At 64.7% G+C, this 110,875-nt stretch carries 113 protein-coding genes; 39 read left to right on the forward strand and 74 right to left on the reverse strand.

What is annotated here, in order from left to right:
* Positions 1-73 precede the first annotated feature (73 nt).
* The gene (locus AB4118_RS18795; protein ID WP_441491172.1) at positions 74-781 is read right to left on the reverse strand and encodes a TetR family transcriptional regulator; all 708 of its coding nucleotides are present in this window, start codon (positions 779-781) and stop codon (positions 74-76) included.
* 88 nt (positions 782-869) lie between these two features.
* Between AB4118_RS18795 and AB4118_RS18800 the strand changes: the two genes are divergently transcribed.
* From AB4118_RS18800 to AB4118_RS18820, 5 genes are all read left to right on the forward strand, one after another.
* Positions 870-1,655 carry a cyclase family protein gene (locus AB4118_RS18800; protein ID WP_441491363.1) on the forward strand — a complete coding sequence of 262 codons (786 nt, stop codon included), beginning with the start codon at positions 870-872 and terminating at the stop codon, positions 1,653-1,655.
* Positions 1,656-1,704: 49 nt separating this feature from the next.
* Complete coding sequence (gene kce, locus AB4118_RS18805) at positions 1,705-2,631, forward strand: 3,5-dioxohexanoate:acetyl-CoA acetone transferase (protein WP_441491173.1); 927 nt, start codon at positions 1,705-1,707, stop codon at positions 2,629-2,631.
* A gap of 8 nt (positions 2,632-2,639) precedes the next feature.
* Entirely contained in the window at positions 2,640-3,680 is a 1,041-nt protein-coding gene (locus tag AB4118_RS18810) for an SMP-30/gluconolactonase/LRE family protein (RefSeq protein ID WP_441491174.1), read from the forward strand.
* Positions 3,681-3,706: 26 nt separating this feature from the next.
* Positions 3,707-4,918, forward strand: coding sequence for an ABC transporter substrate-binding protein (locus tag AB4118_RS18815; protein WP_441491175.1), 1,212 nt, complete (start codon positions 3,707-3,709; stop codon positions 4,916-4,918).
* A gap of 238 nt (positions 4,919-5,156) precedes the next feature.
* The gene (locus AB4118_RS18820; RefSeq protein WP_441491176.1) at positions 5,157-5,873 is read left to right on the forward strand and encodes an amino acid ABC transporter ATP-binding protein; all 717 of its coding nucleotides are present in this window, start codon (positions 5,157-5,159) and stop codon (positions 5,871-5,873) included.
* Between the two features lie 154 nt (positions 5,874-6,027).
* On the opposite strand, the gene ubiA is transcribed toward AB4118_RS18820, so the two are convergent.
* The 6 genes from ubiA to AB4118_RS18850 form a co-directional block, all read right to left on the reverse strand.
* The gene (gene ubiA / locus AB4118_RS18825) at positions 6,028-6,942 is read right to left on the reverse strand and encodes a 4-hydroxybenzoate octaprenyltransferase (protein WP_441491177.1); all 915 of its coding nucleotides are present in this window, start codon (positions 6,940-6,942) and stop codon (positions 6,028-6,030) included.
* Positions 6,943-7,125: 183 nt separating this feature from the next.
* Positions 7,126-7,917, reverse strand: a complete 792-nt coding sequence (locus tag AB4118_RS18830; protein WP_441491364.1) for an endonuclease/exonuclease/phosphatase family protein — start codon at positions 7,915-7,917, stop codon at positions 7,126-7,128.
* A gap of 111 nt (positions 7,918-8,028) precedes the next feature.
* Positions 8,029-8,523: a hypothetical protein gene (locus AB4118_RS18835; protein WP_441491178.1), complete on the reverse strand. Its 495-nt coding sequence runs from the start codon at positions 8,521-8,523 to the stop codon at positions 8,029-8,031.
* Positions 8,524-8,706: 183 nt separating this feature from the next.
* On the reverse strand, positions 8,707-9,207 hold the full coding sequence (locus AB4118_RS18840; protein WP_441491179.1) for a sugar O-acetyltransferase: 501 nt from the start codon (positions 9,205-9,207) through the stop codon (positions 8,707-8,709).
* A gap of 190 nt (positions 9,208-9,397) precedes the next feature.
* The gene (locus AB4118_RS18845; protein WP_441491180.1) at positions 9,398-10,327 is read right to left on the reverse strand and encodes a hypothetical protein; all 930 of its coding nucleotides are present in this window, start codon (positions 10,325-10,327) and stop codon (positions 9,398-9,400) included.
* Between the two features lie 11 nt (positions 10,328-10,338).
* Positions 10,339-11,145, reverse strand: coding sequence for a MerR family transcriptional regulator (locus AB4118_RS18850; RefSeq protein WP_441491181.1), 807 nt, complete (start codon positions 11,143-11,145; stop codon positions 10,339-10,341).
* Between the two features lie 156 nt (positions 11,146-11,301).
* On the opposite strand from AB4118_RS18850, the gene AB4118_RS18855 reads away from it, so the two are divergent.
* The 3 genes from AB4118_RS18855 (at position 11,302) to AB4118_RS18865 (ending at position 14,658) form a co-directional block, all read left to right on the forward strand.
* Entirely contained in the window at positions 11,302-11,520 is a 219-nt protein-coding gene (locus AB4118_RS18855; RefSeq protein ID WP_441491182.1) for a hypothetical protein, read from the forward strand.
* Positions 11,521-11,696: 176 nt separating this feature from the next.
* On the forward strand, positions 11,697-12,410 hold the full coding sequence (locus AB4118_RS18860; protein ID WP_441491183.1) for a riboflavin synthase subunit alpha: 714 nt from the start codon (positions 11,697-11,699) through the stop codon (positions 12,408-12,410).
* 340 nt (positions 12,411-12,750) lie between these two features.
* A complete protein-coding gene (locus tag AB4118_RS18865) occupies positions 12,751-14,658 on the forward strand; it encodes a potassium transporter Kup (RefSeq protein WP_441491184.1) in 1,908 nt (635 codons plus the stop codon).
* A 30-nt stretch (positions 14,659-14,688) separates the two neighbouring features.
* On the opposite strand, the gene AB4118_RS18870 is transcribed toward AB4118_RS18865, so the two are convergent.
* The 6 genes from AB4118_RS18870 to AB4118_RS18895 all read right to left on the reverse strand — a co-directional run bounded on the left by AB4118_RS18870 (position 14,689) and on the right by AB4118_RS18895 (position 20,942).
* The gene (locus AB4118_RS18870; RefSeq protein ID WP_441491185.1) at positions 14,689-15,627 is read right to left on the reverse strand and encodes a LysR substrate-binding domain-containing protein; all 939 of its coding nucleotides are present in this window, start codon (positions 15,625-15,627) and stop codon (positions 14,689-14,691) included.
* Between the two features lie 92 nt (positions 15,628-15,719).
* Positions 15,720-16,490 (reverse strand): ABC transporter ATP-binding protein, encoded by a 771-nt coding sequence (locus AB4118_RS18875; RefSeq protein ID WP_441491186.1) that lies wholly within the window; start codon positions 16,488-16,490, stop codon positions 15,720-15,722.
* Positions 16,487-17,356 carry an ABC transporter ATP-binding protein gene (locus tag AB4118_RS18880; RefSeq protein WP_441491187.1) on the reverse strand — a complete coding sequence of 290 codons (870 nt, stop codon included), beginning with the start codon at positions 17,354-17,356 and terminating at the stop codon, positions 16,487-16,489. The genes AB4118_RS18875 and AB4118_RS18880 overlap by 4 nt, the downstream gene beginning before the upstream one ends.
* 11 nt (positions 17,357-17,367) lie before the next feature.
* Positions 17,368-18,285, reverse strand: coding sequence for a nickel transporter permease (nikC, locus tag AB4118_RS18885; RefSeq protein ID WP_441491188.1), 918 nt, complete (start codon positions 18,283-18,285; stop codon positions 17,368-17,370).
* The gene (locus AB4118_RS18890; RefSeq protein ID WP_441491365.1) at positions 18,282-19,301 is read right to left on the reverse strand and encodes an ABC transporter permease; all 1,020 of its coding nucleotides are present in this window, start codon (positions 19,299-19,301) and stop codon (positions 18,282-18,284) included. Before AB4118_RS18890 ends, nikC begins: the two co-directional genes overlap by 4 nt.
* Before the next feature lie 45 nt (positions 19,302-19,346).
* Positions 19,347-20,942, reverse strand: a complete 1,596-nt coding sequence (locus tag AB4118_RS18895) for an ABC transporter substrate-binding protein (RefSeq protein ID WP_441491189.1) — start codon at positions 20,940-20,942, stop codon at positions 19,347-19,349.
* Positions 20,943-21,190: 248 nt separating this feature from the next.
* On the opposite strand from AB4118_RS18895, the gene AB4118_RS18900 reads away from it, so the two are divergent.
* Positions 21,191-22,171, forward strand: a complete 981-nt coding sequence (locus AB4118_RS18900) for an alpha/beta hydrolase family protein (protein ID WP_441491190.1) — start codon at positions 21,191-21,193, stop codon at positions 22,169-22,171.
* Between the two features lie 200 nt (positions 22,172-22,371).
* Here AB4118_RS18900 and AB4118_RS18905 read toward each other — a convergent pair whose 3' ends face one another.
* The 9 genes from AB4118_RS18905 to AB4118_RS18945 all read right to left on the reverse strand — a co-directional run bounded on the left by AB4118_RS18905 (position 22,372) and on the right by AB4118_RS18945 (position 29,485).
* A complete protein-coding gene (locus AB4118_RS18905) occupies positions 22,372-22,776 on the reverse strand; it encodes a RidA family protein (protein WP_441491191.1) in 405 nt (134 codons plus the stop codon).
* A 114-nt stretch (positions 22,777-22,890) separates the two neighbouring features.
* The gene (locus tag AB4118_RS18910; protein WP_441491192.1) at positions 22,891-23,928 is read right to left on the reverse strand and encodes a trans-3-hydroxy-L-proline dehydratase; all 1,038 of its coding nucleotides are present in this window, start codon (positions 23,926-23,928) and stop codon (positions 22,891-22,893) included.
* A gap of 62 nt (positions 23,929-23,990) precedes the next feature.
* Entirely contained in the window at positions 23,991-24,989 is a 999-nt protein-coding gene (gene lhpI, locus AB4118_RS18915) for a bifunctional Delta(1)-pyrroline-2-carboxylate/Delta(1)-piperideine-2-carboxylate reductase (RefSeq protein WP_441491366.1), read from the reverse strand.
* Between the two features lie 82 nt (positions 24,990-25,071).
* On the reverse strand, positions 25,072-25,896 hold the full coding sequence (gene ehuA / locus AB4118_RS18920; RefSeq protein WP_441491193.1) for an ectoine/hydroxyectoine ABC transporter ATP-binding protein EhuA: 825 nt from the start codon (positions 25,894-25,896) through the stop codon (positions 25,072-25,074).
* Between the two features lie 17 nt (positions 25,897-25,913).
* Entirely contained in the window at positions 25,914-26,573 is a 660-nt protein-coding gene (ehuD, locus tag AB4118_RS18925; protein ID WP_441491194.1) for an ectoine/hydroxyectoine ABC transporter permease subunit EhuD, read from the reverse strand.
* Entirely contained in the window at positions 26,570-27,235 is a 666-nt protein-coding gene (locus AB4118_RS18930; RefSeq protein ID WP_441491195.1) for an amino acid ABC transporter permease, read from the reverse strand. Before AB4118_RS18930 ends, ehuD begins: the two co-directional genes overlap by 4 nt.
* 24 nt (positions 27,236-27,259) lie before the next feature.
* Positions 27,260-28,150, reverse strand: coding sequence for an ectoine/hydroxyectoine ABC transporter substrate-binding protein EhuB (ehuB, locus tag AB4118_RS18935; protein WP_441491196.1), 891 nt, complete (start codon positions 28,148-28,150; stop codon positions 27,260-27,262).
* A 27-nt stretch (positions 28,151-28,177) separates the two neighbouring features.
* The gene (gene ehuB / locus AB4118_RS18940) at positions 28,178-29,074 is read right to left on the reverse strand and encodes an ectoine/hydroxyectoine ABC transporter substrate-binding protein EhuB (protein ID WP_441491197.1); all 897 of its coding nucleotides are present in this window, start codon (positions 29,072-29,074) and stop codon (positions 28,178-28,180) included.
* A gap of 33 nt (positions 29,075-29,107) precedes the next feature.
* Positions 29,108-29,485: a RidA family protein gene (locus AB4118_RS18945; protein WP_441491198.1), complete on the reverse strand. Its 378-nt coding sequence runs from the start codon at positions 29,483-29,485 to the stop codon at positions 29,108-29,110.
* Positions 29,486-29,638: 153 nt separating this feature from the next.
* Between AB4118_RS18945 and AB4118_RS18950 the strand changes: the two genes are divergently transcribed.
* Positions 29,639-30,307, forward strand: coding sequence for a GntR family transcriptional regulator (locus tag AB4118_RS18950; protein ID WP_441491199.1), 669 nt, complete (start codon positions 29,639-29,641; stop codon positions 30,305-30,307).
* Between the two features lie 8 nt (positions 30,308-30,315).
* On the opposite strand, the gene AB4118_RS18955 is transcribed toward AB4118_RS18950, so the two are convergent.
* The 4 genes from AB4118_RS18955 to ehuB (AB4118_RS18970) all read right to left on the reverse strand — a co-directional run bounded on the left by AB4118_RS18955 (position 30,316) and on the right by ehuB (AB4118_RS18970) (position 34,100).
* A complete protein-coding gene (locus AB4118_RS18955) occupies positions 30,316-31,068 on the reverse strand; it encodes an SDR family oxidoreductase (protein ID WP_441491200.1) in 753 nt (250 codons plus the stop codon).
* 26 nt (positions 31,069-31,094) lie between these two features.
* Complete coding sequence (locus tag AB4118_RS18960) at positions 31,095-32,351, reverse strand: peptidase dimerization domain-containing protein (RefSeq protein WP_441491201.1); 1,257 nt, start codon at positions 32,349-32,351, stop codon at positions 31,095-31,097.
* Positions 32,352-32,417: 66 nt separating this feature from the next.
* A complete protein-coding gene (locus AB4118_RS18965; RefSeq protein ID WP_441491202.1) occupies positions 32,418-33,116 on the reverse strand; it encodes a GntR family transcriptional regulator in 699 nt (232 codons plus the stop codon).
* Between the two features lie 93 nt (positions 33,117-33,209).
* Positions 33,210-34,100, reverse strand: a complete 891-nt coding sequence (gene ehuB, locus AB4118_RS18970) for an ectoine/hydroxyectoine ABC transporter substrate-binding protein EhuB (protein WP_441491203.1) — start codon at positions 34,098-34,100, stop codon at positions 33,210-33,212.
* An 892-nt stretch (positions 34,101-34,992) separates the two neighbouring features.
* Here ehuB (AB4118_RS18970) and AB4118_RS18975 point away from each other — a divergent pair.
* Positions 34,993-35,628: a DUF1062 domain-containing protein gene (locus AB4118_RS18975; RefSeq protein ID WP_441491204.1), complete on the forward strand. Its 636-nt coding sequence runs from the start codon at positions 34,993-34,995 to the stop codon at positions 35,626-35,628.
* Positions 35,629-35,667: 39 nt separating this feature from the next.
* Here the strand turns inward: AB4118_RS18975 and AB4118_RS18980 are convergent, their stop codons facing one another.
* From AB4118_RS18980 to AB4118_RS18990, 3 genes are all read right to left on the reverse strand, one after another.
* Positions 35,668-38,007 carry a xanthine dehydrogenase family protein molybdopterin-binding subunit gene (locus tag AB4118_RS18980; RefSeq protein WP_441491205.1) on the reverse strand — a complete coding sequence of 780 codons (2,340 nt, stop codon included), beginning with the start codon at positions 38,005-38,007 and terminating at the stop codon, positions 35,668-35,670.
* Between the two features lie 232 nt (positions 38,008-38,239).
* Positions 38,240-38,485: a hypothetical protein gene (locus AB4118_RS18985; RefSeq protein ID WP_441491206.1), complete on the reverse strand. Its 246-nt coding sequence runs from the start codon at positions 38,483-38,485 to the stop codon at positions 38,240-38,242.
* Between the two features lie 166 nt (positions 38,486-38,651).
* On the reverse strand, positions 38,652-38,873 hold the full coding sequence (locus tag AB4118_RS18990) for a hypothetical protein (protein WP_441491207.1): 222 nt from the start codon (positions 38,871-38,873) through the stop codon (positions 38,652-38,654).
* Between the two features lie 329 nt (positions 38,874-39,202).
* On the opposite strand from AB4118_RS18990, the gene AB4118_RS18995 reads away from it, so the two are divergent.
* The 3 genes from AB4118_RS18995 (at position 39,203) to AB4118_RS19005 (ending at position 42,636) form a co-directional block, all read left to right on the forward strand.
* Positions 39,203-40,024 carry a universal stress protein gene (locus AB4118_RS18995; protein ID WP_441491208.1) on the forward strand — a complete coding sequence of 274 codons (822 nt, stop codon included), beginning with the start codon at positions 39,203-39,205 and terminating at the stop codon, positions 40,022-40,024.
* Between the two features lie 349 nt (positions 40,025-40,373).
* Complete coding sequence (locus AB4118_RS19000; protein ID WP_441491209.1) at positions 40,374-40,994, forward strand: hypothetical protein; 621 nt, start codon at positions 40,374-40,376, stop codon at positions 40,992-40,994.
* 436 nt (positions 40,995-41,430) lie between these two features.
* A complete protein-coding gene (locus AB4118_RS19005; RefSeq protein ID WP_441491210.1) occupies positions 41,431-42,636 on the forward strand; it encodes an NAD-dependent formate dehydrogenase in 1,206 nt (401 codons plus the stop codon).
* Between the two features lie 155 nt (positions 42,637-42,791).
* On the opposite strand, the gene AB4118_RS19010 is transcribed toward AB4118_RS19005, so the two are convergent.
* The 4 genes from AB4118_RS19010 to AB4118_RS19025 all read right to left on the reverse strand — a co-directional run bounded on the left by AB4118_RS19010 (position 42,792) and on the right by AB4118_RS19025 (position 46,819).
* Positions 42,792-43,508 (reverse strand): glutathione S-transferase, encoded by a 717-nt coding sequence (locus tag AB4118_RS19010; RefSeq protein WP_441491211.1) that lies wholly within the window; start codon positions 43,506-43,508, stop codon positions 42,792-42,794.
* 86 nt (positions 43,509-43,594) lie between these two features.
* Positions 43,595-44,434: an amino acid ABC transporter substrate-binding protein gene (locus tag AB4118_RS19015; RefSeq protein WP_441491212.1), complete on the reverse strand. Its 840-nt coding sequence runs from the start codon at positions 44,432-44,434 to the stop codon at positions 43,595-43,597.
* A 314-nt stretch (positions 44,435-44,748) separates the two neighbouring features.
* Complete coding sequence (locus AB4118_RS19020; protein ID WP_441491213.1) at positions 44,749-45,918, reverse strand: YbfB/YjiJ family MFS transporter; 1,170 nt, start codon at positions 45,916-45,918, stop codon at positions 44,749-44,751.
* Positions 45,902-46,819, reverse strand: coding sequence for a LysR family transcriptional regulator (locus tag AB4118_RS19025; protein WP_441491214.1), 918 nt, complete (start codon positions 46,817-46,819; stop codon positions 45,902-45,904). The genes AB4118_RS19020 and AB4118_RS19025 overlap by 17 nt, the downstream gene beginning before the upstream one ends.
* A gap of 88 nt (positions 46,820-46,907) precedes the next feature.
* On the opposite strand from AB4118_RS19025, the gene AB4118_RS19030 reads away from it, so the two are divergent.
* From AB4118_RS19030 to AB4118_RS19040, 3 genes are all read left to right on the forward strand, one after another.
* Complete coding sequence (locus AB4118_RS19030; protein ID WP_441491215.1) at positions 46,908-47,969, forward strand: NAD(P)H-dependent flavin oxidoreductase; 1,062 nt, start codon at positions 46,908-46,910, stop codon at positions 47,967-47,969.
* Between the two features lie 75 nt (positions 47,970-48,044).
* Positions 48,045-48,521, forward strand: coding sequence for an NUDIX hydrolase (locus AB4118_RS19035; protein WP_441491216.1), 477 nt, complete (start codon positions 48,045-48,047; stop codon positions 48,519-48,521).
* 307 nt (positions 48,522-48,828) lie between these two features.
* On the forward strand, positions 48,829-49,539 hold the full coding sequence (locus AB4118_RS19040; RefSeq protein WP_441491217.1) for a formylglycine-generating enzyme family protein: 711 nt from the start codon (positions 48,829-48,831) through the stop codon (positions 49,537-49,539).
* Between the two features lie 187 nt (positions 49,540-49,726).
* Here the strand turns inward: AB4118_RS19040 and AB4118_RS19045 are convergent, their stop codons facing one another.
* On the reverse strand, positions 49,727-50,272 hold the full coding sequence (locus AB4118_RS19045; protein ID WP_441491218.1) for a cupin domain-containing protein: 546 nt from the start codon (positions 50,270-50,272) through the stop codon (positions 49,727-49,729).
* A 138-nt stretch (positions 50,273-50,410) separates the two neighbouring features.
* Here AB4118_RS19045 and hisD point away from each other — a divergent pair, with 138 nt between their 5' ends.
* The 7 genes from hisD (at position 50,411) to AB4118_RS19080 (ending at position 57,787) form a co-directional block, all read left to right on the forward strand.
* Complete coding sequence (hisD, locus tag AB4118_RS19050) at positions 50,411-51,718, forward strand: histidinol dehydrogenase (protein ID WP_441491219.1); 1,308 nt, start codon at positions 50,411-50,413, stop codon at positions 51,716-51,718.
* A gap of 125 nt (positions 51,719-51,843) precedes the next feature.
* Positions 51,844-52,896, forward strand: coding sequence for an ABC transporter substrate-binding protein (locus AB4118_RS19055; RefSeq protein ID WP_441491220.1), 1,053 nt, complete (start codon positions 51,844-51,846; stop codon positions 52,894-52,896).
* A gap of 204 nt (positions 52,897-53,100) precedes the next feature.
* Positions 53,101-54,165, forward strand: coding sequence for an ABC transporter ATP-binding protein (locus tag AB4118_RS19060; RefSeq protein WP_441491367.1), 1,065 nt, complete (start codon positions 53,101-53,103; stop codon positions 54,163-54,165).
* Positions 54,162-55,331, forward strand: a complete 1,170-nt coding sequence (locus AB4118_RS19065) for an ABC transporter permease (RefSeq protein ID WP_441491221.1) — start codon at positions 54,162-54,164, stop codon at positions 55,329-55,331. The genes AB4118_RS19060 and AB4118_RS19065 overlap by 4 nt, the downstream gene beginning before the upstream one ends.
* The gene (locus AB4118_RS19070) at positions 55,328-56,164 is read left to right on the forward strand and encodes an ABC transporter permease (RefSeq protein ID WP_441491222.1); all 837 of its coding nucleotides are present in this window, start codon (positions 55,328-55,330) and stop codon (positions 56,162-56,164) included. Before AB4118_RS19065 ends, AB4118_RS19070 begins: the two co-directional genes overlap by 4 nt.
* Before the next feature lie 178 nt (positions 56,165-56,342).
* Positions 56,343-56,549: a hypothetical protein gene (locus tag AB4118_RS19075; protein WP_441491223.1), complete on the forward strand. Its 207-nt coding sequence runs from the start codon at positions 56,343-56,345 to the stop codon at positions 56,547-56,549.
* Between the two features lie 5 nt (positions 56,550-56,554).
* Entirely contained in the window at positions 56,555-57,787 is a 1,233-nt protein-coding gene (locus AB4118_RS19080) for an anion transporter (protein WP_441491224.1), read from the forward strand.
* Between the two features lie 203 nt (positions 57,788-57,990).
* Here the strand turns inward: AB4118_RS19080 and AB4118_RS19085 are convergent, their stop codons facing one another.
* The 10 genes from AB4118_RS19085 to AB4118_RS19130 all read right to left on the reverse strand — a co-directional run bounded on the left by AB4118_RS19085 (position 57,991) and on the right by AB4118_RS19130 (position 68,263).
* Entirely contained in the window at positions 57,991-58,902 is a 912-nt protein-coding gene (locus AB4118_RS19085) for a ribokinase (RefSeq protein WP_441491225.1), read from the reverse strand.
* A 12-nt stretch (positions 58,903-58,914) separates the two neighbouring features.
* Positions 58,915-59,361: a ribose 5-phosphate isomerase B gene (gene rpiB, locus AB4118_RS19090; RefSeq protein WP_069881807.1), complete on the reverse strand. Its 447-nt coding sequence runs from the start codon at positions 59,359-59,361 to the stop codon at positions 58,915-58,917.
* 66 nt (positions 59,362-59,427) lie between these two features.
* Complete coding sequence (locus AB4118_RS19095; protein ID WP_441491368.1) at positions 59,428-60,195, reverse strand: transporter substrate-binding domain-containing protein; 768 nt, start codon at positions 60,193-60,195, stop codon at positions 59,428-59,430.
* A gap of 51 nt (positions 60,196-60,246) precedes the next feature.
* Complete coding sequence (locus tag AB4118_RS19100) at positions 60,247-60,984, reverse strand: amino acid ABC transporter ATP-binding protein (protein ID WP_441491226.1); 738 nt, start codon at positions 60,982-60,984, stop codon at positions 60,247-60,249.
* A 17-nt stretch (positions 60,985-61,001) separates the two neighbouring features.
* Positions 61,002-61,670 (reverse strand): amino acid ABC transporter permease, encoded by a 669-nt coding sequence (locus tag AB4118_RS19105; RefSeq protein WP_441491227.1) that lies wholly within the window; start codon positions 61,668-61,670, stop codon positions 61,002-61,004.
* A 5-nt stretch (positions 61,671-61,675) separates the two neighbouring features.
* Positions 61,676-62,359: an amino acid ABC transporter permease gene (locus AB4118_RS19110; RefSeq protein ID WP_441491228.1), complete on the reverse strand. Its 684-nt coding sequence runs from the start codon at positions 62,357-62,359 to the stop codon at positions 61,676-61,678.
* A 14-nt stretch (positions 62,360-62,373) separates the two neighbouring features.
* Entirely contained in the window at positions 62,374-63,366 is a 993-nt protein-coding gene (locus AB4118_RS19115; RefSeq protein ID WP_441491229.1) for an NAD(P)-dependent oxidoreductase, read from the reverse strand.
* A complete protein-coding gene (locus AB4118_RS19120) occupies positions 63,293-64,033 on the reverse strand; it encodes a FadR/GntR family transcriptional regulator (protein WP_441491230.1) in 741 nt (246 codons plus the stop codon). Before AB4118_RS19120 ends, AB4118_RS19115 begins: the two co-directional genes overlap by 74 nt.
* 517 nt (positions 64,034-64,550) lie before the next feature.
* Positions 64,551-66,131 carry a DUF6212 domain-containing protein gene (locus AB4118_RS19125; RefSeq protein WP_441491231.1) on the reverse strand — a complete coding sequence of 527 codons (1,581 nt, stop codon included), beginning with the start codon at positions 66,129-66,131 and terminating at the stop codon, positions 64,551-64,553.
* Positions 66,131-68,263 (reverse strand): glycosyltransferase family 2 protein, encoded by a 2,133-nt coding sequence (locus AB4118_RS19130; protein WP_441491232.1) that lies wholly within the window; start codon positions 68,261-68,263, stop codon positions 66,131-66,133. The genes AB4118_RS19125 and AB4118_RS19130 overlap by 1 nt, the downstream gene beginning before the upstream one ends.
* Before the next feature lie 201 nt (positions 68,264-68,464).
* Here AB4118_RS19130 and AB4118_RS19135 point away from each other — a divergent pair, with 201 nt between their 5' ends.
* From AB4118_RS19135 to AB4118_RS19145, 3 genes are all read left to right on the forward strand, one after another.
* Positions 68,465-69,439, forward strand: a complete 975-nt coding sequence (locus tag AB4118_RS19135; protein ID WP_441491233.1) for an NAD-dependent epimerase/dehydratase family protein — start codon at positions 68,465-68,467, stop codon at positions 69,437-69,439.
* A gap of 511 nt (positions 69,440-69,950) precedes the next feature.
* Positions 69,951-71,528, forward strand: a complete 1,578-nt coding sequence (gene dacB / locus AB4118_RS19140) for a D-alanyl-D-alanine carboxypeptidase/D-alanyl-D-alanine endopeptidase (RefSeq protein ID WP_441491234.1) — start codon at positions 69,951-69,953, stop codon at positions 71,526-71,528.
* Positions 71,529-71,545: 17 nt separating this feature from the next.
* A complete protein-coding gene (locus tag AB4118_RS19145; RefSeq protein WP_441491235.1) occupies positions 71,546-72,505 on the forward strand; it encodes an alpha/beta fold hydrolase in 960 nt (319 codons plus the stop codon).
* Positions 72,506-72,733: 228 nt separating this feature from the next.
* Here AB4118_RS19145 and AB4118_RS19150 read toward each other — a convergent pair whose 3' ends face one another.
* The 3 genes from AB4118_RS19150 to AB4118_RS19160 all read right to left on the reverse strand — a co-directional run bounded on the left by AB4118_RS19150 (position 72,734) and on the right by AB4118_RS19160 (position 75,112).
* Positions 72,734-73,018 (reverse strand): acyl carrier protein, encoded by a 285-nt coding sequence (locus tag AB4118_RS19150; protein WP_441491236.1) that lies wholly within the window; start codon positions 73,016-73,018, stop codon positions 72,734-72,736.
* A 167-nt stretch (positions 73,019-73,185) separates the two neighbouring features.
* The gene (locus AB4118_RS19155; protein ID WP_441491237.1) at positions 73,186-74,196 is read right to left on the reverse strand and encodes a thioesterase domain-containing protein; all 1,011 of its coding nucleotides are present in this window, start codon (positions 74,194-74,196) and stop codon (positions 73,186-73,188) included.
* A 391-nt stretch (positions 74,197-74,587) separates the two neighbouring features.
* Positions 74,588-75,112, reverse strand: a complete 525-nt coding sequence (locus AB4118_RS19160; protein WP_441491238.1) for a dihydrofolate reductase family protein — start codon at positions 75,110-75,112, stop codon at positions 74,588-74,590.
* Between the two features lie 48 nt (positions 75,113-75,160).
* Between AB4118_RS19160 and AB4118_RS19165 the strand changes: the two genes are divergently transcribed.
* Positions 75,161-75,718: a TetR/AcrR family transcriptional regulator gene (locus tag AB4118_RS19165; protein ID WP_441491239.1), complete on the forward strand. Its 558-nt coding sequence runs from the start codon at positions 75,161-75,163 to the stop codon at positions 75,716-75,718.
* Positions 75,719-75,803: 85 nt separating this feature from the next.
* Here the strand turns inward: AB4118_RS19165 and AB4118_RS19170 are convergent, their stop codons facing one another.
* A complete protein-coding gene (locus AB4118_RS19170) occupies positions 75,804-76,250 on the reverse strand; it encodes a VOC family protein (protein WP_441491240.1) in 447 nt (148 codons plus the stop codon).
* A gap of 196 nt (positions 76,251-76,446) precedes the next feature.
* Positions 76,447-77,100, reverse strand: a complete 654-nt coding sequence (locus AB4118_RS19175) for a glutathione S-transferase family protein (protein WP_441491241.1) — start codon at positions 77,098-77,100, stop codon at positions 76,447-76,449.
* Between the two features lie 276 nt (positions 77,101-77,376).
* On the opposite strand from AB4118_RS19175, the gene AB4118_RS19180 reads away from it, so the two are divergent.
* Complete coding sequence (locus AB4118_RS19180; protein ID WP_441491242.1) at positions 77,377-77,664, forward strand: hypothetical protein; 288 nt, start codon at positions 77,377-77,379, stop codon at positions 77,662-77,664.
* A 157-nt stretch (positions 77,665-77,821) separates the two neighbouring features.
* On the opposite strand, the gene AB4118_RS19185 is transcribed toward AB4118_RS19180, so the two are convergent.
* The 9 genes from AB4118_RS19185 to AB4118_RS19225 all read right to left on the reverse strand — a co-directional run bounded on the left by AB4118_RS19185 (position 77,822) and on the right by AB4118_RS19225 (position 85,300).
* Positions 77,822-78,043, reverse strand: a complete 222-nt coding sequence (locus AB4118_RS19185; protein ID WP_074471640.1) for a hypothetical protein — start codon at positions 78,041-78,043, stop codon at positions 77,822-77,824.
* Between the two features lie 85 nt (positions 78,044-78,128).
* Entirely contained in the window at positions 78,129-78,854 is a 726-nt protein-coding gene (locus tag AB4118_RS19190; protein WP_441491243.1) for an outer membrane protein, read from the reverse strand.
* 115 nt (positions 78,855-78,969) lie between these two features.
* Positions 78,970-79,365 carry a hypothetical protein gene (locus tag AB4118_RS19195; protein WP_441491244.1) on the reverse strand — a complete coding sequence of 132 codons (396 nt, stop codon included), beginning with the start codon at positions 79,363-79,365 and terminating at the stop codon, positions 78,970-78,972.
* Between the two features lie 212 nt (positions 79,366-79,577).
* On the reverse strand, positions 79,578-79,799 hold the full coding sequence (locus AB4118_RS19200) for a hypothetical protein (protein WP_441491245.1): 222 nt from the start codon (positions 79,797-79,799) through the stop codon (positions 79,578-79,580).
* 108 nt (positions 79,800-79,907) lie between these two features.
* Positions 79,908-80,264: an HdeA/HdeB family chaperone gene (locus AB4118_RS19205; RefSeq protein ID WP_441491246.1), complete on the reverse strand. Its 357-nt coding sequence runs from the start codon at positions 80,262-80,264 to the stop codon at positions 79,908-79,910.
* Positions 80,265-80,328: 64 nt separating this feature from the next.
* On the reverse strand, positions 80,329-81,951 hold the full coding sequence (locus AB4118_RS19210; RefSeq protein WP_441491247.1) for a DUF1254 domain-containing protein: 1,623 nt from the start codon (positions 81,949-81,951) through the stop codon (positions 80,329-80,331).
* Positions 81,952-82,148: 197 nt separating this feature from the next.
* Positions 82,149-83,594 carry a DUF1254 domain-containing protein gene (locus AB4118_RS19215; protein ID WP_441491248.1) on the reverse strand — a complete coding sequence of 482 codons (1,446 nt, stop codon included), beginning with the start codon at positions 83,592-83,594 and terminating at the stop codon, positions 82,149-82,151.
* 138 nt (positions 83,595-83,732) lie between these two features.
* Positions 83,733-84,269 (reverse strand): hypothetical protein, encoded by a 537-nt coding sequence (locus AB4118_RS19220; protein ID WP_441491249.1) that lies wholly within the window; start codon positions 84,267-84,269, stop codon positions 83,733-83,735.
* 206 nt (positions 84,270-84,475) lie between these two features.
* Positions 84,476-85,300 carry a hypothetical protein gene (locus AB4118_RS19225; protein ID WP_441491250.1) on the reverse strand — a complete coding sequence of 275 codons (825 nt, stop codon included), beginning with the start codon at positions 85,298-85,300 and terminating at the stop codon, positions 84,476-84,478.
* A 153-nt stretch (positions 85,301-85,453) separates the two neighbouring features.
* Here AB4118_RS19225 and AB4118_RS19230 point away from each other — a divergent pair, with 153 nt between their 5' ends.
* Positions 85,454-86,458: an AraC family transcriptional regulator gene (locus AB4118_RS19230; protein WP_441491251.1), complete on the forward strand. Its 1,005-nt coding sequence runs from the start codon at positions 85,454-85,456 to the stop codon at positions 86,456-86,458.
* 78 nt (positions 86,459-86,536) lie between these two features.
* Here AB4118_RS19230 and AB4118_RS19235 read toward each other — a convergent pair whose 3' ends face one another.
* From AB4118_RS19235 to AB4118_RS19260, 6 genes are all read right to left on the reverse strand, one after another.
* A complete protein-coding gene (locus AB4118_RS19235; RefSeq protein ID WP_441491252.1) occupies positions 86,537-87,922 on the reverse strand; it encodes an RNB domain-containing ribonuclease in 1,386 nt (461 codons plus the stop codon).
* A 441-nt stretch (positions 87,923-88,363) separates the two neighbouring features.
* Positions 88,364-88,666, reverse strand: coding sequence for a hypothetical protein (locus tag AB4118_RS19240; protein ID WP_441491253.1), 303 nt, complete (start codon positions 88,664-88,666; stop codon positions 88,364-88,366).
* A gap of 229 nt (positions 88,667-88,895) precedes the next feature.
* On the reverse strand, positions 88,896-89,339 hold the full coding sequence (locus AB4118_RS19245; protein ID WP_441491254.1) for a hypothetical protein: 444 nt from the start codon (positions 89,337-89,339) through the stop codon (positions 88,896-88,898).
* Between the two features lie 186 nt (positions 89,340-89,525).
* Positions 89,526-89,840 (reverse strand): c-type cytochrome, encoded by a 315-nt coding sequence (locus AB4118_RS19250; protein ID WP_441491255.1) that lies wholly within the window; start codon positions 89,838-89,840, stop codon positions 89,526-89,528.
* A 351-nt stretch (positions 89,841-90,191) separates the two neighbouring features.
* Entirely contained in the window at positions 90,192-91,469 is a 1,278-nt protein-coding gene (locus AB4118_RS19255; RefSeq protein WP_441491256.1) for a PQQ-dependent sugar dehydrogenase, read from the reverse strand.
* 852 nt (positions 91,470-92,321) lie between these two features.
* Entirely contained in the window at positions 92,322-93,308 is a 987-nt protein-coding gene (locus AB4118_RS19260) for an alpha/beta hydrolase family protein (protein WP_441491257.1), read from the reverse strand.
* A gap of 185 nt (positions 93,309-93,493) precedes the next feature.
* On the opposite strand from AB4118_RS19260, the gene AB4118_RS19265 reads away from it, so the two are divergent.
* Complete coding sequence (locus AB4118_RS19265) at positions 93,494-94,471, forward strand: ABC transporter substrate-binding protein (protein WP_441491258.1); 978 nt, start codon at positions 93,494-93,496, stop codon at positions 94,469-94,471.
* 54 nt (positions 94,472-94,525) lie between these two features.
* Here the strand turns inward: AB4118_RS19265 and argE are convergent, their stop codons facing one another.
* The 5 genes from argE to AB4118_RS19290 all read right to left on the reverse strand — a co-directional run bounded on the left by argE (position 94,526) and on the right by AB4118_RS19290 (position 99,457).
* Positions 94,526-95,638, reverse strand: a complete 1,113-nt coding sequence (gene argE / locus AB4118_RS19270) for an acetylornithine deacetylase (RefSeq protein ID WP_441491259.1) — start codon at positions 95,636-95,638, stop codon at positions 94,526-94,528.
* A gap of 53 nt (positions 95,639-95,691) precedes the next feature.
* Positions 95,692-96,627, reverse strand: coding sequence for a DMT family transporter (locus tag AB4118_RS19275; protein ID WP_441491260.1), 936 nt, complete (start codon positions 96,625-96,627; stop codon positions 95,692-95,694).
* A 10-nt stretch (positions 96,628-96,637) separates the two neighbouring features.
* The gene (locus AB4118_RS19280) at positions 96,638-97,363 is read right to left on the reverse strand and encodes an alanyl-tRNA editing protein (RefSeq protein WP_441491261.1); all 726 of its coding nucleotides are present in this window, start codon (positions 97,361-97,363) and stop codon (positions 96,638-96,640) included.
* Positions 97,364-97,519: 156 nt separating this feature from the next.
* Entirely contained in the window at positions 97,520-98,350 is an 831-nt protein-coding gene (locus AB4118_RS19285; protein WP_441491262.1) for an AraC family transcriptional regulator, read from the reverse strand.
* A 105-nt stretch (positions 98,351-98,455) separates the two neighbouring features.
* Positions 98,456-99,457 carry a helix-turn-helix transcriptional regulator gene (locus AB4118_RS19290; RefSeq protein ID WP_441491263.1) on the reverse strand — a complete coding sequence of 334 codons (1,002 nt, stop codon included), beginning with the start codon at positions 99,455-99,457 and terminating at the stop codon, positions 98,456-98,458.
* Positions 99,458-99,806: 349 nt separating this feature from the next.
* On the opposite strand from AB4118_RS19290, the gene AB4118_RS19295 reads away from it, so the two are divergent.
* Together AB4118_RS19295 and AB4118_RS19300 are read left to right on the forward strand one after the other, a co-directional pair.
* Positions 99,807-100,547 carry a hypothetical protein gene (locus tag AB4118_RS19295; protein WP_441491264.1) on the forward strand — a complete coding sequence of 247 codons (741 nt, stop codon included), beginning with the start codon at positions 99,807-99,809 and terminating at the stop codon, positions 100,545-100,547.
* A 41-nt stretch (positions 100,548-100,588) separates the two neighbouring features.
* A complete protein-coding gene (locus AB4118_RS19300) occupies positions 100,589-101,422 on the forward strand; it encodes an acid phosphatase (RefSeq protein ID WP_441491265.1) in 834 nt (277 codons plus the stop codon).
* Positions 101,423-101,499: 77 nt separating this feature from the next.
* Here the strand turns inward: AB4118_RS19300 and AB4118_RS19305 are convergent, their stop codons facing one another.
* From AB4118_RS19305 to AB4118_RS19320, 4 genes are all read right to left on the reverse strand, one after another.
* On the reverse strand, positions 101,500-101,916 hold the full coding sequence (locus AB4118_RS19305; RefSeq protein ID WP_441491266.1) for a GFA family protein: 417 nt from the start codon (positions 101,914-101,916) through the stop codon (positions 101,500-101,502).
* A 208-nt stretch (positions 101,917-102,124) separates the two neighbouring features.
* The gene (locus AB4118_RS19310; protein ID WP_441491267.1) at positions 102,125-102,589 is read right to left on the reverse strand and encodes an SRPBCC family protein; all 465 of its coding nucleotides are present in this window, start codon (positions 102,587-102,589) and stop codon (positions 102,125-102,127) included.
* Positions 102,586-102,906 carry an ArsR/SmtB family transcription factor gene (locus tag AB4118_RS19315; RefSeq protein ID WP_441491268.1) on the reverse strand — a complete coding sequence of 107 codons (321 nt, stop codon included), beginning with the start codon at positions 102,904-102,906 and terminating at the stop codon, positions 102,586-102,588. Before AB4118_RS19315 ends, AB4118_RS19310 begins: the two co-directional genes overlap by 4 nt.
* 111 nt (positions 102,907-103,017) lie before the next feature.
* Entirely contained in the window at positions 103,018-104,130 is a 1,113-nt protein-coding gene (locus AB4118_RS19320) for a Gfo/Idh/MocA family protein (RefSeq protein ID WP_441491269.1), read from the reverse strand.
* A gap of 365 nt (positions 104,131-104,495) precedes the next feature.
* On the opposite strand from AB4118_RS19320, the gene AB4118_RS19325 reads away from it, so the two are divergent.
* From AB4118_RS19325 to AB4118_RS19335, 3 genes are all read left to right on the forward strand, one after another.
* Positions 104,496-104,855 (forward strand): DUF2200 domain-containing protein, encoded by a 360-nt coding sequence (locus tag AB4118_RS19325; protein WP_441491270.1) that lies wholly within the window; start codon positions 104,496-104,498, stop codon positions 104,853-104,855.
* 219 nt (positions 104,856-105,074) lie between these two features.
* Complete coding sequence (locus tag AB4118_RS19330) at positions 105,075-105,353, forward strand: metal-sensing transcriptional repressor (protein ID WP_441491271.1); 279 nt, start codon at positions 105,075-105,077, stop codon at positions 105,351-105,353.
* 8 nt (positions 105,354-105,361) lie between these two features.
* A complete protein-coding gene (locus AB4118_RS19335; RefSeq protein WP_441491272.1) occupies positions 105,362-106,717 on the forward strand; it encodes an MFS transporter in 1,356 nt (451 codons plus the stop codon).
* Between the two features lie 240 nt (positions 106,718-106,957).
* Here the strand turns inward: AB4118_RS19335 and AB4118_RS19340 are convergent, their stop codons facing one another.
* Positions 106,958-108,355 (reverse strand): DUF2252 domain-containing protein, encoded by a 1,398-nt coding sequence (locus AB4118_RS19340; RefSeq protein ID WP_441491273.1) that lies wholly within the window; start codon positions 108,353-108,355, stop codon positions 106,958-106,960.
* A 289-nt stretch (positions 108,356-108,644) separates the two neighbouring features.
* On the opposite strand from AB4118_RS19340, the gene AB4118_RS19345 reads away from it, so the two are divergent.
* The 3 genes from AB4118_RS19345 to AB4118_RS19355 all read left to right on the forward strand — a co-directional run bounded on the left by AB4118_RS19345 (position 108,645) and on the right by AB4118_RS19355 (position 110,818).
* Positions 108,645-108,851, forward strand: coding sequence for a DUF3311 domain-containing protein (locus AB4118_RS19345; RefSeq protein ID WP_441491274.1), 207 nt, complete (start codon positions 108,645-108,647; stop codon positions 108,849-108,851).
* A gap of 54 nt (positions 108,852-108,905) precedes the next feature.
* Positions 108,906-110,453: a monocarboxylate uptake permease MctP gene (gene mctP / locus AB4118_RS19350; protein WP_441491275.1), complete on the forward strand. Its 1,548-nt coding sequence runs from the start codon at positions 108,906-108,908 to the stop codon at positions 110,451-110,453.
* Between the two features lie 155 nt (positions 110,454-110,608).
* Positions 110,609-110,818 (forward strand): hypothetical protein, encoded by a 210-nt coding sequence (locus AB4118_RS19355; RefSeq protein WP_441491276.1) that lies wholly within the window; start codon positions 110,609-110,611, stop codon positions 110,816-110,818.
* Positions 110,819-110,875: the final 57 nt, after the last annotated feature.

Genomic DNA, 110,875 nt, shown 5'->3' on the forward strand with positions numbered 1-110,875 from the left:
CCCATGGGTTCCGGCATCGGATCCTGCTGAGGTTCAAGCTCGCTCCGATGGATCTTGCGTCGCACGCGACCAGTCACGCTCTCAGTCCCGATGGCGCCTTACCCTCGCGCAACGCGGCTTCGTCACTCGCAACGGGAAGCGCGCGGAACAGGGCCGCGATCATGTGGACGAAGAAATCGCACATGCGCGGATCGCCCGATTGCGCACGGCCCTCGGAGAGCCGTTCGACCCGGCGGTCGGCGACATGCATCAGGAGCGCTCCGAGCGCATATTCATAGCCCCAGACCATCGTCTCCCGTGATCGGCCGGGCAGGGCCTGCATCATCGCATCGATCAGACTATGGGCCAGGCGGTCGTAGACGCGTTCGATGATCGCGCTCGCCTCCGGTCCCGGATCCCAGGCGGTGCGGGCCACGAGCAGCGAGAATGCGTCTGCGCCGGCTTCCCGCAGGCGAATGACCGGCTCGGCCCAGGCCCGGACCAGATCCTCGACCGCATGGGGATTGGCGCCGGAGATATCGACCGCGGCAATCCTGTCGATGCGCTCGGTGACGTAGCCGCTGCGATGCGCGAAGACCGCGGAGAACAGGTCCTCTTTGCGCCCAAAGTGATAGCCGACAAGGGCAAGCGGCACCTTGGCCGCGCCCGCGATGTCGCGGACCGAAACGCCGGAATAGCCACGTTCGGCGAACAGGGCCTCGGCCGCGCTGAGGATCGCGAGCCGCCGATCTTGCGCCGCCTCGGCCTTCCGCGAACGTTTTGCCTCGACCGGTCCGGTCATGCCGCCCCCTCCATCAGCACTCCTCGTCGATGATCTTGTACGATCGTCCAAGATATCCTATCCCATTCCCGACGCCGGCAAGCCCGGCATGCGGCTGGCGGCGATGAACCTGATCGATCTGTCCATTCCCCTGGAAAACGACGTACCGGCCGATCCGCCCTTCCAGAAGGTCAGGATCGACTACCGCCATCACGGTGAGACGGCGACGGAAATCGCCGCTGCCTTTCCGGGTCTGCGCCCCGAACAGCTTCCGGACGGCCAGGGCTGGGCGGTCGAGCAGGTCAATATCTCGACCCATAACGGCACCCATGTCGATGCCCCCTGGCATTATCATCCCACGATGGATGGCGGCGTGCGTGCCGCGACGATCGATGAATTGCCGCTCGACTGGTTCATCAGGCCGGGCGTGAAGCTCGATTTCCGCGATATGCCGGACGGGCATGTCGTGACACCCGACGAAATCGACGCCGAGCTCCGGCGCATCGGCCATCGCCTGCAGCCCTTCGAGATCGTCGTCGCCAACACCCGCGCCGGCCAGCGCTATGGCGAGTCCGACTATATCCATTCCGGCTGCGGTTTTGGGCGGGCGGCCACGCTGCATCTCGTCCGGCAGGGCATCCGCGTCGTCGGCACCGATGGCTGGAGCTGGGATGCCCCGTTCAGCCATACCGCGCGCCGCTTCGCCGAGACCGGGGACGCCTCGCTGATCTGGGAAGGCCACAAGGCCGGCCGGGAGGCGGGCTATTGCCAGATCGAGAAGCTGCACAATCTGGAAGCGCTGCCGCCGACGGGGTTCACCATCTCCTGCCTGCCGGTGAAGGTGAAGGGCGGCTCGGCCGGCTGGACCCGGGCTGTCGCCATTCTGAACGCATGACATCGCAGGCATAGGTCGAAACACAACGGCCGATCCCGGGGAGGGGCATATGGGCAAGGTCATCATCACCTGTGCGGTCACGGGCGGCATTCATACGCCGACCATGTCCGAGCACCTGCCGATCACGCCGGGCGAGATCGCCCAGCAGGCGATCGAGGCGGCGGAGGCCGGCGCCGCCATCCTGCATCTGCATGCGCGCGATCCCAGGGATGGGCGGCCGACGCCCAATCCGGCCGTGTTCATGGAGTTCCTGCCGCGGATCAAGCAGGCGACCGATGCGGTGATCAACATCACCACGGGCGGCGGTCTCAACATGACCGTCGAGGAGCGTCTTGCCGCGCCGCTTCAGGCCGCGCCCGAGATGTGCTCGCTCAACATGGGCTCGATGAACTTCGCGCTGCATCCGCTCGCCAAGCGCTACAGCAACTGGAAGCATGGCTGGGAAGAGCCCTATCTCTCCGGCACGAAGGATTTCATCTTCCGCAACACCTTTGCCGATATCGAGCGGATCTATAAGCTGCTCGGCGAGGGGCACGGCACCAAGTTCGAGCATGAATGCTACGATGTGGGCCATCTCTACAACCTCGCCCATTGCCTCGATCAGGGCTGGTTCAAGCCTCCGGTCTTCCTGCAGCTGATCTTTGGGATTCTCGGCGGCATCGGCGCCGACATGGACAATCTGATGTTCATGAAGCGCACGGCCGACAAGCTGTTCGGCAAGGACTATCAGTGGTCCGTCCTGGCCGCGGGCCGCCACCAGATGCCGTTCTGCACGCAGGCTGCGATGATGGGCGGCAATGTCCGCGTCGGCCTCGAGGACAGCCTGTTCATCGGCCGCGGGCAGCTCGCCCGCAGCAATGCCGAGCAGGTCGCCAAGATCCGGCGCATTGTCGAGGAACTCGGAATGGAGATCGCGACGCCGGCGGAAGCACGCGCCACGCTCGGGCTGAAGGGCGGCGACCAGGTGAACTTCTGAGGCGCGCCATGGCGGGGACACCCAATCCGATCGACGGCTTCACGGTCGATCCAGCGGCGATCAGCTATGTCGGCGAGTGCCTGCAGCGCCCGGAATGCATCCTGGCCGAGCCGGACGGCACGCTCTGGTCAGCCGATGCGCGCGGCGGTGTCGTGCGCATCGTCCCGAACGGGCGCCAGCGGCTGATCGTGCAGCAGGCGAGCCGCGGCTTTGCCGAGGCCGTAAACGACGAGGACCGCTTCGTCGCCGGCACCTTGCCGAACGGGCTGGCCTTTGCCCGCAATGGCGACATCCTGATCTCGAATTTCGGGACCGACCGGCTCGAGATCATGACCCGGGACGGGCAGACGCGCGTCCTGATCGACAACATCGACGGCGAGCCGATCGGCAAGGTCAATTTCGTGCTGCGCGACAGCCGGGACCGGATCTGGTTGACGATCTCGACCCGGACGAAGAACTGGATGAAGGCGATGAGCCCCGCGATCCGGGACGGCTATGTCGCGCTCTATGATGGCGGGCGCCTGCGCGTCGTCGCCGACGGCTTCCATTTCACCAACGAGATCAGGCTCGATGCCGCCGAGGAGTGGCTCTATGTCGTCGAGACCTGCGGCCGCCGCGTGACGCGGCTGCGTGTCGGCGGGGATGGCAGCCTTTCGCAGCGAGAGACATTCGGCCCCAGCGATCATGGCGCCTTCATCGACGGCATCGCCTTCGACGCCCACGGCAATCTCTGGGGCACCCATGTCATGACCGACCGCATTTTTGCGATCACGCCCGACGGCGACCTGCGCATCCTGCTCGACGATGATCGCGGCAGCGCGGCGGGCAGGGCGCTGATGGCGGCCTTCGCCCGCGACGAGGCGACGCCCGAGCTGATGCTCGCCTGTGGCGGCAGCATCGCCCCCTGGTTCGCCAGCATCACCTTTGGCGGTCCCGATCTGCGCACCGCCTATATCGGCAGCCTGAGGGGCACGCGCATTCCGACATTCCGGTCACCTGTTGCCGGATTGCCGCTGGCTCATTGGCACGGGAACGATCGACCCGCCTGACGGTCGACGGATTGGGAGGATTTGGAATGCGGATCAAGTTCGTAGCAGCGACGGTCGCGCTGGCGCTCGGGTGGCCGGGTCTCGCGGCAAAGGCGGAGGTCTCCGACGGAGTCGTCAAGATCGGCGTCCTCACCGACATGTCCGGCGTCTATTCCGACATCACCGGCAAGGGATCGGTGCTGGCGACAAGGATGGCGATCGATGATTGCCTTGCGGCCGAATGCGCCGGCATGACGATCGAAACCGTCTCGGCCGATCATCAGAACAAGGCCGATGTCGCCTCCGTGATCGCGCGCGAATGGATCGACCAGCAGAAGGTCGATGTCCTCGCCGACATGTCGAACGCCTCGCTCCAGCTCGCCTTGCCGCCGCTGCTGAAGGAGAAGAACCGGGTCGGCCTGTTTCCGGGCGGCACGGCGCGGCTGACCGGTGACGCCTGCCAGCCCGATCATATCGTGCAATGGATGTGGGACACCTATGTCCAGGTCTCCGGGGTCGCGAATGCGCTGACGAAGCCCGGCTCGAAATGGTATCTGGTGACGGCGAATTATGCGCTGGGACACCAGCTCGAAGCCGATACCAAGACCCTGGTGACGGCCAAGGGCGGGAACTATCTCGGCTCGGTCCGGCATGCCTTTCCCGCAACCGAATTATCGTCGCAGCTCCTGACCGCGCAAGGCTCGGGCGCCGACATCATCGCGCTGGCCAATGCCGGTGGCGACACGATCGCCGGGATCAAGACGGCTCGGGACTTTGGCGTCGGCCAGGGCGCCCAGAAGCTGGTCGCCTTCTTCATGACCGTGATGGATGTGAAGAGCGTCGGCCTCCAGGGCGCGCAGGGCACCGTGCTGACGGAAGGCTTCTACTGGAACCTGGATGATCGGACGCGCGCCTTCTCCGAGCGCTTCAAGGCGAAGAACGGCACCGTTCCCTCGGCCATCCATGCCGGAATCTATTCGGCGGTCCGGCATTATCTCAAGGCGGTCGCAGCCGCGAAATCCGACGACGCCAAGACCGTCATCGCCAAGATGCGCGAGATCCCGATCGAGGACGATGTCGTGCGCAGCGCGAAGCTGCGCGAGGACGGACGCATGGTCCATGACTTCTACGTCTTCCAGGTGAAGAAGCCGGAAGAGTCGAAGGGCGATTGGGACTTCTACAACCTCGTCGCGACCATCCCCGGAGACCAGGCCTTCCGCTCGCTCGCAGACGGCGCCTGCCCGGCTCTCAAGAAATAGAGAGGCGTCGCCGATGGTCTGGGGTTGGGGACGTCATCGCCCTGGCCTCCAGGCCAGCAGCGACGCCGCCGCGCGCGCCGCCGGTTTCGTGGAGACCGGGACGGGGTGTTCGGAGACACTGGAGGTGGCGCCTGTACCACCTTCCGGCTCATCCCCATCTATGTCATGATCACTATCATTGACTTCGCGCATTGCTTCGACCTGACGCAATGGAGCCGGCGGCTCGAGCGGAGGCTGCATGTCGCTCCTTGATCTGAATGACGTGGTCAAGCGCTACGGCCAGCACACGGTCTTGAATGGCGTGTCGCTCACCGTCGCGAAGGGGGAGATCGTCGCCGTCATCGGCCGCTCGGGCTCGGGCAAGAGCACCTTGCTGCGCTGCGTGAACGGGCTGGAGCCTATCCAGGGCGGCACCATCTCCTTCAACGGCACCGTGGTCAACGATCCCGGCACGGATCTGCGCAAGCTGCGCCAGCATGTCGGCATCGTGTTCCAGAGCTTCAATCTCTTCCCGCATCTCAGCGCCGAGGAGAACATCACGCTCGCGCCCAATGTGGTGAAGGGGGTGCCGCTGGCCGAGGCACGGCACCTGGCTGAAACCGTGCTGCGAAAGGTAGGACTGGCCGAGAAGATCGATGCCTATCCCGATCAGCTCTCCGGCGGTCAGCAGCAATGTCTGGCCATCGCGCGTTCGCTGGCGATGTCGCCGCAACTCATCCTGTTCGACGATCCGGAGCTGGTCGGCGAGGTGCCGAAACTGCTGGAGGAGATGGTGCGCGACGGCATGACCATCATGCTGGTGACCCACGACATCGGCTTTGCCTGCAAGGTCGCCAACCGCGTGGCGTTCATGCACCAGGGCCTGATCTGGGAGGAAGGTCCCGCGGCCGCGACGCTCGCCCGGCCTCGCACGCCGGAGCTGGAGACGTTTCGAAGCGCTGTCCTATTGCATTGAGCTCACCGCCGGCAGGAGCAAATTAAGCGGGTCGAACGTCCGCTTAAGGGGGGCAGCTGCTGGCGAGGGCGGAGATCGAGGGGCATGAGGATGCATGTCAGTCGGGAACCGCGGGCCTTAGCGAGCGAGTTTCGCGACCGACCGCGCCGGCGCCTCACATCGTCCCCAGCAAGGCCGCAGCGGCCAGCAGCGCCCCGGTCAGGATGTTCGCCAGGAACAGCCCGAAATTCACGTCGGGGCGGGCAAGGTCGATCCGCCAGGTCTGCCAGGCCAGATGCGCGGCGATCAGCAGCATGCCGATGGCGTAAGGCGGCGACATGCCCAGCAGCCAGCCACCAAGCGACCAGGCTGCAAGCGTCAGCGCATAGAACAGCCCAACCCACGCCTTGCCGTGCCGCCCGAACAGGATCGCCGTCGATTTCAGCCCGAGGCGGCTATCGTCCTTCACGTCGACATAGGCATAGACGGTATCGTAGCCGATCTGCCAGGCGATGGCCCCGGCCCACATCAGCACCGCGCCGGGCGGGATTTGCCCCGCGACCTCGGCCCATGCCATGAGCATGCCCCAATTGAAGGCCGCGCCCAGGACGGCTTGCGGCCAATGGGTGAAGCGCTTGCAAAGCGGGTAGATGAACACGAGCGGGAGTACGCACAGCGCGACCAGAGCTGTGTATGGGGCAAGGCCAAGCAGCAGCGCAGCCGCCAGCGCGAGCTGGACGCCCAGAAAGACGAAGGCTTGTCGCGTGCCGATCTGCCCGCTTGCCAACGGCCTGAAGCGGGTTCGCTCGACATGGCCGTCAAAGTTCCGATCGGCGATATCGTTGATGGTGGAGCCGGCGCTTCGCATCAGCAACGCACCGAGCGAGAAGATGGCCAGGAGCCCGAGGTCGGGAACGCCATGGGAGGCCTGGATCAAGGCGGCCCAACAGGGGAACAACGTGAGCCATATGCCCACGGGGCGATCGAGCCGCGCCAGCCGCATATAGGGCCGCCATGCGGCCGGCAGCCGGCGGTCGACCCAATCGCCCTGATGGATGTCGCTCAAGTCCGGGCGGCTTGCCGTTGTCATGACCTGATCTACGTTCCTGTCGCGAACTTCCGATGAACGCGACAGTCTTGTCCGCGATTCCAGCACCATCGCAGAATGGAATTTGTGAGCCAAGGATCGAAGCCGGCAACGGGGGCGACGCGGCGCGCCATCCGCTTCCGACAAGCGCTCCCGCAGCATGTCGCGGATTTCCGGCGGCGTCTGTCATATCGTGAGAAGAAGCGGTCGATGGTCCGAGACCTCGGGATGCTCGACCACCGTGAATTCGATCACGTCGATGCTGCTGCGCACGAGCATATAGTCGGCGTAGCGACCCGCCTTCTTGTAGTGCGAGGTTCGGGTGTCGGTGCATCCGGTCGCCGTGACGAGGTCGTGCAGGCCGATCTCGGCCAGGATGTCGAACGTCCGGCTGCCAGGTTCGACATTGAAATCGCCGCAGACGACCAGGCGCTCCCCGGGCGGCGCGACATTCGCGATCAAGCGCGCGAAGCGCGTCGCCTGCTCCAGGCGCTCTTGTGTGTCCTGCTTGCCCGCGAGGTCGCGAAGCCCGTGCATATGCGCGATGGTGATCGGCCACCCCCGTTCGAAATCGAAAAGTCGGATGACATGAGCATTGCGCGACCTGGGATGGTCTCCGTAGCCATCCCAGGAGAACGCCCTGTGCACGAAGCCTTGTGCCTGCCCGATGATCGGATAGGCAGATCGCACGAATGTCGCCAGGCCCCATTGCGAGGGCACGGGTTTGCCGTCGTCCCAGAGAACGCCCTGCGCCGCCGGGAAGAACATCGCGGTATGGTCGGGCAGAGCCGCGCCAATATCGCGGAAAAAGTTTGCACGCTGGGGAAGAACATGATCGCCGTCGCGGTAGGTCAGCCAGTCCTTTGACGACGAAGGCGTATGCACGACTTCCTGCAGGCAGAGGATGTCGGGTAGAGCGCTGCGGAGATAGGCGTCCGATGCGGAGAGAGCGCGGATCACGCGGAAATCCCGGACAATGACTAGCGCCTTGTCGCGCTGCGCGGCAATTGCCGACACGTGCTGCACCGTCCGTCGTGCGGCCGTTGCGGAGAGACGCGTATCGGAAGGTCCGATACGCGCCGGGTCTTCTCAGTTGATCGACTTGATGCTGCCGAAGATATCGTCGAGCGCCTTGGCGTGCGTCTCGCGCCCTTCGTCATTGCCCCAGACGGTGATCATGATCATCCGGCCGCTGCCGGCCGGCATCAGGATGAAATCGACTGTCGTCGGGCCGTTCGCGTCAGTGGTGCGGAACTGGAAGACGGTCGAGGAAATCCCGTTGATCGGGACTTCTGCCTGGATCGGCTTCACCTGCTTGATCTTGTTTTCCTTCATCCAGGATTCGTTCGTGGCCATCATCTTGTCGATCTCGCGGGCATGCGCGAACTCGACCGAGAAGAAGATCGCCTCGTCCTGCGGGCGCGCGGAGTAGCCGAACTCGATCTCCTGCGTCTTCCAGTTGTTCGGAACGGTCAGCGTAATGGCCGGGTTCTTGTCGGGAACCGCGAAATTCTTGGCGGCGGCAGGCACGACGCACAGAAGCGCGGCGGCGAAAGCCGCAAGGCAGAGACGGGCGATAGACATGGGAGAGTTCTCAAGAGCCAGGTGACACATGTGACCTGCAGCCCGCTCGTTTCCTCTGCGCCACCAATGGCGCTGACGCAATGCCGATGGACCGGCCGTGCCGCGTAAACTTTAACCGGCCCGGCATTCGCCAGGGGATCGCGGGCGAAGGAGCATTTGACTGCCCATTATACGGGCGGTTCTTCAGTCGGCGATCGAACGAATGACCCGCGCCGGATTGCCACCGACAAGGGTGTTCGAAGGAACGTCCCTGGTGACGACCGAAGCCGCCGCGACGACCGAATTCTCTCCGATCGTCACGCCACCGATGATGGTCGCACCGGCTGCGATCCAGACATTTCTCCCGATCGCGATGGGCTTTGCGGTGACGCGGGCGCGCCGTTGGGACGGCTCAAGGGGGCGGCCGGTCGTGATGATGCTCACATTCGGCCCGATCAGCACGTCGTCGGCAATATCGAGCCCGCCGAGATCATAGAAGGTGCAGTTCTGATTGACGAAGACATTGCGCCCGACACGGATATTGACCCCATTTTCCGTATAGAACGGCGGTATCAACACGAAACTGTCGTCGACCCTCTTGCCGATGAGATCGCTGAACAAGGCCCGGACTTCATCGGCATCGTTATAGGTCAAACGGTTGAGGGTGGCGGTGATCGTCATCGCCCGCTTGACGTTTGCCGACATCGCCGCCGATTCCGGCGTTCTCCTGGGAATGAACCTGGTGCGATCATCATTCGCCATTCGGTATTGTCCTCCGGGCGCGGTCAAGCGAGGTCCCGGTGCATGACAGCGCCGCCGGGATTCGCTGAGGGTAGCTGCAAATCGCCGGGATAAGCGTCCAAACGTCCAGGCGCGTCCACTCCCAGGCAGGCATTCAGCTTTGGTTTTCCAAGGCCGTCCGCAGCATGTCGTAGGTGGGCGCCAGGTCACGAAGGGCGGTCGCCGCAACGGCGTCGTTGCCGACAACCAGCGGATATTGCATCGCGCCGATCAGGCGCGCCTGCCTGTCGGCAATCCGCGCGGCCTCGGCATAGCCGGCGCGCGCCAGGCAGGCTGCGGCATCGACCGCGCGGCGGGCGCCGACCCTGACCGCGAAATGGACCATATGGCCGCGCAGCGCCTCGTCGCATCGCGCCTCGATCCGTGCCGCCAGGGCTTCGGCTGCTTCGCCATTGCCGAGGCTTCCGGCCGGCATGCCGAGATCGCCGTCCATCGACAGCCAGCGGATCGCCGCCGGGACGGACGCACGGATCGTCTCCACCTCGCTGACCTCTGCGACGCGCCTGAAGGCGGTTCGCATGGTGTAGGGCGCGCCATAGATCAGCGTGCTGGCGCTCCAGGCGGCCATGAAATCGGCGACCGGCAGGGTGGCATAGGGATAGCCTTGCGGATCATGCATCACCACGCGCTCATTATCCGCTTCAAGGACGACGACGTAGTGGTCGGCCTCGATCGGTCCACGCATGCCCGGCTGGTGCCGCAGATGCCCCATCTCGACCGGGCCGATCCAGACCGGTCCGCCAGCCAGCGCCGCCTTGAGCCGGGCGAGGGCCTCCTCGGCCTCGCCGCCCTGCGTGACCGTCGATGTCCAGCCGAGCGACGAAAGCGCGTCCTCAAAGCCCTTCTCCGGGTCCCAGCCATAGGGATCGAAGAATGGCAGCGTGCCGCCGCTCAACTGCATGCCGAACGGACTGCCGATGGCGATCTCGATCACCGCGGTGGAGGGCGCGTCGGCCCCGAACATCATCGCGAAGGAATTGGCGTAGCAATAGGGGCCGGAGCCCGTATAGGAAAAATGCGTCATGGCGGGCTCGCTTACAGGGTGATCGGATAGGCGACATCGAAACGTGCGCCGCCGGTTCCGGGATAGGTTTCGCAGGGGCTGTCGCTGCAGCTCAGATCGCTTCGTGCGTCGAGCCACGCCTCGATCGCGTCATAGACGCGCAGGACGAGCGGGAAATCTTCATAAGCCCTGGGCACCGGCAGATAGGCCTCGCGCCGCGCCGGCTGCAGCCATAGGCGCAGGTCGCCGGCAGGTTCCAGGCTGCCCTCATAGGCGATGGCGACCTCGACCAGACCTTCGCTGTCGCGGCTGACGAGGCTGTGGCAATGCACGCTCATCGGCCCGTCGCCCGGCAGGCCCGAGCCCCGCAGATGGGCGCGGATATCGGCCTCGGCGCTGGCGACGAAATCGTCGAGGGCCTCGACGCCGACGTGGCGCTGGCGGGACACGACCTTGCTGGCCTCGATCTCGCGCAAGCTTATCGCCGTGGCCAAGGCGGGTTCACCACCGTCGGCGTGTCGGGCAAGCGCCCGAACACCCTCGGTCTGCTCTGCCAGAAGCTCGTTCTGCGCGCTGAGCCATGTCTGCAACTCGACGGCGCGCGCCTCGGGCGCAAGCGCGACAAGCTGCCCGACGCGCGCTACCGGCAGACCGAGCCGCCGCAGCCTGGCGATCAGCCGCGCCCGTGGCGCCTGCTCGGGGGCGTAATAGCGGTACCCGGTCTGCGGATCGACATGGGCCGGCACGAGCAGGCCCTGTTCGGCATAGAGCCGCAAGGCCTTCGGTGACAGCCGCGTGGCGGCGCCGAAACGTCCGGCAAGAAGATAGGAATCGCTCATGAATCCATCTCTAGAGTCAGCCCTTGGGGCGAGGTCAAGCGCCCGAAGGAGCCTTCGCCATGGCGGCCCGACCTCGGCCTTCCAGTCTCCGGGCTGGCGATGTCATCGGGCTTCATGGCACGATCCGAGCCTTGCCATTCAGACGTGGAGCGCCTGATGACCAATGCCAGCGCCGGGAACCCCGTTGCCGACGAGGCTCCGACTCATCCCGAGGAAATCAGATCCGAGTTCGACCTGCGTGTCGGCAAGCACATCACCCTGCAGGGACGGGCGCGGATCACTCCGGCTGGCTTGATCTGCTCCGGGCTCGCGGTCGCCATGGTGACGTTTGCTCTGGGCTACGTTGCCCGCTCGCTCCCAGCGCGGCGGCGCTGAGCCTTCGGACCGGCATGGTCCATCGCCCCTGCGCCCGTTCATCCGGGCTGTCCTGGTCAAAGCGGCCGACAGCCAACTCCGACCCATCGCGGACGCTCGCAGGCCTTGCCCTGATCGACTGGCCTGCCGCATCCGGCGAGCGCTATAAGGCGCGGCTCGAGAGGATGAGGACAGCGATGTTCACCGGCATTGTTCAAACCGTAGCGCGGGTTGCAGCCATTGAGGACGACAATGGCATCCGGACCTTCACGCTCGATTTCCCCGCAGGGTTTACCGAAGGGCTCGGCATCGGGGCCAGCGTCGCCGTGGATGGCGTCTGCCTGACGGCAACGACGATCATGTCCACTGAGCGGGTGCTCTTCGACGTCATGCTCCAGAGCCTCGCGGTCACCACGCTGGGGGATTGTGGGCCGGGCAGCATGGTCAATGTCGAACGGGCGGCGAAGGATGGCGCAGAGATCGGTGGGCACCCTCTCTCGGGCCATATCGACTTCGCAGCGCGGATCGACCTCATCAAGGAATACGGAGGCAACAAGGCCATCCGGTTCTCCATCCCTCGGCCCTTCGAGCGGTACATCTTCCCGAAAGGCTACATCGCCATCAACGGATGCAGCCCGACGGTCTCGGAGTGCAACAAGGCCGAGGGCTGGTTCGAGATCTGGCTTATCCCCGAGACGCGCCGGGTGACGAATCTCGACGCCAAGCGAGAGGGTGACGCGGTCAATGTCGAGATCGAACGGGGGACTCAGGTGGTTGTCGACACGGTGCGGGACACCGTCGCGGAAAGCCTCGGCGAGCTGCGCCCGTTGCTCGAAGCCCTGCTGAAGGAACGTGGCCTGGCTCTGGAGGACTTGGTGACGCCCTCGGCCCTGTTGCCTCCCCGTCACTGAGGGGGCGCGGCCTCCGCGCCTTGCGGAGCTCGTCCTGCCTGATCGCGAACCGCAATCGTCGGTCTTCACCTGAACCGGCCAGGGCCCCTGAAGGCGTTTGGGTGACTCAGACGCGGCCCCATGGTTCTGGTCCAGCTTGACCTCCGTTCTGGCCGATCGTGAGGATCAGACCAGGGGCGCACGGCATCCCGCACGGCGAGGAAGCGCAGCCCTTTGGACGGGCGCCTGACCTGCGGGACGACGATGGTCCTTCCGACCCGCGCGACCGGCATCCTCGCCCCCTAGCAATTTGCCCCCAATGCTCGCAGATTATGTACTGGGTTGCAGCTGGGATCGAACCATGACTGCCCACAGCGCTCAGGTAACGAGACCGCCCGCTGCCCTGCCGGTCGCCGCCACGCTCGGCGCTCTCGGCGTCGTCTATGGCGATATCGGAACAAGTCCGCTCTATGCCTTGCGGGAAGCGGCGAGGGCGGCGACCCAGGGCGGCAGCCTCAGTCAGGATGCGGTGCTCGGCATCGTCTCGCTCATCCTGTGGGCGCTGATCCTGATCATCTCCATGAAATACGCGCTGCTGATCCTGCGTGCCGATAATCGCGGCGAGGGCGGCATCGTCGCCATGCTGGCCCTGCTCTCGGCCCGCAACGCCGAGCCGGGGAGCTGGCGCGCCTATCTCCTGATCGTCGGCCTGATCGGTGCGGCGCTGCTTTACGGCGACGGCGCCATCACCCCGGCCATCTCGGTGCTGAGCGCCGTCGAAGGCCTGAAGCTCGACGCGCCGGCGCTGCAGCATGTCGTGGTGCCATTGACCGTGGTCATCCTGATCGGCCTGTTTGCCGTCCAGAAGAAGGGCACAGGCTTCATCGGCGCGATCTTCGGTCCGGTCATGCTTGGCTGGTTCATCATCATCGCGCTGCTTGGCCTCCACGGCATCGCCCAGGCGCCCGGCGTGCTTGTGGCGCTGAGCCCGCTCTACGCCGTCAATTTCCTGATCCACCAGGACTTCCATGTCAGCTTCGCCATTCTCGGCGCGGCATTCCTGGCCGTCACCGGCGGCGAAGCCATGTATGCCGACATGGGACATTTCGGCCGCCTGCCGATCAGGCTCGCCTGGTTCGGCATTGCCCTGCCGGCGCTCGTGCTGAACTATTTCGGTCAGGCCGGACTCCTGATCACCGACAGCGCCGCGCTGGATAATCCATTCTACCAGCTGGCGCCGGACTGGGCGCATTACCCGCTGGTCGCCCTTGCCACAGTGGCGACCGTGATCGCCTCGCAAGCCATCATTTCCGGGGTGTTCTCGCTGACGCAGCAGGCGATCCAGCTCGGCTTCCTGCCCCGCATGCATATCGAGCACACGGCAAGCCACGAGATCGGCCAGATCTATGTGCCGCTGGTGAACTGGCTGCTGGCGGCGGCGACGCTCGGCGCGGTGATCGGCTTCGGCTCGTCCGATGCGCTGGCAGGCGCCTATGGCATCGCCGTCTCCCTGCTGATGGCCATCACCACCCTGTTGGCCGCGCTCGTTGCGCTGCACTGGGGCTACCCGCCGGTGATCGTGATTGCGGTCAACGGCTTCTTCCTCGTCATCGACTGCATCTTCTTCGCCGCGAACACGACCAAGCTGTTCGAAGGCGGCTGGTTCCCGCTCCTGCTTGCGGCCGCTGCCGCCTTCGTGATGCTGACCTGGCGCAGCGGCGTCAAACTGGTCGAGCGCGCCCGCCGCAATCTGCGCCAGCCGGAGGAGGAGCTGATCGAGAGCGCGGTCGCGACCTGCTGCTCGCGACTGCCCGGAACCGCCGTCTTCATGGCCTCGGCTCCCCATGGCGTGCCGCTCGCGCTGACGCAGTTCGTCAAGCACAACCGCGTCCTGCATGAGCGCATCCTGCTGGTCACGGTCGTCATCGCAGAGGTCCCCCGCGTCGAGGAGGATGGCCGCGTCGAGGTGATCGAACTCCATGAGAGCATCACCCGGATCATCCTGCATTTCGGCTTCATGCAGTATCCGAGCATCGCCGACGGACTTCGGATGGCCTGCGAACAGGGCAGGCTGCCCGGAGTGGACCCCACCCAGATCACCTATTTCATCAGCCGCGAGACGATCATCCCGACCAAGCAGATCGCCGGCATGGCGGTCTGGCGGGAAACGCTGTTCGCCTTCCTCCAGCGCAATGCCGAGCGCTCGGCTGCGTTTTTCGGCGTGCCGACCAAGCAGGTGGTCGAGCTCGGAACCGAGATCGAGATCTGACGGGCATGGGCAAGCGACTGCCCATGCCCGTCAGCAGCGGACCAGTTGCGGCTTCGCACTGATTGCGTCCTGCTCGTCCTCGCTGACGGTGCGCCAGAATTGCTCAACGACCGGACGGGAATTCGACAGGGATCGGTAGAGCCGGATATCAACCGTCAGGTCCCAGCTGGCATCGGCGGCGCGCACGAGTTGCCCGCTGGCAAGATCGAGCCGCACGATGCTCTCCGGTATCCAGGCCAGCCCCCAACCGGCCAGAGCCATCGCCTTCAGGCCCTCGGACATCGTGTTCTCGTGGATCGTGATGCGTTCGAGCGCTCGTCTCGCGAAGAGATCCGCCAGCACGTGATGGAAGAACGATCCGGCGCCATAGGCGAGGTGCCGCGCCGGGGTCGCTCCCGGCTCGATCCGGTGAAGCGGGCGACCGCTGGCATCAGGGGCTGAAACGGGGACGACGCGCTCGTCGCCCAATCGCATATGGATGATGTCGGTGTCGCCGATGAACACCGGCACCGCGCTATGCGAGTAGATCAGCAGAAAATCGCTGCCGCCTTCCCTCAGCGAGGTCACGAGGGAATCGATCCCGTTATTGTCCGCGCTCACTCTGGTCCGCAGCCCGCCGAAGCGGGGCTCGATGCGCCGCAGCCATTGCGGGAAAAAGGTCAGCGACAGCGTGTGGAGCGCCGCGAAGGACAGGGTGTTTGCACGCAAACCCTGCTTCTCCCGCAGCTTGTCCCTGGCGCGATACAGGTCCTGCAACAGCTCCTGCGCGGTCCCGCGGAAATTCTCGCCGGCCGAGGTCAGACGGACCGGATAGGAGGCCCGATCGACGAGGGGCAAGCCGACCCAATCCTCGAGTTGCCTGATGCGGCGGCTGAAGGCGGACTGGGTGACATGGCGTTCGGCAGCGGAACGGGAGAAGCTTGCCGTGCTCGCAAGGCTGAGGAAATCCTCCAACCATTTGACCTCCATGGCGTCCTCCCTAACGCGACAGGGTCGCAGCGCCCGGCCGCGTCCAGGGCGATGCCGCGTCGACATCCACCTCCGTCCGCCCCACGGCCGGGCTAGTCCGCATCGAGGCCGACCAGCGCACGATCATAGCCGGCACTGGCTGCGATCAGCCTCTGCGTGTAGCCGCTATGGGCGCGCGCCGACATCAGGTCGGCGACGCCGAGCTCCTCGATCAGCTTGCCCTGGTTCATCACGGCGAGCCGGTTGCACAGATTGGCGACCACGGGCAGGTCGTGGCTGACGAGGACGCAGGTGAGGCCCTGTTCGACCTGGATGTCGCGGAGCAGGTTGAGAACCTCGGCCTGGACGGAGACGTCGAGAGCCGAGGTCGGTTCGTCGAGAAACAGGATGCGGGGCTCGAGGATGAGAGCCCGCGCGATCGCCACGCGCTGGCGCTGGCCGCCGGAGAGCTGGTGCGGGTAGCGGTAGCGGTAGCTCTCGCCAAGACCGACCTGGGCAAGCACGCGGGAGACGCGCGGGCCGATGCCGGCGATGCCGTGCACCACCAGCGGCTCCGAGAGAATGGTGTTGACGGTGTGCCGTGGGTGCAGGGAGCCATAGGGATCCTGGAACACCATCTGGGCCATCCGGTAGAACGCGAGATCGCGCACCGGTCCCACGGTCTTGCCGGCGATCCTGATGGTCCCCGACCATTGCCGGTTGAGGCCGGCAAGGCACCGCAGGATTGTCGTCTTGCCGCAGCCGGACTCGCCCACGAGCCCGTAGACGGTCGCTTCGGGAATCGAGAAGGAGACGTCGTCGACGGCGACGGACTGGTTTTCACCCGCGCCGAAGGCGACGCGCAAATGGCTGACTTCGATCATGCTTCCGCCGGAATGGGTTCGTTGCGCCAGGACGGGTCGCGCTCCAGCACCCGCAGGCGCTTATGGCCGTCCTCGAGCCGGGGCAGTGAGGCCAGCAGCCCGCGCGTATAGGGATGTTTCGCCTGGTGAAGGTCCGCGGCGGGGCATCGCTCCACGATGCGCCCGGCATACATGATCAAGACCTCGTCGCAGAAGGTCGAGACCAGGTTGAGGTCATGGCTGATGAACATCAGGCCGATGCCGCGGGTGGTGACGAGCTCGTCGAGAATGGCCAGGACCTGGAGCCGGACGGTGACGTCGAGCGCCGAGGTCGGCTCATCCGCGATGATCAGCTCGGGCTCGGGAATGAGCATCATGGCGATCATGATGCGCTGGCCCATCCCGCCCGAGACCTCGTGCGGGTAGAGCGCGAAGACGCGCTTGGGATCGCGGATGCGGACCGCCGCCAGCATCTCCAGCGCCCGCTCGTTCGCTTCGGCGCGGGAGGCGCGATGATGCACGCGAAAGGCTTCGGCGATCTGATGCCCCACCCGCATGACTGGGTTGAGCGAGTATTTCGGGTCCTGCAGGATCATCGAGACGCGCTTGCCGCGGATGCCGAGCATCTCGTTTTCGCTCAGGCCTGCGAGCTCGGTCTCGCCCAGTTTCATGGACTTGACGGTGGAGGTCGCTCCCGACGGCAACAGGTTGAGGATCGCCCGCCCGGTCATTGACTTGCCGGAGCCGGACTCGCCGACGATGCCGACCTTGTTCCGGCCGACCTCGAAGCTGATGCCGCGCACGGCCTCCACAAGGCCGCGCGGGCCGGGAAAGCCGACGCGCAGGTCCTCGACCGTGAGGATGGGGCTCTTTGTGGTCCCGGACATCGTCCCCTCCCTCACGAGCGCGGGTTGAGCATGTCGCGCAACCCGTCTCCGAACAGGTTGAAGGCGAGGCTGACGGTCAGGATGGCCAGGCCGGGCATGGCGGCGAGATACCAGTGTTCGAGCAGGTATTGTCTCGCCGTCGAGAGCATTGCGCCCCATTCCGGCGTCGGGGGCTGGGCGCCCAGGCCGAGGAAGCCGAGGCCGGCTGCGGTCAACGCGACGCTGGCCATGCTCAGCGTCACCCGCACGACGACCGAGGGCAGGCACATCGGCATGACGTGCTTGAAGATGATCCGCGGTGTCGAGGCCCCCATGACGCGGACGGCATCGACATAGTCGCTGGAGCGGATCGTCAGGGTTTCCGCCCTGGCGAGACGGGCGATCCCCGGCCAGGAGGACAGCGCGATGGCGATGATCGCATTGTCCAGGCTCGGGCCCAGGGCGGAGACGAAGGCCAGCGCCAGGATCAGGCTCGGGAAGGACAGGAAGATGTCGGTGATCCGCATCAGCAGCGCTTCGACCCAGCCTCCGAGATAACCGGCCGTCGCGCCGATGCACAGGCCGATCGGCCCGACGATCACGGCAACGAGGCCGACGATGTAGAGCGTGGTGCGGGCGCCATAGACGATGCGGCTGAAGACATCCCGGCCGAGCTCGTCCGTTCCGAGCCAATGCGCGGCGCTCGGGCGCTGAAACCGTTCGGCCAGGACCTGGTCGAAGGGCGAGTGGGTGGCGATCCACGGCGCCATCAGCGCGACCAGCCCGATCACCAGCAGGACGACCACGCCGATGACGGCGAGGGGGTTCGCGGCCAGGCGCAGCCAGGCGAGGTAGAAGCTCTGCATCCAGGCCTGGAAGCCCGATTGCGGTGCCTCGGCGAGAAGCCAGGATCGCAACGAAGCGTTGCGCTCGAAGGAATGAGCCGTCATCGGGTGCGCGGATCCAGGAAGCGGTAAAGGAGATCGGTGATCAGGTTCAGGCAGATGAAGACCAGCCCCACGATCAATGTGCAGGCGAGAACGGCGTTCATGTCGCCGATCATCAGGGCGGTCGTCAGGTACTGACCGAAGCCGGGCCAGGCGAAGACCGTTTCGGTGAGCACCGCTCCTTCGAGCAGCCCGCCATAGGAAATCGCAATGACCGTGGCGAGCTGGACCAGCACGTTGCGGAAGGCATGACCCCAGACCACGCGCCGCCGCGAGAGCCCTTTGACCCGCGCCGTGGTGATGTATTCCTGGCTCAGCTGATCGAGCATGAAGCTCCGGGTCATGCGGCTGATATAGGCCATCGAGGAATAGCCGAGCAGGAGAGCCGGCAGGATGATGTGCCGCGCGGCGCTGACGAACACGTCCCAGTCGCCCGCCAGTGCTGAATCGACGAGCAGCAGCCCCGTCCGCTTCGGCACGGCGTCGAGATAGAAGATATCCACCCGGCCGGAGCCGCCGACCCAGCCGAGCCAGGCATAGAAGACGATCAGCCCCATCAGGCCGAGCCAGAAGATCGGGACGGAATGGCCGATCAGCGACAGGAGCCGCACGGCGTGGTCGATCGGTTTTCCCCGATAGACCGCAGCGGCGACGCCGAACGGGATGCCGAGCCCGCTGCCGATCACGATGGCGACGGTGGCAAGCTCGACCGTCGCGGGAATGACATGTCTGAGATCGTCGGCGACGGGATTGCCGGTGAAGATCGCCCGCCCGAAATTGCCGCTCAGCATGTCGCGCAGGAACATGACGAACTGGATGTAGAGCGGCTGGTCGAGCCCGAGCTTGATGCGCACGTTCTCGTAGACGCTGGCATCGGCCTTCTCGCCGACGACCGCGGCGATCGGGTCGAAGGGCAGCACGCGCCCGATGAAGAAGGTCAGGGCCAGCAGGCCAAGCAGGGTGAGCGCGACGGAGAGCCCGCCGCGCAGGGCCGGCGCTGCCCAGCGCGGCAGGCGCAGGCGGGCGTTTCGGCGCGGCGCGAGATCGGTCAGGGAGCTCACGCCTCACTCCTTCTCGATCGTGTCGTAAAAGAACTCCGAGCCGTTATATTCGAAGCGCTTGACCCGCTTGTGCAGGGCCATCGCGCCCAGCCGCTGGAAGATGCCGATGATCGGCGCCTCGCGCATGTGGCGGCGCTGCAGCTCGGCATAGAGCGCGGTGCGCTTGGCGGGGTCGCGCTCCACCTGCGCGGCCTCGACCTGCTGCTTGAACCAGGCGTCGGGCGCCCATGCGGCACGCCAGGCCAGGAAATTCGTCGCCTTCGCGGCATCGCTGTTGTCGGGGTTATACGCCATCCGCAGCGCCATATCGTTGGCATCGGGATAATCGTAGTCGTAGACCGCCATCAGCATCTGGAAGTCGCGGCTGCGCATCAGGGTGTAGAGCTGCGCCGTCGCCATGGTGCGAATATCCAGCGTCACGCCGACCTTCGCGGCATTCTGCTGGAAGTTCTGCGCGAGATCCGGAAACGGGTAGTTCGTCATCGTCAGGACGGTCTTCTTGAAGCCGTCGCCATAGCCTGCCTCGGTGAGGAGGGCCTTTGCCTTGGCGATGTCCAGCCGATAGGGGTCCTCGCCCTTCGGCAGCGCCCCGAACACGCCTGCCGGCACGAAGCTCTGGCGGATTTCGGCGCGCCCCTTCTGCACGGTCTCCTTCAGTCCCTGATAATCGATCAGGTAGCGAAAGGCCTCGATGACCTTCGGGTTGCTGAGGATCGGGTCCTTCTGGTTCAGCGCGAGATAGACGCTGTCGAGGCGCGGCTGAAACTGAAAGCGCAATTCCGGATTGGCCACCATGGCCGCCAGCGACGAGGCTTCGACCGATTTGGCGTAGTCGATGTCGTTCTTTTCGAGCAGGAGCCTCTGCGCGCCCGGTTCCGGGACATGCCGCACGATGATCCGCTTCATCGCCGGCGCGCCCTTCCAGTAGGTCGGATTGGCTTCCAGGATCGCGACTTCCTGGGCGCGCAGCGTGTTCAGGCGGTAGGGGCCGTAACAGGCGACATTCGTGTTCAGCCAGCCGGCGCCGAGATCGCCGTCCTTCTCGCGCGCCATGATCGTGTCGCGGTCGAGGGCCGACCCCATGCGGTGGTTGGTGAAGGCAAAGGGCGTCACCGAGGGCGCCAGATCCTTGGCGAGGGTGATGACGAGCGTGTGGTCGTCCGGTGTTGCGATCTGGTCCGGCGAGGTGAGCCCCCAGTCGCGCATCAGGCTCGCGCTGACCAGGTTGAGCTTGATCGACCGGCGCATGGCCCAGGCGATGCTCGACGAGGTGACCGCATTGCCAGACGGGAAAACCATGCCGCGCCGCAGCGCGAACGTCCAGGTCTTCCCGTCCGGGGAGCTCGACCATGTCTCGGCGATACCGGCGACGACTTTCGAAGGATCCTTGTGATCCAGCGATAGCAGCGGCGTGCACATCTGCCGCAACAATTCGTTGGGAAACGACTCGTTGGCTGCAGCCGGATCGAACGTGATGAAGGTGGTGAGGTCGCTCGCCATGACGAATACGTCCTTGGGCGTCGCGGCCTGTCCCGGAGCCACGGCAAGGCCGAGCAGGAACGAGCCCGCGAGAGCGGCTCGGGTCAATCTGCGTAACATAGCGAACGCTCCCCATGCGGATCGACATCAGCGGAAGGGCCGCCTCGATCACGATATTCTTGAGGGCAGGATGTTTGAAAAGACGAGCGGTATCAAGATAACAGTTATGAGTTAATTGCATAAACTCAATACATTTTCGAATACATTGCAATAAGTATTCGATACACCCCGCATATTTGCGATCTAGCTTGACTCTCATACTGCAAGATACTTCAGTTTGGAAAATTATCTAGGGATGGAACGCGAATATGTCTCTGTTTGCATCGAGCGTCGCCTCTGTCGGGGATTGGATGCTGCCGTTGAAATGTGCCGTTGCGGCGTCGACCCTGGCGCTGGGGCTTGCCCCTCCGGCTCAGGCGCAGCCCTCAAACCCCTGGGAGGCCGTCGAGCATCCCCGGCCGGGCCGGTTGCCCGTCGATAGGGAGCGCCCCGGCGAGCAGGCCTGGTTCGTCCCGGTGGGCTGGGATGCGCAGGGGGCCGAGATCCTGCTGCCGGCGCGTGTGTTCAGTCCGGCCGGGCCCGGCCCGTTCCCGCTCGCGGTCGTCAGTCACGGCTCGCCTGCGAATGCGGCTGCGCGCAAGACGATGGCGCCGCCCGAATACCGGGCCGGGGCGGACTGGCTGGTCTCGCGTGGCTTCATGGTCGTGTTGCCGCTGCGTCGCGGATATGGCCCGCGCGGAGGCGAATGGGCCGAGGCCTACGGACCGTGCAGCCAGCCGGACTACGTTCGCGGCGGGCTGGCGACTGCGGATGATATCCAGAATGTCGCCCGCTATTTCGCGACCCTTCCCACGATCCGGGCCGACCGCATCCTGCTCGTGGGCCAATCGGCCGGGGGCTGGGGCTCGCTGGCCGCAGCGAGCCGCGGCCCCGAGAGCGTGCGCGCCGTCATCAATTTCGCCGGTGGCCGCGGTGGCTATGCCGGCGGCCGGCCGAACAACAATTGCGCGCCGGACAGCCTTGTCGACGCGGCGGCGACCTTCGGCCGTTCATCGAAGATCCCGACCCTGTGGATCTATACCCGGAACGACCGCTTCTTCGACAGCGCCCTGACCGCCCGCATGGCAGGGGCCTATCGCTCCGCCGGCGGCGATGCCGAATATCATCTCCTGGACGCATTCGGCGAAGACGGGCACAGGCTGTTCCCGACGCCGGAGGGCCGCGCGCTCTGGCAGCCCTATGCCGACCGGTTCCTCGATCGCATCTGGGGGGCGAGCGCAAAGCCTTGATGCGACGCTTGTTTTAGCGTCTCGCGACTTCCCCTTTCCAATTGTCGGGAAGTCTCGCTGCCGCAAAGCGATGCAAGCAGGGCCTAGTCGCTATTGCCCATGTTTGGCAAAGGCCGTCCTAGCAAAACTGGGGCGAGAGGGGAGACCTCTGCCTTCCCTTTCGCACGCTTGTGGGCGGCGTTGGAACGGCCGCCCATCGTTCAATCGTCGCTGATGACAGCGATGACATCGATCTCCACGAGGCAATCTCTCGCGAGCATGCCGGTCTGCACCCGCGTGCGAACCGGAAAGTTGCGCTTGAAGAACCGGGAGTAGATCTCGTTGAAATTGTTGCCGGTGCGATAGTCCGCGTCGCCGTTCCGGGCATCGGCCACAAAGATGACGACCTTGACGACGTCGTCGATCGTGGCGCCGGCCGCTGCCAGAGCCCTCTCCATGTTCTGGAGCGCAAGTTCGGCCTGTTTCTCAAAGCCTTCGGCCCAAACGCCATGGTCGTCCCAGCCGACCTGGCCCGCCAGGAAGACCAGTGTCCCCTTCGCCTTCACGACATCGGAGAAGCAGGGCCATTTTTCGGGATGGCCGGGCAGGGTAATCGACTCGCGCATGTTCGGTATCCTCTGTTCATGGGTTCGCGGAATGCCCATTTATGGGCAGCTAAGGTGCTACGCGTAATATTTTACGATTGGATTCGAGAAAGACCCGGGGAAGAGATCGCTCCGCTATTTCTGCAGTTCTTGCATTGGCCAGGTATCGGACAGCCGATAGCCGGCCGGGAATGGGTCCGTGGGGTCCAGCATGTGCTGATGGATGCCGGTGATCCAGGCACGGCCCGAAATCACCGGGACAATCGCTCGCTTGCCGCCCAGGTCCGCTTCCGATTCCAGCAGGCAATCGAACTCGGTATCGACAATCGACCGCCCGACAAACCGTTCGCCAACAGCCAATTCGCCGCGTGCGTTAAGGACCGCCATCCGCGCCGAACACCCCGTTCCGCACGGCGATCGATCGATCTTGCCCGGCTGGATCGCCACGGCGCTTGTGCCGTGCATGACGCCGTCCCTTCGTGTCACCGGCTCGGTCATCTGGCAAAAGGAGATATGGTCCCAGCCGTTGGTCGGATGAGAGAAACCCAGCTGTTCGTTGGCTGCATTCGTAACGCGGACGCCAATCTCGGCAATGTCACGGGCTTGGTCCGGCCGGATTGCGAGCCCGAGCGACGGCGCATCGATGATGACGAAGCTGTCGCCGCCCCAGGCAATGTCGACCGCCATCGTGCCGATGCCAGGGATCTCGAGTTGCGCATCGAGCTTGTCCACGAAGGAGGGATGGTTCCGGACCCGGATGCGCTCGGCCTTGCCGTCCCTGCATTCGGCCTCGACTTCGATCAGCCCTCCCGGAGGTTCAAGGATGAGGCGTGTGATTGGTTCCTGCATCGGGACGATGCCGCTGTTGAGCAGGACGGTCGAAACGCAGATCGAGTTTGAGCCGGACATCGGTGGGGTATCGCCGGGTTCCATGATGATCCAGCCGGTATGGGCTCTGGGGTCCTTGGGGGGCACCAGGAGATTGACATGGCGGAATACGCCGCCTCGAGGCTCGTTGAGCACAAAGTTCCGCAATCCCTGATCGCGGGCGATGAACTGCGCCTGCTCCCAGATCGTCTCGCCCGGCGGCGGCAGAACGCCGCCCACGATGACGTCGCCGACCTCGCCCTCGGCATGACAACTGACAACATGAATAACGCGGTTGCTTTGCATGGGATTCCTCGGAAGATCACAGGGTTTCTCACCAGGTCGCCCCGATGGGGCCGCGCGACCCATTAGGAGGCGGTGTTCAGGCGCATCTGCTGCTCGGGAGCCTTCAAGGTACGGTAGACAAGGCGGGCCGCGACAAGATCGGCCAATGACGATCCGACGGCCTTGAACACGGTCGTCTGCTCGGCGGATTGGCGCCCGAAAGCGGAGCCCCTGCACAGTTCCGTCAGTGTTGCCCGCACGTCGGAAGCGGTGATGACCCCCGCATCAATCGGCTGAATGAGATCGCCGGACTCGTGCAGCGCGTCGCTTGTATCGACATAGATCATCGCAGCCGCCATCAGACGATCGTCCGCTTCACGCATTGTCGGCGTGAAGCTGCCGATCAGATCCACATGCGTACCCGGGCGAACCCAATCACCGCGAAGGAGAGGGTGCGTCGACAACGTCGCTGCCGAAATAATGTCGGCCTCGCCGACCGCATGCTCGAGATTGTCGACGACGGTTGCTTGAAAACCATTGGCGGTGAGGTTGTCTGCCAGACGGCGCGCGCCGACGCCATCGATGTCCCAGACCGCGACCTTGTCGATCGGTCGAACGGCTCGCATCGCTCCGGGGACGAGGCTGGCAACCCGACCGGAGCCGAGCAGCAGTAGGCTTCGTGCGTTCTCACGCGACAGGAACCGGGCGCCCAGCGCCGCTGTCGCGACGGTTCGGCGGGCTGTAATGGTGTTCCCGTCAATGATCGCCAGTTGCTGGCCCGTCGAGCCATCATAGAGCACATAGGTCGAGGCGAGTCCCGGCAGTCCCTTCGCGGCGTTGCCGGGGTATACGGTCACGATCTTGACGCCGAGAAGGCTGTCTGCGTCGCCATCATGGCTCCACGCCGGCATCAGGAGCAGCGTGGCTTGCGGCTGCCCGGCCTGATCGATCGCGTGGTGATGGCGCAGCGGCGCCTGACATCCCGCCGCAAAACCGGTTGCCAATGCATCTATGAGAGGACGGTAGGCGAGAGCCGAAGCGGTCTCGGGGGCTCCGATTATCGTAGGTGAGGACATTGTGATCTCCCTTGCTCGCGGCAATGCACGGCCGTCGCCCGACTGCATGAGTCCAATCAGGCCGGTTTTGCTGTGATGTCTTTGTCGGCTATCGCTTGATTGCGTTCAGAAACGCCTTGGTTCTGTCGTTTCTTGGAGCGTTGAAGATCTCGCCCGGAGAGCCGTCTTCGACGATCTTTCCTCGTTCCATGAAGATCACGCGATCAGCAATGTCACGGGCGAAGCCCATTTCATGCGTCACAACCAACATCGCCATCTTGGTCTCGTGGGCGAGATTATGGACAACCTCGAGGACCTCACCGATGACCTCGGGATCAAGCGCAGACGTGATCTCGTCGAACAACATGATCTGGGGCTTCATGGCCAAGGCCCGCGCGATCGCGACGCGCTGCTGCTGGCCACCTGACAGTTGCGATGGATAGGAGGCGCCCTTTTCGGCCAGGCCGACCCGTTTCAAGAGACTCTCGGCAAGGTCTCGGGCCTCCTGGCGTTGCATTCCGAGCACCTGCACCGGCGCTTCCATGACGTTTTCGAGCGCGGTCATGTGCGGGAACAGGTTGAACTGCTGGAACACCATGCCGATCTTGCCGCGGATCGCTCTGAATTCCCGATCCGGTCGAGCTTTCGCAGATCCTTCGCCGCCGGCCGAAAGGATGTCTCCAAACACCTTGATCTCACCCTCGTTGGGTCGCTCCAAGGTCATCAGAAGACGCAGGATCGTGGTTTTCCCGGAGCCGCTCGGGCCGATCAGCGAGACGCGCTCTGACGGCCTGATCTGCAGGTTCAGATCGTCGATGATCGTGAATGCACCGAACGACTTCGAGACATTGACGAATTCAGCCGCCAGCGGCGTTTGGGAGGCAGTTGCGCTCTGATGGTCCATTCTCAGCACTCGATAAGGAGCAGGAAGCATACAAACGACCTTTGCACTCAGGCCCGGCCGTAAGTCGTTCTCTGCTCCAGGTAACGGACAAGACGTGAAAATGCGAAGCCGATCACGAAGTATATGATGCCGACAAGCGTGAAGGCTTCGAAGTATCGGAACGTTTCACCGGCAAAGTTCAATGCCGCTCCGAGAAGCTCGACCACTGTGATCGTGGCGAGAAGGGACGCATGCTTATACATTGAGATGAGGTAGTTGCCGATTTGCGGCAGGACGATGCGAAAAGCCTGCGGTAGGATTATTCTCGTCCAGGTTTTTACACGCGAGAATTGAAGGGCGATGCAGGCTTCCCACTGCCCGCGGGGGACAGCATCGATGCCAGCCCTGAAGACCTCGGAGATGTAGCTGCTGTAATGCAACCCCAGGCCCAGGATGCCCGTAAACAAGGGGCTAAACGACGGCCCGTAAAGTGGAAGCACATAGAAAAGCAGATACAGCTGAATCAGGAGAGGCGTGCTGCGTACGACGGTGACGAAGCTGTCGATGATCAGGACGGCGACAGGATTGCCGCCACGGCGGGCGACGGCGATCAAGAGCCCGACGGCCAATGCGACAGCCATGCCAGCGGCCGTAGCGTACAGAGTGACGACAGTCCCTCTGAGCAGTGCCGGGAGGAGTTCCGCCGTGATTTGAGGGCTGAAATTCATGTCGTCGGCACCTTTGGCTTCCACTGGCCTCCGGAGTGCCGCTCAAGAGCCTTGTTGAGAGCAACTAGAGGCAAGGCCAGAAGCAGGTAGATCACGAAGATCGACATGTAGATGAGGGTGGGGTGCCCGTAATACTGGACAAGTTGAGCCCCGGAAAACGTCAGCTCCGTGATTGTTATGAGCGAAACCAGCGAGGTGGCCTTCAACAATTCCAGTGCGTAATTCCCAAAGGCAGGAAGCATGACCGGAATGGCCTGGGGGATGATGATCCGCCGGTAGCTCAGGCTGGTGGGCATATTCAGGGCGATGGTGGCGTCGTGCTGTCCGCGGTCAATCGAAAGAATGGCTGAGCGCACAACCTCGGAAATATAAGCCCCGAAATTCAGTGCCAGCACGAGGCATCCTGTCGTGAATGCCTCGAGCCGAATCCCAATGAGAGGGAGCACGAAGAAGAAGTAGAAGATTTGGACCAGCGAGGACGTGTTGCGAAATACCTCGATGTAGATCGCCAGCGGAATGGACAGCCACCGGGTCCGGGCCAGGCGAGCGAGCCCAACCGCGAAGCCCACCAGGAGCGCGCAGGTCCCAGATACCAACGTGAGCAACACGGTTGTGTATGCTCCCCGCAGCAACACCGGACTGATTTCAATCAGGAGGTTCACGATTCATCCTGGAGCATGCGACGGTCAGTTCTTTGCGGCGCAGAGATCTGCCGTCTTGATCGTGTCAGGTGCGATATCTGCCGCCGTGAAGCCGAACGGCTCCAGCAGTCGCACAATTTCACCCGACTGCTTGGCTCCTTTGAGCCAGGCATTCCAGGCGGCGAGAAGCTCCGGATCCGATTTGCGGAAACCAACTGCCCCATATCCGATGACCGGATTGCCATCCTTGTCGAGGGGCGGCTTCGACATTGCGACATAGGCGAGCTCAGGATGCTTGTCGCCCGCCAGCAAGCCGCGGATGGTGATCGAGGTCTGCATCATGGCGTCGACCCGGCCCGCCTTGATGCCAGACGCCGCGGTGGGCAGATCTGGGAAGATGACGACCTGAGCATCAGGGATGCCGTTGATCCTGGCGTACTCCCGCTCGGTGCCACCGGCGACAACAGCAAGACGGGTGGCGGCATTGCTCTTCACATCATCCAAGCTTGTCAGTTTGGACGGATTGCCGGCCTTTGTAACGAAACCCTGCGTGCTGACCCATTCCGGCTCGCCGAAAGCGATCTGCTGGCAGCGACCGGGCCGGATTTGCATGCCGGCGCCGATGAAATCCAGTCGCTTGGCATCTAGTGCGGGGATGATCGAGACGAACTGCGTGACTACGCCGTCCATCTTGTCTACGCCGATCGACTTGAGAAACGCTCGGACGAGCGTCGGCTCGACCCCTGAAAGCTCTCCCTTGTCGTCGACATAGCCCCACGGGGTGAAATTCGAGAAGCCGACCCGCGCATAGCCTTCGCTCTTGATCGAAGACAGGCTGTCGGCATGGGCAATCGTCGGGAACGACAGCGCAGCGCTGACGATCAGGGCGCTTGCGAGCGCATTCGCGACACGGGCCGTCCGGGACGTGATCTTCATGGTGTTCCCCCTTGTCTTGGCGAGCGGTTATTTGCGTTCCGCGCAGGCGTATTCGGCAGTGGTGCCTTCCTTCGGCAACGTCTCCGGCCCGAAGCCGAACGGCTCGATGATCGACGTGACGCGGCCGCTCTTCAGGGCCTTGGCGAGCCAGGTATTCCAGGCCTCACGGAGTGAAATGTCGTCCTTGCGAAAGGCCATGCCGCCGTATCCGATCGATTCATTGCCGGATTCGTCGCGGGGTTGCTCGGACAGGGCGGCGAAATCCAGGCGCGGATCATTCGCCCGCGAAAGCGCTCCGCGGATCGTAACGGTCGACGCCACCACGGCATCAACCCGGCCGGCCTGAAGACCCGCGATTGCCGCTGAAAGATCGGGGAAGAGGAGGCGGCGTTCCTGGGGGATGCCGGCCAGCTCCGAAAAGCGGATCTCGCCGGCGCCCGTCAACAAGCCGATCTTCGCGTCGGCGTGCCTTGCCAGGCTGACGAAGCTCGTCACGCCCTTGGGGTTTCCCTTCTTGACCGCGAAGGCGCGGTTGATCTGATATTCGGGGTCGCCAAAGGACACGATCTTGCAGCGCTCGGGCTGGATCAGCATGCCCGTTGCGACGATATCGAAGCGTTTGGCTACAAGCCCTCCGATCAGCGAACCGAAATCCGTCACGACGGGCTCAAGGGAGGACACGCCCATATCCGCGAAGAAGGCGCGGATGAGTTCGGGAGCCTGCCCGGTGACCCGTCCATCGGGCATCACGTAGCCGTAGGGATTGATATTGGCGAAGCCAATCCGGACTTTGCCCTGAGACTTGATGCGCGCCAGGCTGTCGTCCTGCGGCTGAGACAGCGCTGCTGACGCTCCCACCACCGCCCAGCTCGCCAGCGCGCCGCAAAGGAGCAGGCGCCGCGAGAGATGATCCGAGTTTTTCAATCCCATTGCCGTTGCCGCTCTGATGGATCGCGTTCAAGCGTCGTCGATCACCGCGATGACGTCGATTTCGACCAGGCAATCGCGCGCAAGCATCGCCGCCTGGACACGGGTCCGTACCGGCCGGTCGGTCTTGAAATAACGCGCGTAGACCTCGTTGAATTCGTCGCCGTACCGAACGTCGACGAGATAGGCGTTGACTTTGACGACATCGTCGATCGTCGCGCCTGCCGCATGCAGAGCGGTCTTCATATTCTCGAGGGAAAGTTCCAGCTGGCTCGCGAAATCAGGCGCCCACGTGCCGTTCTCGTCCCAGCCGACCTGCCCGGCGAGGAACACGAGCGTCCCCTTCGCCTTCACGATATCGGAATAATACTTGGCGTGCTGCCCTGGCAGGGTGATTGCTTCACGCATGTGCCTAAGCCTTTGTAAGGAGAGCAAGAGAGCGTCAGACATCACGTCCGATGCAGCTGAGGTGTAACATATTACCTGTAGCCGTCAACATTTTTCTCGACCCGCCGGAGCCCCGTCTCTACAAGCGTCGTGCCGTCACAAGGGCGACTGTCGATGTCCCAGCTACGTCTAAGCCAATTCTCAATTCCGCAGACGGTCAGCCTGCGTGAACGCGTCCGGCAGCTTTTGCTGGCCCAGATCATGTCGGGCGAGTTCGTTCCCGAAGAGATCTATTCGGTCGCACAACTGGCGGCAGGTCTCGATGTATCTCCGACGCCCATTCGCGAAGCGGTCCTGGATCTGGCGAGCAAGGATCTCCTCGTCATCCACAAGAACCGCGGATTCTCCGTTCCTGCGACCACACCGGAAGAGCTCGAGGAGCTCCACAAGATCCGGCTCCTGCTCGAGGTTCCCTCCACGGTCGAGGCCGGACTGAAGATGGGGGAGGAGCACGCGCAAGAAACCCGGGCGATCGCCGAGGCCACTGTTCAGGCCGCGCAGTCGAACGACCTGGTCAGCTATGTCGAAGGCGACCGCCGCTTCCACCAGGCCTTCCTGGCCCCGTTGGCCATGCCGCATCTCACCGAGCTCATCATGAGCTATCGCGATCGCGCTCGGCTGAGGGGATTGCGGGCCAGATTGGGAAGTCGCGAGATCGTGGCGGCATCGAAGGAACATATCGCGCTCGTCGATGCTGCCCTGGCGAGGGATGAGGCGCTGCTCCACAAGATCATCACCAACCACGTCGAATCCACGAAGACTCGTTGGTCCGAGGCCGGCTGAGGCTCCTCCTATCCCCGACCCACGAATGGCATTTTGGTCGCCATGACAGTCATCGACAGGATATTGGCCTCGAGCGGCAGGTTCGCCATGTGGAGCACTGACTGGGCAACGTGCTCGACATCCATGACAGGCTCGGCCTGGGCGTAGTTGCCTGCTGCCTTGGAGCGCTCGATCATATCACGCGCGATCTCGGTCAACGCGTTGCCGACGTCGATCTGACCGCAGGCGATGTTGTACGGGCGGCCGTCCAGCGCGGTCGTCTTGGTCAAGCCGCTTATCGCGTGTTTTGTGGCGCTGTAGGGAGCCGAGGCTGGCCGCGGAACATGCGCGGACAGCGAGCCGTTGTTGATGATCCGGCCACCCTGAGGCGTCTGGCTCTTCATCAGCCTGAACGCCTCCTGGGTGCAGAGGAACGGGCCGGTGAGATTGGTCGAGACCGTCGTCATCCAATCCTCGTAGGCGATATCCTCGATCGATCCTCCGCGGGTGACGCCAGCATTGTTGAAGAGCACATCAAGCCGGCCAAAGCGCTGTTTGCATTGAGCGAACAGATCCCTCACGGCCTCAGGCCGCGTGACGTCGCACGAGACGCACAAGGCGTTCCCGGGCGACCCGCCGAGATCGGCCGTTTCCTGCAAGGCATCGAGCCTGCGGCCAGTCAGCACCACGTGATAGCCGCTCTTGAGAAACGCTACCGCCGTGGCGCGGCCGATGCCGGATCCGGCGCCCGTAACGAGCGCTACCTTCTGAAGAGATGGCATATCCGCCTCCTTGGCCGATATCGATGTCAGGCGTCGACAGCGCCGGATGTGGTCAAATCGTAGATCGTCAGCGCGATCACTTCGATCGCGGCCATCAGCTCGTCATCCGAGACCGTGGGATCGCCCGCCTCGATCACGACCTTGCCGTGGTCGACGGCGCCGGGGGTGTATGCGACGGCCGCGCTGCCCCAGCCCGCCGTGAAATAGTGAAGTCCAAGATAATGCGACCAGACGATCGAACGGGGCTCGCGTCCGGTGACGGCCTTCAGGTTGTCGCTCAGCGCCTTGTGCAAGGGATGCTCAGGTGGCGTGTACGAACTCGAAACAGTGTGGGGGAAGGAGACCTCCATTCGCATTCCGGTCTCGCGCGAAGCGTCAGCGACGAGTTCCCTCAGCACCGCCATCGCATCGTCCAGCTTCTCCTCGGGATTCATGCGCCGATCGACATAGAGTGCGCATTCGTCCGGGATGAACGTCACGTCCAGGTTGGCCGCGATGCGGCACATGACGATCGTCGGCGTGTTGGCATGCGCCGGAACGATCTCCAGGGGCGTCTTGATCGCCGTAAATTCCTGAGCGAGTTTCCGAACTCTGTCCTGTACCGCCATCATGCCTTCGATGGCATTCACGCCTTCCGTTGGCCGCGAACCATGCGTTGCCTTGCCGAAAGCGGTGATCTTCGCCCAGAAGTGGCCTTTATAGCCGGCCGTGACGATATCCGGGCCGCCCAGGCTGCTGGCCAGAACGACCGGGCTGCGACCCATGCCCTGCTGCACCAGATAGCCCGCGCCGGTCTCCCCGCCGATATAAGCGTCGGGCGTGGCAGAGAGGAAAGCCGATTTGTCGAGCTTCACACCGCTCTTGGCGATGGCCTTGAGCGCCAGAATTTGGGCGATCGAGCCGGCGCGTTCCTTTCGCGGTCCCCAGTAAAGATCGTAGTTGTTGTTCAGATGGATGCCGATCTCGTCGCTTCGACCCGGCAGCATCGCCGTGACAAGCACGCGCGGAGCAGCGCGGTACACCGGCAGATACTCGCGTGAAAGCGACAGATCGCTTCCCCAATGGTCATCGAGATAGCTTTGTGGAACGTCGATCTCTTCGGTGGGAGCAAAGGTGGCGAGCTGCTTCTTCAGATAGGCAACTGTTTCGGGGTAGCCGGTCCCCGTCGTCGCATCGGCCGGAATGGCCGTCATGTCTTTCAGCATCACGAGCGCTTCTGCGCGCAACGCTTTGGCCGCCTCGGCGACCTTAAGTCTATTCTGCTCAGACAAGCTGCTCTCCATGGCCGAGATTGCAAGCCTCCAACGGGCTTTGATCTTAGTAATATGTTACCGGTTACATACTGTAAGTCAACAGCGATCGACGCTCTGTTCCGCGGGAATGCTGGCTGTTCCGGCCCAGAGGCCGCGGGTATGCCGAAGGTGCCGCGCCATGAGCTCCCGGGCTGCCGGGACATCGCCAGCCTCGATGAGATCGATCAGCGCGCGGTGCTCCTTCGCCGAGGACAGCAGTTCGTGCGAGCCTCGCAAGCGCGTCAGGCCGTGGAGGCGTGTCTGATCTCTCAGGGTCGCAACCATCTCCACCAACCGGGAATTGCCCGTCTCTGAGAGCAAGAGCACGTGAAATTGCCGGTCAGCGGTGAGAAACGAGAGAAGGTCGCCCTCGGCTGCCGCTTTCTCGGTCTGCGACGCCAAGTCGACGAGGAGGGCACGTCCGGCGAGCCTGGATTTCTGCGTGAGGCTCACGATTGCCGGCACTTCGAGATAATGCCGACATTCGGCCAGTTCATCGAGGTCGTGGTCATCGATCTCGCGAACCGAAAAGCCTCGATTCCGGACCATGACGATCAGGCGCTCGCCGGCGAGATGGAGCAGGGCTTCCCGCACTGGAGTCGGCGACACCTTGAGCTGTTCGGCAATCTCTCCGATCGAATAGAGGCGGCCGGGCGCAAGCGCGCCAATCAGGATCTGGGTGCGAAGAATCTGGATCGCCTGCTGTCGAAGGCTGACCCCAGACAGGCCTTCGGCAGCGGCATAGGTGAGCGTCATCGAAATCAACCTCACGGGAAGACGAGCCCAGGTATCCCCGTGGCCTCAGGTTTGATGTGCGCCTGCCATTCCCGCGAAATGGCAGGCCCGACCCTATCGGTTCTGGCAGAGCGACTGCGCGGTCACGCTGACCGGGGCGATGTCATTCTCGCCAAGGCCGAATTGCGCCATGATCCTCAGCGCCTCTCCTGATTGCCGAGCCGCGCGCAGCCAGGCGTTCCATGCGCCCAGAAGCTCGGTATCGCCTTGCCGGAAGCCCATGCCTGCATAGGCGGTCACCGACTGGCCCTTTTCATCCACGGGTTGCTGGGAGAGTTCGGCAAACTCGACCTCCGGGCTGTTGATCTTCGACAGAATGTATTTCAGTGCAACGCTGGCACCGGCCGCCGCCTCGACGCGGCCTGCTTGCAGCCCTGCAACCGACTTGTCGAAGTCAGGGAACAGAATCTGCTGATCCCTGGTCACCCCAGCAATGTCAGCGAAACGGATTTGCCCGGCGCCGGTCAGCATTCCCAGCCGGGCGTTCCTGTTGTCAGCCACATCCTTGAAGCTCTTCAGCGCAAGTGGGTTGCCCTTCTTGACGACAAATCCTTGAAGCAACTGCATCTCCGGGTCACCGAAGGCGATCTGCTCGCAGCGCCGCGGCTGGATTTGCATCGCGACCGCGATCATGTCGAACCGCTGCGCCTGCAGGCCTCCGATCAGTGAGCCGAATTCGCCGACCACTCCTTCGACCTTTTCGACGCCGAGGCTCTTGAAGAACGCCTTCGCCAATTCGGGGGAGGAGCCAGTGATCTCACCCCCAGGCCCAACGAAAGACGTCGGAGCGAAATTTGAGAAGCCGACCCTGACCGATTTCTGGCTCTTGATCCGCTCAAGGGTGTTCTGGGCATAAGACGGGCTAATCAGGCCGGCGACGGCGATTCCGCTAAGGAACGCGAGGCCGAGTACACGGGAAAGCGGCCGCAAAAATCGGATCTGCATGTGCGAAATCTCCTGACGGCAGAAATCTTCAAGCTGTGCGAGGCGCCATGCCTTAACGGGATCTCCCGTCGCAGTGGCGCTAAGGCGTAAGGCGTAACATATTACTGCTACGCCCAATTGATTGCAGGGTCAACGCAGTGCGCTTCGGTGGTCGCCGCCACCGGCCATGGCAGGGCTGTTTGCCGGGAGTTGGGGCGGTGAATATCACCCGCGCCATGACCGCAGCTCTCAGTGAGGTGCCAAACCTGCGGCGCACTGCCGGTCAGCATCGGGTGAAATCGGCCTTCTTCGGGCTATTGCCGTCCGTGGGCGGAACTGGAAGGCGCTCGAGGACAGGTCCGCCGCTTTAGCTGGGGCGCGGACTCTCGGCTCAATGACGGACGGGGGCGGCCTGCGCCGTGCCAGCTGGAGGGACGGCGTGCCTCGGATTTCGCCATCCCGATCATCAAGCCGGACCCACCGGCCCTTGTGACAAGCCGATAGGCCGCGTAGCGACGTCCAAGCGAGGGCGATCTCGGCTCTGTGCACCACAAAGTTGCATGGAAGCCGCACCTTGCAGCTTTCGGTTTCCCGGCACGCCAGGGGACTCCATCTCCGGCCGATGGTCTGGTATCGCTGTGGGTGAAGAGCTTTGGCACATCGAGGTCGACTTTGCCTAAGTAAACACCGGTCTCAATCCAGTTTCACCCGTACTGTCGGATAGCAACGCGCTGTCCGCGTATGATCTTGTTCATCGGGTGGCGGCAAGAGACCGGTTTGGCATTGTTATTTTGTGCCATGAGCAGCGCCGCTGTCTCAGCTCTTCAGCCGCCCGAAACATCGCCACGCCGTACCCGCAAGGGTTTTCTCATGCACGCTCTTGGTGGACTTCCGAACGGAAGACCAAGACGTCATGTGCATTGCATTTCGGGTCCGATGGACCATCATTCCCCAGACTGCTCCCCAGCCTTGGATTGCCTGCAGCGGATGCGGGGGCCTGAGAGCCTTCCAATCCAGCGGCAAGATCCGGCTCAACGCCAACGGTCGCAAGCTTGATGCGTGGCTGATCTACAAATGCCTGAGTTGCGAGAAGACATGGAACCGACCGATCTTCGAGCGGCAGAATATCCGCGACATCGATCCTGTCGTGCTGGACGCGCTGCACTCCAATGATCCGCAATGGATCCGGAGAGAGACCTTCAATCTCGAAGCATTGAGGCGCAAGGCGCAGCGCGTCGATGAATTCCCCGAGTTCGATATCCAGAAGGAGGTCCTGCACGACACTCTCGATTGGACGACATTGGAAATCGACCTGAAGGTCACGCTTCCGATCAGCACGCGCCTCGACCGGCTGCTGGCGTCCGAGCTGCGGGTCTCGCGTGCGCGGCTCCAAACGCTTCATGACGGAGGCACGCTGCGGACGAATCCGGACCGCGCCGACATTCTGAAGCGGCGTATCAGAACGGGTACGCAGGTGACGATCGACCTCTCCACCGAGGCTGACCGGGAACACGCATGGAGACCCCTGGCGCAGGGCGGTCCATTGTAACCACATCACGTGGGCCTGAAATCTCAGGCCCACGTGATGTCATGGTTCATTCGCAGCGGACGTGCTGGCCTCCTGGATCGCGCGCCAGATCCGGGCCGGGGTCGCCGGCATGTCGATATGGCTGACGCCGAGCGGGCGCAGCGCATCGAGGATCGCGTGGATCACCGTCTGCGGCGCCCCGATGCAGCCGGCCTGCCCGGCGCCCTTGACGCCGAGCGGGTTGGCCGTCGTCGGCAGCTCGACCAGCGAGAGCTCGAAACAGGGTAGGTCGGCTGCGCGCGGCAGCGCGTAGTCCATGAAGGTCGCGCTGAGGAGCTGGCCGCCTTCCGGATCGTAGCGGATGTCCTCCATCAGCGCCTGGCCGATGCCCTGCGCCAGGCCGCCATGGACCTGGGCCTCTGTCAGGAGCGGGTTGATCAGGGTGCCGTAGTCGTCGACGGCGACATAGCGCAGCAGCGTCACTGCGCCGGTCTCGGGATCGATCTCGACCTCGGCCGTCTGCGCGCCGTTCGGGAAGGTGAGGGGGGCGTCGCGATGGGCGCCATGGCCTGAGAGCGCCCGGCCGGTCGTCTCCCCGATATGGCGCGCGACGGTCGCGAGAGCGACGTTGCCGGCGCCGGGCGAACGGAACCAGCCGTCCTGGAAGAGCACGGCCTCGGTTGGGGCCTGGAGCAACTCTGCGGCGGCGGGTTTGGCGGCCCGGATCAAGGCACGCGCCGCCAGGACGAGGGCGCCGCCCCCCATATGCAGCGAGCGGGCGCCGCCATGGCCGCCGCCGGTGGGGACGCGCGCCGTGTCGCCCTGCACGAGATGGAAATGCTCGGCCGGCAGGCCGAGCTGTTGCGACAGGACCTGCGCAAAGCTCGTCTCGTGCCCCTGGCCGTTCGACTGGGTGCCGACCGCCATCTCGACCCGGCCGTCGGCGCGGAAGCTGAGCCAGGCATCCTCATTCGGTCCGCCGCGCGCGGTTTCCAGGAAGCAGCCGATGCCGAAGCCCCGCAATTGTCCGCGCCGGCGCGAGGCGGCGCGGCGGCGGCGGAAGCCGGCGCGGTCGGCCGCCGCCAGCACGCGCTCGAGATTCCCCGTGAAGGCACCGCAGTCGAGGACAGCGCCAAAGGGCTTTCGATAGGGGAAGCTGCGGATGAAATTACGTTTGCGCAGCACGGCCGGATCGATCCGCAGCAGATGCGCCGCCTCGTCCGCCAAACGTTCGATCAGGTAGTTCGCCTCCGGCTTGCCGGCGCCGCGATAGGCGTCGACCGGCGCGGTGTTGGTGAAGACGCAGCGGACATCCATGCTCATCGCCGGAATGTCATAGAGCCCACCCATGGCGGGCGTCGGCGCGGTCGTCGAACTGCCGGGCCCGAGCGAGGAGACATAGGCGCCGAGATTGGCGATGGTTTCCACGGCCAGCGCCAGGAAACGGCCTCTGGCATCGAGGGCGAGGCGGCCCGTCGTCAGGTTGTCGCGGGCATGGGCGCCGCCGGCGAAATCCTCGATCCGCTCGGCAAGCCAGCGCACCGGCCGGCCCAGGCGCTGCGCCGCGATCAGCACGAGCGCATATTCGGGGTAGGTGACATTCTTCATGCCAAAGCCGCCGCCGACATCGGGGCAGGCGACATCGATCCGCTCGGGCCCGACCTTGAGAACGAGGCCAAGCTCGCGGCGGATGTCGTGAACGGAGGCGCCGCTGAGCGAGAGCCGGTAGCGGCCGCTCTCCGCGTCGAAGCGCCCGAGCGCCGCCCGCGGCTCCAGGGCGGCAGCCGTGATCCGGTTGTTCACGAGCCGGCAGGTCACGACATGTGCGGCGCGGCGGAATGCGGCGGCGACGGCATCGTCATCGCCGAGACGGTAGCGCAGGGCGAGATTGCCCGCTGCTTGCGGCCAGATCTCTGGAGCGGTGGGCCCGGCAGCTGCGGCGAGCTCCGTGACCGCAGGCAGGATCTCGTAGTCGACGGCAATCAGCTCGCAGGCCTGGCGCGCCGCGTCCGCGCTTTCGGCCACGACGAAGGCGACGGGGTCCCCGACATGGCGGACGCGCCCGCGCGCCAGGGGGAAACGCGGCGGCACGATCAGCGGCGGCTCGGCCTTCAGCGTGAGCGAGCAGGGCAGTGGGCCGAGATCCTCGATCTCCGCTGCGGTATAGATGGCTGTGACCCCAGGCAGGCTTTTCGCGGCTTGCGCATCGATCGCAAGGATGTCGGCATGGGCGTGGGGTGAGCGCAGCACCACGGCGTGCAGGGCCCCGGGTACGTACTCATCGTCCTGGTACTGACCCCGACCCGTCAGGAAGCGCTCATCTTCGAAACGACGCAGCGATCGTGGATCTGTTGCCGCATGCGAAACCACATCGATCGTCGCCACGCCGGTATCATTCATAGGCCGGTATCATTCATGTCGTGTCGCCAACCTCCAGCCGTCCCGTCCTGCCGCAGGGCAGCGACCGGCGCGAAGGATGCGAGCATGGCATTCGGGGGCGGCTTTTGAAACAGAGCAGCGCCGACCCACGAAGCGTCGGGTGCGTCGTCGCCCCAACCATGGAGCAGCCTGCTCTCGCGGCAATCGCCGCAGCGCTACGCAAAGGCCCGCGCTGCCGAAAGTGCGCAGGTGCCTAGGAGCGCTGGTTGGCAGCCCGCTGCCGCGCCACTTCGCGGATGAACGGCATGAAGGCGGGCGGAATCTCGACCGGCGCCAGGGCCTCCTGGAGGATGTCGAACTCGGCGATGGCCTCGGTCAGCATCTCGAATTCATGGTCTTCGTCGGAGCCCATCGCGCTTTGGAGCAGCGCGGCCGCCCTCAGGACGGCAGCCTTGCGGTCTTCCAGGGAGCCAATCGTCACGGTGTCGGCGTTCGGCATAGCCACCTCCCGTTCAAGATCCTCGCTTGCTAGGCTAGCGACGGAATGGGGGCTTGACGAGTCAAACGAATCAAAATTCGCTGACCTGCGACCGGAAGGCGAGGGCGCGTTCGCGGGGCCGTGGCGCGGCGGTTCGGTGAACGCAGGGAGTTCCTTGACCGCGCGGTCAAGGCGCCCGAGCCGGCGGCTCAGTCACGCCAGCGTGGTCCGCTTCCCAGATCCGAATAGCCTCCCTGAGCGCTACCGATTCGCGGTAGCTGCTGCCGTCCTGCACGGTGAGCGCTTTGAGCCGCCGCCTTGCGATCTTATAATCTTCAACAGTCTCGATCGTGAACATCGGCGGGTCCGACCTGCAGGATTCCGGCCCGTGCTTGATTGTCGTTTTCATTGCCGCCTCCGCGATTCAGAATGTCCTGGGGTATCCTCAACTGATGCTACTGCACGTGTGGCTGCTCGGCTTTGCGACAGAACAATGTCACCGCAAGCCACTGCTTGACGCATGACGTCTCGGATTGCTCGCCGTCGGGTCATGCAGAGCCTCTCTCCGCCAGGTCTGTTGTTGCCGGCCAAGTGCTGGCAGCGCAGGAACGCGGTGCAGGCAGGAGGTCTACGGATAGAGCTGACCGACGAGTAAAATCGGGCCGTTATTGCGGTAGGTCAACGCAAACCTGTCTTGGCCGTGGTGGCACAGCGACATCGACTGCAAGGAGCGTTGTCATGTCATCCTACGCGAGCCTGATGGTGAATCTGGATCTCGGCCCTCATGCGGCCAGCCGGACTGCGCTTGCGGTCGGCTTGGCAGAGCGCTTCCATGCGCGCTTGATCGGCTCGGCATCGCGCTGCATCATTCCCGCTCTTCCCTTGGAGGCCGGTTTTTCCGCCCAGACGCTGATCGAGCAATGGCGCGAGATCGCTGCGGAAGAATTGCAGCAGATCGAGGCCAATTTCATCAAGGTCGCCAAGTCCGGCGAAAGCACGTCGTTGCGAACCGGTATGGACGAGTCGGCACCATTTCTTCTCGAGCAGGCCTCTGCTGCCGATCTCCTGATCGTCGGCCGACAGGGGAGCGGCGACCACCGGGACTGGCGCTTCGCCGTCGATCCCGGGGCGATCGTGCTGGAAGCCGGGCGCCCTGTCCTGCTCGTGCCGCCCACCTCTGACCGCCTTTCGGCGCAGCGTATCGTCATTGCCTGGAAGAACACGCGTGAAGCGCGCCGCGCGGTCTGCGATGCGTTGCCCTTCCTGAAGACTGCCGAAGGCGTGTTCGTCGTCACAGCCGGAGAAAGCGCCGAGAGATCGAGCGCGCAAGACCTGCAGGACTATTTGCGTCATCACGGCATCACCGCCGATCTTGTCCAGGACAGCGCGATACGGGACGCCCGCATCGCCAACGAACTGATCCACCGGGCCCGGCAGGAAGGCGCGGACCTCTTGGTGTCCGGTGCCTATGGTCACAGCCGAACGCGCGAGTGGATATTCGGCGGCGTCACGCGTGATCTCCTTGATCATGCGTCGATCTGCTGTTTGATGAGCCATTGATCGTGGCGGCGTCGGGGTGGCGCTGCGTCGATCAGAACCAATCATGAGGGGGCGGTTCGGAGCTTCGCTGATGGCGAGGTACGTCATCCCGCCCCTTGGCCATCAAGTGCGGGGGACGCCCGGATGTTGTCCGCCTGCCTTTAGGTAAGATCGCAAACGCAGGCGTCGCTGATCTGGGCGCGCTGCGGACTTGGCAGTCGCAGCACAGGAAGGCAGCCCGGCGTGGCGATGCCTCTGGGACTCATCGAAACAAACATGTTATCATTCCGTTAAGGAATTCACCGAATTGCCTCGCGGAGAAGCCCAGCCGCGTCTGCAATCCAGTGGTGGGCTTTGCGCAGGTGAAGTCATGAATACGCTCCTTGCCCTCCCTGTTGTCGCTCTGATTGGCGTTGGCAGTCTCGTCTTCACCGCGAGTGATGCCGAAGCCCAACACCGTGGTATCGGCGCCGGTGGATACCGAGGCACTGCCATTGGCGGTGGCTACCGCGTTGGATATCGTGGCGCGTACCGTGCCGGATACCGTGGAGCTTACCGTGGGGCGGCATACCGTGGCGGTTACTACGGCAACCGTTACTACGGTGGTCGGGCGCTCGCAGCGGGCGTCGGTCTGGCAGCTGGTGCTGCCTATTACGGCAGCGGCTACGGTTCAGGCTATGGCTACGCCGCTCCCGCCGCATACGGCTATAATGCCTATGGCGGCTATGGCGACGCTTCCTATGCCACCACCACATATTACGGCAGCGGATATTGCGATCCGGGAATCGTGAGCGGCTATCCGCAGACCGTCTATTACAACACGCCGGCCTCAACTTACTATGGCGGCAGCGGCTATTATGGCGGCGGATACTACGGGGGAAGCTACTATGGCGGCGGCTACTATGGCCGACCTGTCGTTCGTGCGGGCATTCGCCGCGCCGCATACTACAATAACCGACCAGTTGTTGGGTATTACGGGAGGCGCTGGTAGATCTCCAGCACCTGTAGGGCATCAGCGCACGCGTCGCGGTCCTGGTTCGAAACAGCCGATCCGCCAAATCTGACCAAGGATCGCCGCAGCGAGGTCGCCAGAGCCAGATCGCGCTGGTCCCAACACCTTTGAGCCTTGGAGGATGCCCATTATGCCGAAGAAGAGAGACAGGCCATTTCTTCAGTCCTCCGTCCGCTCAAAAGCCATACCTCCGGGAGGACCACTTTTCAGGGAGGCAGGCCACTGTCCTCCGGTCTTGAAACCATGTCCGGCTTCTCCATCTTATTTGGACTAGCGCGCAACTTTCCGATCGAGGAAGCGCCAGGATCAGCTGGCCTCCGACACTTCAGAGCGGGCCGCCGATGATCATCGTCTTGGCGGGCAGCAGTGACAATCAAGCGTCTTCCTCTTCGTGCCTGACGAAGGAAGATATAAAATGGCAAAGGTTGTTTGCGTCCTCTATGACGATCCAGCCGACGGTTACCCGGCAGGATATGCGCGGGACGGTCTGCCGGAACTCGACCGCTACCCCGGCGGCCAGACACTTCCCACGCCGAAGGCGATCGACTTTGAACCAGGGGTTCTGCTCGGCAGTGTGTCGGGCGAACTCGGCCTGAGGAAATTTCTCGAAAGCGCCGGGCACAGCCTGGTTGTGACCTCGGACAAAGACGGTCCCGGCAGCGTTTTCGAACGCGAGCTCCCCGACGCCGAAATCGTGATCTCGCAGCCCTTCTGGCCGGCCTATCTGACCGAAGAGCGCATTGCCAAGGCGAGCAAACTGAAGCTTGCGATCACGGCCGGCATTGGATCAGACCATGTCGACCTTCAAGCCGCGATGGATCGTGGTGTAACGGTTGCCGAGGTGACCTACTGCAACTCGATCAGCGTCTCTGAACATGTGGTCATGATGATCCTGGCGCTCGTGCGAAACTACATCCCCTCCTATCAGTGGGTGCTCCGTGGGGGCTGGAACATCGCCGATTGCGTCGCGCGCTCTTACGATATCGAGGGGATGCAGATCGGAACCGTCGGTGCCGGCCGGATCGGCAGCGCCGTGCTGCGCCGGTTGAAGCCGTTCGACGTGAAGCTGCACTACACCGACCGCCACCGTCTTCCGCTGGCGGTCGAGCAGGAACTTGGCGTTACCTTCCACGCGGACGCGGCATCCATGGTTGGCTTTTGCGATGTCGTCACGATCAATGCACCTCTGCATCCGGAGACAGAGAATCTCTTCGACGAGGCGATGATCGCCAGGATGAAACGCGGCGCCTATCTGGTGAACACGGCGCGCGGCAAGATCTGCAATCGTGACGCTGTGACCCGCGCTCTGGAGGGCGGGCAGCTCGGCGGCTATGCTGGCGATGTCTGGTTCCCGCAGCCGGCCCCCCAGGACCATCCTTGGCGATCAATGTCGCATCACGGCATGACGCCGCATATCTCGGGATCTACGCTCTCCGCCCAAGCCCGCTACGCCGCAGGCACGCGCGAAATCCTGGAATGCTGGTTCGAAGGCCGGCCGATCCGGGAGGAATATCTGATCGTCGATGGCGGCAAGCTCGCGGGCGCTGGCGCGCATTCTTATAGCGCCGGCGACGCCACCCACGGTTCGGAAGAGGCGGCGCGCTTCAAGGCCAGGACGTGATCCAATCGGAATCTGTTCCGCAAGCGGCAACCTGAGCGGACAGCCGCTGGCTTCCGAGGTCAATGCGGGCTCCCTGAGGCGCCGTTGCCTTGGCCATTCCGAGAGGTTGCGCGCCTTCGCCGTTGTTCCGGAGAGGGGAGACGGCTGCGCCATCTTCAGCGATGCGCGGTTTCGCCAGCGACCTTGCGCAGAGCCATTCCGATCTGACCGCCGCAATAGGTTTCGTCGCCATAGTCCCTGCGGGCCTTCTCGGCCAATGCGGCCAAGGGGGGCAGGGCGGAGACGCGGCGCGCAAGCCCGCTCGTGAGCGGCGCGGTCTCGTCGAAGATCGATGCGATGACGGGGAAGCGATCGGCCATCGTCGTCCACACGGTTGCGGTCACGACATCGGCGATGCCCGGCGCCTTGCCGCCGAGGAGAAAACCAGCCTCTGCCGTCAGCCCGTGCCGACGCCCCGTCTCCTCCCAGAACGACATCCATTTCTCCAGCCGCGGCACGAATTCGCGCCAGCGCTCTTGCGTCCACATCGACTGGCCGCCTTGCAGCGTGATTTCGTCGATGACGTCATTGGCGTCGTTGACGATCTTCATGGTCAACGCCCGCAAGGGCGGCGTGGCCGGCATGAGGCCGAGCGTCTCGCCGAGATAGAGAATGATGGCGGGCATCTGTGCAATGGCGAAGCCATTCGCGTTGTCGATCAGCAGCGGCGGCCCCATGAACGGGACCGGCACGAGCTCGACCGGCTCGTCCATCAGCTTTGCGATCTCGCCGTCGCCGGCTTCGTGCCAGGTCTTGCCGGCCCATGCCAGCACCGCCCGCACGAACTGACCGCGAAACGGGACCGACCAGTAATAGAGCGTGTAGTCCTGCATGGAGCTGGCCTCCTTCGAGATCGGTCTCCGCCGGCGAATACTTTTGTCGGAGCCTCGAGACCTGTCAGGTCAGGCACCCAATCCCCTCATTTCGGCACGCCATTGATGACGAAGAGGGCACGGATGAACTGATCCGGCGGGAAGCTTCCAAAACTGCGGGCATAGATCTGCTTCACGCGATCGGTGCGATAGAGCTCCGCCAGCGTGGCATCGACAAGCAGGCGCAGCTTTTCATCGCCGCGCGGCAGAGCCAGCGCATAGGTCTCGAAGGTGAAATACTGGTCGGAGAGCTTCATCCCGGAGCGGTTCTCGCTGTTGAGCAGGTGATAGCTCAGGATCCCGCGATCGGCGAAATAGGCGTCGATCTTTCCCGCCGCCAGGCTGCGGACCCCGTCGGGATGAGCCAGCATCGGAACGATCTCGGCCTCGATCCCGAGTTGCGTCAAAGTCGTCTTCAGGACCTCCTCGGTCGTCGTGCCCCGGAGCACGCCGATCTTCTTGCCGCGCAGGTCCTCGAGCCGCGTCAGTTCATTGGTCCGATGCAGGACGCCGGCGCCATCGATGAAGGTCGGGAGCGAGAAATCGACCATGGCGCGGCGCGACATGGTCATCGATGTCGGATCGCAGAGAATATCGATCTTGCCGTCGCGCAACGCCTCCAGGCGAGCCGTGGACGAGACCTCGACATAGTCGATCTTGAGCGCAGGCAGACCCTGCGCCTTCTTCACGCCGGCGGCGACTTCGCGGCAGAGATCGACGATATAGCCGGAGGGTTCGCCGCTGGTCGTCCGATAGGAATACGGGGGCGCATCGACCCGGAAGCCAAGCCGCAATGTCCCGGTCTCGCGGGCCCGTGCCAGGGTGTCCGCCGCCAGGCTTGCCGCCGATGTCGCCACGCAGAGAAATGCGATCAATAAAGCTTGCATAGTCGCGTTCCGCCCTTTGGTCATGGCGCACACTAAGCCGGTCGGATGGATCGAAGAACGTCGTTTCCGGCGGCCGAGGCTTGCGATGCGTGCGTATCGCTTCTCGTATTCTTGCCGAGTCTTCTTGCCGATGAGTGCTCCATCGAGGATGCGCCGCGCCTCATGACAATCCAGCAGAACGACCTCGCCGGCATCACCATGTTATGCAGCTTGTCACGCAGCGGCAAGAATGCCTGCTCTCGATCCCTCGGGGATCGCAGGAGCCGGGTCGGGACCGTGACGCGATCCGAGAGATGATCGCCCCGGCGGCGCAGTCAGACTGGATGCGATTGCGCTCTATTGCCGGCGAGATCTGCGCACAGAACGGCGCCGGCAACCAGCGATGCGGCGGCGATGCTCAGGGAGATGTCGAACGCCTGCGTACGGGCATAGATCGCATTGGCCATGAGCGGGCCGACGATCTGCCCGATGCCGAAGGAGGCGGTCATCAGCGCCAGCATGTTGAAACGGACCGCCGCCGCCACCTTGCGCGCGGCCGGCATGGCGATCGTCGCCGTGCCCATGAAGGTGCCGCCGACGAGCAATGCGCTCAGCACGTAGGCTGCGGGCGTGTGCAGCACAGGCAGCGCGACGCCGATCGCTTGAACGACCAGATTGCTCGCCAGGCTCCGACGCGTGCCGAAGCGTTCGTGCATGGCATGCCAGAAGAAGCAGGACGGCACGGCGCCAAGTCCGAAGACCGCCCAGATATGTACGGGATCGGTGGTGGTGAGCACCTGTCCGACCAGAAGGGGGAGATAGGTCGCGGTGATGATGTAGCCGAGCCCGGCCAGCCCATAGATCACGATCAGCCGCAGGGGAGCGAGCAACTGCGCGCTATGGGCTTGCCCATGCGCCGACAGCGGCTGGGGCGCCACCGCCGGTGCCCGGTCGCTGCGCCGCTGCAGGGTCAGGGCAGCAGCTGCGAGAGCCGCTGCCGCGACGGCAAGGGTGAGCCAGATCGCCCGGCTCGACAGCGCGTTGAGATGCGCAAGGGCGATCAGCTCCGCCGACACCACGATGCCGATGCCGACGCCGGCGAAGAGGGCGGGCGCTCCCTGATGGTGCTTGCGATCGTGAATCAGCCAATGCGAGGCGGCCACCATGGCAAACGCGCTCGAGATGCCGGCAAGGCCGCGCACGGTGACGATCGCCCATTCCTGCAATGGCAGGGCGAGCGCGCCGAGCAGGGCCACGGTTGAAACGACGGCGAGAGCGCAAAGCCTCCGGCTCGGGATGCCGGTCAGGACCGCGCTCAGCAATGCGCCGGCCAGATATCCGGCATAATTGGCTGCGGCTGCATAGGAGCCGGCCTGTACGGAGATGGTGTGATCGGAAATCATCAGCGGATAGAGGCCGGTGAAGGCGAACCGGCCAAAGCCCATGCCGATGACGAGCACGAGCGCGGCCGCGATCGTGGCCTCTCGTTCATGGGCTCTCGGCATCGGCCCGAACCTCGATGGCCCCAACCTCGATGTCGGAGAACGCGGCAAGCATGTCGCGGAATGCGGTGAAGGCGGGCGTCGAAAATCCCGGCCGGCAGGCAAGATAGGTATCGACCCGCATCAACGCCTTCTCCTCGACGGCGCCTGTATGGCGCAGGAGATCGAGCACGGAGCGGGGCATGATGCTGAAGCAGGAGCCCGCGGCCGTGCAGGCGAACATGGCGTGATAGGAGCGGACCTCATGGATGGAGAAACGCCCCTTCACCGTGCCGAAGCCGGTCAGCCATTCCTCGGCGAGCATGCGGTAGGTGCAGCCCGGCGCAAAGGCGGCGAGCGCCTTGGGCTTGAGGTCTGCTGCGTGCCGTACCTCGGGATGCCCCGGCGGAAGCACGAGCACGAGGTCCTCGCGGAAGACCGGCACCGTGTCGAGATCCTGCGGGCCGAGCCACCACTCGCCTGATGGGACAGCGATCAGTGCGGCATCGATGCGATGGGCGAGGAGAGAGTCGATCAGCTGCCGGGTCGGCGCCGTCGACAGGTCGATCGTGACCCCGGGCCAGCGTTGGTTGAAGCGGGCCAGTGGCACGGGGAGCCGGCTTGCGACGGTGCATTCCATCGAGCCGATGCGCAGCACGCCGGCCGGCCCCGCCGGATTGACGACCTGAATGGCTTCATCGGCCAGATTCAGGATCCGGTCCGCGTAGTCGAGATAGGTCCGGCCTGCTGCGGTCAGCGTCATGCCCTTCCGCTCGCGCAGGAACAGCGGCACGCCGACCGCCTCCTCGATCTGCTGGACGCGGGTCGTGACATTCGAAGGCACACGCCCAAGCAGCTCCGCGGCGCGGGTGATGCTCTGCTCCCTGGCGACGGTCCGGAAGACCGCGAGCGCGGCGAAATCCATTTCAATTCTCCATTGAGAAATCAATTTGGATGTGTATTCTCTTTTTGAGAATTCAAGTCAACGATGTTGCGGAGCGCGGGAGGCCGGGATGTTGAGCAAGCTGGGCGTTGAGGTGCCGATCGTGCAGGCGCCGATGGCGGGTGTTTCGACCCCCGCCCTTGCTGCCGCCGTGTCCAATGCGGGCGGGCTCGGCTCGATCGGTGTTGGCGCGACGGATGCCGCAGGCGCCCGCGCGATGATCGCGGATCTGAGGGCGCGGACCGAGCGCGCGTTCAACGTCAATGTCTTCGTGCACGGCCCGGCAAAGCCGGATCCGGAGCGCGAGGCGGCGTGGCTGCACTGGCTGTCGCCGCTCTTTTCGGAGTTTGGCGCCGCGCCTCCAGCGGCACTGCGCACGATCTACAAGAGCTTTGCCGATGATGCCGACATGCTTTCGATGCTCGTCGAGGCGAGGCCGCCGGTCGTCAGTTTCCATTTCGGCCTGCCGTCGCCGCAAGCCATTCAGCGCTTGAAGGGGGCGGGCACCACACTCTTCGCCACGGCGACCAATCTCGAAGAGGCAAGGCAGATCGAGGCCGCCGGAATCGATGCGATCGTGGCACAGGGCATCGAGGCCGGCGGGCATCGCGGCGTGTTCGATCCGGCGGCTTCGGATGACGCCCTGGGAACCGTCGCCCTGACACGGCTTCTCGTGGCGGACAGCACGCTGCCGGTCATCGCAGCCGGCGGCATCATGGATGGGGCCGGCATTGCTGCCGCACTCGACCTCGGTGCTGTCGCCGCTCAGCTCGGCACGGCGTTCATCGCCTGTCCGGAATCGTCTGCTGATGATGCCTATCGTGCGGCGCTCGCGGGCCCCGGCGCCTATCACACCCGGCTGACAGCGCTGATCTCGGGCCGGCCGGCGCGCTGCCTCGCCAATCGCTTCACGGACCTCCATCAAAGCGTGGCTGACCGGCTGCCGCCGGATTACCCGATCGCCTATGACGCAGGAAAGGCCCTCCATGCCGCCGCAAAGGCCAAGGGCGAGCACGGCTTCGGCGCCCAATGGGCCGGGCAGGGCGCTCCGCTCGCCCGCGCCATGCCGGCGGCCGAACTCGTCGCCACATTGCTGCGCGAGCTGAAGGCCGCCTCCGAAGCGGGGCGATGACAGGCCGCTGACATCTGCTGTCGCTCGGCATTCTCAGAGTGCCGCGACCGTCCACCCCGTCAGGTAGCCTTGGCCATGTCCGCTCGCGATCGTCACACCCTCTCAGCCTCCGTCTTCGTCGCCCTATGCAGGGGCGACGAGGTCCTCTTGCTGCGGAGGACGGCGACAGGGTGGATGGACGGTGCCTTCAGTCTTCCCGCTGGAGGGCTTGAGGCCGGCGAGACGATCGCCCAGGCGGCGATCCGGGAAGCCCTGGAAGAAGTCGGCGTGCACATCGCGCCTGCTGATCTCGTCTACGTCCATACATTTCACAGTCTGACGGAGGGCCGGGACTGGGTCGGTCACGTCTTCACCGCAGCACGATGGGACGGCACGCCCAGGCTGATGGAAACCGGAAAGCACGCCGATCTCGGCTGGTGGCCGTTCGAATCATTGCCGCCCGAGACCATTCCCTATGTCCGGCAGGCCCTTTTGAACGTCAGCCAGGCCGTCGCCTATTCCGAGTATGGCTGGGGCGGCGCCCGGCAGGACAATGCTTTGCTGGAGGGATAGCCGGGCTGCCCACCTGGCCAACAGCGAAGCGCGGCCCGCCTATCGGCATGCCTTTGAGGCTCGACGGGTCGTGAACACCGCCCAGCAACCGACCGGCTGATCGGGCTCCGGCTCGCATTCGTCATCTGCGTGGAAGGGGCTGCCGACACTCGCCGATTTCATGGGGTTGGCAGGAGGGTTAGGGCATCTGCTGGAAAAGCGGATTGCGGATATGGGGAAAGCCGATGCGGACACAGGCTCGAGGTGGTTTGCGGAAGATCGGATCATCAAGCAGATTGCCGCATACCGCAATTGCTGACGAGAGATCGTGGACGAGTTTCAGGAATCGCTAAGCCTTCGCATGCTCACGATCCCGGCCGGCATCGTGGCGCTGAGGGACGACCGCATCCAGCGGCGCTGGGATGTCGCGCTGGAATCCTACAGGATTGGAGCCGCCCCGGTGACGCAGGCACTCTACGCCGAGGTCACGGGGAGTTGGCCTTCGTCCCATGTGGACGCCAGATGCCCTGTAGAAAGCGTCTCCTGGCTCGACGCGGTTGCGTTCTGCAATCAACTGTCCGGAAAACGGGGCCTCACTGCGGCTTATGTCATCCACGACGACGCGCACGGAGCGGATCTCCTCGCCGATGCCGACGGATATCGCCTTCCCACCGAGGCAGAGTGGGAACACGCCTGCCGTGCGGGAACGCGCGGGCCTCGCTATGGCGACCTCGGCGATATCGCCTGGTTCGCCGATAACTCGGGCGAGCGGCCCCAGCCCGTTGGCGGCAAGCAATCCAATGCCTGGGGTCTTTACGATATGCTCGGCAACGTATGGGAGTGGTGCTCCGACCAGTACGACCCGCAGGTCTACGGCGCCTACCGCATCTTCCGTGGCGGCGGTTGGGCAGACGGCGAAAGAGGTTGCCTGGCAACCAATCGCCGTCGAAGCCATCCCACCTTCCGGATAGACGATCTGGGCTTTCGCCTCTGCGCAAACGCCGGAGTGTCGGGAACAGGCGGACGGACGGGCAGCTAAAGCATCGGCCCGAAAAGTGGATTGCGGTTTTCGGGGCAAAGCCGATGCAAAGACAAAGTGTTAGATCATCGGACTGGATACGCTATCCGGTCAGACGATCCAGGGGGCGAGAACGGAAGCAGGCCCACCCAATGAAGAGCGCCTGCCTCGGAACCATGCCCGGGTATCGAGCCGCAGCGTCCAGGGATCAATAGGTCGGGGGCGTGATGGCGCTGATGATCTCGCTCGGTTCCGCCGAGGCATTCCGGAACCGGTGCGGCTCCCGGCTGTCGAAATAATAACCATCGCCAGGCTGCAGGACCGATGACCGGCCCGCGACGGTGACCTCGACCGCGCCGCGGATGACGAGGCCGCCTTCCTGGGCCGAATGGGAGAAGGCCTCGCCCGTATCGGCGCCGGGGGCGTAGGTCTCGTGCAGCATCAGCATCGAGCGGTTGGGAAAGCCCGTTCCGATGACGCGGTAGGAGATCGCGTCGGCCCGGCCGATTTCCGTCATTTCAGAGGCCGGGCAGAAGGGATTTGGCGGCGATGCGGCATGAAAATCCAGAAAGAAGCCCGACATGGTCGTGCCGAGCGCGTCGAGCACGGCATGCAGCGTATCAAGCGAAGGGCTGATCAGGTCCCGCTCGATCAGCGAAATCGACGAGTGGGAAATCCCTGAACGCAAGGCGACGGCGCGGACGCTGAGCTGGCGGCGGAGCCGTAGCTCCCTCAAACGGTCGCCGATCTTCATGGAAGGCCTCCTTCAGCTGAGCGCCGCATCTGAGCCCAGCTGGTGAATATCTTCAACGCCCCTGCTGGCCTCCTTGCCTTGTCGCCGCACCGCGCAGAAGCTTGGCCAGCTCGATCCCGCTCACCGGAAGCAGTCTGCATGTCCAAATCCGATCCCGCCCTGGAAGCCCGGATCACGCGCATCAAGGCGCCCCAGCGCAGCGCCTGGAGCGACAACACCCCTGTCGAGACCACGGTGAAGGCGGTTCTGGAGGCGGTGCGGCGGGATGGCGACGCGGCCCTGCGGCACTATTCCCGCGAGTTCGACAAGCTCGAGATCGACGCCTTCGAAGTCTCGCCCTCGGAGCGTGCCGCCGCGCTGGACGGCTTGGAGACGCAGACCCGGGCCGATACCGAGTTCGCGATCGAGCGCGTGCGGGCCTTTGCCGAGGCTCAGCGCCAGACCCTGCTGCCCCTGGAGATCGAGCCGCTGCCCGGCCTGCATCTCGGCCACCGCATCATCCCGATCGCCCGCGTCGGCGCCTATGTCCCGGGCGGGCGCTATCCGCTGCTCTCAGCGCCGATCATGACCATCGTGCCGGCCAAGGTCGCGGGCTGTGACGAGGTCATCGCCTGCCTGCCGCCCGGCGCCCATCCCGCGATGATCGCCGGCTGCCATCTCTCCGGCGCCGACCGCATCTTTCGCATCGGCGGCGCGCAGGCGATTGCCGCGATGGCCTTCGGCACGGAGAGCATTCCGGCCGTCGACAAGATCGTCGGCCCGGGCAATGCCTATGTGAACGAGGCCAAGCGCCAGGTTTTTGGGCTGGTCGGCATCGACCAGCTCGCCGGGCCGAGCGAGATCTTCGTCGTTGCCGACGAGACCGGCGATGCCGTGACGATCGCGGTCGACCTCTTGGCGCAAGCCGAGCATGACGTGCGCACCCGCGTCGGCCTGATCACCACGGACCGCACCCTGGCGGACAAGGTCCTCGTCGAGATCGAGCGCCAGCTCGGCAACCTTTCGACCGCCCCGGTCGCCGCCGCAGCCTGGCGCGACTATGGCGAGATCGCCGTCTGCGCCGACGAGACCGCCATGCTGGCCTATTCCGACCACATCGCTGCGGAGCATCTGGAGGTGCATACCCGCGACGCGCATGCCACGGCGGCAAAGCTGCGCAATTTCGGCTCGATCTTCATCGGGGTCGCAGCCAGCGTGGTCTATTCCGACAAGTGCTGCGGCACGAACCACACGCTGCCGACCATGGCGGCCGGGCGCTATACCGGCGGGCTCTGGGTCGGCTCCTATCTCAAGACCTGCACGCATCAATGGCTCGACGAGCGCGGCGTCGCGGCAGTCGCCCCGCCGGCCATGCGCCAGAGCGCCAGCGAGGGCCTGGAAGGCCACCGGCGGGCGGCGGCGCTGCGGCTCGCGCCGGCGCAGCTGCTCCGTGAGATCGGAGCCTGATCGACGCGAAGTTTTTCCGGAAACCCCTCTATCGCACCGCGATAAAGGGGGCTCCAATAGGGGCAACGACGATCCCAACCGCGAGGGGCGGGGGGATCGCTGCAGCAGAAGCAGGGAGAAGATCCATGACGTTTCTGAAGTCCATACTCGGCAGCACTGCGCTCGCGGCGGGGCTTGTCATCGCCGGCCTCGGCGCGGCGTCGGCCCGCGATCTCACCGTCGTATCCTGGGGCGGCAACTACCAGGACGCGCAGCGCAAGATCTACTTCAAGCCCTTCGCGGAAAAGACCGGCAAGCCGGTCCTCGACGAATCCTGGGACGGCGGCGTCGGCGTCGTCCAGGCCAAGGTGAAGGCCGGTACGCCGAACTGGGACGCCGTGCAGGTCGAGGCCGATGAACTTGCCATCGGTTGCGCCGACGGCCTTTACGAGAAGCTCGACTGGAGCAAGCTCGGCGGCAAAGACAAGTTCCTGCCGAGTGCGGTGAGCGATTGCGGCGTCGGGGCCATCGTCTGGTCGACGCTGCTCTCCTACGATTCCGAGAAGCTGAAGACGGCGCCGACCTCCTGGAAGGATTTCTGGGACACCAAGACCTTTCCGGGCAAGCGCGCCCTGCGCCGGGGCCCGAAATATGCGCTCGAATTCGCGCTGATGGCCGATGGCGTCGCGCCGAAGGACGTCTACAAAACGCTGCGCGAGAAGGGCGGCGTCGACCGCGCCTTCAAGAAGCTCGACGAGATCAAGTCCGACATCGTCTGGTGGGAATCGGGCGCGCAGCCGCTGCAGCTGCTGAAATCCGGCCAGGTCGTGATGACCTCGGCCTATAACGGCCGCATCAGCGGCATCAACAAGACCGAGGGCACCAAGTTCAAGACCGTCTGGCCGGGCTCGATCTACGCCGTCGACAGCTGGGTGATCCTGAAGGGCAGCCCGAACAAGGACCAGGCGATGGACTTCATCGCCTTCGCCAGCCTGCCGGAGAACCAGTCCAAGCTGCCGCAGGACATCGCCTATGGCCTGCCCAACAAGGCTGCCGCGGCTGCCGTCTCGGCCGATCTCGCCGTGGACCTGCCGACCGCGCCGCAAAATCTCGAGAATGCGATCGCGATCGATGTCGACTACTGGAACGACAATATCGAGGACCTGACCAAGCGCTTCAACGCCTGGGTCGGCAAATAGGGCCGGCAAATCGGGTGGTAAGGGAGGGCGGCCACCAGCCGCCTTCGCCTGGCCGCTCGTCATGCGACGCGCCCCGGGCACGCCAGATCGCGCCCGGGGGCGCCTCCGTCAGCCGTCCGGCCTGGCGCCGTCTCCGACCGGTGCCTGGCTGCGGCCGCAAGGGCTTCGCCTCATCCTCACGGGAAGATTGATCATTTGCGAGATCTGGATCCGTTCATTCATTTCGAGGCCATCAGCAAGGTATTCGGCACGGTCACGGTGGTTGACGCGCTCGACTTCCATGTCGCGCGGGGCGAGTTCGTCAGCCTTCTCGGCCCCTCGGGCTCGGGCAAGACGACGCTCCTGATGATGCTCGCCGGGTTCGAGGCGCCGTCCGGCGGGCGCATCCATGTCGACGGGCGGCGCGTCGAGCATCTGCCGCCGCACAAGCGCGAGATGGGCGTCGTCTTCCAGAATTACGCGCTCTTCCCGCATATGACGATCGCCGAGAATGTCGGCTTTCCCCTCAAGATGCGTGGCGTCGCCAGGGCGGAGCGTGAGGCGAGGGTGAAGCGCGCGCTCGATCTGGTGCGCCTGAGCCATCTCGCCGACCGCCGGCCCTCGCAGCTCTCCGGCGGCCAGCAGCAGCGCATCGCGCTCTCGCGCGCCCTCGTCTACGAGCCCAAGGTCGTGCTGATGGACGAGCCGCTGAGCGCGCTCGACAAGCAGTTGCGCGAGCATATGCAGCTCGAGATCCGCGCGCTGCATCGCGAGCTCGGGCTCACCGTGATCTTCGTGACGCATGATCAGGGCGAGGCGCTGACCATGTCGGACCGCGTCGCGGTGCTGAACCGCGGCAAGATCGAGCAGTTCGATACGCCGTCTGGCCTCTATGACAGGCCGCGGACGCGCTTCGTCGCCGAATTCATCGGCGAGACCAATCTGCTGGCGGGGCGCGTCGCGCAGCGCCAGGGCGAGGCCACGACGGTGGCGCTCGCATCCGGTGGGAGCGTGACCTGCGACAGGGCAGGGTCGTTTGAACCCGACAGCGAGGTGATGGTCTCGGTTCGTCCCGAAATGCTGCATCTCGTGCAGGATGCTGCTGCCGCCAACGCCTTGCCGGTGACGGTCGAGGACCATGTCTATCATGGCGATCATATCCGCCTGCATCTCGCCTTCGGGGAGAGCCGTCTGGTCGCACGGGCCGGGCGGCGCGATGCGGCACCACCTGTCGGCAGCACGGCCTTCGCCAGCTTCGCGCCCGGCGATTGCTCGCTGGTGGCGCCATGAGCGCGCGCCTCAAGGCTCTGCTCCTGGTCCTGCCGCTGGTCGTCTTCCTCGGCCTGTTCTTCCTCTGGCCGCTCTGGATGATGGTCTCCACGGCGGTGCAGGGCGGCACGGTGCGCCTCGCCTTTCCACAGACGGCGACCGCGATCGCGAACTGGGATGGAGCAGGCCCGCCGTCGGCTGCCCTGCAGGCGGCGCTCGTCCGGGATCTGCGGACCGACACGCCGCAGGAGCGCTTCGGCGATGCGGTGCGCACGCTGAACAGCCAGCAGGCCGGTTTCCGCACGCTGCTGCCCCGCACGGCGCGGGCCGTGCGCGAGGCCGGCGAAGCGGACGTGGTCGATCTCGTCGCCCTCGACCCGCGTTGGAGCGAGCAGGGCTATTGGCTGGCGCTGAAGCGCAGCATGCCGGCCTATACGGATGCCAATCTGCTGGCGGCGGTCGACCTCAAGCGCAATGACGAGGCGCGGATCGAGCCCGTCGAAGCCGATTTCGCCGTCAACCGCGCGATCATGCTGCGCACCTTCGTCATTGCCGGCCAGGTCACGCTGCTTTGCGCGGCGATCGGCTTGCCCTTCGCGATGCTGGCGGCGAGCGTGTCGGGCTGGAAGCGCAATGCGCTGCTCATCGCCGTGCTGCTGCCGCTCTGGACATCGCTTTTGGTGCGCACGGCGGCCTGGCTGATCCTGCTGCAGGATAACGGGCTGATCAACCAGACGCTGCGCGCGTTCGGGCTGATCGAGACGCCGCTCTCGTTGATCTACAACCGCACCGGCGTGCTGATCGCCATGACGCATGTCCTGCTGCCGCTGATGGTGCTGCCGATCTATGCCAGCCTGATCGCGATCCCGCGCAACCTGATGCCGGCCGCCGCGGCGCTGGGCGCAGCCCCGCTGCAGGCCTTCCGCCATGTCCTGCTGCCGCTCGCCATGCCGGGCCTGCTCTCGGGCTCGCTGCTCGTCTTCATGGTGGCGCTCGGCTACTACATCACCCCGGCTTTGACAGGCGGGGCCGGCGACCAGATGATCAGCTCGGTCATCGCCTTCTACGCCACGGGAACGGCGAACTGGGGTATGGCGGGCGCGCTCGGCCTGTTCCTGCTGGTGCCGACGACCGTGCTCTACATCCTTTACGGCCGGCTCTCGCGCACGCCGCTGGTGCAGACATGAGCGGCGTGTCCCGTCCCGGCGCTGCGGCCTTCAACGCCGTGCGGCTCGCTTTCGCCGCGCTCGCCGTCGCCTTCCTGCTACTGCCGCTCGTCGCGATCCTGCCGCTCGCCTTCACCGACAGCGTCTTCCTGGTCTATCCGATCAGCGGCCCCTCGCTGCGCTGGTTCGGCGCGCTGGCCGAAAGCCAGGCCTGGACCCGTGCGATCGTCAATTCGCTGATCATCGGCACGGGCGCGACCGTCGTCGCGACGGTGGTCGGAACGCTTGCCGCGCTTGGGCTCAGGCGCGAGCTCCTGCCGTTTTCCGGATTGTTGCGCTCGGTCTTCCTGCTGCCGATGGTGGTGCCGGCGGTCGTGCTCGGCGTCGGCATGCAGATCCTGTACGCCCGCATGGGGCTGGCCTCGAGCTATCTCGGCGTCATCATTGCGCATGCGGTGCTCTGCGTGCCCTTCGTGCTCGTCAATGTTGCGAGCTCGCTGGCCAGCATCGACCCGGCGCTGGAGCGTGCCGCAGCCAGTCTCGGCGCCTCGCCGGTCAAGGTCTTCCGCGGCGTGACGCTGCCGCTGGCCATGCCCGGCATTCTGACCGGCGCGGTCTTTGCCTTCGCGACCTCGCTCGACGAGGTGGTGATCACGCTCTTCGTCGCGGGCCCCAACCAGACCACGCTCGCCCGTCAGATGTTCTCCTCGCTCCGCGAGAACATCAGCCCGGCGATCGCGGCCGCAGCCTTCATCATCATGATCCTGACCTTCGCCTTGCTGCTTGCCGTGAAGGGCGCCTCGCTCTTCCAGGCGCTGCGCAAGAGGCAGAAGGTTCAGCCGAGTGAGGCGTGAGGCCGGCATCAGGTCGCAAAAACCACCAGATCTGGTTGCGCTCGTTTGGTAGCTCCCGGCTCCCTTCTGCCAAGGGAATGGCGTGGAATCGATCGGATGCGCTTATCGAGGTTGACAGGCGACGCGCCCGATAGCCGGAGCCATTTCCCGCTTGGGGCATGTCTGCTTCGGGTTGCGAATGGCTTGGGGCGTCGGCGCCTCGATCTCCGCTTCGCTGGCGGGCGTGATCATCGTCAACGCCGGTTACTCCACGGCCTTCGTCAGGCTCCCCGCCTGCGGCCTCGTCTTCTATCTCGTTGCCATGCCGGAGACCCGCGGCTATGAGCCGCCGACCGACCACCGCGCCATTCCGGCGCCGGCGATGACGGGCGAAAGAGCGGCATAACCTTCATGACGGGCTGGGGGCTCAACGCGACGCAGTTCCTCGCGGTCGCGATCTTCGTCGCGACCTATGTCGCGATCGCCATCGGCCGGATGCCGGGCCTGCGCGTCGACCGGGCCGGGGCGGCGCTGGTCGGGGCCGCGCTTATGGTCGGCTGCGGCGTGCTCTCGCTGGAGGACGCCTATCGCGCGATCGACCTCGACACCATCACGCTCCTGCTCGGCATGATGATCGTCGTCGCCAATCTGCGGCTATCGGGCTTCTTTCGCATGGTGGCCGGCTGGGCCGTCGGCAAGGCGTACCACCCGGCGCTGCTGCTCGCGGCCGTCGTGGTGACGACCGGCGTGCTCTCGGCGTTTCTCGTCAACGACGCGATCTGCCTGGTGATGACGCCCATCGTCATCACGCTGACCCGCGCGCTCGACCGCAACCCGGTGCCTTATCTCATCGCAGTCGCGCTCGCCTCGAACGTAGGCTCGACCGCGACGATCACCGGTAACCCCCAGAACATGATCATCGGCAATCTCTCGGGGATCTCCTACGGCGCCTTCACTGCGGCGTTGGCGCCGGTGGCAGCACTCGGACTAATCGTCACGATCCTGCTCGTGCTCCTCCTCAACCCGCGCGAGTACTTCACCCGCCAGAGGCTGCCGACGGTCTCGATCCCCGCCCATTTCCATAGTTGGTTGGCGCTCAAATCGGCGCTCATCTCCCTGACGATGATCGTGCTGTTCTTTCTCGGCCAGCCGGTCGCCAAGGTTGCGATCTGCGCGGCGGCCTTGCTGCTGCTGACGCGGCGCATCGAGCCGCGCAAAGTCTATGGCGATATCGACGGGCAGCTCCTGCTGATGTTCGCAGGCCTCTTCGTCGTCGTGCGCGGGCTGGAGCACGCGGTGCTGACCAAGGAGGTCCTGGCCCAGGCCGCGCATTTCGACCTCGGCAATGTCGCGGCGCTTACCGGGGTCACCGCTGTCCTGTCCAACCTCGTCAGCAATGTCCCGGCCGTGCTGGTGCTGAAGCCCTTCGTCGAGCAGTTGCAGGATCCGCAGCGCGCCTGGCTCGTCGTGGCGATGGCCTCGACGCTCGCGGGCAATTTCACGCTCCTCGGCTCCGTCGCCAACCTCATCGTCGCCGAGCGCGCTGCCAAGGAGGGCATCTCGATCGATTTCTGGACCTATTTCAAGATCGGCGCGCCACTGACCGTCGCCACGCTAGCGATCGGCCTCTACATGCTGTCCTGACTTCAGAAAGCAGTCGAGGCCGCTTGGCCGCTTCGAGAAGCCGCAGATCTCCGACACGGACCGGGGCGCGCCAGGCCTATCAAAGGGTTTGCCGCAAAGGACGACGATATCAAGAAAGGCGAACTCTACCGGCCGACGATCATGCAGCTTCCCGCGAAGCCGCGGGGTAGCCAATGATGCAAGCGATTGCCATGAGGGCGCGCTCAGAGTGCGCGCACCGCGTGTTGCGCGTCGCGGACTGGCATACCGCCCTGCGCGCCGGCCGAAAGGCAGGAGAGCGCGGCGGCCTTGCAGCCGAAACGAAGGGCATCGGCGAGCGGGGAGCCTTCGTGAAGGGCAACCGCAATCGCGCCGACGAAGGTGTCGCCGGCTCCCGTGGTGTCGACTGGCACGATGGCTGGCGTCGTTGCCGCGCAAGCCTGTCCATCGGCCGTGTAGGCGAAGGCGCCTCGCGCGCCGGCCGTGACGATGCAGGTCGTGGCCGAGCGCGTCGCGAGCTGCGCGATGTCGTCGGCGGCAACGCCCAGGATCAGGGCGATGTCCCTGGCCTCATGCTCGTTCACGACGAGAATATCGCTCGCTTCCAGCAGAGCCGTGGCCTCGTCGCCTGTCAGCCCGGGAGGAACCGGGGCGCAGTTCCAGATGACGCGGCCGCCGGCCTTGCGGGTGCGGCGCGCCACGTCGAGCGAGGCCGGGAAGGGCACTTCCATCTGCAGCACGAGAACGGTCCCGCTCCCGAGCATCGTGTCCGGCACATCCCCGGCGGACAACGCGCCATTGGCGCCGCTCGCGACGGTGATCGCATTCTCCGCCTTCGCATCGACCGAGATGAAGGCGCAGCCGGTCGGCGTGTCGCAGACACGGACCAGCTCCGTCGATACGCCGTTGCGACCGAGGTTTTCGATCGAATCCCGCCCGAAGGCATCGGCGCCGACGCAAGCCGCCATGACTACCGTGCCCGGTGCCGAGAGGCGCGCCGCAGCCACCGCCTGATTGGCGCCCTTGCCGCCGAAATGCTGCTCATGGGAGCGGGCGAGCACCGTCATGCCCGGTCCCGCAATGGTGGCGACCCTTGCCACCAGATCCACATTGATGGAGCCAAAGACCAGGATCATCGGCGGGTTCGCTCAGCCTTCCGCGTCCATCGCGTGCAGCTTGTCGACGCGGCGGCGGAAGTCCTCGTCGGTGGAGAACTCTGCCGCCAGATAGGCGTCGATGAGGTCGCTCGCCAGCCACGGGCCGATGATCTTGGCACCGATGCACATGACGTTGACATCGTCATGCTCGACGCTCTGATGGGCCGAGTGAACGTCATGGCAGACGGCCGCGCGGATGCCCTTCATCTTGTTGGCCGCGATCGAGGCGCCGACACCGGTGCCGCAGACCATGATGCCGCGTTCGGCCTCGCCGGACGTGACCTTGCGCGCCACCTCGCGTGCGATGTCGGGGAAGTCGACCGGCTGGTCATCGAAGGATCCGACATCGAGCACATCGTGCCCGAGCGTCCTGATGTGGTCGATGACGTGCTTCTTGAGAGACCATCCGGCGTGGTCCGAACCAATGACGAGGCGCATGGGTAGTATCCTTGTTTCGAAGTGGGAGCCGGCGGCCGCAAGTGCGCACCGCCGGCCTGTCTGACGTCAGCCCCGCATATTCTCGGGCAGTTCGGTGCCGTGGAACTTCTTGTAGATGGCGTTGAGCTTGCCGTTCTTGAGGTTCTCCTGAACCCAGGCATCGAGCTTTTCGAGCAGCTTCGGCTCACCCTTCTTCACGCCGATGGCGAGATCGAAATTGGTGATCGAGACCTTCGGCTCGAAGGCGCGGGCCGGCGCCTTGACGCCGATCTGGCTGACGATCGTCGCCGAAGTCGCGATGCAGTCGGCCTGCCCGGAGATCGCTGCCGTGACCATGGTCGCATCGTCGTCATAGCGCGCGAGCTTGAGGTCGCGTTCCTTCATGTTGGTGAGCGTGGTGTCCTGCGTGGTGCCGCGCGAGACGCCGATCGTCTTGCCCTTGAGATCGTCCCAGCTCTTGACCTGATCGGACTTCAGGCAGCCGACCACCGATTGCAGGGCGGCATAGGGCTTCGAGAAGTCGATCACCTTGGCGCGTTCGGGCGTCACCGACAGCGTCGAGATGATGATGTCGGCCTTGTTGGTCTGCACATTGGGAATGCGCGTCGCGCCGGTCGTCTGCACGAACTCGAGCTGCAGGCCCCAGTCCTTGGCGAGAAGCTCGGCGGTTTCGACATCCGAGCCCGTCGGCTTCATCGTGCCGTCCATCATGCCCGACGGCGGTATCGCCAGATCCGTCGCGATCCGGATCTTCTTCGCCTTCATGACGTCGTCGAGCACATCGGCGCGTGCGCCGTGCCCGGACAGCGTTGCCAGCCCAGCCGCGAGCAGCATGGTGGCGATTGCATTGCGTTTCATCCCTGGATCTCCCTTGCCTTGGATTTTTTAAAAGCCCGTTCCGACGAACTGGGCGAGTTCCGGCGTCGCCGGAGCGGCAAGGATCGAGGCTGTTCCCGTCTCGTGAACCTTGCCGGCATGCATGAACACCACCTTGTCGGCGATGCCCCTGGCAAATCCCATCTCGTGCGTGACCATCACCATGGTCATGCCGTCCGCAGCGAGCGCTTCGATGACCTTCAGCACTTCCCCGGTCAGTTCGGGGTCGAGCGCAGAGGTCACTTCGTCGAACAGCATCACCTTCGGTTGCATGGCGAGCGAGCGCGCGATCGCCGCGCGCTGCTGCTGACCGCCGGAGAGCTGTTCGGGATAGGCATGGAGCTTTTCCGCCAGGCCGACCTGCGCCAGCACCGTTTGGGCGCGTTCGCGGGCCTCGGCCTTGGCCATCCGCTTCACCGAGACCGGCGCCAGCGTGATGTTCTGCTCGATCGTCAGATGCGGAAAGAGATTGTAGCTCTGGAAGACGATGCCGACATCCTGGCGCAGCGCCCGCAGATCGATGTCGGGGGCATCGACACGGTGGCCGCAGACATGGATCTCGCCACTGTCGATCGTCTCGAAGCGGTCGATGCAGCGCAGTGCGGTGCTCTTGCCGGAACCGGAACGGCCGATCAGGACGAGCACATCGCCGCGCGCCACCGAAAAATCGACGCCGTCCAGCACCTTGAGGCTGCCGAAGCTCTTGTGAACATCCCTGAGGGAAACGACCGGGCTGTCCTGGGTCATCTGCGTCTCCTGCCTGGTCAAGCCGGCATCAGTTTCGTGCGACCATTGCCCATGCGTCGCTCCAGGCGACGGCTGAGCGCCGAGATCGGGAAACAGAGGGCGAAATAGATCACCGCGATGATCGCGTAGATCAGGAAGGGCTCGAACAGCGAGTTGTTGATGATCTGGCCGGCACGGGCGAGTTCGACGAAGCCGACGACCGACGCCAGCGAGGTGTTCTTGATGATCTGCACCATGAAGCCGACCGTCGGCGGCGTCGCGATCCGCATCGCCTGCGGCAGGATGACCTTGATCATCCGCTGCGTCCGGCTCAGGCCCAGGCCTTCGGCCGCTTCCCATTGCGGCTTCGGCACGGACCGGATGCAGCCCCGCCAGATCTCGCCGAAATAGGCGCCGACATAGATCGTCAGCGAGGCGCTGGCCGCCATCAGCGCCGAGATCGAGAAGCCCAGCGCCGAAAGGCCGAAATAGCCCAGGAACATGATCACCAGCAGCGGTGTTCCCTGGATCAGCTGGACGTAGCCGCCGCTGAGCAGGCGTATCGTGCGGCTCGGCGACACCCGCGCGAGCGCGATCAGGAAGCCGAGCAGACCACCGCCGACCAGGGCGATCGTGGACAGGCCGATCGTCCACAGTGCGCCATGGCCGAGGTACAACAGGTGATTGGCGTTGAGAGACCCACCCATCGCCGTCACAACGCCGTGCCGAGGCGCCGGCGGCGCGGAAACAGCGCAAGCCCCAGCGCCCAGAAGCCGGCTCTCAGCACGAGCGAGAGCACGACATAGGCGATCGCGACCAGGATATAGGTCTCGAAGGCGCGATAGGTGTCCGACTGGATGTAGTTGGCGACGGCGGTCAGCTCTTCCGCCGAGATCTGCGAGGTCACGGACGAGGCCAGCATCAGCAGCACGAACTGGCTGGTCAGTGCCGGATAGACCTTCTCGGTGGCCGGCAGCAGGATGACATGCCAGTAGATCTGGAAGCGCGACAGGGCGAGGCCCTCGGCCGCCTCGATCTGGCCGACGGGGATGGATTCGAAGCCCGCGCGCATGATTTCCGCGGTATAGGCGCCGACATTGATCGCGAGCGCGGCGGCCGCGACGGAAAAGGCCGAGAACTTGAAGCCGACGCTGGCGAGGCCGAAATAGACAAGGAAGATCTGGACGAGCAACGGCGTGTTGCGGATCGCCTCGACATAGAGCGTGCAGACCCGCGCGATCAGGCGGTTTCCGCTGTTGCGGCCGACGGCGCAGAAGGTGCCGATGACCCCGCCGAACAGGATCGCGAGAGCGGCGAGCTTCAGCGTCATGACCGCGCCGTCCCAGAACAGGGGCCAGCGCTCCAGAACGACGGAAAAGTCGAGGTTCAGGCCCATCGCCGCCGCCCGCCTCAGGCTCTGTTCGTCATGCGGTCATAGACGCGGAAAAGCGCCTGGTTGCCATTGGCGCCTTCGCCATGGGCGCGGGCTTCGATGTACTGGCTGGTAACCAGCGCGGTTCCGGGCAGGGGCACCGAAAGGGCCTGGGCCTGCTCCTGGACCAGCCTGAGGTCCTTCAGCATCAGGTCGATGCGGAAGCCCGCCCCGACATCGCCGGAGATCATGGCCGGGCCGAGTTTTTCGAGCATCCAGGACGCGGCCGAGCCGCCGAGCAGGACATTGCGGAGCTGCTCGAGATCGACGCCCGAGGCCCGGCCAAGCGCGATCGCCTCGCAGATCGCCTGTATATTGATGCCGCAGATCAGCTGATTGCAGAGCTTGACCGCCTGGCCGGCTCCCGGCGCACCGACATGGGTGATCGTCGTGCCCATCGCCCTGAAATAGGGCTCGGCGCGGGCAAAGGCCTCGGCCTCGCCGCCGGCCATGATCGACAGGGCCGCGTTCTTGGCGCCGATCGGCCCGCCCGACACCGGCGCATCGATGAAATCGGTGCGCGTCGCCTTGAGATCGGCATGAATGCGCCGCACGGCGACAGGCGAGATCGTGCTCATGTCGACGATGAGGCGGCCGGCGGGCGGCGAGGCGAGCAGCCCTTGCGCGCCGTAGACGACCTCCTCGACCTGCGGCGTGTCGGGCAGCATCGTGATGGCGATATCCGCGCTCGCGGCGGCCTGCGCCGGGCTTGTCGCCGCGACCGCGCCGGCGGAGGCGAGTTCTTCGACGGCGCTGCCGACGATGTCGAAGGCCGTGACGCTGTGCCCGGCCTTCAGGAGGTTGCGCGCCATCTCCCGCCCCATCGTGCCGAGGCCGATGAAGCCGACGTGCCCCTTGTCGTTTCGTCCCATAGCGCTTCTCTTCTTCTGAAAGGCTCTAGCCGGTGGCCGGTTCGCCGCTGTCCCCGTCGCCAAGCGCCGCGCGGCGCCGATATTCGTCGCCGATGGCAAAATGCCGTCGCAAGGTGACTTCGGCGCGATCGGGATCGCGCGCGACGATGGCGTCGAAGACCCTCTTATGGTCGTCGATCAGGTAGGTCTTCATCGAGCCGAACATCTGCACCAGCTCGCGCCGGCTGCGATGCGAGCGGGCGAGCAAGGTCGACATCGAATCGTGCAGGACGGCGAGCGTCTGCGAGCGCGAGGCCAGCACGATCGCCCGGTGGAAATCGTAATCGGCCAGGCTCCCGGCCTCGGCCTCGTCGATCGTCGCACCGATGCGGACGAGCGCGCGCTGCAGGCGTTCGAAATCGGCGATCATCGCGCGCTCGCAGGCCAGGCGGATCGCCTGGCATTCGATCGCGATGCGCGCCTCCATGACATCGTCGATCAGGTCGGCCTGCTGAGCGAGCGCCAGCGCGAAGAAATCCTTCAGCATCGAGATGTCGGGGCGTTTGACGATCGTGCCGATGCGATCGCGGATCTCGACGATGCCCAACATATGCAGGGCTCGCAGCGCTTCGCGCACGATAGGCCGGCTGACGCCGAGTTGCACGGCGAGTTCGCGCTCGGCGATCAACCTGTCGCCGGGCTTGAGTGTGCCGTCGAGAAGCTGTTCGCGCAAAAACGCAAAAACCTTCTCGAACCCTTTCGGGTCTTCTGCAGCCTGAGCGTCCATCCCAAGATCACTTGTTCTTTGTTCTGGTCAGACCAATACGATGACCAGAGCCGGACGTCAACGCCGGGCCTTGCAGCCGCCTGTGGAACGGCGATCGCGGGAAAGGCGAGGGGGAGGGCGTGCCGTGGCGGCGGCGACCACGCGAGTTGGAGATTTCAGCCGGCATCGTTGCATCCGCGGCTGTCGCGCCGGTGCAAGGCTCAGCTCTGGGCGGCTTCCAACCGGCCGCGGGGCCGTTGCTGCTATGAGGCCTGCCTTGTTCGCCTATGGCACCAGCGACTGGATCGAGCTCGACCCGGCGCGGAGGTTCTCCGCGCCGGCCACGGTCCCGCGTTCGCTTCGCCCGGCTGTATCGGTTCGCGTCAGGCGGCGTGCTGATGCCGGTGGGCGCGTATCGGACGGCGTGAGTTGTCCGCCTCCGGATCGCGTTCGGGAACGTGGTTGTGTCGCACCATCGCGCTGTCTCGAAGCGATGTGCAGGGGTGTCGCACCGGGAGCCCGGAGGAGCTTTGCCGCCTCATAGCCGGGCCGTTCGACCATCTGCGACAGGCAGCACGGCGGCCATGCCCCAGGCTGATGCGGCATGAATCTCTGCTTCGAACCGACCAAACACCACCCGGCCGTGCGGTGGGATTGGACCCGGTTCGGGCAAACGCGTGAACAGATGAAGGTCAACCGGTCTGTTCTCTGCAAATGGCAGCCGTGCAACCAGTCGCGACGGTGCAAGCGGCTCGTTCAGTTCTGTCCATTCGGTCGCAGCAAGGACATTCTGGCCGCTTTCTGCGTCGTCTGGGCCGATCCCGTGCGGAGTGACGACCAGCCGGGCTCCGAGGCGGCGCGTCTGGCAGCGCTTGTCGTCGATCATGACCTCGCATGAAATCTCGATCAGGCCCGGCGTGGCAGGCAGGCTGATGACAGCCGCAGATGACGTTGTCTTCAGGGGGCGCAGGAGGACCTTTCCCTGCTCGATATAGCCGAACACCGGGTAAGCAGCAGATTGTTCCCGGGTAAGATGCGCCTTGCCGACGACGGAGTCGGGGACCGGGATCATCGCTCCTGCTTCATGTCGGAATTCGCCATCATCTTCGGATGAAAGAGACCGGATTCCCGGCAGTCCGCCCCATAGTTTCATCGCAAGCATGGTCGCTGCGTCTCGCTCGTCCGGCTGCGCCAGGCTTTGCGGGGCAAGCCGGTATTCGTGCATGACGCCGGCCGAACAGGTCGAAAGACGAGGCGCCACCTCGCCGCCACGGGCCCAGAGCTTGAGTGTCAGGGAACGCGACGTGCAAGTCGATGCGCTGGGCAGGCGCAGAGGAAGCCAGCCCCTGCAGAGCACATCGAAGGGAACGCGCCACTGCGCCAGAAGCGTCCCCGCATCGGAGGCCTCGATCTGCGCGCACAGATGCCCGGCGCCCCGCCCGGGATCGGCGATATGCAGATCGATGCCGAGCCATCCCCTCGCGGAGCTGGGTAGCCGCTGCGAGAGGCATGGCCCGGTGTCGCTGACGTCGGGCTCTTCGGGAGAGGCGGGAATTTCGACATCCGAACGGGGAAGGGGGCTGTTGAAGATGAGCTGCGGACGCCCCATTCGCAGGGTGGCGACCAATTCCTCGAGTTCCTGGGGAATGCGAACGTGATGGGTCCAGCTCTCCCGCAAGGCCGCCAGGTCACGCATCAATAGCTGGTTGCTATGCTGCAATCGGCTTGTTTCACGTAAGGAGCGCTCGAGTATGGCTGCATCGAGCTCTGCTCTGTTCCCCGCAATGCAGGGGACAGGCGTCTCTGACCCCCCGGTCTTGGTCCACCACGCCTGCAAGGCACGCAGAGAGTGTTCTTCGATCGGATCGGGAGCCCACAGGGCCCATACATTCGTAGGCGGGATCTCCAGACTGCACAGCGCTGACGGCAACGCGTCTTCCGCCTGTCCATAGTCGGTCAGGACATAGTGGTCGCACGCGACCAGCTTGCAGCCATACCAGTGAAGAGCCGATGCCGGCCTGGCGCGCGCAGGCGATGTTCCCGGGCCGCTCAGCACGATGACCTTGGGATCGGCGGAGTAGAGGCGCCGTAACAGGTTTTGGGTCGTTTGAAGGGCCATCAGACAGCCTGCCTGGATTTCGGTGCCGTCTCGGGTTCAATCAGTGGTTTGACGCCGAAGTCTTCATATTCCAGATCAGTGCTTCGATTGGACCAATAACGCATCTTTGTGCTTGGCATGGCGAAAGCCCGGCACAGGCGCAAGAGTTCCGCGTTGCCGACGACGATATGCGTGTAGGCCTGCTCGAACGCCGAACATGCATTCACGGCCTGGCTGGTTGCTTGACCATCTTCGCCGTATCCGAGCAACGCCCATGTCTCCACTTTCAGTCGACGCAACGCGCCCATCAATGTGTGTGAAACCCCACCATCCACCGACACGGCGCGGTGATAGCCAGCCAATGTGGAAATGGCGTCATCGGTATCCAACTGGTCGAAGCAGGGCATCGGCGTCCCCTGATAGCTCCGTGTCCATGCGCGGGACAGCAGCTCCGGCAGGGGCAATGCAATGACCTGCGAAAAGCATTTTGCGCGGCCGGGCGCGAGGGCGAGTTCCCTCGCGATCGCCACGAGATGAACCTCCCACCCCGCTTCGATGAGTGTCAGTGCCAGCCTTTCGGCGGTCGCAACGCTCTCAGGCCGCCCCGAGGCGAGTACCACGGCAGCAAGGGGCCTGGCATCGGACGATCCGCAGGGGAAGGCCGACGAGAGATTGAAGAGTTCCGGGTACAGATCGCGCGGCAGCGCCGCCTGGAGCCGGTACGTGTTCGGCATTGCCGACGTCCAGTCGGCAGGGCTGGCCCCGTCTCCAGCAGCGGCGATATCCCGGCACAGTCGCGCAAAGGCCTGATCGATTGGCTCGAGATCGGCCGGCGCTCCCCTCACGGCGAGATCGAGTTCGATCGCATGCTGACGCTTGCCCGGCTGCCGGGGCAGGGCATGCAGATCGTGCGCGCGCAGCGATGCGTGCTCGACGAGAAAGGATGCCTCGACGGCCAGGATATGGGTCCGATCAGATGTCAGCCGGAACCTGTCCGTCTGCTCCTGGACAATCGTCCCCTCGCTCCAGGCCAGAAGACGATCATCGTGCAATCGATCCCGCATTGAGCACGTAACGAGGGTCGATCGGGCAAGCCCGCGCTCGAGCGTCCACAAGACGCCAGCCAGCAGCGATTGCGCGGCAAGCGTTTCGCATAATGAGTTGCTCATGACGACAAGCTGCCCGGGGCAGTGACCGTAAGCGGGGCGCAACCGGGCGCGCAGCAGACGGATGACATAGTCACTGACCGTCAGGGTCGTGACGTTGTTTTCCCCGGTGAAGCACCGAACCAGCCCTGTATCGGGGTGATAGATCGCATAACGCGACCGAGCCTCGGTCTCAAATGCCAGGACGTTGCGAATACCGAACAGGAGCGGATGGCGGTTGCGGATATAGCGGAGGATCGGGGTGAAATCCCGTTCTGCCGCCACCAGCATGCTTTCTCCCCGGCGGCGGTAAGCAAAACCCGCATCGGCCACGTGGACCCCGCGAAAGCCGCGCTCGAGGCCATGCAGCCAGAATTCCCAATCCTCGACGCCCTGGCGCATCTCGGTGTCAAAACGGATTGGGGCGTCAAGCATGCGCCGTGAGACCATGCTGCCTGCCTCGCAGAAATTGCGGAACAGATGCTCCAGCGGCGAATAGGGTCCCGAGGTATCGGCGAATTCGGCGAAGCCGAACTTGTCGACATCCGGATAGGCCCAGCCGATGCTCGCATCGGCATTGCGCAAGGCGGCCAGAAGCCGTTGCAGGAGATGGGGGCCGATGCGGTTGTCGCAGTCGAGCAGGTAGACGGCCTCCAGATCCGGGAAGGCCGCCAGAGCGAAGTCAATTCCAGTGTTGCGTGCGGCGCTCAAACCTCCATTGCGCTTGTGCAAATAGAAGATCCGCCCCGGGCAGGTCGCAGCAAATGTCTGGCAGACCTCGTCTGTTTCAGGGTGAGGGCATCCGTCATTCACGATGACAATGGCGAAATTGAAATCAGTGACCTGTGCCAACGCCGTATTCAGCGCCTCGGCGGTCAGCAAGGGTTGGCCATAAGCTGGGACAATAACGGCGACTTTGACATCGGCCCCATCGCCGGACGGATCGTGCAACCGGTCGCCTGCAGGCGGGAAGAGCCATGGTTCACCCGGCACGTTGCTCATATTCATGCCATATTAATCCTGAGATTTGTCATGGAGATTAGATTGTTCTGTTCGATTATCCCGATAAATGAGGTTTTATGACGCCATGGCATGGGATTGTTGCTTATTTATATCGGATAAATTCATTCGCAAATTCGAAATAAAACCGTATCGATTTCGGTTTGCTTGATTGATTACGTTTTTTCTATCCTGACCCAACGAGTAGACATGCCAATTGCCACTGTTGATGTTCCGAGGCTCGATGGCACCCGTTGCCTGATCATGGGTGGAGGCGGATTTCTCGGTATCAACCTGGCCAACGCTCTGGCCCGTCAAGGCGCGGTCGTCCGGGCCTTCGGGCGCGCGCCGGCCGATCGGCGGGCGCTGGACGAGCGGGTTCATTGGAGCAGCGGATATTTCGAGGATCAAGCGGCGATCACCGAAGCCGCGCGGGGGCAGGAGATCGTGTTCCATCTCCTGAGCAGTTCCGTGCCGGGAAGCCCCGGGCAAAAGCCCGTTTCCGATCTCGAGACGAATGTGCTGGGCACGTTGCGCTTCCTGGATATCTGCAACGATGCCGCCGTCAGAAGGGTCGTCTTCGCCTCGTCTGGCGGTACCGTCTATGGCCCGGCCGACAGGCATCCGATCGTGGAAACCGCGCCGACCCATCCGATATCGGCCTATGGCGTCGGCAAGCTTGCGATCGAGAAATACCTCGCCCTGTATCACCACCTTTACGGGCTCGAATATCTCTCCTTGCGCATCGCCAACGCCTATGGCCCGCTGCAATCGGCTCTGAAGCGCCAAGGCGTCGTCGCCGCGATGCTCAGTCACGCGCTCGCCGGCAAGCCGCTCGAAATCTGGGGCACGGGCGAGATCGTGCGCGATTTCATTCATATCGACGACGTCGTCTCGGCCTTCCTCTGGGCTGCGACCTATGACGGACCGCACCGCGTCATGAATGTCGGATCGGGGGCAGGGCTCAGCATTAATCAGGTGGCGAGCGATATCGAGGCCATCACCGGCACTGCCGGCCGGTCCAGGATATATCGCGCCGGCCGAGCCGCGGACGTGCCCGTCAACATCCTCGATATCTCGCTGATCACGCGGGAAACGCCTTGGCGGCCCAGACGCACCTGGCTTGATGGCCTGCGCAGCACTGCTGAATGGCTGGCGGCGAAAAGGCACGCGCCACTGGTGTGATCCGATACATGATCTCAAGGTCGCCAGGGCAATCTCCGCTCGCGTCTGCGTCCGTTCTACAGCGAGACGGGGTCGGCCCTCGATCGATCGGGATCTGACGATCCGGACGCTGCTCATCGGCCGACTGAGCGAGTTGTTCGAGACGACGATCTGGCGTTCCATTGCCGATGGGCTCGCCGGTGCCGCGGTCTTAGACGGACAGTCATCAGATTGGGATGCGAGGTCATGGCGATCGACCGCGATTTCCCTCTAGATGGCCATTGTTCTCAAGAGCCGAAGCGATTGCGGCGGCCTATGCGAAGGCATGGGCGCGACTGATCCAGACGACGAAAGCGGTGCTGCGGGCACGGCGAATCCTGAGCTGCCCCAAGCCTGGGATTGCAGTCGTTCCGGTGCATGTCGATCGCCTGCGGATGCGGCAGGACGGCGGGATGGACGACTGGCGCCCCCAGACAGTGGCGCTGAAGCGGATGATGAAGCAGCAGCGTGGCTGGCGAGGCAGGGACAGGCAATGACCGTGATCAGACATGTCGCGATCGCGCTCCTGGCGGTGCTGTCGGCGGGGGGCGGAGCGACCGCTGATCCCGCCGCGGGGGTGTCCGGAGAGGTTCCGGCCTCTGTTGCCCAGGCCATAGAGCGCCTCCAAGCCAAGCCGATCTTTGCCCATATGAGCTGGGGCATCCACCTCGCCGATCTCGCGACCGGCAAGACGTTGATCGATCAGGCTGGGAATAAGTCGCTGCTGCCAGCCTCGGTCATGAAGACCTACAGCGTTGCGACCGCCCTTGACCGCTATGGCGCCGACTACCGTTTCCGGACACCGGTCTACAGGCTCGGCAACCTCAAGGGCGACGTGCTCGACGGAGATCTCGTCCTCGTCGCGTCCGGTGATTTCAGTTTCGGGCTTCGCGAGCAGCCCAACGGCACGCTTGGCTTCAACAGCCTGCCCGAGGTCGACCACAACACCACCTCTACCGGCTTCCCGGGCGGCGCCTATGTCAGGAACAGCGATCCGCTCGCGGCGCTCGATGCCCTGGCCGCGCAGGTCAAGGCTGCGGGTATCCGCGAAATCACCGGCGATGTGATGATCGACGATCGTCTCTTCGAGACCTATCGGGGGTTCTCGTCCGGGCCGATCGCTCCGATCTGGGTCAACGAGAACGTCATCGACATCATGGTGACGCCGACGAAGCCCGGGGAGAAACCTAAGCTCGACTGGCGTCCGAAGAGCGCCGCCATCACCGTCGAGAACGACGTCACCACGGTTGCCGGCACGGCCGGGCCGCTTGAGGTGACGACACGGGGCGCCGGGGTGGTTCGGGTCAGCGGAAAGATCGCTTCGGACGGGCCTCCGATCCTGACGATGTCCCAGATCGCCGATTCCACTGCCTTCGCGCGCACCGTCTTCATCGAGGCGCTCATGCGGGCCGGGATCAGGGTCACCGCTCCTCCGCTCGGCCCCGCCAGGTCGCTGCCCGATGCGGGCGCCTATGGCGGTGCCAACCGGGTGGCGGAATATGTCTCGCCGCCGCTGTCCGAGTTCGTCAAGGTGATCCTGAAGGTGAGCTACAACCGCGGCGCCGACCTCATGGTCTGTCTTGCCGCGGTGAAGGCCGGAAGTCCCGATTGCGGCGATGGGCTGGCCGAGGTGCTGAAGCTGCTCGCCCGGCATGGCGTGTCGTCAACCGGAACCTATGTCTTCGACGGTGCCGGAAGCAGCCATAACAGCCGGACGACGCCGTCGGATCTCGCGACCTTCCTCAGGGACGTAACGACCACGCCCTGGGGGAGCGCTATTCATGATGGCATGGCCGTGCTCGGGGTCGACGGCTCGCAGGCACTGAACGGCGCGGGGTCGCCGGCGGCCGCGCATGTCCGGATCAAGGATGGCGACATGGTCGCCGGAAGTGCTGCCGGGCAACTTGTCGCGCTTGCCACCACCCAGACCGGATATATCGACGCCAGGAGCGGGCGCCGGCTTGTCTATAGCCTGATGGTCAACAACATCCCCTTCCTGTCGCTGCAGGACTATTCCGCCGCCCGGGCCGATGTGGCGGCCGTCGTCGTCGCGATCCAGCAGGGCTATTGAAGCGACCGGAGATCGTCATGCCCACTGCAGCACGATCCCGCTCGTGCCTTTCTCTGGCCGCGGCGCTCATCCTCATCACTGCGGACGCGTCGGTTGCCGAAGATTTCTCCGGCTCGGTCGCGATCGGCGCTGGCCGCAAGATCTATCTCGAATGCACTGGCGCCGGATCGCCGACGGTCGTGCTGATCTCGGGCAAGGGGAATGGCGCTGCCGACTGGAGCGAGACACTCGATCCCGCCGACCCGGCCCACCAGGCCGATTATGACGCCGTGGCCTGGGGGAAGGGCAATCTTCGCAGGGGCGGGTCGGCGGTCTTTCCGATGGTGTCCCTCTTCACCCGCGTCTGCGCCTATGACCGGCCAGGGGTGAGGCTCGACGGACCGGATCAGTCCACGCCAGTCGCCCAGCCGCATCCGGCCGACCAGGCGGCTGACGATCTCCATCGGCTGCTGACGGCAGCGGGCGAACCGCGCCCTTACGTGCTCGTGCCCCATTCCTACGGAGGTCTGATCGCCACGCTTTTTGCACGGACTTGGCCCGATGAGGTGAGCGGGCTCGTCATGGTCGACGCTGCGACACCCCTGATGCGCGAGGTGGCAAGCCCGAAGCATGTGGCGAAATGGGACGCGCTCAACAGGCAGTCCGCGCCGGCGGCTCCCGAAGCGATCATGCTCCTCGATGCCTTCGCCAAGATCGAGGCTGCCCCTCGACTGCGGGAACTGACGGCCGTCGTGCTTGCCGGCGACAAGCCATGGCAACCGCCATCCTCCCCACCGGAGCGCGACCCGGTCGGCGGCGTCTCCTTCGCGGACTGGAGGGCATCGCAGACCTTGCTCGCAACGTCACTCAACGCCAGGCTCGTCGCGAACACGAATAGCGGCCACAACATCTATGCCTATTCTCCGCAACTCGTGATCGATGCGATCCGCGAGGTCGTGGAGGCCGCGCGCGCGGGCAAGGCACGGATCGGGCCCTGAAGAGCCCGATCCGTGCCTTGCCCGCCCGGCCTCATCGGCTCCGCCCGACATTGCGCGGGACCTGCAAGATCGCTTTGAATGCTGGCGCGCCTCGCAGGGGGGCTGGCGATCGCCCCCAGCATCTTGCTCGGCCTCGCATGGATGGGCCAGTTCGCCGGGGGGAGCATGCCGACTGGCCGCACGAGGTCGCTCGCTCTGGCCCTGCCGTGCGGCGGCCCGAGCTCCGGCTCAAAGCTCCAGTGCCGACTGCCCGTTCTTCTTGTGGGTGACGAACTGCGCGATCGCCTGGATGGAGTCGAGGTTTTTGGGCAGGATTTCGCTATCCTCGACGGTAATTCCGAATGTGTGCTCGATGAAGCCGACAACCTCGAGCACCCCGGTCGAGTCCATGATGCCGTGCTCGAGGAGCGAGGCGCCGGCCTCCAGCTCATCTGCATCGTCCAGGAAGAAATTCGCGGCCAGGAATGCGCGAATGGCCCCAGTGTAAATATCGCTGGTCTTCTCGATGATCATCATTGACCTCGTGCTCAATTCAGAAAGTTCTCAATTCTTCAAAATCGACCTGCTGGGTCGGCGGGTGCGCCCTATCCAATGTTTGGATACGCGTTGCTGGCGAAGGAGCTGCGATCCCGTCCATGAAGGACAGCCTTCGGCGGCGAGCAGCGGGTGTGCCGGCGCGGTCACGTCGGCAATCTCCGCTCGTGTAGGTGGGACGCGGCTGGCGAATAGCTCAGCGCCACGGCCTGCTCGATCAGGGGGCGGTTCGCCGAGAGATGGGGCTCCATGACGAGGTCGAGATGGCCGCCTGCGATCGGGATGACCTCCACGCCCGCCAGGGCGCTGTCCCAGCCGAGCTCCCTCGTCATTCCCTCCCGCTTGCAGCGGAACAGTGTGCCCGCCAGGGGCAGCTGCTGCTTCGGCTCGGCCAGCCACGCGAAGAAGGCGCGGGCCCGCAAGACCTCCTGCAGCTCCAGCTGGATTCTGAAGCAGGTCCCATTGAACTGCTCCTTGGTATAGCGGTCGAGCATCCCCGCCAGGCGCGCTTCGTGGCCCATCGCGGCCGTCCCCTTCGCAAGGGCGCGGCAGGCCATCCGGGAGGCGGCCACGCGATTGGTCCGTATCCGATGGAACGTGCGGGTGATGATCTCCCGATACTTGCTTCGTTCGCCCTCGAGGCTCGTGTCCAGCAATCCCAGGAACCTGACCGATCGTCCGGCGCTGAGCAGCTGCCGCGCGACCTCGTAAGCGACGGCGCCACCAAGCGAATGGCCGAGAACGCGAACATCGCCCGAGGGCTGGGCCCGCCCGATCTGCTGGATCGCGTCGGCGGCCATGTCGGCGAGCGTGTTCTGTCCGTTCAATATCATCCGCAGGCCAGGGTATTTGATCGGAACCACCCGGGTGACCTTGCCCATGGCCGCGGCGAAGGCAGCCAGGCTCGGGCCGTAACCGACCGAGCCCGGGAGCAGGAACAGGATGGGAGGGCTATCCGTCCCGGTGGCGCTGCCCAGGGGGGCGATCACGGGAGTGCCGGCAGGGTCCTTCCCCACGCGCTCGTCTTGACGAAGAGGAAGAAAATCGCGATTCGAAGTGTAGTCAGAGACGTTTTGCCCGATGGAAACACCGGCGCGCTTTGCATCACTCCGGCTTTCTCGACCTGACGCCGGTGCTTGAAATGACTCCGAAACCATGGCCAGCCCCGCCTAAGGTTAGGGTCATTTATCGGATGCCACTAGAACCGCTTCATCATGCGTTTGAATGATAGCGGGTCTCGATCGAGGCTGCGGCCTGTGTCGGCGCACTTCGCGAGCCCGCGCAGAACGCGGTTAGACAGGTCTCTCCGACTTCTGTCCGGGGCCTATTCTGTAGAGCGCGATCAGATGGCCATCGAGGATTCCATCACTATTTGCATCGTGTTGGACGATCGCGCTCATGCCAATTCAGCGCAAAACGCCTTTGCGGAAAGGCGATGTAGAAGGAGCGGTGTCAGCTGTGACTGCCGTCGGACTCCCTTGCCAGAGCGTCTGGTTCCCGGCCGACCGCGGGGGCATCGGAATTTGCGATCTGGCCTCGGCGATGCGTCTAGAACCGGTAGTGCAGCCGCACGCAGCCCTTGTCGACCGCCTGCGCGCTGATGAGCGTCGGGCTCGCCCGAAAGCCGGTGAGTGGAAAGAGCGGCCGGCCGCCACCGAGCATTTCCGGGATGACATAGATCTCGATCTCGTCGAGTGCGCCGCGCTCGAGGAAGGCCATCTGCAGCTGCCCGCCGCCCAGCATCCAGACGTCGCCGTCGTCCAGCCCGCGAAGTTCGTGGATCAGCGCATCGACGTCGCTGCGGACCTCCAGCGGACCCTTCGGATCGTCGATCGCCCGCGATGTGACGACGATGACGCGCTTGTCCCCATAGGCCCAGGGGGAGGCGTCTCCCGCTACGAAATCATAGGTGCTCCGCCCCATCACCACGGTGCGCATGCGCTTGAGGAAGCTGCGGTAGTCGTGCTCGCCGAGGTTCATGTCGTCGTATTTGAACAGCCAGTCGAGATTGTCGTCCTCGGTGGCGATCCGCCCATCGAGGCTGGCGGCGATATATCCCAGAATCCTGGCCATGGCGGCTTCTCCGTTGAATAATAAACGAACGTACGTTTATATATTACCATGGCAAGACGCAAAACGATCCCTGACGAGCAGGTTCTCGAGACACTTCTCGGGACGATGCTGGAGACGGGCCCCGACGGTCTCACCTTCGCCCGCGCCGCGAAGACCTGCGGCCTCTCCCCGGCGACGCTGGTGCAGCGCTACGGCAATCGCGAGGCCCTGGTTCAGGCTATTCTCCTGCACGCCTGGGACCGGCTCGACGCGGAGACCGAGGCGGCGGACGCTGAGGCACCGCCGACGCCTGAGGGCGCGATCGACCTTCTGATCCGGCTGATGCCGTCCGAAACCGCGGAACGCGACGCCACCAACGGCCTGCTGCTGCTGAGGGAAGACATCCGCAATCCCGCGCTGCGCAGCCGCGGCGCGGCCTGGGGCCGTCGCCTCGCCGAAATCCTCGGCCGCCGCCTCTCGAGCGACCGGACGCGGGGCGAACGCCTCGGGTGGCAGATGGCGAGCCTCTGGCAAGGCGCGCATACATGGTGGGCCTTCACGCGTGACGCGCCGGCGGAACAGGCGATCAGACGAGTGTTGGAGGAGTGGGTCAGAGGGGTGAGATGACCACCGGCCGCACCAGGGGAAGTCCCCGGACGCGGGCCGGCACCAAGTCTCCGCTCATGTCCTGGCTGTCGCCTCGTCGGGAGGATCAGCCCTGCGGCGGCTTCCAGCCGGCCGATGGGATGGTGTTGATCATCCAGGGCACGCCGAACTTGTCGACGAGCGAGCCGAAGCCGGGCGACCAGAAGGTCTCGCCGAACGGCATGACGGCCTTGCCGCCTTCCGACAATTGCTCGAACCAGCGCTGGGACTTGGCCTTGTCGTCGCTGTGCAGGGTGACGTCGAAGCCGTTCTTGGGCTTGTCGATATTGGGAGCCCATTTGACGTCCATGTCGGCGCCCATCAAGGCCTGGTCGCCGACCTCGAGCCAGCAATGCATCAACCAGGTCTTGAACTTCTCGTCCGCGATCGGCATGCCCGGAGGCGCGTCGCCATAGGATATGGCGGCGGTGATCTTTCCGCCCAGGACTTTGGCGTAGAACTCGAACGCCTCGCGGCACTGGCCCTGGAAGCTCAGGCTGGTCACGATCTTCATGGTCGTCTCCTGTCTGATTACAGCATCGACGCGCGCCCAGCCGTAATCCCGGGCAACGCGTCATGGCGGATGATGCGCAGCATCTGCGTCATCCCCATGGCGTCGCAGCGCAACATCTTCGGCGGGGCTGAAGCCGGCCCGCCAATGTCCCTGCCGGAGCAGCCAATGCGGGAACCGACCGGCCGCGGGGTCTTCATCAGCCGGGCGGCTGGGTGGCGGTGAAGACCGCCAGCTGATCCGCGAAGGCGCGCTGATAGGCGGGCCGGGCTTCGCCGCGGGCGACATAGGCGGAGAGGTTTGGACATCCCTCGAGGAGGCCCGAGCCGTGCAACCGGCGCAGCACCGTCACCATCATCAGGTCGCCGGCGCTGAACCCATCGTCGAGCCAATCGGCCTCGCCAAGCCGCTGCGAAAGCTCGCCGAGCCGGACACGGACCCGATCCTCGAGGACAGGCAGGCGCGCCTCGTACCAGGGCTTGTCGCGTTCCAGGAGCACCGCCATGCTGCGCTCGACGATCGGTGGCTCGACCGTGGCGAGCGCGGCGAACATCCATGCGATCGCGCGCGCACGGGCGTTCGCATCGGCGGACAGCAGGCCCGGGTGACTCTGCGCGATATGGAGAACGATCGCTCCCGACTCGAACAGGGCGAGATCGCCGTCTTGATAGGTCGGGATCTGCCCGAAGGGATGAAGCGCACGATGCGCGGGCTCCTTCATCGCGGGCAAGGAAAGCAGGCGAACGTCGTAGCGCTGGTCCGTTTCTTCGAGCGCCCAGCGAACGCGCATGTCACGCGCCAGCCCTCTGCCGCGATCGGGGGAGCGTTCAAAGGCGGTGATGGTGATGGTCATCGCAAGGCTCCGGCTTGTTGGACGGTGCACCCCGCCCCACACTAAGTGTCGAGGGGCCGTTCGCTACCCCCGAATGGCGTCGCCGCGCCGTATTTTCCGGCGGAATACTCCCGCCTAGGTTGCGGCGAGGGCGGTCGGCGGCTTCGTTGGCCACGATGCCCGACCACCGGCTCCGGCGGCTCCGCGATCGGCAATTGCGATGCTTGCGCTCCACGCGCCGAGCCCATTCCGGAACAAATCCCGCCCCGGCGGCTTCCTCCCCGACAGGAGGAAACCATGCAAAAGCCCCGCGAAAACCCTGCGCTGCTCGAGGATGAGCGCGCAACGCTCGCTCCGACCGAAAGTCCGATCGAGGCGGACCCGGCTACCACGGGCCGTCGCGTCAGCGACCGCACCAATATCCATGACGAAGGCAGCGATGCCAACGACACGCCGGACGGCTTGACGGAATCCGAAGAGGCCGTCCGGCAAGCAGCCGAAGATGTGCCGACGGGGGGCTCGCTGGCCGGCAGGACGGAGTTGGTGCCGGTCTTCGAACGCGCTGGGCTTCCCCCGAAACTGTGATGGCACCCACGATCTGATCGTGGGACGACCGGAGGCTCACCGTGGTCCTTCAGGCTCCAGGCTTGGCATGGCCGGGCCTGGCGCCGTGAGGCAGGGCGCGGTCGAAGCCGGATCGCCCGCTAGCGCGAGCGCCGTTCGCCCATGCAGCAGCGCGCTATCACCGACACACGCGCCGGCCGTTGATGATCGTACAGCCGCGGCGCGCCGGCGTGACGACCACGGCGCGCGGGGCAACCGGGCGTCGCACCGCGACCGCACCATTGGGCCCGGCACAACCAGCCCGGACGACCCCGCGTGCGCAAACCACGGCGCTGGCCTCTGTCGGGGCGAGGGCGGCGGCCAGAGCCAGGGCGCCCAAGCCGAAAATGGCATATTTCATGTCGTAGCCCCGTTTCGGAACTGGAGGGAGGATGGATCTCCGACGGCCGGCACGCAGCCTGCCCCGGAGGAAGTCGTCGAGAGAGTCAGAACTTGTAGAGCAGCCGCCCGACAACCTGGTTGGTGCTCAATTGCTGCTTGAAACCGACGATCCCGAGCCCGCCGACGCTAACCGGGTAGGTGTAGGTATCCTCCTGGAATTGTGAGTACCGATACTCCAGGCCAGCGATCCAGTTGTTGGTGATGGCGTATTCGGCGCCGGCGCCGAGCGTCCAGCCAAGACGGGTGCTGTCGCCTGCGCCATAGGAATAACCCGTGCCCGTCACCGTCGACTTGGCGTCGGCCAAGGCGAGGCCGCCGGTTGCGTAGATCATGAACCGGTCGAAGGCATAACCGACGCGCAGCCTGGCCGAGCCGGCCCAGTTGGTATGGGCGGTGATGAAATCGCCGGTCAGCGCGGTGAAGCGCTGCTTGCCGGTGATGAGGGCTGCGCCGTCGATCTCGCCACCGAGGACAAGTTGGCCGATCTGGTAGTTGTAGCCCGCCAGCAGACCGACCGTAGCGCCGTCCCTGTTCAGGCTCGGCAATGAAGCAACGGCGGCCCGACCGGCGATCACGGCGCCCGGCGTCAGTTCGGTTCTGGTCTGCGCCCAGCCGGCCTGGGCACCGACATAGAAACCGGTCCATGTGAAGGCAGGCGGCATGGGAATGGCAGGTTCGATCCGCCGCGACGGCAGGTCGGCAGCCTGCGCGGCGAACGAGAACAGTGCGAAAGCAAGTCCGGCACCGAATACTGTAGATGAGGTAGACATCTTCAACGCGTCCTTCGTGAATGTCGGATCGATTGCATGCACCGGCCCGCAAATGGATGCGGGCGATCAGCTCTCGTGGAGTTCGGGTTTTTTCAGTTCAGATTCGACAGCGATTTCAGTACATGAATGGTCCTGGCCCGCCCCAGGGCCCGAAATCGAAGGCGTCCTGGTTCATCACCGCTGTCATCTGTTGCTCGTTGGCCAATTTCTGCGCGAAGACCATCTGGCGAAATTGGGCGTAAGCCGCCTGGCTGCCGAAGTAGACGCACTGGCAGACGATGGGATCGGCGTAGACGTAGACGATCTCAGCGTTCTTCGTCTGTTGAACGAACTTGTTGGGCGGCAGCTTTTTCATGGCCGCAAGGCGCTGCGGGGTGTTTGCGGGCTGTGGAACGAAGCCGGCGGCCGAGAGCAGGTCTTCCTTCTGCTGCACGGCCTGGGGCGTGGACTGGCACCCGGCCAGGGCCAGCCCGAGCGAGACTGCAAGCGCAGCGACGACGCGCGATGTCATGACATTCTCCAGAGATAGGTTCGACTTAGGCGGCGTGTTGACGCCGGCACGCAGCGGCATTCGCCGCGCGTGTCGGAGGTCTGACCGGCGAGGAGAGGAGTTCCGGGACCTAAAGCATCGGCCCGAAAAGTGGATTGCGGTTTTCGGGGCAAAGCCGATGCAAAGACAAAGTGTTAGATCATCGGACTGGATACGTTATCCGGTCCGATGATCTAGTTGCCGACGGCAGAGCCGAGCAGATAATCCTTCTGCAATGCCTTGTCCGACGACGGATACAGTGTCTGGCATTCCGACCAGTAGCCGGACTTCGCCGCTCTGTTGTTGGGATCTGCACAGATTGCGGCAAGCTGCGCCTGCCGCGATTGCGACGACTGGCAGCCTGCCAGGATCAGTCCAATCGATATTGCGATCCCAGCCAGGATAGGCGTGTTCATGTCGTTCCCTGTCGATTGAGGGCCTGGAGATGTGCCAATGTCATCAAGGGAGGGACGCTCCATTCAAGCGCCCGCCCGTTGCTGATCCGATCGCCCGCCAACAGTGGGCTATTTCATCTCGATTCCCAGCTTGGCGCGCTCATCCTTGAACACGACGGCAAGCGCCTCGATGATCTTCTTGCCGGGATTGGCCTTGCAGTACACGATGACCTCGTGCTCGACGACCTTGCCCTTCTTCAGGTCGAGAAAATGCTTCTTGGCGAGGCCGTTATACCAGCCGCTATACCATGCAGAGAGCGCATCGGCGTCCTCCTGGAAGGTTCCGGCCAGCTGCGCGCAGGTCAGGGCCTGAACATCGATGAAGCCGTTGGCGTCGACATAGCTGGTGAGCGGAACCTGGGCCGTCGCCGCAGACGAGGCCGCGCAGACGACCGATACCGCCATGGCGGCAAGAATTCTGGACATGATGATCTCCTATTTCGAAGTGTATGGGGCGCGGACAGGTGCCACCGATTTCCCGGTGCGATGACTACTTCACCAGCTCGATCTCGCTGGGCTGCCAGGTCTTGGCGAAGAACGGCTCGAGCGGGCTGTAGAGGCGCAGGACCGTGAACCAGCCCTTGCCGGGCATGGTCTGGATCCAGTTGCCGCGCTTCACCCCGGCCGGCTGAGCCGGGCTGAAGTAGACAGTTGTCGAGCCGTCGGCGTTCGGTTCTGCGGCCGGCGACGGGTAGCTTTGGCTGCCAGCGCGCGGGAAGCGCTGCGGCGTGTCCAGCATCGAGCGCGTCATGTTGTCGTAAACGGTGAACGACCAGAAGTTCGCCTCCGGAATACCCTTAGGCAGAGTCACCGTGTAAGTCTTGGCTCCGTCGAGGTTTTGCTTGTTCGCATCCAGCATGGACCAAAGATAGGTCGAGCCGATGCCGGGCAGGCGCATCGCCATGCCGGGCGTGATGCCGGTCACGCCGTAGAAGAAGTTCGTGCGCGCATCCATCGTCCGATAGCCGGTCGGCGGGAAGGGCTTGACGCCCTCGGGCGTGATCAACGGAATAGGAGTCTCGAACTCGTAGCCGGTTTCGAACAGATAGTTCTGCCATGACGAGTTTGGATAGTAGAACCAGCTTGGATCGCGCGCACTCATGAGCAGGGTGCGGGAGGTCGCGTTGGCGAGCGCGAGCGCGTCGCTCATGATCTTCTTCATGCGCGCGTCGGGAGCGAAAGGCTTGCCTTTGACAATGCCGATGGCGGCGACCGGTCCCATCAATTCCGGATCGAGCGAGGTGGCCGGCTCCCGCTGCACGATCTCATTGAGCATTTCGTAAAATGTCCAGTCGTTCGGCGGAATGGTGTTCATCACCTTGCCGCTGCCTTCGTGGAACACGGTCGGCGGCGGAGGCGTGACCCGACCGAGCCTGGCCTTGCCCGCCAGGAACTCGGCGACCGGAGTGCCGACGCCGCCCGGTTCGTAGGCGTAGACCTTGGTCGATTTCCGGATGCCTTCGACCACCGGCTTGGGATCGCCGTGGTTCTCCAGGAACGACCGGCCGAACCACACGATGGTGTTTGTGCGCGCGCGCGAGATGAAGAAGCCGCCCTCCGGCAGTTCACCCTTGTAGTCCGGCGGCACGATCAGGTACTTGCCGCCCTCTCCGCGATCGGGGCCAGGGACTCCGAGGTCGACGACCCAGCGGAACCAGGCGTCCTGGACGGCGCCGAGAAACTTGGGCGGCGTCTCGATCACCACGGGGCCCTTTGTCAGATCGAGCGAGCCCATGACATAGATCGTGTCGGCGTTGGCCGTCAGGAACAGCGACTTGGCGTCCATCAGCTGCGAGAAGACGAGCACCTCGTTGTCCTTCACGCCGATGTCGTGCATGCCCTTGCGCAGCGCGTGAATGCTGACGCCCCGCAGGTTGTCCATGAAGGCACGATAAGCGTAGGTGAAGTCGAGGTTGTCGTAGAGCTTTTCCGCCGTGGCCTTGCTTGGCACGCCGTCCTTGAATTCGAGCGGGCCGAGACGCGTTTCGACCTTGTCCGGGGTGCTGAGCGACGGTGGTATCGGCGCCTGGGCGATGGCGGAACCTGCACCGGCGGTGAGCGTTGCGGCCAAGATGCCTACAATTGCGGGAAGCTTACTCTGGCTGAGTTTCATGACGTATATCCGTCTTTGTCAGAACGATGAAGGTGCAGTTCGTCCGTTCAGAAGGTCACACAACCGCATTGCTCACTGCGGTCGCGTCTTTTTCATCCCGGCATCTGTTGACGATGCCGATGGTTGCCGCTGTGGCGGCCGGTAGTAGGGATACGGATGGCAGTGCGCCGCGCCGGGCGCGGCGCATGCGTTCTACGTCATGACACCCGCTTGATTCCCGGCGGCTGCCATGTCCCTGCGCCCGCCGGCAGGATCGAGGGCGGCGTCGGCTTCGGCCAATACAGGCGCATCACGAGATAAATCTTGTCATCCGGCGCCGGAAGCCAGTTGGCTTCCTTGTCGGCGCCGGGGCTGTCCTTCTGGAGGTACAGCGTCAGCGAGCCGTCCGCGTCCTTCTTCATCGCCGAAAGCATCGGAGAGTTGATGAGGTAGCGATTGATCGGGTTCTTCACCAGGAGCTGGCTCTTGCCGTCATACATCGTCACGGACCAGAACGCATTCACCGGCGGCAACTGGCCGGGTGCGAAGGTGATGGTGTATTTGTGCTTGCTGCCGTCGAGCGGCTCACCGGTCGCGTCGGTCCGGGTATAGGGGTACATGGCTTCGACGGCATCGTTGCCGAGAAGGCCGCCCTTGGCGGCGCCGGCCCGCATCAGCCAATCGCCGTTATAGAAGGCCTCGTCACCGAAGAACGCACCGACATTCCAGCCGTTGATATTCTTGTTTCCGCCGGCCAGCCATTTGTCGACCTTGTCGTCGCCCTGTTTCATGGCGATCAGGATTGCGGCCTTGTGTTCGAGCGAGAGATCCTTGAACGCGAAGGTCTTGCCGGGACCGATGCCGATCTTCGCAAGCCTCAAACGAACCGCCTTGTCGCGCGCCGTCTCGGGGATGAATTGCAGGGCCGCGTCGAGATACTCGAAGAAGTTGTCCTTGATCCCGGCCGTGGTGGCAGGAACGAAGGCGATTGTCGGCGCAGCCGCCGGGGCGGGCTGCTTGAGGAAGGCCGAAAGCGGGCGCGCCTTGTAGCCGGCCTGGACCTTTTCGACATTTGACATGTCGCCGGGGTTGAAGAGCTGGGTGCGGATCAGTGCGAGCGTGAACGGCGTCGTCGATCGGAAGACCTGTTTAATTCCGGCCGGCTTTTCGCCTTTCCAGTCGGGGCCGACCACCAGATAGTCGCCAGGCTCCGTGCCCGTGGCGCGCGTGCCGATATAGCCGTAATTATAGGTGTTGCCGTCGATGAGCTGGACCGAGTAGTAGCGCTCCCTTTCGATCGCCGGCACCGAGACGACCATCGGCTCAGCCCGCAAATCCAGCCAGATGAACGAGTAAGGGGTGTCGCTGTTCGGCGTGATGACGGCCGTGTCCGCCGGGGTGGCGACGTGGTGCTGGTTTTCGATTTGGTTGAACGGTGCCTTGAACTGGCCGGAGTTCCTGTCAACGGCGAACTCTTGCATGACCGCATAGTTCATCACCAGCGGCAGGCCGTAGATGAAGCCCTCTTCGGCGATGTCCTTGGCCTCGAACACGTTGGGCCATTCGGCCTTGCTCTGCGCAAGGACAGGGCTGGACCTCACCGTCACGGCGGCGGCGAATGCGGCCATCGCAGCAGAGCCAAGCAGATCGCGTTTCGTCAGCATGTGAGGAGCTTCCTTTTGGTTCGCAACGTGTGGTCAAGCGCGCGTAGGTCGCAGGTGAACGCTACGCGACCTCGGCGATGATTGACAATGCAGGGATGTCCGATCCTTCGAGCGGACATCGGATTCGACAGCCGAGGGTCAGTAGCAGGGCGGGTACGGATAATATCCGCAGGCCGGTCGATAGGCATACGGGGCGTAATACGCTGCGGCACCCAGCGCGCCGGCGGCAACCGCGCCCCTGTAATAGGCTCCCCGAAATGCGCTGCGTCGCGCCACGCCGGCGAAGGACAACGGCGTAAATGGCCGGCCGATCAGGTCGATGAAGATCGACGCAGGGCCGTCGCCGCCCGCAAGGTCGCCCTCCATCACGTCGACGTCGAATGTGACCTGGTCGCCTTCGAGCTTGGGTGACTTCAGGACTACGACCGCGTCGCGAATACCCGAGCCATCCCTTGTGAAAGCTGACACGGTCGCGTTCGGCGGGTCCTTGTAGAAGCTGTCGGGGCTCTGGTTGCCCGGCAGCCACTCCTCAAGGATATGCGCCGTGAGTTCGTGACCAGCGGACCTCACCGGGCGGTCGGCGAAGACGATGGAGTTCGGCGACAGACCGCTCAGCACCAGCTTTCCGCCCTGCAAGGTGGCGCCGCGCGCGCTGAGGACAAATAAGGACGGCACGAGTTCGGGCTTCGCGGGCGTGCCGATCGCTTTCTGCAGTGGCACATGCGGGGGAACGGCCGGCGTCGCCTGAGCTGATGCAGAGTTGGGCATCAATGTCAGGGCAGAAACCGCGACAGCATGAAGAAAGAATAGGGCAATTGTATTTCGCGCGGTTTGCATGGCGCACTTCCTTCGTTTGAATTCGTTAGTGCGGTCTACTGGCTCTATTTCGGGAACAGGAACTGGAGCTGGGCCCTGAGCTGCCAATCGGCGGCTCCGCTGGGCTTTGCGACGTTGTAATAGGCTGCGAGCTGCGCGTTGACGGGCTGATGGCCGATCTTGAACACCCGTCCGAAGCCGCCGCCGATCGGCACCGTCCAGCGGTCGCCATGGCCGGCCTCCCAGTCGGCAGTGATGATCGGGGACGAGGTCAGGTACCAGCCGCCGTGAAAATTGTAGTTCACGAAGGGCTGCAGCGTCATCGCATTGACCGCGCTGCGGTTGCTCTTGCCCGCGAAGGACCAGACATTGTTGACGAGAACGCCGACGACCCAGGGGCCTTCGATCGCCAGGGCGACGAAAGCCGGACCCGCCGAGTACTTGCCGGCGGTCAGGGTCTTGTCGGTGCCGGTCGGGAATACGAAGGTCGGCCCGATGCCCCAGATGATGCCGTGCGTCGGCTGCTTCGGCGAGAAGAAGAAGCTCGGGTTGATGTCGCCGAGGCCGAACTCGCGCTCGCCATTCACCGTCACGGCTGGTTGCGAGATCACCGGCGTGATCCAGCGCGTGATCAGGTTCCAGTCCTTGTTCAGCGTGATCGGGATCACGGGCTGGATGTTGAGGACGTTCTGCAGCTGCTTATGCGGCCCGACATTGAAGTTGAAGTTGTTCTGGAAGGGCAGGCTGATCATGTCGGCAACGGGGTTTTGCGCCGCCTTGGCCAGATCGGCCGTGTTCCCAGTCGAATCCTCCGCCAGCGCTATTCCCGAACACGACAAGGTCGCGAAGAGTGTCAGTCCAGCTAACCTGATCAACGTCCTCGCGTTCACGGCCGGAAGTTCCTTCATCGACAACAAAGCTGCCGACGGCCAAAACCGGTTTCCCGTTTGCCCGCGGCACTTATACTGTGCGACAAAACAGCAATCGGATTTCGAGACCACTCATTTTGCGCCAACCTTGCGGTATTCCGGAGTGTCCAGCGCGTGTCTGAAATCCCCGTCATCTCCAGCCATATCCTGCACGGCCTGCCGGCATTCCTGCGGCATGAACTCGGGGAGAGGGCGCTTCTGCGGGCGAACCGTGCGGCTGGCTTCGATATCGAGCTGACCGAGGGCCGCAATTGCTTCATCCCGCATGCCGCAGTGCTCGGCTTCGTGAATGCCGCCGCGAGAGTCGCCGGCGAGCCCAATCTCGGGTTCCTGATCGCCCCGATGATGAACGCCGGCAACTATGGCTGTTTCGGGCGCTATATCCTGGGAGCCGAGACGCTCGGCCACTCCATCGAGCGGGCGATTGCGGCCCTTCGCTATCACAGCACCCATGACCGGATGTCGCTCGCGATCACCGGTGATGAGGCGCGCTACAGCTATGTCTTTGCGCTTGCCGGCCATGCTGGCTACGAGATGATCGCCGGGGCTGCGGCCGGCGTCCTGCTCAGCGTCATCAGGGCCTATTTGCCGTTCGACTGGCGGCCGCTGCGCATCGAGCTCAATATCGCGAGGCCGCGCCAGGCCGGCCTGTTCGAAGATCTCTTCCATTGCCCGGTCCTGTTCAACGCGCCGGCCGTGACGATCGTCATCGAACGCCATCTCTTGTCGGCTGCTCCGAACCGCGGGTCATGGCCCATCGTCACCATCGAGGACGTGGCGCGAGACCGGCCCGGCGGAGCGCCACACGATCTGCTCGACGTCGTCATGGCACAGGTCCGGGCCCAGGTTCTCACCGGCAGCGTCTCGATCGATCGGGCTGCCCGACCGATGGGGACCAGCGTCCGGACGTTGCAGCGCGAGCTGAACCGGGCCGGCACCGATTTCCGCAGCCTGGCGAACGCGGCACGGCTCCAGCGCGCGACCGAATTGCTTCGGCACATGAACGGCTCGATCACCCGTGTTGCGGCGGAGATGGGCTATTCCTCTCCCGCCAATTTCGCGCGCGCCTTCCAGAAGGCGACCGGCCGCACACCCCGGGAGTTTCGCTCGGACATGTAGTCGCGCGCCGTTCCGCAGTACCCCGCAGCTCTGCGATCCGCACCGGCTGTTGGACGGGCTCTCGGAGCGTCATCGCCCTCAACCTGCTCGTTCGAAGGTGATCATGTTCTGCAGGGGGTCGGCAGATGTCAGCCTGACCCGGATCCTATCGCCCGGCTTGCTGTCCTGCCCGCGAACCCGCGCGACCACCGGCAGCTCGCAGAGCTGGATGCGCAGGCCGTGCTCATCCGCGTCGGTCACGACCGCCTCGAACGCGGTTCCTTCGCTGCCCTGGAGCATAAGAGCTTCGGCCAGATCGATGACGTCCCGGTCCACTTGACCGTCGCGCGCATCGGCCCGCGCCATCACCGCAGGCAGTTGTTCGAATGCGGCCGATACCGCTGGCGGAACCGGCTGGCCGTTCGCCACCGCCAGGGCGGCGCGCACCACATAGCGATCGGCGAGACGGCGCAGCGGTGCCGTGGCATGCGCATAGGTCGCCGCCATCGGCGCATGCCACGGCACGATGCCTTTGCGATAGGGAACATAGTTCGCGCCGCCGCTGGTCCTCCGCACCGCCAGCATGAAGGCCGCGTGGCTGCTGTCGGCGGGATTCAGCGTCTTCTCGAACTGGACGAGCGTCTCCATCTCCGGCCATGACAATCCCAGGGCGCGCGCGGTCTGGCGCAGGCGCTGGACGGCCTTCTGATCCGGTTCCTGCATGACCCTGAACAGGCCGGTCCGGGCTGTCAGGAGTGCCGCCGCGATCGCGATATTGCTGGCCAGGGACAGGGTGGCGTTCTGCTCCTCGGCGCGCAGGCGCGGGCGGAAGATCAATTGGTAGCGGCCGTCGCCGAGGGCATCGACCTCCTGTTCAGGCGGGTCCACGCGCGCTGCGCCGCGCCGGCTCTCGGCAGCCTCGATGCGGCGGGCCAGTTCATCGAAATCGGGCGGCAGATCAGACGCGCTGACCCTGTCATAGGCGAGCTTGGCGGTGCTGCGGATGACAGCCCGCTCTGCATTGTCGAGATGGACATTGCCATCGGTGTCGACCCGGGTGGTGAAGATCACCGCCGGCCGAGGTCCGGTGGGCAGGAGGCTCGCGGCGCCCTCGGCGAGAACCGGCGGATACAGCCCGACCTTGCCGTCCGGCAGATAGAGCGTCGTGCCGCGCTGCCACGCTTCCCGGTCGACCGCGTCGCCATCGTCGACGAACCAAGCGACATCGGCGATGGCGTAATGCAGCAAAAGGTCGTTGCCGCTGCGCTCGATCGTGAAGGCCTGGTCGAGGTCCGTCGATGTCGCGGGGTCGAGCGTGACGAAAGGCCGGTCCGTGCGGTCGACATGCGCGGTCGGCGCGCGATGGGCAGCAGTTTCCGCGGCTGCAAGAACCGCGGGCGGAAACTGCTCCGGCACGCCGAACTGGCGGCGTATCGCCGCCATTCCACCGATCAGCGCATTGGTGGAATCAATGAGGGTCTTCATCCTCGCGAGACCTCTGCCCGTTGTTGAGCTGCTGCGAAGCAGCCCGCGCGAAGGTTCGCGAACTGCTATAGTTGCAACCGTTTGGGCTTCACATGCAACGATGGTGACCGGTCATGTCGAGCGATGCGCCTCAGACTGGATCGGGCGCACTTCGCTTCCCGCAGACGTGGGACGCAATCTGCTCGCCGGCCTGACGCTGGCGGCGATCACCACCCAGGAACAAGTCCTGCAATATCGCAGGAGATGGGTCAGGAGCCGAAGTCAGGCGAGACCCTTGGCAAAGTCTGCCTCCGGGCGACTGGCCGAGTTGCGTTTATGGCGCGTGTTGGCGAGGCCCGAGCGGCGCTCCATTGTTCGACACGAGATAGGCACGCCGGTGGGATCGACGACCGACCTGCGCGTCGCGCATAGCCTGTTTCCAGTGTCACGCCCGCGTGCCCGCTAACTCAGGTTGTTGCCCCAGATCATGATCGACAGCGAGAAGGTGATGAGGCCGATGACCGCCAGGATGAACGCGCGACGACGGGTCCCTGCCTCGCTGTGGTTCAAGCCGGCCAGCAGTGTTGCAAGCGTCCAGAGGCCCGTGAATGCCAGAAGCACCAGAGTGTAGACTGGGCCGGACAGGTCATAACCGCCCCCTCCGATCGACGGATGTTCCGAAGGGCCGGGGCTGAGGCTCCAAACCAGAACGCCCACGACCACGGCGAAGACGGCAAGCCATACGTAGAACCCCCTGCCTTTCAATCAGCCCTCCTCAGGCATTCGACGGTCCCAAAGGGAACCGAGCCCCATCTTGTTTGGTCCGCTTTTCCAGATCCGGACGGTGGCCGCACAGCCTCGGAATGACAGAAGCTGGCGCGTCTCACGTCGCAAATGCTTGGCGACACGGACGGCGTGTGGCTGCGCGGCGATCCCTGCATCTTGGTAGCATCGACCTTTGGCAGCAGGCCACTCGCGCGCGCTGGCCGCGTCTTCAGCCGTCCCTATCGAAATCGATCAGCTGCCCATCGGCTGCAAATTCGGCATCGAACTTGATCCCGTCGGCAAGGCGACCTTCGATCTTGATGCGTCCGCCTCGCTCGAACTCAATCCTTTCGAGCGTAGCACCGGCCGGCCAGGACGGGTTCTGCAGCACCGGGGCCGGAACCAGCGAGCGGATCTGGTCAATGGGAAAGAGGCCGCGCCCTCGCGCTTCGATTTCATCGATTTCCCCGTTCTGCTCCAGTTCCACCTTGATGCGAGCGCCGCCGGGCAGGGTGCCGTAGACATATCTGCCATAGGCGATGTGCGGCTTCGGGCGGGTCTGAATGTCGGTCAAGCCGAGCTCCACAATCGACCGCGGGAGATCCTGGGCGGCAAGCAGGCCGGGCCAGGCGAAGCTTGCCGCAAGGGCCGTGGCTACGAAGATGCGCTTCATCACTTGCATTCCTCTCCGCTGTCGGTCGCGCAGCAAGCCGGCTGTCGACGTCGCGACACTCCGCCGAGATTGTCAGAGTTGGGCTGGAAGCAGAAGTCGTCCTAACCGACGGGGGGGACCCGCTGAGCGGCTCCGGTACCTGGCGGCACCGGTGCCGGAGGCCGCCGCTGCCGCCGACGACGGTCCCTATTGCTGGGACAGAATCCACTTCACCAGACCTTCGGCCTCCTCGGGCGAGACGCCGGGTTGAGGCGGCATCGGCATCTGACCCCAATTGCCGCCGCCGCCCTTCACGATCTTCTCGCTCAAGGTCTTGAGCGCGGCTTCGTCCTTGGCATAGCGCTCGGCAACGGCCTTGTAGGCTGGACCGATCATCTTGCGTTCGATCGAATGGCAGGCGACGCAGTTTTTGCTCCTGGCCAGTTCGGGGCTTGCGAAAGCGGGCGAGGATGCCAGAAGCGCGACGAAAGCGGCTGCGGCGAGGTGGCGAAAGTCAACCATGGACCAGGCTTCCCATCATGCGCGATCCGGATCGGTCGGTATCGCGGAACAGTGGTCGAAACGAAGCGGATAGCACCAACGCAAGGATCATCATCGGCTCTCCGGTCGGGGCGGCCAGGCACGCGATGATCTGCGGGACATGCGCTGAAACGCAAGCGCTGCCGGAGCCGGCACTTGTCCGCCGCCAGGCGAGAAGCCCAAGCTCCATCTGTCCGTATCGTCTCGTGCTGGTCGGTGTCCGAAGCGGTTGCGAATGCTGATCGCGTCAGGTCTGCGGGCGCGGCCAGGCCGAGCCCGCAGACGGAAGGTCGGCCGCGCCGCCGCTGCGGCAGGCGCGGCTGCCCATCAGGCTCAGTTGGGCTTGAGCTGGTAGACGTCGCCCTGGTCGGTGGCCACGTACATGCTGCCGTCAGGCGCCTGCACGACGGAGCGGAAGCGTCCGGCCGGCATCGGCAGGGACACCGTGCTGCGCGTGGCGGACGCGCCGTCGGGCGTGATGTTGAGCACGTCGAGGCGGTTGCCGACCGGCGTTCCGTGGATGCCGATGCCCATGAAGGTCACGACCATCCGGCCGTTCCAGTCCTTCCATTGAGGGCCGTTCAGGAATACGCATGACGACATGCCCTGCGAAAGCGTGTCGTTGTTCCAGGCCGGCTTCATCGCGTTGGGATAGGTCTTGGTGTCGGTCATCGGCATGAAGGCCGAGCGCTCCTTCGGATCCACTGCGCCCATCTGGTTCGGCGAGTATCCGCAATAATTGTCGGGGCAGTCGGCGCGCCCGGCGATGTTCGGGCGCGGATCCCAGCCCGCGTTGCCGCCGGCGGTTAGCGCCGTCACCTCGTCGCTATGCCAGGGGCCGTTCTCCGCCGTGTAGGGCTGGTTGGTGCCGGGCCGGAAGCAGATGCCCTGCGGATTGCGGTGGCCGTAGGTGAAGACGCGCGTATCGAAGCCCTGTGGCGGGTTGTTGCCGGGCGCGGCCTTGCCGTCCCGGTCGATGCGCAGCACTTTGCCCCCAATGCGGGTCGGGCCCTGCGGCACCTCGCCATTATGGGTGTCGCCCGTCGTCACGTAGAGGAAGCCGTCCGCGGGGCCAAAGCGCAGGCGTCCGCCATTATGCGCGCCGGCATCGCCGAAGGGATGGTTGCTCGGCGCCGCCTTGTAGGCGATGTCGGTGACGATATCCTGCCGGTTCGAGACCTTGGTCAGATCGGGGCTGACCACGAGCCGCAGCACCCGATTGGTTCCCGGCGCGGTGATGTTCGACGCCGAGGACACGTAGATGAAGCGGTTGCTGGCGAAGTCGGGGTCGATCGCCACGCCGCTCATGCCGGCCTGGCCGCTGCAGAAGAGGTCGGACGCGGTCTCGGGGTAGTTCTTGGAATCCTTGATGCCGAGCAGGGCGTTGATCTTGCCGGAGGGGAGCCGGACCGAGAGCCCACCGCATTTCTCGGTGAAGAACATCGTGCCGTCGGGCAGGAAGGCCATGTCCCAGGTCAGCTCGCGCCCGGACATCACCGTGGTGCTGGTGAGCCCGGGCGTTCCGCCGGGGCTTTGGGCCGTCGCCGCCCCGGATAGGGCGAATGAGGCCAGTAACGTATAAGGCAACACGAAGCGAATACGTCGAGTCATCGATGTCTCCTCCGAGTTATTGTGCATCCCTGTAAAGGCCAGCGATCCGCCGGATCCTGGGCCGAAAGCATTGTTCGACAAGTCGATTGTTATGCGAGCGTCCAATGTCGTGCAACATCGTTTCGCGTCGAGGTGGTGCGTCGATTCCGTGGCAGGGACGCTGGGGCAGTTCTAAACTTGATTGGCTGACGTGAGGGTCAATATTGACGATGATGAAAAGGTTTACGCAAGAGGATAGGCCGCCGGATGCCGTGCGATATGCCGTTATCCGAGGGCGCCCCCCAATTGCATGCCGCGATGACGATAGGTGAATTGATGATTGCTGAGTCGCGGTTCGCTCTGAGTGCCGACGGTCTCGAAAATGGGCAGATATAGACTGGAGAATTTCCAGATTAGTCTCGGCCATATCCGGGAGCTACTTTGCGAGGCTCGCCAGCCAGGGGCCGGATCGCCGGGAACGGTGGCCCGGGCCCGGTACGCCCCGGTCCCAATCTCGGCCAGCTCGCATGGTGGCGAGGCGCAGCATCCGCCGTTCGCGTCGCAATACGCGTCCTTCGGCGGGGTGGCTTTCGGGACGACGGAGGATTTCTCGAGCGCGCGTGACCGGTGTCCCGATCTGGAGTAGCCGGCTCGCCATCCCGTTCAGGAGAAAGCTCCAGCATCGCGCGTCGCCGATCTTCGGGTGCCGCCTGTCCTCTTTTGGAAACCTCGTCTTTCCAACGCGATAGAGGAGGGGGATGAATCTCAATCTGAGGGCGAGGGCAGGGTCTGGCGCCGACCTGTCAACTCCCGACCAAGGCGGCCAACGGGAATCTCGCGCCATCTGAGCCACCGCTTGGCACTTGCAACAGCTCAGTTTGACAAGCGAGGTCCCTGTGCCGGCATGGAGGTGAGCGTGCCGACAATCCGGTCTGTGCCCGCGCCTGCCGCGCAGAGCGCGTTGGCGGTCTCGCCGAAATCGACGAGATCATGGTGGCGGGCATCCGTGGCGCGCTCCAGCGGGATCAGCCAGGCCGCATGGCCGCGGCGCGTGAGGCTTTCGAAATAGAGCTTCTGGGAGGAGAACGGCACATTCGTCTCGCGCGGGTCACCGATCACGAAGACGCGCCGCACGGGATCGGTCGGCACCTTGTCGAGCGCGGCCGAGGGGTCGAAACGCTCCGATCTCTGCCCCGGCCTCACGAGGCCGCGTGCTTCCAGATAGGCGCGATAGGCGGCTGCGCCGGAGGAGATCACCGCACAGCGCAGATCGTCGCGCTGCGCCAGCATCTCCGCGACGAGCGTGCCGCCACCGCTATGCCCGCCGAGCGCCCATGACTGGATGTGATACTGCGCCTTGAGACCGTCGAGCGCAGCCGAAATGAGCTGCGCTTCGATGGGGCGGCCGCGCATCGTGTAGTGCTTGCCGGCGCTTCCATAGGTTCCGGGCCGCCCCAGGAAGATCGATGGGATGCCGAAGCGGGCCGAAAGCCTCTGCTGCAGCGCGACCATCTCCGTCGGGCCGAAGCCGCCTTGCCGCTTGTCCGCATTCGCCCCCTTCGGTCCCAGCACGTCGCCGTTCAGCCAGATCGCGGCGACGGGGATCGTGCCGGAGCCAGGTTTCAGCCCGGCCGCATAATATCGCAGGCATGTCGCCTGGGTTTCGAGCCAGATCGCGGTATTCTTGGCTTCCAGCGCCGCGCACTCGGTCCGGCTGATCCTGATGCCATCGACCACGGCGATCGGGTCGAAATTCGCCCGCTCCGGGATGGATTGAGCGGAGGCCGGCGCCGGTCCTGGCGCCGCGGCAAATGTCAGCGTCAGCAGGCCGAGGCGGCTTGAAGCTCCTATACTGCGCATCCTCGTCTCCAAACGCGTTGCCGCCGAACCGGTACAGGCGCGGCCGATCCATGGACAGGGCATGATTGGCTCATTTCGCGGGCGGAGGCGAACGCCATCCCGCCCCGCGGGCGAAGCGGCGACATCTGACGACATTTCGGCGCGCATCGGGCAAGATGGCGCCCCTGCCACCGGAGGGTTGGCCGATGACGCGACGGGATTTCGTCCTCTTGCTCGCTGGCGCAGGGCTGACCTGGCCGCTCGGATCGCGTGCGCAGCAGCCCAAGGCCGTCCATCTCGGCTGGCTCACCATGGGACGGGTCGCCGAAGTCAGCCCGTTTCTCGACGCATTGCGTGCCGGGCTTGCCGCCCTGGGCTATGTCGAGGGCCGCAATCTCACGATGACGGCGCGCTATGCCGATGGCGACAGTGACCGGGTCGTGGCCTTGGCGGACGAACTGGCCGCCATGCCGGTGAATGTGATCGTCACCCATGGTCCGGCGACGAGCCTGCTTCAGAAGGTCAGCGCCGTCGTCCCGGTGATCTATGTGTTCAGCGCCGACCCTGTTCTGGCCGGGCTCGCCGAGAGCCTTGCCAGGCCCGCACGCAAGATGACCGGAATCACCTTGATGTCGGTCGAGCTGAACGGCAAACGCTTGGAAATGCTGCGGGAAGTGATGCCGCAGATCAATCGTGTCGCGATCATCGCAAGTCCGACGCATGCCGGAGAGGAGCTGGAGCGAAGCAACTCGATCGAGATGGCTGAGAAGCTCGGCATTGCGATCCAATATTTTTCCACCCCGGGTCCCGACGCGCTCCGTCTGGCCTATGCCGGCCTGGCCGCCGACCCGCCGCAGGCGATCGTGGTCTTTCCCGATCCGATCACCTTCACGAACCGCCGGCAGATCGTCGATGTCGCGAACGCACACCGCATTCCCGTCGTCTCGGCCTGGGCCGATTTTGCGGAGGCCGGCGCCTTGTACACATACGGACCGAAGCTCGCTGAATCCTATCGGCGGGTCGCCTATTACGTGGACCGCATCCTGAAGGGAACGAAGCCGGCGGAACTGCCGATCGAGCGCCCGACCGTGTTCGAATTCGTGCTCAATCTGAAGACGGCGAGGGCGCTCGGCATCGAGGTCAAGCCAGCTCTGATCGAACGCGCCGATCGCGTGATCGAATAGCGCGCCGGCTCCGGTCGCCTGCGCCGGCGAAACCGGCATCGTGGGCGCGGCCCTTCAGGAGTGACGGCGGCCGGCCCAGCCCGCGAGCCGGGCCAGGAAGGCGTCGGCGGCCCCGAGCTGCGCGGGCGCGATCCATTCGTCGGGCTGGTGCGCCTGGGCGATCGAGCCGGGCCCGCACACCACCGCGGAGATGCCGGCGGCCTGGAAGAAACCGGCCTCCGTGCCGAAGGGCATCGCGAAGGGCGGGCCGATGCCGCCGAGCGCGGCGGCGACAGCGAGCGCCGGCTCGTCGCCGGCGCTCGCCAGAGGCGGAACATGGACATGCCTTCGCGTCGACTGGCGGATGTCGGGCGGCGTTGCGCGGGCGAGATAGGCGGCGACCAGCCGTTCGGTCTCCTCGGCATCCTCAGGCGTGACCGGCCGGAATTCCCAGAACAGCTCGCAGGCGGAGGGCACGATGTTGATCGCCGAGCCGCCCTCGATCCGGCCGAGATTGACGGTCGTGCGGTCTATTGCCCCGGCGCGGTGCCCGACCGCCCTGAGGAAGCCGGCGAAATCGGCCGCGGGATAGATCGCGCTCGCCCCCGCGCTCGGATCGCTCGAATGCGCGGCCTTGCCCGCGAAACGGGTACGGAACCCGAGAAAGCCGCGATGGCGGTCGCCGAGCCGCATCAGGGTCGGCTCGCCGATGATGGCGAGCTCCGGCATCTCCTCATGGGCGAGCAGATCGGCGATCAGGTCGGGCACGCCGAGACAGCCGACCTCCTCGTCATAGGACAGCGCGATATGGATCGGCCGCGCGAGATCGGTGGCCGCGAAACTCTCCGCCGCGGCAAGGCAGGCCGCGATGAAACCCTTCATGTCGGCGGCGCCGCGGCCATGGAGCCTGCCGTCGCGCTCGCTCAGCCGGAAGGGGTCGGAGGACCAGCTCTGGTCGTCGACCGGAACAGTGTCGGTATGCCCGGAGAGGACGACGCCGCCCGGCGCGCGGGGGCCGAAGCTCGCGAGGATATTGGCCTTGCCGCGACCCTCGTCATGGCTCAACCGGACACGGGCGCCGATGCCGTCGAGGCGGTCGGCGACGCGCTCGACGAGCGCCAGGTTCGAGCGGCTCGATGTCGTGTCGAAACCGACCAGTTCCGCGAGCAGGGCGATCGTCGCAGTCATCGCCGTTCACGCCACCTGCTCGTGATCGGCGAAATCCTCCTGCGCAAACACGGTCATGATCTGGCTTCTCCGGGGCGTCGGGATACGGACGGGCGGCCGCCAGCGGCGGCGAGGCCGAAGCCGCCGAGGATCAAGGCCGCGCCAACGAGATGGAACGGCTGCACGGGCTCGCCGAGCAGCAGGAAGGCGAGGGCGGCGGTGAACAGGGCGACGAGATGGAAGGAGGCGCCCGTCACGCTCGGCCCCAGCGCACCGACGCAGCGATTCCAGATGATGAAGGCGAGCAGCGAGGCGAAGACGCCGATATAGAGCACCGCCGCGATCGGGCCGGGCGATATCGGGATCGTCGCGCCCTGGGCGAGCTCCCAGATCCAGAACGGCAGCAGCACCAGGAGCCCCGCCGCCATCGTCGCGGCCAGGAAGAGGAGCGGGTCGAGATCGGCCGGGCGGCGGCGCAGCAGCACCGAATAGACCGCGTAATTGGCGACCGCGATTAGAACCAGCGGCTCGCCGCCGGTGAGGCTCAAGCCCGACAGCGTCGAAGGCGCACCGCGCGCGACGATCCAGCTCACGCCGACGAAGGAGATGGCGATGCCGGCCAGCGTGCGGGCCGAGACACGCTCGACGCCGAGCATGAAGGCGGCGAGCGGCACCATCAGCGGTAGGGTCGAGTTCAGGAAGGCGACGCTCGCGGCCGGTGCACTTTGCAGGGCGAGATAGCCCAGCGCATTGTAGCCGGCGATGCCGAAGGCGCCGCAGGCGAAGACGAGGCCACGCGCGCGGATGAGCGCCTGCCGCTGCGCACGAAGCGTGCCGAGAACGAAGGGCAGCAGGCAGGCGAGCGCTACGAGCCAGCGGCCGACCGCCAGCGAGACAGGCGGAAAGGATCCTGCGAGCGCCCGGCCGAGCACGAGATTGCCGGCCCAGAACAGCGGCGGCAGCGGCAGGAGCAGCAAGGGCTGCGACCAGAGACGCTGGAAGAGATACATCGCGAGCGCCTTACGCGACGCCGGCGAGGCCGATGCGCAGCCGGCGGTTATGCCGGCCCTTGTTGTCGATCTTCAGGATGCTGATCGGCGGCGAGGCCCCGGTCGACGCGAGATGCGTGCCGCCGCAGGCCTGCCGGTCGAGCCCGACGATCTCGACGATGCGGACCTGCCCGTCCGCCGTCGGCGGCGGGGCGACAGAGCGCGAGCGGATCAGGCCGGGCTCCGCGAAGGCCGCGGCTTCCGCGACATGGCTTTGCCGCACCGGAAAATCCCGCCGGATCAGATCGTTGACCGTGCCTTCGATGGTGCGCAGGCGCTCGTTATCCGCCTCGGGCAAATCGAAATCGATGCGCGCCGTGCCGTCATCGTTCATCTGCACTCCTGTGACGAGCGCGCCATTGAAATCCTGGAAGACCACGGCATTCACGATATGCAGATCGGTGTGCAGCGCCCGCATCAGCTGCCGGAACGGCCCGTCGACCCGCGCTTCCACGGGCGCCGCCGGCAGTTCGAGCGGTTCGGCCAGCATGTGCCAGAGCCGGCCGCCCTCGCTTTCGAAACCCGCGATCGCGACCTCGCCGCCAGTCCAGGCGAGCGTGCCGCGATCGGGCAACTGGCCGCCGCCGCCGGGATAGAAGGGGCTCTCTGAAAGCGCGACCCGGCCTGGCCGTGTCTCTACGACCTCCGTGGCCAGAGTCAGGACATCGGGATGATCGAGGCAGTAATAGCGGGACATGAAACTCACCTTGCGGGCAGCCCCGACGGGGGCTTGCCTGCAGGCGAGAGTGGCGCGGCGCGGCGCGTGTCTATTGGCGAAAATTGAGAGCGCGATCAGATCGCCCGGGTTCAGCGGCTCTGCCGAAGACCGCAATCCACGTTTCCTGCCAGTGCTTCAGCCGGACGCGGCGCGCACCCATTGCAGCGGCGTGATGCCGTAGCTGCGCTTGAAATGCCGCGTCAGCGCGCTCTGGTCGTAGAAGCCGGCGTCGAGCGCAGCAGCGGCGATCGTGGCGCCGCGCCCGAGCGCCCCGATCGCCGCCTTGAGGCGCAGCTGCGTGAGATAGGCATGCGGGGTCAGCCCCGTGCTGCGCTTGAACAGGGCGATGAGCTGGAACGGGGTCAGCCCGACCTCCAGCCCCAGTTGCTCCAGCGTGAGGTCCTCGGCATGACGCTCCCGCATGATCTCGCGGATGCGGGCGGCCTTGGCGCGGTCCCGGGCCGGCAGCACCAGCCGGGGTTCGCCCGCGGCATGGCGCCGGATCAGGGCACCGAAGCTGCGCAGCAGCAGCTCGCGCTCCTCAAGCGGATCGTCGCCCTGGTCGAGGATGCGGTGCAGGCCGAGGAAAGCCTCGATCAGATCGGGGTCGTGGATGGTGTTGCGGCTGAAATAGGCGGTCTCATCCAGGCCCAGCGCGGTCTTCAGCGTCTCGATCGCCGGTGGCGTCAGGTAGAACCCGCGATAGAGCCAGCGCCGGCTCCAGCCCATCCGCCCGGAATGGGGCTCGTCGGGGTTGAACACCAGGAGGCTCGAGGTCCTGGCCTCGTCGCTGCGTCCGCGGCTCTTGAATTCGGCGCCGCCGGCTTCGGTGACGGCGACGACGAAGCCGTCATGGCTATGGGGCGCATAGTCATGGCTGGTGAAATCGGCAACGAGGCAGCTCAGGCCCGGAACCCGCGGGTCGTGCCAGTAGCGCGAGGAGTTGCGGAGGTCGATGCGGGCCAAGATGCGATCCGGACGGTGAGGACGGGTGCGATGGTGCGACGATCCAGGCCGGATCGCAACCATGCTGCATTGCCGAAGGCGCGCCATCGGCACCTCGAAACGCGCTCATCCCAGCCGCGATTGCTCACGGAACTGACGCGGCGTTACGCCGGCAATGCGGCGGAAGGCGCGGCTGAAATGCGCCGGGTCCGTGTAGCCGGTCGAAAATGCGACATCGATGATCCTGGAATCCGTGTCGCGCAAAAGCCTGGCCGCATTCTCATATCTGACCGTGTCGAGGATGTCCGAATAGGTCAGGCCGACATGGGCGAGCTTGCGCTGAAAGCTGCGGGCGCTGACGCCTGCCATCTCCGCGACCTCGGCCAGAGCCGGGGTTCGCTCATCCAGATAGGCCGGCAACATCAGCTTGAGCAGTTCGACGATGTCAAAGGCCGAGGGACCATCCGCGTGATCGTGCGGGGGGGCAAATGAGTCGGTCGAACGGTTGGAAAGACCAAGGTGGGAGACCGGCAGGCTGATCCAGGCAGCGTGCTGGCCTGACAGGAACTGCACATTGGGCCAGGCGGCCCGCGTCGCAGGACCCGGCGTGTACCTCGTCTCGAAGGCGATCGTTCCCGGCATCCAGTCGGGCCCTGCAAACTGCCGGATGATGTAGACCGGGAAAATATTCTGGATCCATTGTGCGTATTCCAGATTGAGCAGCCCATCTGTCCCGGCGAGCCTGCTGCAGACGCGCGCATGATCGTCATGGTGTTCGATCCACATGCTCAGGATCGTATCCTCCCGTGACGCCCAGCGGCAGGCGTGCCTGAGCGCAACGAGCAGTGTCGGGGCGTGCGCGATCAGCGCCCGGGTCCTTTCTCTCAAATGCAGGAAATGCAGCCGCTGGGTCGCGAGGAAGCCGAAATCCTCGATGCCCTGGGTTCTCCCGGCGGTTGCCGCGAAGCGCAGCACCGGCAGGAGCGGCAGGTAGAAGTCGCTCTTCTCCTCCAGGGACGAGGGAAGCCGGAACTTCTCCAGGAGCGAATGTGTCGGCGCCCCCATCTCGTCGAGAATTCCGACGAAGGGCAGAAGGAACTGGCCGCGCGTCAAAGGGATATCAGCCATCGGATCTCGCCGTGATCATCGGGGCGCCGCGTTTCCTGGGGCAGGGCTACCCCAGGATTCGCCAACGACGCGCAGAATAGCCGGTCGCGATTGGCGCGAAATGGCAAGACTGCGATCTGCCCATGCACGAAATGCTGGGAACGGAGTTCGCCTGCCGGTCGGGACATGATCGGCGGCACGGAGGCGTCGGCTTCCGCGGACGGTCCGCCTGCACGAAGGGTCGGCAACGCCGTCGCTCCGCCCGTGCGGCGGGTCGACACAGGCCACGGACAGGCCACGAGACCAGAGATCAATGTCAGGGGAAACGGTGCGCTCTCTCATCATCGCGTTGACGTCGGCAGCATTATACATGCCCGCCTGGGCGTCCGATCTCCCGCAGCCAGCCCGGCCGCCAGCCCCTGTCATTGCTTCAGGGCCAAGCTTCTCCATCACGAGCTATCTCTGGGCGACGGCGATCGACGGAAAGAGCGCAACCTTCCCGCCGCTGCCGGCCGCGGATATCCACCTGCGCTTCCGCGACGTGCTGAAGGAATTGAACGGCGCGATGATGGCCTCCGCAGAGATGCGTATCGACCGCTGGGGCTTCCTGGTCGATGGCCAGTTTTCGCAGGTGACGACCGGCGGCAACCTGCCCGGGCCCTTCTTCTCCGCGCTGAAGCTGCGCTCGCAGAGCACGATCGTGCAGGGCTCCGCCCTTTATCGCGTCTATGAGGACGCGGCCGTTTCGCTGGACCTGGGCGGCGGCGTCCGGTTCTGGAACCTGAACAATAAGCTGGAGGCCCTGCCGGGCCCGGCCAATCTCCGGATCGACCACCGCGACTCCGAGATCTGGGCCGACCTCATCCTCGGCGCCCGGCTCGGAATCAAGCTCGGTGGCCCATGGAGCGTGACGGTTGCAGGCGATGTCGGGGGCTTCGGCGTCGGCTCGCACCTGACCTGGCAGGGCTTGGGCAGCGTCAATTACGCTTGGAGCGAGAGCCTGACGTTGAAGGCCGGTTACAGGGCGCTCCATGTCGATTATCGCAGGGGCGGTTTTTCCTACGATGTGACGCAGCACGGTCCCGCGGTTGCGGCAACATACCGGTTCTGACCGGTCTGCCTATGAGTTCGACGATGGCGAAAGGAATGGATATGTCTATGACGGCGAGCGCGGTTCGGGCCGCAGGTGTTTCGATGGTTGCGCTCATCGCGCTCTGCGGGCAGGCCTTTGCGCAAGCGGGCGAAGCCCAGCCCAAGGTCACAGATCCGCATTTCAAGATCGCGCCGGGCTATCTCAAGCCATCCGAACTGCCCGACAGCCTGGTCCTGCTGGGTCCGCCGCCCGAGAAGGACTCGGCTGCGCTGGCCAGGGACGAAGAGGCGCGCAAGGCGACGCTCCCGCTGCGGAACACCAGCCGCTGGAAGCTCGCCTCTACCGATGCCGATCTCGCCTTTCCGCAGGCGGCCGACAATTTCTCCTGCGCGATGGGTGTCAGGATCGACCAGAAGCAGACCCCGCGCCTCTATGCGATGACGCAGAAGATGCTGTCCGATTTTGGCCTCTCCACTTATGGCGTGAAGAACAAATACAACCGCGTCCGGCCCTTCGTCGTTCACAACGAATCGACCTGCAGGGCGGATCAGGAGACGATTCTGAGGACCGATGGCTCCTATCCGTCCGGCCACACCGCCGCGGGCTGGGGATGGGCGCTCGTCTTCGCGCAGATCAATCCCGAGCGCTCGAATGAATTGCTCAAGCGCGGCATCGAATTCGGGCAGAGCCGCGTCATCTGCGACGCCCACTGGCAGAGCGATGTCGATGCCGGGCGCATCATGGGGGCGGCGACCGTTGCGCGGCTCCAGACCAATGCGGCCTTCCTTGCCGATCTCAGGGCGGCGAAGGCGGAAGTGAAGGCAGCGAAGGCGAAGCGCTCGAACCCGATGCCGGATTGTGCTGCCGAGACCGCGGCCCTGTCCGGGCCGTAATATGTCCAGCTGGGCGGCCGCCACGCGGCTCCACAAACCGGCACCGGCCGCCCATCGAAGCTCTGCTCCGCCGCCGGTCACCCCGGCGGCATGCGCTCGAAGACCCGTAGCGCGGGGTCGATCCTGTCCCAGCCATGGCCGCGAACGGCATAGGCGACCATTTGCGGATTGAACTGGCCGGGGTCGTCAAGGCTTGCCGCGTGCACCGCGATCAGCTCCGGCATGGCCTGGAATGTCAGGTAAACGGGCGTTCCGCAGGTGGGACAGAAGGCGTGGATCTTGTCGTTCCCGCTGTCGCCCGCCACCCGCCAGCTCTTCGCTTCGCCTGCGATGGCCACATCGGCGCGCCCGGCGAAGGTCAGATAGGAGCTATGCCCCGTGCCGCTTCGCTTCTGGCAATCCCTGCACTGGCAGTGGATCTCGACGATGGGTTCGCTGCTTGTCTCGTAACGGATCGCGCCACAGGCGCATCCGCCGGCAAAGTGCCTGGTCATCGTCGTTCTCCTGCTGCCAGGTGGCCCATGGGCACTGGATCGCCGCGCGTCCGTTCGGACGCGGGGATGGGCGATCCAGCTCCTTGTTCGAGCATCGGATCTTTCCGAGAACCAGATTCCGCCCTTCGGGCCGATGCTCTAACTCTTTGTGTTTTCATCGCCTTTTCCGAAAACCGCAATCCACTTTTCGGGCCGATGCTTTAAGGGCTCAGGCCGCTTTCTTCTTGCCGAAGACGTCGAGCCCCCGGCCGGTTTCCAGGAAGGATTTCAGGCTGGAAAGAACCACCGGCCACCCCTGGCTGATCCCCTTCGCCATGCTGCTGCCGGCCTGGAGCTCGTCATGGCTGACGGTCAGCCGGGTCATTCCGTCATAGTCGTCGATCTCGAAGGTGACCCGGCTATGGCTCGCCGGATCGGCGGCCTGCGCGGGGCTCGCCCAGGTGATGACGAGGCGTGACGGCGGCGAGACCTCGACGACCTTGCCGACCAGCTCGACGGTCCGCGCGTCATTGGCGCGGATATGCTGCCAGCCCGATCCGGCCTGCCAGTCGGAGACGTTCTCATGGCCCCAATAGCGCCGTGCGACCTCGGGTTTGGTGATGGCTTCGAACACCTTCTCCGGCGTCGCGACAATATAGGTCACATAGACAAAGCTGGTCGTTTCCGTGGTCATTCTTCGTCTCCTTCGATGTCTTTCTTCAGGTCGTGGAGCAGGCTGAGCCTGTGACGTTCGAATTTGCGGACCCACCGTTCGTAGACCTCGTGGATCGGCACCGGATTGATGAAATGCAGCTTTTCCCGGCCGCGCCTGACCGTGCTCACCAGATTGGCCGCCTCCAGGATGCCGAGATGCTGCGTCGCGGATTGCCGGGCCATGTCCAGGTTCTCGCAGAGCTGGCCGAGCGTCTGCCCGTTCCTTTCAAAGAGCAGGTCCAGCAGCTTTCTGCGCGTCGGGTCCCCCAGCGCCTTGAACACGTCGTCAGCGTCCATCGTCCTCACTCAATCTGCGAGGGCAAGTTATGCAGGTAAATGCCTGCATGTCAAATCGCGGCTTGGACCCACCGCAAACCCGACGGCCGATTGCGGCGCCGAGGCCGGGAACTACACCGCCCTCCAGCCTCCTTCGCGGAAGCTCCTGGCGGCGGCATCGACCGTGCGCTCGATGCGCAGGCCGGTCTCGAAATCGATGAGATGAGCCGGCTCGCCGGCGATGGTCCGCATGAGCTCGCGGCATTCGATGATCTTGAGCTCGTTGAAGCCGAGCCCGTGGCCGGGCGCAGGGATGAAGCGGTCATAGGGCTCGTGCACAGGCGCCGTCAGGATGCGGCGAAAGCCCTGCAGATCGCTGCGTCCCTCAGTGGTGTAGAGCTCGATCTCGTTCATCTTTTCCTGGTCGAAGCTGATCGTTCCCTTCGCCCCGAAGACCTGCACGAAAATCCGGCCCTTGCGGCCCCAGGCGCAGCGATTGAGCGCGACGAGCCCGGACGCGCCCGAAGCGAAGCGCAGCAAGAGGGTCGCGATGTCGTATGTCTCGACCGGCCGCGCGCCGCCCTCCTGCAGCGGACGCGTCGGATAGGGCTGGGCCATGTCGGCCATGACCTGCGCCACCTCGCCGACCAGCACCTTGAGCAGCGAGAAGGCGTGCACGCCGAAATCGTCGAGCGCGCCATGGCCCGATTGTGCCGCGCTCTTCCAGGAGAAAGGCGCTTGGGCATCGGCCATGAAATCCTCGTCCATCTCGATGCGGACATGGTTGACCGGCCCGATGGCGCCTTCGCCGATCAGCCGCGCCGCCAGCCGGATGGCCGGGTTCTGGATGTAGTTGTAGCCCAGTGCCGCGACCTTTCCGGCCGCCCGGGCCGCAGTGAGCATCGCCTCCGCATCGGCGAGGCTGGTCGCCATCGGCTTCTCGCACCAGACATGCTTGCCCGCTTCGAGCGCCGCAATCGCCATCTCGGCATGGACGGCGTTGGGCGCGGTGATCGAGACGATGTCGACCTCGGGATGGGTGACGAGCGCGCGCCAGTCGGCGGTGGACCCGGCGAAGCCGAGCTCGCGCGCCCGTCTTGCAGCCAGCGCATCGTCCACCTCGCACAGCATGGCGAGCCTTGGGCGGGCGACATCGCCGAAGACCGGAGCAACGGCATTCCAGGCCAAAGCGTGGCATTTGCCCATATAGCCGGTGCCGATGAGGCCGACGCCAAGAGCGCGCATGCAAGTTCTCCCGAGCTTGGGGGGGGCTGGTCAGGGTGAAAGGTTGGCTCAGACGGTGCCGCCGAGGGGTCGCAGTTCCTTTGCCGCCGGCCACCAGGGGCGCCCAGGCGTCAAGAGAGCAAACCCGACGCCATGGTTCAAGGTGCGAGTCGGCCAGAGCCGCTCCCGCAAGGCGTCGGAATGCGGTTCCTTCGGTAGCGCGTGCCTGCAGACGAAGCTGATCCTTGCGCAGACAGGACGTCAGCGAGCTGGAGGCGGCTCTGGCCGCCCCGAACCTTGAACCATGGCGTCGGGTTTGCTCTGTTGGCGCTGGGCTAGCATTCGGGCGCCACCAGCGCCGGCGCCGACCTGGGGTAGTGGACGTAATGACCCAGCACCGCATTTACGCAATGAGCTTCGCCAAGGTCTATCCGCTTCTGGTCGCCAAGGCGGAGAGGAAGGGCCGCACGAAGGCGGAGGTCGACCAGATCATCCACTGGCTGACCGGCTACGGCGAGGAGGCACTCGCCTGTCAGCTGGCGAAGGACACGGACTACGAGACCTTCTTCGCACAGGCGCCCGGGCTCAATCCTGCGCGAGCCGACATAAGGGGGAAGGTCTGCGGCGTCCGCGTCGAAGAGATCGCCGAGCCGGTGATGCGGGAGATCCGCTACCTAGACAAACTCATCGATGAACTCGCCCAGGGGAGGGCGATCGATAAGATCCTGCACCGTCGGCCAGGATAGGCCTGGCGTTTGCGCTCGCGTCCAAGGCCGATCTGACCCCTTCGGGATATCGGATTGGCAGTGCTTCAAGCGGGAGATGCGAGGCTGGTTTCGCCGCAAACGACCGATAAGCGCCGTGAGAAGAGGCAATCTGCGGTCTACTCTTGACGAAACTCCGACACCTCGCGTCGAAATGGAGGACGCCTTTCCTTATCCCCCCTGGGGGGATATAGGCAAAAGATGTCGGAACCTCACATCCATGAATCCCATCCCGCGATCATCAAGCGGCTGAAGCGCGCTGGTGGTCACCTTGCCAAGGTCATCGAGATGATCGAGGCCGGACGCTCCTGCCTCGACATCGCGACGCAGCTCCAGGCCGTCGAGAGCGCCATCACGCAGGCAAAGCGGACGCTGGTGCAGGATCATCTCGATCACTGCCTCGACGAGGTCCTTGGCGACCTGCCGACCGAGCGTCGCCAGCCGATCGACGAATTCAAGCAGATCACGAAGTTCCTCTGAGGCTCACAATGCTCAAGGTCCTGTCCAATCGCGTCTACGGTCGCCTGTTTGCTGCGCAGATCATCGCGCTGGTCGGCACCGGTCTCCTCACGGTCGCGCTCGGCCTGCTCGCCTTCGCACTCGCCGGCGAGAGGGCCGGCGGCGTCCTCGGTACGGCGCTCGCGATCAAGATGATCGCCTATGTCACCGTCGCGCCCATTGTCGGTGCGTTTGCGGCACAGCTGCCGCGCCGCGCCTTCCTGATCGCCATGGATCTGGTGCGCGCGGCCATCGCGCTCACGCTGCCCTTCATCACCGAGATCTGGCAGGTCTATCTGGCCGTGTTCCTGCTTCAGTCGGCCTCAGCCGCCTTCACGCCGACCTTCCAGGCCACGATTCCCGACGTGCTGCCGGACGAGGACGACTACACCAAAGCCCTCTCGCTCTCGCGCCTGGCCTATGACCTCGAATGCATCGTCAGCCCGATGCTTGCGGCCGCCTTGCTCACGGTCATCAACTTTCACTGGCTTTTCGGTGGCACGGTCATCGGCTTCCTCGTCTCGGCAGCACTCGTCCTTTCCCTTACATTGCCGGCCTCTCCAGCCAGGAAACGCGAGGGCGGGATCTACGACCGGACAACGCGAGGGATCAGGATCTATCTCGCGACGCCGAGGCTGCGCGGACTGCTCGCGCTCAACATGGCGGTGGCGATGGGGGGCGCCCTCGTCATCGTAAATACCGTGGTGATCGTGAAGGGGCGCCTCGGCTTCGACGACAACGCGGTTGCGCTCGCGCTGGCCTGTTTCGGCGGCGGGTCCATGCTGTCGGCGCTGACGCTGCCGCGTGTGCTGGAACGGGTCGCAGATCGAACGGTGATGCTGACGGCGGCGACCTTTCTGGCTGCCGTCCTTGGCGGCTTCGCTGCACTCCTCTGGGCCAGCGGCTGGGCACTCGCTCCGGCGGCGACGGGTACGGGCTGGGCCGCGCTCCTGGTCACCTGGGCGCTGCTCGGCATCGGTTACTCCGCGACACAGACACCGTCAGGCCGGTTGCTGCGACGCTCAGCTCACGCCGAGGATCGTCCGGCGGTGTTCGCCGCGCAGTTCGCGCTCTCGCATGCCTGCTGGCTGGTGACCTATCCGCTTGCGGGCTGGCTCGGCGCGATACTGCCACTGGCGACACTGGCAGGCCTGTTCGCGCTGGCGACGCTGGCGGCAGTGCTCTTCGCATCGCAGCTTTGGCCGGCTGGCAGTGCGGATGCCCTTGCGCATGACCATCCCGAGCTTCCACCGGGACATCCTCATCTTGCAGAGCATGGTTCGCGCCATTCCCATTCCATCATCATCGACGACCTGCACAGTCGGTGGCCCGCCGAGGCAAGATGAGGTGGTCAGGATGCAATGCCCCGGGTGCAGGCAAGAGCCATGACCGCGATGGCATGGATGGCTGGGACGGGTGATCGAGCGCCGGTCGTCGATCCGGCAATGACCTGCACGGGCTCCGTGGATGCGCGACGAGATCAGGCGGGCGGGCCGGCGCCAGATCGTGGAGGCAAGCTATTCCGCCACCATGTGGCATGTCAGGTCAGGGCATGCCGGGAGCGAAGCTCCCGGCCGCGCGGCCCTTCATGCTGCTTTGGCTCGCTCCTGCGCTGTCTTGACGGGCCCCTTGGCTGCAACGAGCGCCTCGTGGTCCAGTGCGGTCTGCGCGGCATAGGCCATCGCGAAACTCGTCAAGGCGTCGTCGAAGATCCCCGACGCCCCCATGTAGCCGGCGATGGTCGCCGCATCGCCCGAGCGGACATGCGCGCGTGCAAGCGTGCGGCCGCAGAGTTCGGCATAGGCCGTCAGGGCCTGGCCCTCCACCACTTCGGCGATCGATCCGAGGCGACGGTTCTTGAGTTGCCGAACGTAGAAATGACGCCCGCTGGCACTGTCATCAGCCCAGCCCAGGAAGACGTCGCTCGCCGCCTGCAGCATGCGCTGGCCTTCCACCACCCGCTGCCCCTGATGCGGCGGCCCGGGGTTCTTGCTCTTCGTCAGCCGGGCGAGGACCGAGGTCTGGGCTTCCTTGACCTGCAGGAACAACGGCTCGTCATCGGCCGTCATGAACAGGCCGACGACGCAGAACGTGCCGACGCTGCCGACGCCGACGACCTTGAAAGCGAGATCCCGCAGGCCGTAGCGCGTCACCAGCACGCGGCGCTCGGGCGGCAGGGTCTCGCGATAGTGATGGAAGACCTTGTGGGCCTGCAGCGAGCGCGTGCTGTCGCGTTCCTCAGGCAGATGATAGATCAGCGGTGGCCGGTCCTCGATGCCCCAGGAGCCGTCCGCCCCGGCATGCAGACGGGGAAAGTTGCTGTCCTGCTGCGGATTGCGCGACGCCTTGGTGAGCAGGCCTTGCACATGTTTGCGCAGCGCCGGATCGTCGATCCGCTCCAGTTCCACTCCAAGCTCGGTGCGCGCATGCCAGGCCTCCAGCGGCGTGAGCTTGGCCAGCCTGCGCAGCCGGCGGCGATAGGCGCTCACCGTCGCGGCAACGGTGAGCCGGGCGGCCTTCCTGGAAAATCCGGCGTCGAGCGCCGCTACGGCGACACTGGCGGCCAGGCGCTTGAGATCGACGGCGAAGTCGATGCCCGGCAGCGTTTCGTCGAAATCGTTGATGTCGAACAGGACGTTCTCTTCCGGCGCGGTGAAGGCGCCGAAATTCATGAGATGACAGTCGCCGCAGGCCTGAACGGGTAGACCGGCCGATGGGAGACCTGCCAGGTCTTCTGCCATCACGGCCGCCGCGCCGCGCAGAAAGGCGAACGGGCTCAGCATCATGCGCTCGTAGCGGATCGGCAGAAGCTCCGGAATGCGGCTGTCATCGGTCCCGGCGAGAATGGCGACGGCGTCGCTGCTGGAGCGGGGCGCCCAGTCGGCATGGCTCTCGCGCGGAACCTTGCCGCGCAGGGCCTTGCCGGCGGCGTAGCGCTCGGCACGGGACAGAAGCTGCGGCTTGGCCGGTTGATGTCGCGTCATCGGGGACCTCGATCCTGCCGTTTCGGCCCGCATGGACATGCTGTTCGTCGACGGACCTGTCCTTGGCGGCCGTATCCCGCGCGACCCGTCGCTTGCGCAGGCCCCGTTTATACCAGCCTCCGGGAGCGATGACCAAGCAAGGGGCCGTGATCCGGATGCTGTTCGCTTCCAAAGCCCGCAAGCATCTGTTCTCGTTGTCGCAGGTATTCGGAGAGACATTGCCAGACAATGCCCGAGAGGAGCATACTGTCTAATCTGGCCCAAAGGCACGATGTCGGGAGGGTTCGGAATGAACGGCTCCGGGGAAAGTCGGGGCGGATGGAGCTGGTGGTACCTGCTCTTCATCGTCCAGTTCATCGCGGTACTCTGGCCGCCGTTCTACAACCGGCTCGACCCTGTCTGGGCAGGCATTCCGTTCTTCTATTGGTACCAGATGCTCTGGGTGCTGATCGGAGCCGCCTTCACCGCCACCGTCTACTTCGGGACCAAGGACTAGCTCGCCCGACCAGACCCTGTGCCTGACGACGACGAGCTCCGACAGGAGCGTGTCATGCATGACGTGAACTGGACCGCCACCACGGTGTTCGTGGCGTTGTTCGGCTTCATCACGTGGCTCGGCTTCGCCGCCGCCAACTGGCGCAAGGCAGATCTCGACCAGCTGCACGAATGGGGCCTCGGCGGCCGCAGATTCGGCACCTGGATCACCTGGTTTCTGGTCGGCGGCGACCTCTACACCGCCTATACCTTCATCGCCGTGCCGGCTCTCGCCTTCGGCGCCGGGGCGGTGGCGTTCTTCGCCGTGCCCTACACGATCGTGATCTACCCGATCCTGTTCCTCGTCTTTCCCAGGCTCTGGCATGTCTGCCACAGGCACGGCTACATCACCGCCGCTGATTTCGTCCGCGGCCGCTTCGGCAATCGCTGGCTGGCGCTCGCCGTGACCATCACCGGCATCCTCGCGACCATGCCCTATATCGCGCTGCAGCTCGTCGGCATCCAGGTGGTCATCGGCGCGCTCGGCATTTCCGGGACCGGCCTTGCCGCCGACCTGCCGCTGATCTTCGCCTTCCTGGTCCTGGCGGCCTTCACCTATTCGAGCGGCCTGCGCGCGCCGGCCTCGATCGCGATCGTCAAGGACATCCTGATCTATGTCACCGCCTTTGCCGCGATCATCATCATCCCGATCGAGCTCGGCGGCTTTGCCAAGATCTTCGCCGCGGTGCCGGACACGAAGGTCCTGCTCGAAACGCCGCCCCCCGGCTCGACCGGTGCCTACAGCACCTACGCGACGCTGGCGCTCGGATCGGCGCTGGCGCTGTTCCTCTATCCGCATTCCATCACCGGCATTCTCAGCGCCAATGGCGGCAAGGCCATCCGGCGCAACGCGGCCATGCTGCCGGCCTATTCCTTCCTGCTCGGCATTCTCGCGCTGTTCGGCTTCTTCGCGATCGCCGCCGGCGTCCGCAGCATGCCGGAATATGCGGCGGGCTTTGCCGAGTTCGGCAATAATTTCGCGGTGCCGGCCCTGTTCCTGCACAGTTTCCCGGCCTGGTTCGTCGGCATCGCCTTCGCCGCCATCGGCATCGGCGCCCTGGTTCCAGCGGCGATCATGTCGATCGCGGCCGCCAATCTCTATACCCGCAACATCCACCGGGAGTTCATCAACCGGAACCCGACCGACCGGCAGGAGGCCCAGATGGCGAAATGGGTTTCGCTGGTCGTCAAGCTGGGTGCGCTTGTCTTCATCCTGTTCGTGCCGACGCAATATGCCATCCAGCTGCAGCTGCTCGGCGGCATCTGGATCATCCAGACGCTGCCGGCGGTGATGCTCGGCGTCTATACGCGTTGGTTCAACGGCTGGGCGCTGCTGATCGGCTGGCTGGCCGGGATCGTTGCCGGCACGCTGATGGCCTTCGCGTCCAATCTGACGCCGACCTTTCCGCTCAGCTTCGGCGGGCATGTCTTCCCGGGCTACACCGCCGTCTACACGCTGGTCCTGAACCTCGTCATCGCCGTCGTGCTGACCTTGCTCTTCCGGGCGTTGAAGGCCCACTCGACCGCGGCCGACGAGACGATGGCCGCCGATTATTCCGCCTGACACCCCGGGGACCGGGCGGAATTTGGGCCACCGCCTCCCCACGGCACCGCGCCTTCCCATTGAATTGGACCGGGATGGCGAAGCCGCAGACTATTTGGCGCGTCGCCCCGGTTGTGAGATCGTCGCCTGATCAGGAGCGAAGAAGCGAGGGCCCTATGGATACGGACCAGGAGGCCAAGGACCGCGTCACGCAGATCATGCAGAAGCACCTGGAACTCGCGCAGGAGCAGCTCGAAATGGCCGAGCGCGGCGTGCTCTTGTCGATTGATGGAGCGCCCGAAGGGATCAATCTGACCAAGGAGGCATTGGCCATCCGCGTCGAGCAATTGCAGGGTGCGCTTGATCGACAGCGAGGGCGCGGCTGATCCCAGCCACGCGCTCGCCAAGCGGGCCTAGATCGCCGTGCGTCCGTTCGGACGCAA

This window comes from Allobosea sp. 2RAB26 (assembly GCF_052115465.1).
Lineage (GTDB): Bacteria > Pseudomonadota > Alphaproteobacteria > Rhizobiales > Beijerinckiaceae > Allobosea.

Bases quoted from the DNA above. Each gene is read 5' to 3' on its own strand.
- AB4118_RS19295 (WP_441491264.1), top strand. From the start codon at position 99,807: ATGCCCGCCTGGGCGTCCGATCTCCCGCAGCCAGCCCGGCCGCCAGCC.
- AB4118_RS19085 (WP_441491225.1), bottom strand. From the start codon at position 58,902: ATGATCCTGGTCTTTGGCTCCATCAATGTGGATCTGGTGGCAAGGGTC.
- hisD (WP_441491219.1), top strand. From the start codon at position 50,411: ATGTCCAAATCCGATCCCGCCCTGGAAGCCCGGATCACGCGCATCAAG.
- AB4118_RS18995 (WP_441491208.1), top strand. From the start codon at position 39,203: ATGTCATCCTACGCGAGCCTGATGGTGAATCTGGATCTCGGCCCTCAT.
- AB4118_RS19290 (WP_441491263.1), bottom strand. From the start codon at position 99,457: ATGGCTGATATCCCTTTGACGCGCGGCCAGTTCCTTCTGCCCTTCGTC.
- AB4118_RS19135 (WP_441491233.1), top strand. From the start codon at position 68,465: ATGCCAATTGCCACTGTTGATGTTCCGAGGCTCGATGGCACCCGTTGC.
- AB4118_RS19010 (WP_441491211.1), bottom strand. From the start codon at position 43,508: ATGCAGGACTACACGCTCTATTACTGGTCGGTCCCGTTTCGCGGTCAG.
- AB4118_RS19265 (WP_441491258.1), top strand. From the start codon at position 93,494: ATGACGCGACGGGATTTCGTCCTCTTGCTCGCTGGCGCAGGGCTGACC.
- AB4118_RS19165 (WP_441491239.1), top strand. From the start codon at position 75,161: ATGGCAAGACGCAAAACGATCCCTGACGAGCAGGTTCTCGAGACACTT.
- AB4118_RS19185 (WP_074471640.1), bottom strand. From the start codon at position 78,043: ATGAAATATGCCATTTTCGGCTTGGGCGCCCTGGCTCTGGCCGCCGCC.
- AB4118_RS19340 (WP_441491273.1), bottom strand. From the start codon at position 108,355: ATGACGCGACATCAACCGGCCAAGCCGCAGCTTCTGTCCCGTGCCGAG.
- AB4118_RS19055 (WP_441491220.1), top strand. From the start codon at position 51,844: ATGACGTTTCTGAAGTCCATACTCGGCAGCACTGCGCTCGCGGCGGGG.
- AB4118_RS18875 (WP_441491186.1), bottom strand. From the start codon at position 16,490: ATGATCGAAGTCAGCCATTTGCGCGTCGCCTTCGGCGCGGGTGAAAAC.
- AB4118_RS19210 (WP_441491247.1), bottom strand. From the start codon at position 81,951: ATGAAACTCAGCCAGAGTAAGCTTCCCGCAATTGTAGGCATCTTGGCC.
- AB4118_RS19155 (WP_441491237.1), bottom strand. From the start codon at position 74,196: ATGGTTTCGGAGTCATTTCAAGCACCGGCGTCAGGTCGAGAAAGCCGG.
- AB4118_RS19045 (WP_441491218.1), bottom strand. From the start codon at position 50,272: ATGAAGATCGGCGACCGTTTGAGGGAGCTACGGCTCCGCCGCCAGCTC.
- AB4118_RS18955 (WP_441491200.1), bottom strand. From the start codon at position 31,068: ATGCCATCTCTTCAGAAGGTAGCGCTCGTTACGGGCGCCGGATCCGGC.
- AB4118_RS19095 (WP_441491368.1), bottom strand. From the start codon at position 60,195: ATGCTGCTCGCGGCTGGGCTGGCAACGCTGTCCGGGCACGGCGCACGC.
- AB4118_RS19175 (WP_441491241.1), bottom strand. From the start codon at position 77,100: ATGACCATCACCATCACCGCCTTTGAACGCTCCCCCGATCGCGGCAGA.
- AB4118_RS18895 (WP_441491189.1), bottom strand. From the start codon at position 20,942: ATGTTACGCAGATTGACCCGAGCCGCTCTCGCGGGCTCGTTCCTGCTC.
- AB4118_RS18985 (WP_441491206.1), bottom strand. From the start codon at position 38,485: ATGCCGAACGCCGACACCGTGACGATTGGCTCCCTGGAAGACCGCAAG.
- dacB (WP_441491234.1), top strand. From the start codon at position 69,951: ATGACCGTGATCAGACATGTCGCGATCGCGCTCCTGGCGGTGCTGTCG.
- AB4118_RS19020 (WP_441491213.1), bottom strand. From the start codon at position 45,918: ATGCCGAGAGCCCATGAACGAGAGGCCACGATCGCGGCCGCGCTCGTG.
- AB4118_RS19280 (WP_441491261.1), bottom strand. From the start codon at position 97,363: ATGTCCCGCTATTACTGCCTCGATCATCCCGATGTCCTGACTCTGGCC.
- AB4118_RS19160 (WP_441491238.1), bottom strand. From the start codon at position 75,112: ATGGCCAGGATTCTGGGATATATCGCCGCCAGCCTCGATGGGCGGATC.
- AB4118_RS19015 (WP_441491212.1), bottom strand. From the start codon at position 44,434: ATGCAAGCTTTATTGATCGCATTTCTCTGCGTGGCGACATCGGCGGCA.
- AB4118_RS18860 (WP_441491183.1), top strand. From the start codon at position 11,697: ATGTTCACCGGCATTGTTCAAACCGTAGCGCGGGTTGCAGCCATTGAG.
- AB4118_RS18900 (WP_441491190.1), top strand. From the start codon at position 21,191: ATGTCTCTGTTTGCATCGAGCGTCGCCTCTGTCGGGGATTGGATGCTG.
- AB4118_RS18795 (WP_441491172.1), bottom strand. From the start codon at position 781: ATGACCGGACCGGTCGAGGCAAAACGTTCGCGGAAGGCCGAGGCGGCG.
- AB4118_RS19070 (WP_441491222.1), top strand. From the start codon at position 55,328: ATGAGCGGCGTGTCCCGTCCCGGCGCTGCGGCCTTCAACGCCGTGCGG.
- AB4118_RS19000 (WP_441491209.1), top strand. From the start codon at position 40,374: ATGAATACGCTCCTTGCCCTCCCTGTTGTCGCTCTGATTGGCGTTGGC.
- ubiA (WP_441491177.1), bottom strand. From the start codon at position 6,942: ATGACAACGGCAAGCCGCCCGGACTTGAGCGACATCCATCAGGGCGAT.
- AB4118_RS19170 (WP_441491240.1), bottom strand. From the start codon at position 76,250: ATGAAGATCGTGACCAGCCTGAGCTTCCAGGGCCAGTGCCGCGAGGCG.
- AB4118_RS19315 (WP_441491268.1), bottom strand. From the start codon at position 102,906: ATGGACGCTGACGACGTGTTCAAGGCGCTGGGGGACCCGACGCGCAGA.
- AB4118_RS19255 (WP_441491256.1), bottom strand. From the start codon at position 91,469: ATGACTCGACGTATTCGCTTCGTGTTGCCTTATACGTTACTGGCCTCA.
- AB4118_RS18870 (WP_441491185.1), bottom strand. From the start codon at position 15,627: ATGGAGGTCAAATGGTTGGAGGATTTCCTCAGCCTTGCGAGCACGGCA.
- AB4118_RS18815 (WP_441491175.1), top strand. From the start codon at position 3,707: ATGCGGATCAAGTTCGTAGCAGCGACGGTCGCGCTGGCGCTCGGGTGG.
- AB4118_RS19300 (WP_441491265.1), top strand. From the start codon at position 100,589: ATGTCTATGACGGCGAGCGCGGTTCGGGCCGCAGGTGTTTCGATGGTT.
- kce (WP_441491173.1), top strand. From the start codon at position 1,705: ATGGGCAAGGTCATCATCACCTGTGCGGTCACGGGCGGCATTCATACG.
- AB4118_RS18880 (WP_441491187.1), bottom strand. From the start codon at position 17,356: ATGTCCGGGACCACAAAGAGCCCCATCCTCACGGTCGAGGACCTGCGC.
- AB4118_RS19355 (WP_441491276.1), top strand. From the start codon at position 110,609: ATGGATACGGACCAGGAGGCCAAGGACCGCGTCACGCAGATCATGCAG.
- AB4118_RS19025 (WP_441491214.1), bottom strand. From the start codon at position 46,819: ATGGATTTCGCCGCGCTCGCGGTCTTCCGGACCGTCGCCAGGGAGCAG.
- AB4118_RS19150 (WP_441491236.1), bottom strand. From the start codon at position 73,018: ATGATCATCGAGAAGACCAGCGATATTTACACTGGGGCCATTCGCGCA.
- AB4118_RS19325 (WP_441491270.1), top strand. From the start codon at position 104,496: ATGACCCAGCACCGCATTTACGCAATGAGCTTCGCCAAGGTCTATCCG.
- AB4118_RS18990 (WP_441491207.1), bottom strand. From the start codon at position 38,873: ATGAAAACGACAATCAAGCACGGGCCGGAATCCTGCAGGTCGGACCCG.
- argE (WP_441491259.1), bottom strand. From the start codon at position 95,638: ATGACTGCGACGATCGCCCTGCTCGCGGAACTGGTCGGTTTCGACACG.
- AB4118_RS18810 (WP_441491174.1), top strand. From the start codon at position 2,640: ATGGCGGGGACACCCAATCCGATCGACGGCTTCACGGTCGATCCAGCG.
- AB4118_RS19125 (WP_441491231.1), bottom strand. From the start codon at position 66,131: ATGGCCCTTCAAACGACCCAAAACCTGTTACGGCGCCTCTACTCCGCC.
- AB4118_RS19005 (WP_441491210.1), top strand. From the start codon at position 41,431: ATGGCAAAGGTTGTTTGCGTCCTCTATGACGATCCAGCCGACGGTTAC.
- AB4118_RS19310 (WP_441491267.1), bottom strand. From the start codon at position 102,589: ATGACCACGGAAACGACCAGCTTTGTCTATGTGACCTATATTGTCGCG.
- AB4118_RS19110 (WP_441491228.1), bottom strand. From the start codon at position 62,359: ATGGGCCTGAACCTCGACTTTTCCGTCGTTCTGGAGCGCTGGCCCCTG.
- AB4118_RS19250 (WP_441491255.1), bottom strand. From the start codon at position 89,840: ATGGTTGACTTTCGCCACCTCGCCGCAGCCGCTTTCGTCGCGCTTCTG.
- AB4118_RS19080 (WP_441491224.1), top strand. From the start codon at position 56,555: ATGACGGGCTGGGGGCTCAACGCGACGCAGTTCCTCGCGGTCGCGATC.
- AB4118_RS19275 (WP_441491260.1), bottom strand. From the start codon at position 96,627: ATGTATCTCTTCCAGCGTCTCTGGTCGCAGCCCTTGCTGCTCCTGCCG.
- AB4118_RS18865 (WP_441491184.1), top strand. From the start codon at position 12,751: ATGACTGCCCACAGCGCTCAGGTAACGAGACCGCCCGCTGCCCTGCCG.
- AB4118_RS19180 (WP_441491242.1), top strand. From the start codon at position 77,377: ATGCAAAAGCCCCGCGAAAACCCTGCGCTGCTCGAGGATGAGCGCGCA.
- AB4118_RS19245 (WP_441491254.1), bottom strand. From the start codon at position 89,339: ATGAAGCGCATCTTCGTAGCCACGGCCCTTGCGGCAAGCTTCGCCTGG.
- AB4118_RS19065 (WP_441491221.1), top strand. From the start codon at position 54,162: ATGAGCGCGCGCCTCAAGGCTCTGCTCCTGGTCCTGCCGCTGGTCGTC.
- AB4118_RS19030 (WP_441491215.1), top strand. From the start codon at position 46,908: ATGTTGAGCAAGCTGGGCGTTGAGGTGCCGATCGTGCAGGCGCCGATG.
- AB4118_RS19195 (WP_441491244.1), bottom strand. From the start codon at position 79,365: ATGACATCGCGCGTCGTCGCTGCGCTTGCAGTCTCGCTCGGGCTGGCC.
- AB4118_RS19100 (WP_441491226.1), bottom strand. From the start codon at position 60,984: ATGACCCAGGACAGCCCGGTCGTTTCCCTCAGGGATGTTCACAAGAGC.
- ehuB (WP_441491196.1), bottom strand. From the start codon at position 28,150: ATGAAGATCACGTCCCGGACGGCCCGTGTCGCGAATGCGCTCGCAAGC.
- AB4118_RS18965 (WP_441491202.1), bottom strand. From the start codon at position 33,116: ATGACGCTCACCTATGCCGCTGCCGAAGGCCTGTCTGGGGTCAGCCTT.
- AB4118_RS19260 (WP_441491257.1), bottom strand. From the start codon at position 93,308: ATGCGCAGTATAGGAGCTTCAAGCCGCCTCGGCCTGCTGACGCTGACA.
- AB4118_RS18905 (WP_441491191.1), bottom strand. From the start codon at position 22,776: ATGCGCGAGTCGATTACCCTGCCCGGCCATCCCGAAAAATGGCCCTGC.
- AB4118_RS18910 (WP_441491192.1), bottom strand. From the start codon at position 23,928: ATGCAAAGCAACCGCGTTATTCATGTTGTCAGTTGTCATGCCGAGGGC.
- AB4118_RS18850 (WP_441491181.1), bottom strand. From the start codon at position 11,145: ATGAGCGATTCCTATCTTCTTGCCGGACGTTTCGGCGCCGCCACGCGG.
- AB4118_RS18820 (WP_441491176.1), top strand. From the start codon at position 5,157: ATGTCGCTCCTTGATCTGAATGACGTGGTCAAGCGCTACGGCCAGCAC.
- AB4118_RS19335 (WP_441491272.1), top strand. From the start codon at position 105,362: ATGCTCAAGGTCCTGTCCAATCGCGTCTACGGTCGCCTGTTTGCTGCG.
- AB4118_RS18950 (WP_441491199.1), top strand. From the start codon at position 29,639: ATGTCCCAGCTACGTCTAAGCCAATTCTCAATTCCGCAGACGGTCAGC.
- rpiB (WP_069881807.1), bottom strand. From the start codon at position 59,361: ATGCGCCTCGTCATTGGTTCGGACCACGCCGGATGGTCTCTCAAGAAG.
- AB4118_RS19075 (WP_441491223.1), top strand. From the start codon at position 56,343: ATGGCTTGGGGCGTCGGCGCCTCGATCTCCGCTTCGCTGGCGGGCGTG.
- AB4118_RS19145 (WP_441491235.1), top strand. From the start codon at position 71,546: ATGCCCACTGCAGCACGATCCCGCTCGTGCCTTTCTCTGGCCGCGGCG.
- AB4118_RS18835 (WP_441491178.1), bottom strand. From the start codon at position 8,523: ATGTCTATCGCCCGTCTCTGCCTTGCGGCTTTCGCCGCCGCGCTTCTG.
- AB4118_RS19200 (WP_441491245.1), bottom strand. From the start codon at position 79,799: ATGAACACGCCTATCCTGGCTGGGATCGCAATATCGATTGGACTGATC.
- AB4118_RS18975 (WP_441491204.1), top strand. From the start codon at position 34,993: ATGTGCATTGCATTTCGGGTCCGATGGACCATCATTCCCCAGACTGCT.
- AB4118_RS19320 (WP_441491269.1), bottom strand. From the start codon at position 104,130: ATGCGCGCTCTTGGCGTCGGCCTCATCGGCACCGGCTATATGGGCAAA.
- AB4118_RS19215 (WP_441491248.1), bottom strand. From the start codon at position 83,594: ATGCTGACGAAACGCGATCTGCTTGGCTCTGCTGCGATGGCCGCATTC.
- AB4118_RS18840 (WP_441491179.1), bottom strand. From the start codon at position 9,207: ATGTCGGCAAACGTCAAGCGGGCGATGACGATCACCGCCACCCTCAAC.
- AB4118_RS19205 (WP_441491246.1), bottom strand. From the start codon at position 80,264: ATGTCCAGAATTCTTGCCGCCATGGCGGTATCGGTCGTCTGCGCGGCC.
- AB4118_RS18800 (WP_441491363.1), top strand. From the start codon at position 870: ATGCGGCTGGCGGCGATGAACCTGATCGATCTGTCCATTCCCCTGGAA.
- AB4118_RS19305 (WP_441491266.1), bottom strand. From the start codon at position 101,916: ATGACCAGGCACTTTGCCGGCGGATGCGCCTGTGGCGCGATCCGTTAC.
- AB4118_RS19190 (WP_441491243.1), bottom strand. From the start codon at position 78,854: ATGTCTACCTCATCTACAGTATTCGGTGCCGGACTTGCTTTCGCACTG.
- AB4118_RS19235 (WP_441491252.1), bottom strand. From the start codon at position 87,922: ATGAAGACCCTCATTGATTCCACCAATGCGCTGATCGGTGGAATGGCG.
- AB4118_RS19330 (WP_441491271.1), top strand. From the start codon at position 105,075: ATGTCGGAACCTCACATCCATGAATCCCATCCCGCGATCATCAAGCGG.
- mctP (WP_441491275.1), top strand. From the start codon at position 108,906: ATGCATGACGTGAACTGGACCGCCACCACGGTGTTCGTGGCGTTGTTC.
- ehuD (WP_441491194.1), bottom strand. From the start codon at position 26,573: ATGAATTTCAGCCCTCAAATCACGGCGGAACTCCTCCCGGCACTGCTC.
- AB4118_RS18960 (WP_441491201.1), bottom strand. From the start codon at position 32,351: ATGGAGAGCAGCTTGTCTGAGCAGAATAGACTTAAGGTCGCCGAGGCG.
- AB4118_RS19345 (WP_441491274.1), top strand. From the start codon at position 108,645: ATGAACGGCTCCGGGGAAAGTCGGGGCGGATGGAGCTGGTGGTACCTG.
- nikC (WP_441491188.1), bottom strand. From the start codon at position 18,285: ATGACGGCTCATTCCTTCGAGCGCAACGCTTCGTTGCGATCCTGGCTT.
- ehuB (WP_441491203.1), bottom strand. From the start codon at position 34,100: ATGCAGATCCGATTTTTGCGGCCGCTTTCCCGTGTACTCGGCCTCGCG.
- AB4118_RS19130 (WP_441491232.1), bottom strand. From the start codon at position 68,263: ATGAATATGAGCAACGTGCCGGGTGAACCATGGCTCTTCCCGCCTGCA.
- AB4118_RS18980 (WP_441491205.1), bottom strand. From the start codon at position 38,007: ATGAATGATACCGGCGTGGCGACGATCGATGTGGTTTCGCATGCGGCA.
- AB4118_RS19105 (WP_441491227.1), bottom strand. From the start codon at position 61,670: ATGGGTGGGTCTCTCAACGCCAATCACCTGTTGTACCTCGGCCATGGC.
- AB4118_RS18855 (WP_441491182.1), top strand. From the start codon at position 11,302: ATGACCAATGCCAGCGCCGGGAACCCCGTTGCCGACGAGGCTCCGACT.
- AB4118_RS19120 (WP_441491230.1), bottom strand. From the start codon at position 64,033: ATGGACGCTCAGGCTGCAGAAGACCCGAAAGGGTTCGAGAAGGTTTTT.
- AB4118_RS19035 (WP_441491216.1), top strand. From the start codon at position 48,045: ATGTCCGCTCGCGATCGTCACACCCTCTCAGCCTCCGTCTTCGTCGCC.
- AB4118_RS18845 (WP_441491180.1), bottom strand. From the start codon at position 10,327: ATGACGCATTTTTCCTATACGGGCTCCGGCCCCTATTGCTACGCCAAT.
- ehuA (WP_441491193.1), bottom strand. From the start codon at position 25,896: ATGCTTCCTGCTCCTTATCGAGTGCTGAGAATGGACCATCAGAGCGCA.
- AB4118_RS18945 (WP_441491198.1), bottom strand. From the start codon at position 29,485: ATGCGTGAAGCAATCACCCTGCCAGGGCAGCACGCCAAGTATTATTCC.